The sequence below is a fragment of the Nocardioides bigeumensis genome, assembly GCF_039531755.1.
Lineage (GTDB): Bacteria > Actinomycetota > Actinomycetes > Propionibacteriales > Nocardioidaceae > Nocardioides > Nocardioides bigeumensis.
In genome coordinates this window covers 364-115,706 of sequence record NZ_BAAAQQ010000007.1, presented here as the reverse complement: position 1 = coordinate 115,706, position 115,343 = coordinate 364, and the positions used below count along the sequence as shown (strand labels likewise).

Here is a 115,343-nt window from a genome sequence, read left to right as displayed (position 1 = left end):
GGGGAGGGTCGATACCGGCTGGCGGCACGCGGTGGCTTCCACGAGCCGCACCCGGCAGCCCCGGCGGTCCTGGATCCGCACGCCGAGGGGTCACCGTGGCCCCCGCCTCCGGGCGTCGGGGACCTGCCCCTGGTGGTGGACCGCATCGACCAGGTCCACTGGGGCCTGCCCGCAGGAGGTTGGCCGGCGCCCCCGAACCGCGCGGCGGTGCTGGCGATCCGCGGCGCGCAGGGGGCGCCGTACGGCTTCATGGTCGTCGGGCTCAACCCGTTCCGTCCGTTCGACGACGGGTACGCCGACTTCCTCGGGCTGGTCGGGGGCCAGCTGGGCGCCGCGATCAGCGATGCCCGCGCCTACGAGCAGGAGCGGGAGCGGGCCGACAGCCTGATGCGCCTCGACCAGGCGAAGACCGACTTCTTCACCAACATCAGCCACGAGTTCCGCACGCCGCTGACCTTGCTGCTCGGCCCGGTCGAGGACGCCCTCGGCGACGCAAGCGTCCCCCTGCCGCCCCCGCACCGCCACCGGCTGGAGGTCGTCCAGCGCAACGGGCTTCGGATGCTCAAGCTGGTGAACGGGCTGCTCGACTTCTCCCGGCTGGAGTCCGGTCGTGCCGACGCCGCCTTCGAGCCGGTCGACCTCGCACGTCTGACGCGGGAGCTGGTCAGCATGTTCGAGTCGTCGGCGGAGCGCCTCGGCCTGCGGCTCGTCGTCGACTGCCCCGCGCTCGCCGAGCCGGTGCACGTCGACCCCGAGCTCTGGGGCAAGGCCCTGCTCAACCTGGTCTCCAACGCCCTAAAGTTCACCCTCGAGGGCGAGGTCGTCGTCACGCTGCGGGCCGTCGGCGACCGCGCGGTGCTGGCCGTGCGGGACACGGGGTCGGGTATCGCCCCGGACCAGCTGACGTACATGTTCGAGCGCTTCCACCGGGTCCGGGACGTGCGGTCGCGGACGCACGAAGGCTCGGGGATCGGCCTGGCCCTGGTCGCCGAGGTGGCGAAGCTCCACGGTGGCGACGTCGGCGTGACGAGCGTCCTGGGGGAGGGCAGCACCTTCACCCTCCGCATCCCCTTCGGGCGAGAGCACCTCCCGGACGACCGCATCCTCGCGACGTCCGGACGTGGCGTGTCCGAGCACGTGCTCGAAGGATTCCTCAACGAGAGCGAGCAGCTGAGCACCCCGCTTCCACCGACAGTGACCGCGGTGCCGGTCGGCGCCGACGGCGAGATCCCCGCAGAACGCCCCGTCGTGCTCGTGGTCGACGACAACGCCGACGTGCGCCGCTACGTCGTCGACCTGCTCTCGGACCGCTACGACGTGCTGACCGCCGCTGACGGCGCAGCCGGTCTCGAGGTGGCCTTCGCGGCGCGTCCTGACCTGGTGCTCACCGACGTGATGATGCCCGTGCTCGACGGGTTCGGGCTGCTGGCGGCGCTGCGTGACGACCCGCGGACGGTCGGTACTCCCGTGGTGATGCTCTCCGCCCGAGGCGGCAACGCCGATGCGAGCGAGGGACTCGAGGCAGGCGCCGACGACTACCTCGTCAAACCGTTCACGGCGCGGGAGCTGCGCGCCCGGATCCACGCGAACCTCGAGCTGGAGCGCGCCCGCAGGACGCGGGAGGAGCTCGAGCGCAGCCAGGCACTCCTGGACCAGGCCCAGCGCCTCGCGCGGGTGGGCAGCTGGTCGGTGGAGCCGGAGAGCGGGAGGGTCCAGGCGTCGGACGAGCTGCTCCGCGTCCTCGACTGCGAGCTGCACGAGCTGGAAGGACAGCCGGGCACCTTCCTCGTCGCGCGCGCCCATCCCGAGGACCGCCCGCTGCTGCAGGCGGTCGTCGCTGATGCCCGTCCAGGGGAGGACTTCGGCCTGGAGGCGCGGCTCCTGCGGCCCGACGGGTCCGAGCTGATCGCCAGCGTGCGCGGCACCGCCCGCGTGACCCACGAGGGCAGGCTGGAGCTCCGCGGCTCGCTGCAGGACATCACCTCGGCCCGCCAGACCGCCGAGTCGCTCGCGCTCGCGCACGCGACCGCGGAGGTCGCCGCCCGTGAGCACGAGATCGCCGACGAGCTGCAGCGCAACCTGCTCCCGCAGGAGGCCTACGAGCTGCCGGGCCTCGAGGTGGCGACGTACTACCGCGCCGGCGTCGCGGGCACCCAGGTGGGGGGCGACTGGTTCGACGTCATCCCGCTCGGGGCCGGCCGCGTCGCCCTGGCGGTGGGCGACGTGATGGGGCGGGGGGTCCGGGCCGCCGCCGTGATGGGGCAGGTCCGGTCGGCGATGCGCGCCTACGCGCTGTTGGGCCTGCCCCCCGCCGAGCTGCTCACGTCCGTGGACAGCCTGGTGTGCGACCTGTTTCCCGACCAGATCATCACCTGCGCCTACGCCGTCCTCGACCCGGCAGCCGGCACGGTCGAGCTGGCGAACGCCGGCCACGTCCCGCCACTGGTGGCCCGCCCCGACGGGACGGCAGATCGCCTGGGGGAGGACGCACAGCCGCCTCTCGGGCTCGGCCGGGTCCGACCGTCCTGGGCGACCACCTCGCTCGGACCCGACGACGTCCTGCTGCTCTACACCGACGGTCTGGTCGAGCGACGCGACCAGGACCCCGACACCGGGATCACCCGCCTCGCGAATGTCTTGGGGGAGCACCGAGAGCTCCCGCTGGCCGACGTGCCCGCCGCACTGGTCCGGGTGTGCCTGCCCGAAGGGCCGGACGACGACGTGGCCGTGCTCGCAGCGCGCTGGTCCGATGCCTCCGACGGGTGAGGGGGGGAGCCCGTCAGCGGAGGCGGTGCGGCATGCCGCTGATCGCGAGCACCCGCTGGGCGACGGTCCCCTCGACGGCGACGAGCTCGATCGAGGCACCCCGCTCGTTCGCCGTGCGCATGGCCACCGCGAGGACCCCGATCCCGAGGCTGGGGAGGAAGTCGATGTCGCCCAGATCGACGACGAGGTCGTTCGAGTAGCCGTCCGAGTACTTCTCGAGCGCGGCCCGCAACAGGGTTCCCGAGCTCTCGTCGACGGACCCGGCCACCGCGAGGGTGGAGCTGTCGGCGTCGTACTGCAACGCGAGCGGGCGGAAGTCCACGGCCAGAGACTTATCACGCGGCGAGCCGCAGTGCACGCTCGCCGACCCTCGGCGGCCAAACTACCTCCCTTGGGGTGAATGTTCCGGTCCTTCCACGGGTGCGACCGATCACCGGCTGCGACATCGGCCCTCCTGATTTCGGGTACCTGGAGTGGTGGACTCGACCCTGCAGGACCTCGACGACACCACCCAGGTGCGTGCCTTCTGGATCCGCCGAGCGGCGACCGTCGTGCTCGTCCTGGTCGTCGCTGCGGCGCTGTTCGGGTTCCTGGGGGTGCGCACGGGTGAAGTGAGTGCCAGCGAGAGCGGCTACGACCTCTCCGTGCGCTACCCGGAGATCGCTCGCGGCGGTCTCGACACCCCGTGGGAGGTCACCGTGCACAACGACCAGGGGTTCGCGAAGGAGCTCACCATCGCCGTCTCCGGCGACTACTTCGAGCTCTTCGAGACGCAGGGCTTCCACCCCGAGCCCAGCGACTCCACGCGTGACGCGACGATGCTCTACCTCACCTTCACCGCGCCGCAGGGTGACACCTTCGTGGTGTCGTACGACGCCTACGTGCAGCCGTCGAGCCAGCGCGGTGCGGCGGCCACCGTCGCCGTCGTGGAGTCACCGGAACACCCGGACCCGCTGGTCGAGGTGCAGTACCGCACCCGGCTGTCGCCCTGAGCAGGAGGCATCGTGGAGATCGTCGTTCGTGCCGTCGTCGTGTTCGTGTTCCTGTGGGGCCTGACGAGGGTGACCGGCCGCGCGACGCTCGGAGAGCTGAGCACGTTCGAGCTGCTGCTCTACGTGACGATGGGGGACCTCGTCCAGCAAGCGGTGACCCAGCAGGACTTCTCGGTGACCGGCGGGCTGCTCGCCGTGAGCGTGTTCGCGCTGCTCACGATCCTCTTGTCCTGGCTGCAGTGGCGCTTCCCGCGCGCTCGCGGCCTGATCAACGGCACTGCGGTGGTCATCGTCCGGGACGGCGCGATCCTCGACCGCGAGTGCCGACGCCAGAGGCTGTCCGACACCGACCTCATGGCCGCGGCTCGGCAGCAGGGCATCCGGCGGCTCGGGGACGTCGACCTCGCCGTCCTGGAGGCCGACGGCAAGGTGTCGTTCTTCACCCGCCAGGACGAGGAATCGAGCGGCGCCCCCAGCACCTCCGAGGTCGGCTGACGGCGACCTGGGGTGGCCTTCTCACGACGAAGGTCAGGCGGGCTCGCCTGGCGGTCGGCCGGAAGTCCAGACCTCGGGGGTGTCAGGCGCCAAGACGTGCACGCATGGCGTACGGTCGATCCTCGTGGAGGGTGCCGAGGGCGGTCCGGCCGTCGCCGATCAGGTGACCGGCCACGAGGGCCCTCTCCGCCTCGCCCTGGCCAAGGTGCGGGCACTCTCCGTGCACGCCGCCGACCTGGAGCCACTCACCCCCCTGGACGCGGTCCCGCAGGCCTGGACCGACTGGCTGTGGCAGCTCGACGAGGCGCTCGAGGCCGCCCAGGTGGCCGCTCGCACGCTCCTGCCCGACGTGGCGACCGAGATCCAGGGCCTGCGCAAGGATCTCGACGACGCGGTCAGCTTCGAGCCCGGCACCCAGCTCTCCGTCGACGGTGACGTCGTCGAGGCTGTCGCGGTCCGCTCTCTGCGCCTGTCGGCGCAGTGGCTCGCCGCAGCGCGCCGCGCCAGCTGAGGTCAGGGCAGGCAGGGCAGTGCCTAGGCTCGGCCCTTCTTGCCGTCCCACTTGCCCTGGGGGCGGTTCGTGCGCGCGGGGCCGGTGTCGCGGCGCAGCCCGATCAGCCTTCCGCTGATCCGCGTGCTGGCCAGCGCCTCCTCGGTGCCCGGCGGCAGCTGGGCAGGGAGCTCCACCAACGAGAAGTCCGGCCTGATGGAGATGTGCCCGAAGTCGGAGCGGCTCAGCCCGCCCTCGTTGGCGAGGGCTCCGACGATCTGGCGGGGCTCCACCTTGTGACGTTTGCCCACGGCGATCCTGTAGGTCGCCATCGGCGACCCGTCGCCGCGCGGCCGGCGCTCGCCGCGCGACTCGCGCTCCGGCCGACCTCCCCCCTCGTTGCGAGGACGACCGCGGTCTGCCCGGGCCGGGCGCTCCGGCTCAGGCTCGAGGAGCAGCGGGGTGTCGCCCTGCATCACCGCGGCCAGAGCGGCGGCCACGTCGACCTCGGGCACGTTGTGCTCGGCGACGTAGTGGGAGACCACGTCGCGGAAGAACGACACCCTCTGGGTGTCGGCGAGGGCACTGGTGATGGCGTCGTCGAACCGCGTCAGCCGGGTGGCGTTGACGTCCTCGACCGAGGGCAGGGACATCTCGGTCAACGGCTGCCGGGTGGTCTTCTCGATGGACCGCAGGAGGTAGCGCTCGCGGGGTGTCACGAAGGAGATCGCGTCCCCGCTCCGGCCCGCGCGACCGGTCCGGCCGGTGCGGTGGACGTAGGACTCCGGATCTGTCGGGATGTCGTAGTTGACGACGTGGCTGATCCGGTCGACGTCGAGGCCGCGCGCAGCGACGTCGGTGGCGACCAGGATGTCGAGCTTGCCCTGCTTGAGCTGGTCGATGGTCTTCTCACGCTGGGCCTGCACGATGTCGCCGTTGATCGCCGTCGCCGAGAAGCCTCGGGCACGCAGCTTCTCGGCCAGAGTCTCGGTCTCGTTCTTGGTCCGGACGAAGACGATCATCCCCTCGAAGTTCTCGACCTCGAGGATGCGGGTGAGCGCGTCGACCTTCTGGGGGTAGGACACCATCAGGTAGCGCTGGGTGATGTTGGCGGCCGTCGCGGTCTTGTTCTTGACCGTGATCTCGGCGGGGTCGTGGAGGTACTTCGCCGAGAGCCGCCGGATCTGGGCCGGCATCGTGGCGGAGAAGAGCGCGACCTGTTTCTCGTCGGGAGTGCTCGCCAGGATCGTCTCGACGTCCTCGGCGAAGCCCATGTTGAGCATCTCGTCGGCTTCGTCGAGCACCAGGAACCGGAGCTCGGACAGGTCCAGCGTGCCCTTGTCGAGGTGGTCCATGATCCGTCCGGGAGTTCCGACCACGATGTGCACGCCGCGGCGCAGTGCGCTCAGCTGGACGCCGTAGCCCTGTCCGCCGTAGACCGGCAGCACGTGCACGCCCTTGAGGTGCGCGGCGTACTTCTCGAACGCCTCGCAGACCTGGAGCGCGAGCTCGCGGGTCGGGGCCAGCACCAGCGCCTGGGGCGACTTCTGCCGCAGGTCGAGCCGCGACAGGATCGGCAGGGCGAACGCCGCCGTCTTGCCGGTGCCCGTCTGGGCGAGACCCACGACGTCGCGCCCCTCGAGCATCGTCGGGATGGTCGCGGCCTGGATCGGCGAGGGGGTCTCGTAGCCGACCGCCTCGACGGCGTCGAGGACGCGATCGTCGAGTCCCAGCCCGGCGAAGGTCAGCGCCGGCTGCTCCGGCGTGTCGGGCGTGGCATCAGGGGAATCGGGCACCTATCTACGTTAGGGGTTCGGAGGCCTCTGGGACGAAAGCCAGTTGGCCAGGATCGTGGCCAGCGCGATCGGCTGGTCCAGCTGGACGAGGTCTCCGGCGCCGGTCACCAGGCGCAGCTGGGCACCCGGGATGGTGTGCGCCAGCTGCTGCGCGCGGTCGACGGGGATCCAGGAGTCGTCGGTGCCCCAGACGATCAGCACCGGCAGGTCGAGGCCGGCATAGGCAGGCTCGATCTCGTCGGTGTGCTCCTGGCTCGCCTGCGCGACCTGGCGGTAGAACGCCGGCTGGCCGTCCGGGCCGCGCCCGGCGTACAGCTGACCCTGCACGTCGAGGGAGACGGGATGGTCGGCGTCCTCGACATCCGGCCCTGACCCCCAGCGGCCCCCAGCGCACCCGTCGACCACGCCAGGACCACTCCTCGCTCAGCAGGCTCGCGGTGGGAGTCGTCACGCTTCGATGCTGCCAGAGGCACCTACTTAAGGGTGGGCGCGAAATAGTTGAAGGTTCTGCCATCCTTCCGTCTGTGGATAGCCCCCATCCGCACTACGCCGACCTTTCCTGCCCTCTTACCCAGCCTGCCCCACGTCCCGACAGCCCTGCGTTGGCGGGAGCGCGCCTGCACCTGCTCGGCATGGCCGGGCGCGGCCTCGCACCGCTGGCCGTCCTCGCGCGGCACCTGGGTGCCGAGGTGACCGGGTGCGACAGCGCGGGCGCGCCGGAGAACAAGGCGTTCCTGGAGGCGCAGGGGCTTTTTCCGCTCGTCGGCCACTCACCCGACCACCTCGAGGCAGGGACCACCCTGGTCAGCACGTCCATCGCACCGACCGACGAGCCCGAGGTGGCGGCAGCGATCGCCGCGGGGCGGCACTGGCGACGCACCGACCTGCTGGCCGCGGTGCTGGCGACACGACGGTCGGCCGGGGTGACGGGAAGCCATGGCAAGGGAACCGTGGCGGCCCTGGCCACCGCGGCGGCGACTGCCGCCGGGCTGGACCCGCTCGCCCTGGTGGGCACCCCTGTCCCCGACCTCGGCGGCATGGCCCGGCTGGGCAGCGGGCCGATCGTGGCCGAGGTCGACAACTCCGACCTGTCGCTGGTGGGGGTCGCCTGCGACGTCGCCGTCGTGACCAACCTCAACGACGACCATCCCTGGCTGGGCATCAGGCTTCGCGAGGCCGTCCACGGAGTCGGGACCTACGTCGCGAACGCCCGTGAGCGCGTCGTCCTCGGGCCCTCCCCGCGCGCTGCTGAGCTGGCCTCGAGGGCACAGGTGCCGGTGTGGCGCTACGGCCGTGACTTCGGGGCACGCACCCTGTCGGTGGCGGCGGGGGCGACCAGGCTGGAGCTGCGTCTGCCTGGCGGCGTTCGCGAGCAGGCGACACTGCATCTCTACTCGCCCCAGCTGCCCGTGAACGCCGCCCTCGCCTTCGCGACGGCCTGCTCCCTCGGCGCTGAGCCGGAGGCGGCCGCCAAGGGCCTGTCCGAGGTCACCGAGCTCACCCGGCGGATGGAGCGGGTCGGCAGCCGCGACGGCGTCGAGGTGTTCGACGACTTCGGAGGCGTGCACCCCAACGCGGTCAGGGAGGGCCTCCGCTCCCTGCGCCAGCACTTCCCGGAGGCCCGGATCACCGCGGTGCTCGAGCCCTTCTCGGCCGGTCATGCGCACTGGGCGCACCGCTACGCCCGTGCCCTCGGGGGTGCCGACCGGGCGCTGATCCTCCCCGTCGGCCGCAACCCCCACTACCGTGACGGCCGGGACGTCGGGCTCGGCTGGCTCGAACGATGCCCCATCGAGACGCACCTGGTGGCCGGGCACGACGAGGCGGTGCAGGCAGCCATGGACGGCAGCCGGCCCGGTGACGTGGTGGTCTTCTTCGCCCAGGCGTCCGCCTCGGCGGTCATGGCGCACAGTGCCGTCGGGGACGTCTCATGAAGGGAACGGCACCAGGCCCTCTGGCAGGCGAGCGGTTCCACCTCCTGGGGATCGCCGGTCGCGGCATGGCGCCCCTCGCGGTCGCGGCGCGCCACCTCGGCGCCGAGGTCGACGGGTGCGACCGCGCCGGAGTCGCCGAGATCCACGACTTCCTGGTCTCTGCCGGCATCACCTACGCACGCGACCACGACGTCTCCCACGTGCACGAAGGCACCACGCACGTCGCGACCTCGGTCGCCACGTCCGACCTCCCGGAGATGGCAGCCGTCGGTGCCCGTTGCTGGCACCGGTCCGACCTCCTGGCGCGGGTGCTCTCCGCGCGCCCGTCCCTCGGCGTGACCGGTAGCCACGGGAAGGGCACGGTCGCCACCCTCACCACCGGAGCGCTGGCGCGGGCCGGTCTCGACCCCCTGGCCGTGCTCGGCATCCTCGTGCACGACTTCGACGGCATGGCCCGGCTGGGGTCGGGCCCGGTGGTGGCCGAGGTCGACGACTCGGACCTGTCGCTGGCACGGGTGACCACCGACGTCGCGGTCGTGACCAACCTCGACGAGGACCACCCCCATCTCGACATCTCGTTGCGGGCGGCGGTGCAGGGGGTTGGCGAGTACGTCGCGAAGGCCCGCGACCGGGTGGTGCTCGGGCCTTCGCCGCGCGCCGCCGCGCTGGCCGCCGTCGCCGAGGCTCCGGTGTGGACCTACGGCCGCGACTTCCGGGGCAGGACGGTCTCGGCCCGCGCGGGGGAGACCGTGCTCGACCTGAACGGACCGGGCGGCGAGCGCGAGCGCGCCGTCGTTCGCCTGCTCGGCCCGCGGACGAACGTCAACGCCGCCCTCGCCTTCGTGTCCGCATTGGCGCTAGGGGCAGAGCCCGCAGCAGCGGCCGCGGGACTGGGAGACATCGGCGCGATGTCGCGGCGTCTGCAACATCTCGGTTCGCCCGGCGGCGTGCACGTCTTCGACGACTTCGGGGGGAAGCACCCCATCGCGGTGCGCGAGGGCATCCGGGCCCTGCGTGCGCACTATCCCTCCGCGCGGATCACGGCGGTCCTCGAGCCCTACGGGCCGTACCTGTCGCGGTGGGGCCGGCGCTATGCGCGGGCACTCGGCCACGCCGACCGGGTGGTGCTCGCTCCTGCGGTCTTCCACGCCGACTACGACGCCGGCCGACCCTTCGACGAGGGCTGGGTGAAGTCCTGCCGCGTGGAGCCGGTCCTGGCGAGGGACCGGGACGACGCAGCCGCCGTCGCCTGCCGTCTCTCGGAGCCGGGCGACGTGATCGTCTTCTTCGCCCAGATCCACTCCGCCCGGGAGATGGCCGAGGGTCTCGTGGCGGGAGCCGCTCGATGAAGATCCTGATGACCAACCACGCGCTGCACGCGCGGGGAGGCTCCGAGAGCTATCTCGAGACGGTGTCGACCGAGCTTCGCAAGCTCGGTCACGAGGTGTGCTTCTACTCGCCCTCGTGCGGTGCGATGGCCGAGAGCCTGCGCGCCGGCGGCTTCACCGTGCACGACGACGTCGGGGACGTCCCCGTCGACATCGACGTCATCCACGGGCAGCACGCGAGCGCCGTCGGGTTGGTGAGGACGCGGCTGCCGCGCACGCCCCTGGTGTTCGTGTGCCACTCGTGGCTGGTCAACTCCCTCGAGGACCCTGTGGTCGAGCTGGCCGCAGCCGCACACGTCGTCTTCAACGACCTGACCCTACGCCGGGTGCGTGCCCACGCGGCCGGGGCCGGGGTCCCGGTGCACCGGCTCACCCAGCCGGTGTCGGTGTCGTTCGGGGACGGGGCCAGGAGCCCGGTGTCCGAGGTGCCGCGCCGCGCCGTGGCGGTCTCGCGGCGGATGATCACCCTGCCCGCCCGCCTGGCCGCCGCGTGTGCCGAGCTCGGGATCGAGTTCAGCTGGGTCGGCGGTCCGGACAGCGACGAAGCCGACGCCCGCCACTCGATGTTCGCAGCGGATCTCGTCATCGGGATGGGCCGGACCGCCCTCGAGGCGATGGCGGCGGCCAGACCGGTGCTGGTCATGGACGAGGCCTTCAACGCAGGCTGGGTCACCGACGCGTCGTACCTGGCGATCGAGGCGGACGGCTTCACCGGCATCGAGGCACCACGAGCCGAGCCCGACCTCGTCCGCCTCCTCGGCCAGTACGACGCCGCGCTGGGAACCCTCGGGCGGAAGCTGGTGAGTCGCCACCACCTGGCCCAGCACCACGCCGCGCGGCTGGTGGAGGTGTACACCGCCGCGGCCGACGTCCCCGAGGAGGGGCGAGCGGCGGCACGGGACGCCAGCACGGTGGCACAGCTGACGGCTGACCGGTTCTCGCTGGAGGACCGCCTGCTGAGGAGCGAGTGGCGCGCCGCTTCCTTGGAGCGGGCTCTCGCAGAAGCACTGGCGGAGCGACAGCACTTCCTCGACGAGCTCGAGGTACGACGCGTCCACGTGTCCGATCTCGAGAAGGAGCTGGACCTCGTGCGCGGCCAACGCGACCAGGCTCGCGAGCGGCGCCAGCGCACCGCCAAGCGGTTGAAGCAGGCGGTCCGGGAACGCGACCAGGCTCAGGAGCGCCTCGAGCAGCTCTCGTCGGCCTCGACCGGAAGGTTCAGGCTCCGTCGAATCCGCTGAGGAGCAGGAAGAACAGCACCACGCCCAGGACTGCGCAGACCAGTCCGGTGACGACGCCGGCGACGGTGTCGCGGGTCCGTGACGCATGGTCGCCACCGAGACCCAGCGCGCGGCCCACGAAGGCCCCCAGCACGGCCATCACCAGCAGCTGCACGGGGACGATCCAGTTCTCGCTGCCCTCCCCGTCGAAGAAGAACGCGACCACCGGCAGGCTGAGGACGCCGGCGACCAGCAGCACGATGACAGCGACGATGCGTCGGGGGCTGCCCATGGACTCCTCCTTCGTCCCCGGCGGGGACCCTGCGCGGGAGCGTAGGGGCGCGTGCCACCAGCCCGCTAGGTTCGGGACATGGCTGAGACCTCCAGCGAGAGCCCTAGCGTCGCCCTGCTCGGTACCGGCACGATGGGCGCCGCGATGGCGCGCAACATCGCCGCCGCCGGGATGCCCGTCCGGGTGTGGAACCGCACCCGCGAGACGGCGGAAGCGCTGGCCGACGTCGCCGAGGTGTGCGACACACCGGCCGAGGCGGTGACCGGGGCCTCCGTCGTCGTGACGGTGCTCCACGACGCGGCCAGCGTCGAGGAGACCATGCGCGCCGCGGCCGACGGTCTGCCGGACGACCCCGCGAGCGTCGTGTGGATGCAGAGCGCCACGGTGGGCGTCGCCGGTGCGATCGCGCTCGAAGAGCTCGCCGACGAGCTGGGCGTGCGGTACGTCGACGCGCCCGTACTGGGCACCAAGAAGCCCGCCGAGGACGGCACGCTCACCGTGCTCGGCTCGGGCGACTCCGACCTCGCCGAGCGCGTGCTGCCGGTCTGCCAGGCCATCGCGGCCCGCACGATGTGGGTCGGGCCGGCCGTCTCCGGCAGCAGGCTCAAGCTCGCCGTCAACAGCTGGGTCGCCACGGTCATCGAGGGAGTGGCCGAGTCCCTGGCGTTCACCAGGGCGCTCGGTCTCGACCCGCAGCTGCTGCTCGACGCGCTCAAGGGCGGCGCGCTGGACGCGCCGTACGTCCAGGTGAAGGGCGCGATGATGCTGGCCGGGGAGTTCCCGCCGTCGTTCACCGTCGACGGCGTGGTCAAGGACATCGGGCTGATGCTGGAGGCAGCGGCGGCCACCGACTTCGAGCCTCGCCTCCTGCCGGTGATCCTCGAGCAGTTCGAGGCGGCCGCCGGCCAGGACCTCGGCGACCGCGACATGGCGGCGGTCTACCGCTCGCTCGGAGACTGACACCCCGTGCGGATCGTCGGCGCCGTGCTCGAGGAGGTCGGCCGGCCCGCGCCGTACGCCGATTCCCGGCCGCTCACGATCAGCGAGCTCGAGCTGGCCGGGCCCGGGCCCGAGGAGGTGCTGGTCCGCATCGAGGCAGCGGGCCTGTGCCACTCCGACCTCTCCGTCGTCGACGGTGCGCGGCCCCGCCCGGTCCCGATGCTGCTCGGTCACGAGGCCGCAGGTGTGGTGGAGCTGGCCGGGTCGCGGGTGCCGGACCTGGAGGTGGGCCAGCGGGTGACCATGACGTTCCTCCCGCGTTGCGGCCGGTGTCGCGCCTGCGCCAGCGACGGCCTGGTCCCGTGCTCCGAGGGCAGCGCCAGCAACGCCGCCGGGACGCTGCTCTCCGGAGAGCGACGGCTGACCCGCCAGGGCAGGGAGGTCCATCACCACCTGGGGGTCTCGGCCTTCGCCTCGCACGCCGTCGTCGACCGGCGCTCCGTCGTGCCCGTGCCCGACGACGTGCCCGCCGAGGTCGCCGCCCTCCTCGGCTGCGCCGTCCTCACCGGCGGCGGAGCGGTGCTCAACGCCGGCCGGCCCGGTCCGGGAGACACCCTCGCCGTCGTCGGCCTGGGCGGGGTCGGCATGGCCGCCGTGATCGTCGCGCTCGGCGAGACCGACGTGCGGGTGGTCGGGATCGACCCCGTGCCTGCCAAGCGTGAGCGGGCGCTGGACCTCGGTGCGCACGCGGCGTACTCGCCCGACGAGGCCGTCGCGGCCGGCGTTCAGGCGGACGTCGTGGTCGAGGCGGCCGGCAGCGCCGCTGCGTTCGAGACCGGCCTGGCCCTGACCGGTCCTGGAGGCCGCCTGGTGACAGTGGGGCTCCCACACCCGGACGCCCGCGCGTCGGTCTCGCCGCTGGACCTGGTCGCCCAGGGACGGTCGATCGTCGGCAGCTACCTCGGGTCGTCGGTGCCGTCTCGCGACATCCCGCGCTACGTCGAGCGCTGGCGGGCCGGCCGTCTGGCTGTGGAGGCGCTGGTGTCGGGCAGGATCGGGCTGGCGGACCTCGGGATCGCCCTGGACGACCTGGCGGCCGGACGCGGTGTCCGCCAGATCCTGCTGCCCGGAGGAGCACCCTGTGAGCGATGAGCGCGACCTGCGTCCGGCTGACTTCCCGGTGACCCGCCTGGTCTCGACGAGGTGGGGAGACAACGACTCCTACGGCCACCTCAACAACGCCGTCCACTACCAGCTCTTCGACTCCGTCATCAACGCGTGGATCGCCGAGTCGGTGCCGCGCTCGCGCGACGAGCTCGGGGTCATCGGCGTCGTCGCGGAGTCGGGGTGCTCCTACTACGACGAGCTGCACTATCCCGACGACATCCTCGTCGGCCTCCGCGTCGAGCGGCTCGGCACCAGCAGCGTCACCTACGGGCTCGGGCTCTTCGCCCGCCTGCACGGCTCGTCCCCCGAGGAGGCGGGTCCGTTGGCGGCGAAGGGGCGGTGGGTGCACGTCTACGTCGACGTCGGGTCGCGCCGCCCCGCGTCGATCCCGTCGCCGCTGCGCGACCTCTTCGCGTCCGCAGCCAAACCGGTTGTCTGATCCCGCACCACCAGACCTACCCTCAGCCCGTGGACATGGAGCGATGGCGCGAGGAGAAGTGGCTCGCAGGGGTGCACACGTGGGTCGACGAGCGGCTGGCCGCGGCCGGCCTGGCATGCGCAGGGGAGGCCGAGCAGCGACACGTCACCCCGTGGTCGACGGTCATCCGGGTCCCGACGACCGGCGGTGATGTCTGGTTCAAGGCCAACGACGCCTCGATGCACCACGAGTCACGGGTCGTGGGGCTGCTGGCGGCCGAGGTGCCCGACCTGGTGCCGCCTCTCATCGCCGACGACACCGATCGCGGCTGGCTGCTGATGGCCGACGCGGGGGAGTGGCTGCGGTCGGTCTCGCCGCGCGAGGGCCACCTCGACCACTGGCTGGAGGTGCTGCCGGCGTACGCCGCCGCGCAGCTCGCGATGCGCTCGCACGTCGAGGACCTCCTGTCCGCGGGGGTGCCCGACCGGCGGCTGCCGACACTGGTGCCGGCGTACGCCGCCCTGATGGACGAGATCGACGCGGAGCCGCGCTTCCGAGCTGCGGAGACCTTCGTCGGCGAGCTGGTCGAGCGTCTCGCAGAACACGGCATCAACGAGACGCTCAACCACGACGACCTGCATGACGGGCAGGTGTTCGTGCGGTCGGGTGGAGCGGGTGGAGCGGGTGGAGCGGGCGGGTCGGGTCGGGCGGGCCGAAGGGTGCTGGTGATGGACTGGGGCGATGCCTGCGTCTCACACCCGTTCTTCACGATGTCGGTGACCCTGCAGGGGGTCCTGTCGTGGGGACTGGACGACGAGGAGGACTCCGTCGACACGACGCCGTTCCTGGAGGCCTACCTGGGGCCGTTCCGCGCGGCGTACCCCGGCGTGACGCAGTGCGACCTCGCCGAGGCCGCACGGGTGGCGATGAGGTTGGGCTGGGCCTGCCGGGCGGTGAACGGGCACGTGCCGGGGGATCCCGGCGCCACGGTCAACCGGCTCAAGATGTTCGTCGACGGGCGGGTGTGACGTGAGCGAAGCGAGAGCGCGCTTCGGTGTGGAGCCGACGACGCTCCCGGACCTTGCGGGCGACCTGCCAGCTCAAGGACAGCAAGGACCCCCTTCCACCCCTGGGTGGGTGGGGGTCCTCACCTGTCCCGGCTAGGTTCGGGCCGTCGGGGGTCAACTTTCGGGAGGGACCACAGTGAAGAAGATCGTCGGACTGCTGCTGATCGTCTGGCTGCTCATCGGCGTCGTGGCCGCAGCCCAACGTGGCTATCTCAACGACAGCACGAAGGACTGCGCGAGCGTCGCGACGATCGCGATCAACGTCGTCGCCGGGCCGCTCAACTACGTCGGAGTCGACCCCGAGGTCGACGAGTGCGACGTCCCGAACCCCGACGAGGACGACCTGCCCCAGCCGTCCGAGGACGAGAGCTGACCCTTCTTCGGGGTCTCGTGACGGGCCGGCCTACTTCCCGACCATCGCGCCGACGCGCGCCGGCGTGAAGCTGGGGAACACCGCGGCCGTGCTCGCACCGAACCGCGCGGACACGACCTCGGCGAGCACGCTGCGGTAGTCGGTGGTCACGAGCAGATCGGCGTCGTAGTCGTTGGTGAGGCCGGGCCAGGTGCCCTTGTAGCCGCCGGCGACGCCTCCTCCGACGACGAACATGGCGTTGCCGTAGCCGTGGTCGGTGCCCCAGTTCTCGTTCTCCTGGACCCGGCGACCGAACTCGCTGACGGCCACGAGGGTGACCTTGTCCGCGATCGGTCCCAGGTCCTTGAAGAACGCAGCGACCGCCGTGGCCAGGTCCTCCGCGTTGCGCCGGAGGCCGCCCCACTCGACGGTGCCGATGTCGGTGTGCATGTCCCAGTCGCCCTGGTCGATCGTGATGACCTCGACGCCGACGTCGCCCCGCACGATCCGCGCAGCCTCGGAGAGCGAGCGTCCGAGGTCGCTGCCCGGGTACGTCGCGCCGTTCTGCGGGTCGCGCGAGGTCTCGCGCAGCGGCGAGATCACGTCGACGGCCTCGAACGTCGAGCGCATCGACGACCCGAGCTGGGTCCGGTCGTTGGCCCACAGCGTGCGCAGCGACGTGCGCCGCGGGCGCTTGGGGTCATCGGGGTCGTCGCCCGACACCTGCACGTCCTCGACCGACCCGGCGGTGAGGTAGGGCTGCGGACCGTAGAGCGCCGCCGGCGGCACCCCCTCGGCGAGGCTCAGCGCCTGCACGGGCGAGGTGATCGCGTCCGCGCCGATGAGCCGGTTGAGCCATCCCTCGCGGCGGGTCGAGCCGGGGTTGGCGTCCTCGAGCTGCTCCATCGCGGAGAAGTGCGAGCGGTTGCGCACCGGCAGGCCGGAGGCGTGGACCGTGGCGACCTTGCCCGCCTGCCACAGCGGCAGCAGGGGCGCGAGCGACGGGTGCAGACCGAACAGCCCGTCCTTGGCCAGCAGCGTCTCCGACGGTACGGCGATGCGCGGGCGGGCCTGGTAGTAGACCGGGTCGCCGTGCGGCACCACCAGCGACAGCCCGTCCGAAGCGCCACGCAGGGAGAGCAGGAGCAGCACCGCACGCGCGGGCTGGGCCGAGGCCGGTGACGCGGAGAGCACCGCGGAACCGAAAGTCATCGTGGCGCCGGCCACCAGCGCGCCGCGCAGCAGGCTGCGCCGCGACATGTCGGCGTACTCGGGGCAGCAGGCGGTCTGGGGCGACGAGAACGTGGGATCCATGGCGGTCACCGGGTGAAGAAGTCGGGGGAGTCGAGGAAGACGGTCAGCAGCCGAGGCATCTGCCAGGTCACGATCTCGTGCTCCTTGTCGATGCGTTCCTTGGGGCGGACGCCGGTCGCCTCGCAGCACGCGCGCAGCAGCGTGCCGGTCGACGGCTGATGGAGCAGGGTCCGGCTGAGGTGGTCGACGAGCTCGTCGAAACGGATCGACTTCTCCGGCAGGCGGTCCTTCGGCTCGACGTACTTCACGTCCTTGGTCGGCCACCAGCCGCCACTCATGCCGTAGTGGAACTGCAGCGACGCCAGCAGCCGCGACGGGGACGACCAGGCGCCGTTGTCGAGCGGCGGTCCGTCGGGCCGCGGCCAGGAGAACGGCGTCGACCCGATGCTCGCCGCCTGCCACAGCATCACGTTGGCCGCGCTGCTGTCGTCGCGGGGCCTGTCGATGCGCACGTCGAGCGCCCGGTACGTCGCCGCGACATCCTCGCTGGGGTCGCGGACCTTGCGCCCGGCCGCCTTGCGGAACTCCGACGAGCCGACCAGCGCGCGCAGCACCGGGACGATGGCGGTGTCGTTCTTGAGGTAGACCTTGGCCAGCCGCTCGACCAGGCCGGCCGGTGGGTCGTCATGGACGAACTTGATCGCCAGGCGGCGGGCGATGCGGCGGGCCGTGGCCGGCCTGCGCGCCAGGTAGTGCAGCACCTCGAGGGCGACCTCGCGGCCGTCCTTGCTCTTGTTGTCGTTCTTGAAGCCGAGCACCCTCACCTTGCCGCGCGCGTGCGACTCGGGGTCGTAGGCGTCGGACCAGGTGTTGTAGACGTCGACGCGCCAGCCGGTGAGGATCCTGGCCAGGTTGGCGACGTCGTCCTCGCCGTGCTCACCGACCCCGACTGTGTGGATCTCGAGCAGCTCACGCGCGAGGTTCTCGTTGGGGTGCTCCTTGGTCGACACGGCCTGGTCGAGGTAGACCAGCATCGCCGGGTGCACGGCCGTGGCGGCGAGCAGCTCGTCGAAGCGGCCGAGCGCGTGCTTGTAGACGATGTCGCCGTACTGGCGCCGGAACGGGAAGTTGGGATCCCCGTTGGTCGGGACGTGCAGGTGCCCCTCCCAGAACTGGGTCATCACCTCCTGCACCTGTCGGTCGGAGGTGATCCGGCGCACCAGCACCCAGCGCTGGTAGTCGGCCATCGTCTCCCAGCCGCCCTTCTTGCCGGACACGTTGGCCGCCCAGAGGGCTTTGGGACCCTTGTCGAGGTAGGGCCACCAGCGCCGCAGCGACTGGGCCTTGCGGTCCGGGATGCCGCGCGGGTCCAGCTGACGCTCGAACCACCGGGCCGCGCCACCCTGCTTGCGCACCTCCCGGGCCAGCTCGGGGGTGATGCCGTAGGAGAAGCGGCTGACCAGGTGCCGGTCGCGACCGCTCAGCAGCGGCTCGACGGCGTACCTCGCGGGCTTGTAGCTCGGAGCGGCGGCAGCGGCGGGTCCAGCGGTCGCCGCCAAGCTGGTCGCGGCGAGGCCGCCCGCGAGCAGGCTCCGGCGCGCGGCGACGGGCATGGGGGGTCGGTTCATGTGGTGCTCCGAGCGGGGTCGGAACGCGTGCGGCGGCATTGGGGGGACCGCGCGCGTCAGGTGGGGGTGCATCGAGGGTAGGGACTGCCGAGCGAGCCTGTCATGCGAACGGGTGTTTGGTTCACCCTCCGAAGGTCTGGGGCGGAGGCCTGCGGTTTGGTCACCAACCGCAGATTCGACGCCGGGATTTCTGCGGTTGGTGACCAAACCGCAAGTGATCCAGGCCGAGGCTGTCGGCGGTGACGCAGACAGGTGGTCCGGGACCACCGGCCCCGCCGGTAGCATCGCGCCTCGATGAGCGAAACGATCCTGCTCGTAATCTCGTTGCTGCTCGTCGCGGCTTGCGGGATGTTCGTGGCCGCCGAGTTCGCCTTCGTCACCGTCGACCGCGGGAAGGTCGACCGGGCGACCGAGGCAGGGGACCGGGCCGCCGCAGGGGTCCAGCAGGCGCTCCGGACCCTGTCGACGCAGCTGTCCGGCGCCCAGGTCGGCATCACCGTCACCAACCTCGCCATCGGCTTCCTGGCCGAGCCCGCGATCTCCCAGCTCGTCGACGGGCCACTGATCTCCGCCGGGTTCCCGGAGGACTGGGTCCGGCCGACCGCGATCGGCCTGGGTCTGCTCATCAGCACCGCCCTGACCGTCGTCTTCGGCGAGCTGGTGCCCAAGAACTACGCCATCGCCCGGCCGATGGAGACCGCGCGAGCCACCCAGCGCCCGATGCGGGCCTTCACGCGGATCAACTCCCTCCCGATCCGGGTGCTCAACGGCTCCGCCAACGCGATCGTCCGGCGCCTGGGGGTGGAGCCGCAGGAGGAGCTGCGCTCGGCCCGCAGCTCCACCGAGCTGGCCAGCCTAATCGCCCACTCCGGTGAGCGCGGGACCCTCGACGCCGACACGGCCGAGCTGATGGAGCGGTCGGTCGAGTTCGGCACCCGCACGGCCGGCGAGATCATGACGCCTCGGGTGCGGACGACGAGCCTGGAGGCCACCGACCGCGCGATCTCGGTCATCGAGCTGGCCCGCAGCACGGGGCACTCGCGCTTCCCGGTGCTGGACGACGACGACATGGTGGTCGGGACCGTGCACGTCAAGCACGCGGTCGCGCTCCCCGTCTCCGAGCGGCCGACCACCCGCATCAAGCACATCATGGTGAAACCGATCGTGGTCCCGGACTCGCTCCGTCTCGACCCGCTGCTGGCCCTGCTGAGGGCAGACGGGTTCCAGATGGCCGTCGTCCTCGACGAGTACGGCGGCCACGCCGGCATCGTCACTCTCGAAGACGTCGTCGAGGAGATCGTCGGCGACATCGCCGACGAGCACGACCGGCTCGGCTCGCGGGCCTGGCAGCGGCGCGACGGCAGCTGGTCGCTCTCGGGGCTGCTGCGCCCCGACGAGGCCGAGGACATCACCGACATCGAGCTGCCCGAGCACGACGACTACGACACGGTCGCCGGGCTGGTCGTCCAGCTGCTCGGACGGATCCCGGCCTCCGGCGACGAGGCCGACGTCGAGCTGCCCGTCTCCCTCGAGGAGCGGGAGGACGCCGGGGTCAGCCGCCGGTACGCCACCTTGCGCGTGGACCGGATGGACGGTCTCAGGGTCGACCGGCTGACCGTGACGGTGCACGAGGAGCACGAGGAGCCGGAGTCGTGAGCGGCCTCCCCGCCATGCTGTTCGCGCTGCTCCTGCTGCTGGGCAACGCGTTCTTCGTCGGCGCCGAGTTCGCCCTGATCTCGGCACGGCGAAGCCAGATCGAGCCGCTCGCGCAGGCTGGGTCACGGATGGCGCGCGTGACGCTCACGGCGATGGAGAACATCTCCCTCGTCATCGGGGTCAACCAGCTCGGCATCACCGTGTGCGGCGTCCTGCTCGGTGCCATCGCCGAGCCCGCGATCGCGCACCTCGTCGAGGACCCGTTGCACGCCGCCGGCGTACCCGACGGGTTCCTCCACCCGATCGCGTTCGCCATCGCCCTGACCATCGTGGTCTACCTCCACGTCGTGCTCGGCGAGATGGTGCCCAAGAACCTCGCGATCGCCGGTCCCGAGCGCTCTGCTCTCGTGCTGGCTCCGATGGTCTGGGTGTTCGTCACCGTCCTGCGCCCGTTCGTCGTCATCCTCAACACCGTCGCCCGCGGCTTCCTGAGGTTGGTCGGCGTCGAGCTGCAGCAGGAGGTCGGCTCGACCTACACCCGTGAGGAAGTGGCTGCGCTGGTCGAGGAGTCGCGCGGAGAGGGCCTGCTCGAGGAAGAGGAGTACGGGCGGATCTCCGGGGCCCTCGGCTTCGCCGACAAGACCGTGGACGCCGTCGTGATGGCTCCTGACGGCCTGACGACCGTACGCCGCGGGGCCACCGCCGCCGACGTCGAGGACGTGTGTGCCGCCACCGGCTACAGCCGATTCCCGGTCACCGGCGACGACGGCGGCCTCCTCGGCTACCTGCACATCAAGGACGTGCTCGAGACCGACGCCGAACGGCGGACCCGGGCCATCGACGACAAGTGGATCCGGCCGTTCGCCGCGGTCCGCCCGGACGACTCCCTCCAGGACGCGTTGGAGACGCTGCAGCGCCGTGGCGCGCACATGGCCCGCGTCGTCGACGACGGCGGCCAGGTGGTGGGGCTGGTCACCCTCGAGGACGTCATCGAGGAGCTGGTCGGCGAGATCCGCGACGCCGCCCACCTGGAGGAGCCCGCTTGAGCCGGCGGTCGCGACGCGTCGGTGTGGGGATGCCGGAGCCGTCGTACCCGCTCTATAGGCTGAGCCGGTGCCCCGCTCCGACACGCTGACGACGCGTGTCTGGACGCTGCCCAACGCGATCAGCTTCCTGCGCCTGGCGCTGGTGCCGGTCTTCCTGTGGCTGGTGCTGGGCCCCGAGGCCGATGCGTGGGCACTCGGCCTCCTGATGGTCTCCGGCTTCACCGACTGGCTCGACGGCTGGCTCGCCCGACGGCTCGGCTCGTCGTCGCGACTCGGCGAGATCCTGGACCCCGTCGCCGACCGGCTCTACATCCTTGCCGTCGTCGTGGGCCTGGGGCTCCGCGAGATCATCCCCTGGTGGGTCGCGCTGATCCTGCCTCTGCGCGACCTGTTGCTGTGGGGTCTGGTGCCGTTCCTGCGCACGCGCGGCTACAGCGCCCTGCCCGTGCACTTCCTCGGCAAGGCCGCCACCTTCAACCTTCTCTACGCGTTCCCGCTGCTCCTCCTCGGCGACGGCACCGGCGTGGTCGCCTCGCTCGCCGACGTCTTCGGTTGGGCGTTCGCGATCTGGGGCATCGGCCTCTACTGGTGGGCGGGGGTCCTCTACGCCTACCAGGTCTACAAGCTGCTCCAGGACCGCGACAACCGCGTCGAGCCGGGTCCGGCTACGTCATGAGCGAGCCCACGACCCGCGCCCGGGCGACGGGCGCCCCGGCGTCGTACGAGCAGGAGTACGACACCGTCGACCGCGTCACCATGCCGCTGCTGCAGCGGATCACCGTGCAGGCCCTCGACGAGGACTACGCCCACGCGGCCCGACGACGCCAGGAGCAGGCAGGGGCGACCGGCGAGGTCGAGAGTCCCCGTAGCGTCTCGTGGTGGCTGTGGCTGGGCGTGACCGTCGTGGTGGGCATCCTGCTCGCAGTCGCCGGGCGGCAGACCTCGCAGGCCGCGGTCGACAACCAGAGCAGCCGGCCCGCCCTGATCGCGCGGATCGACGCCGAGCGCGGAGCGCTGGCCGAGACCCAGGAGAGGGTGGGGCGCTTCCAGGCGGTCATCAACGAGCTCCAGACCGAGAGCGACCGAGTCGCCCAGGACCAGGTCAGCACGGGCGAGGCCCTGCGCCGGTTGCAGGCCCGCACGGGCTACGTCGCCGTGACGGGGCCGGGGGTGCGCATCACCGTCCAGGACGCGCAGGGGGTGGACCCTGGCGACGCTATCCGCGACTCCGACCTCGCACTCCTGGTCAACGGGCTGTGGACGGCGGGTGCCGAGGCCATCGCGATCAACAACCAACGGCTGACGGCGCTGACCTACATCAAGAACAGCAGCCAGGCGATCAACGTGAACTCCCGCCCGCTCGTGCCTCCTTACGTCGTCGAGGCGATCGGCGACCCGAGGACGCTCCAGGCGCGGCTGCTCGAGAGTCCGAGCGGCGGCCGGTTCGAAGAGTTCGCCCGCGCCCTCGACTGGCAGGTCACCCGGCAGAACGTCGACCGGTTGCGCCTCCCGCAGGCGCCGGCCCGCATGCTGCGTTCGGCCGAGAAGGGGCTGGCGGGCAACGAGCCGCGTCCGGACCAAGAGGGGGGTACGACGTGATCGCGATCCTGGGACTGATCGTCGGGGTGGTGCTGGGGCTGGTGCTGCAGCCCAACGTTCCGCTGGCCCTGGTGCCCTACCTGCCGATCGCCGTCGTGGCCGCACTGGACGCCGTCTTCGGCGGCCTGCGCGCCCTGCTCGACGGCATCTTCGACGACAAGGTCTTCGTCGTCTCCTTCTTCAGCAACGTCGTGGTCGCGGCCGCCGTCGTCTTCCTGGGCGACAAGCTGGGCGTCGGCGGTCAGCTCTCCACTGGTGTGATCGTGGTCCTCGGCATCCGGATCTTCTCCAACGTCGCCGCGATCCGGAGGCACGTCTTCCATGCCTGAGCCAGCAGCCGACGAGCCCAAAGTCGCCGACCGGAAGGCACCGGCCCGAGAACAGGCCCGAGAGGCGGCCCGAGAGTCGGCCCGAGAGTCGGCACCGCGCCAGACCGGCCGGCAGCGGCTGTGGGAGTCGCTGGTCAAGCCGTCGCCGTCGCAGTTCGTGGTGGCCCTGCTGCTCGCGGCCGTCGGGTTCTTCGCCGTCACGCAGGTGCGCACCAACGAGCTGGACAACGAGTACGCCGGCTACCGCGAGCAGGACCTCATCGACGTGCTCACCGGGCTCTCCGACGCGTCGCAGAACGCCGAGCGCGAGCTGGCCCGGCTCGAGAGCGCCCGACGCGACCTCCGCTCGGTGACCAGCCGCCAGGAGGCCGCGCTGACCGAGGCGCAGCAGTCGCTCGAGACCTACCAGGTGCTGGCCGGCGTGGTCGAGGTGACCGGTCCCGGCATCCGGATCACCATCGAGGAGACCGACGGCCAGGTCACGCTGTCGACGATGATCGACCTGGTGCAGGAGCTGCGCAACGCCGGCGCGGAGGCGATCGCGATCAACGACGAGGTCAGGGTGGTCGCCCAGACCTCCTTCGAGGAGATCGCGGGCGGCTTCGAGGCAGGGGGCGAGCCGATCTCCGCCCCCTACACCCTCGACGTGATCGGCGATCCCGAGGCGCTGCGCGGAGGGATCGTCTTCCTCACCGGGCCGGAGGACCAGCTCGAGGACGACGGCGCCGAGGTCGAGATCGAGGAGTTCTCTTCGCTCGACATCACCGTGGTGCGTGACGCGGTGCGCCCCGACTTCGCCGAGCCCGACGAGCCCAGCGTCGGCTGAGGGACTAATCTGCTGGCCGTCCCCCTGCCGACTGGGCGGCCGCGAGGACCAGTCGTCTCGACCAGAGGAGAGCCGTGTACCCCGACAACCTGAAGTACACCCGCGAGCACGAGTGGGTGCAGTCGCCCGGCGAGGCGGAGGGCTCGGTGCGGATCGGCATCACCCACTACGCCCAGGACGCGCTCGGCGACATCGTCTACGTGTCACTTCCCGAGGTGGGCGAGTCGGTCAGCGCAGGTGCGACCTGCGGCGAGCTCGAGTCCACCAAGTCCGTCAGCGACATCTTCGCCCCGGTCAGCGGCGAGGTGGTCTCGGTCAACGAGTCCCTCACCAACACCCCTGAGCTCGTCAACAGCGACCCCTACGGCGGCGGGTGGCTCTTCGAGGTCGTCCCCGGTGACGCAGGCGAGGCCGATGGGCTCATGGACGCGGCGTCGTACCAAGCCACCCTCGAAGCCTGACGCCACCGTCCCTGCGCCGCCCGTCGATGGCCCTTGGGTGCATCGGCTTGCATCGGCTTGCGGCGTTGCCACCTCGCCCCTGCGAGTCGCTTTGATAGGTTCGATGCATGCCGTTCTGCACCGCCTGCGGGAAGTCGAATCCCGACGACGCCAGGTTCTGCGCGCAGTGCGGCACCCGCCTGCTGAGCGCGGACAGCAGCGACAGCGGCATCGCCACCGGGTCCACCGAGCCCGCTGTCGAGACCACCGCCACGATCACGTTCGGTGCCCCCGACAGCAAGGTCGAGACCTCCGACCGCAACCTCAGCCCGGTCGACGCCGCCGCGGTGGACGCGCTGCCTCCCGGGCACGCGCTGCTCGTGGTGCAGCGGGGGCCGGGCGCCGGCAGCCGGTTCCTCCTCGACCTCGACGTCGTGCAGGCGGGACGCCACCCTGACAGCGAGATCTTCCTCGACGACGTGACGGTGTCGCGACGGCACGCCGAGTTCCGGCGCAACGGGACGCAGTTCTCGGTGAGCGACGCGGGCAGCCTCAACGGGACCTACGTCAACCGCGACCGCATCGACAGCGTCACGCTGCGCGACGGCGACGAGGTCCAGATCGGCAAGTACCGGCTCGTCTTCTTCTCCGGACCCGGGCTGTAGCCGCGATGGCGACCACCACAGCTCCATCGGGGTCGGCCGCTTCCTCCGGGCGTCCGAGGTTCAACATCGGACAGGTGCTCGACCAGCTCCGTCAGGACTACGAAGGCATCTCCATCCCCAAGATCCGGTTCTGGGAGGAGAAGGGGCTGATCAAGCCTGAGCGGACTGCCGCCGGCTACCGCAAGTTCTCCGCCGACGACGTCGAGCGGCTGCGCTACATCCTGCGGATGCAGCGCGACCACTACCTCCCGCTGAAGGTGATCGGCGAGCACCTCGACGCCATCGACCGTGGCCTGGCGCCGCCGGCCATCGAGTCCGTGGTCCCGACCGTGCCGCAGGTCGCGCTCGCGGGCGACGGGCTGCCGAGTCCGGCGTCGTACGGCGGCCGCAGCGACATGCGGCTCTCGCGCCGTGAGCTGATCAAGGTCGCGGAGATCTCGACCGAGCTGCTCGACCAGCTCGAGCAGTACGGCCTGATCTCACCGCGCACCGGGACCGGTCACTACGACGCGGACGCGCTGGTGATCGCCTCGACGGCGCGCGAGCTGGCGGACTTCGGCTTCGAGCCGCGACACCTCCGCGCCTTCAAGACCGCCGCCGACCGCGAGGTCGGTCTGGTGGAGCAGGTGGTGGCGCCCCTCAAGGCAGGGAAGGACGCCTCGGCCAGGGCCCGGGCCGACGACGCGGTGTCCGAGATCGCCTCGCTCTCGGTCCGCCTGCACGCGACCCTGGTCAAGTCCGGCCTGCGCCGCTGACGGCCGCGCGCACGAGGCGTGCGCGCGGTCGGCCCGTGACGTCCCCTGGTGCCCGGTCGGCCGGTCCGGCGGCGTACCAACCCCGGAGTAGGGTTGAGACGTGCGCGAAGTCGACGTCATCGGAGTCCGGGTGGAGATGCCCTCGAACCAACCGATCGTGCTCCTGCGCGAGGTGACGGGGGAGCGCTACCTCCCGATCTGGATCGGCGCGGTGGAGGCCACCGCGATCGCCTTCGCCCAGCAGGGCGTCGTGCCGCCACGGCCGCTCACCCACGACCTGATGAAGGACGTGCTGGACGCGACCGGCATCGACCTCACCGAGGTGCGCATCACCGAGGTCAAGGACAACGTCTTCTACGCGCTGCTCGTCTTCGGCTCCGGGGTCGAGGTCAGCGCCCGCCCCTCCGACTCGATCGCCCTCGCGCTGCGCACCGGCGCCCGCATCGTCTGCGCCGACGAGGTCCTCGACGACGCCGGCCTCGAAGTCCCCGCCGAGCAGGAGGACGAGGTCGAGCGGTTCCGAGAGTTCCTCGACAACGTCTCCGCCGAGGACTTCGAGCAGCACTGAGCGCGGCGGCGACATCTGCGGTTTGGTCACCAACCGCAGGTTTTCCCGTCTGATTTCTGCGGTTGGTGACCAAACCGCAGGTCTCCGGCCCCTGAAACCGGTGTCGACCCCCGCTTGAGGGTTCGGCAAGCAACCCTCACCCTCAAGCAGAGGTTGAGACTTGCGACACGCCGAGCCGACCGTTTGACCGGGGTGGGGGTGGGCCCTACCTTGAAGTGTCTCCGGTGTAACTCCACCGTTGTCGTCACGTGCGGGCCCCCGACCCACGATGATGAGCGGATTCCCTGGGAGTGGCGCTGACGGAGTAGTTCGACGGAGGTCGACAGTGGGTGTGGACGAGAACCAGAAGCCCGGTGACAACACCGAGGCAGCGCTGGCGGCCGCCGACGAGCAGGGTCTCCTGTTCACCGACGACGTCTCCCCGCTTCCGAGCGACACCGGTTACCGCGGGCCCACGGCCTGCAACGCCGCCGGCATCACCTACCGCCAGCTCGACTACTGGGCCCGCACCGGCCTGGTCGAGCCGACCGTCCGTGGCGCCAAGGGCTCCGGCTCGCAGCGGCTCTACTCCTTCCGCGACATCCTGATCCTCCGGGTGATCAAGCGGCTGCTCGACGCCGGCATCTCCCTGCCGCAGATCCGCACCGCCGTCCAGTTCCTGCGTGAGCGCGGCACCGACGACCTCACCCGCGTCACCCTGATGAGCGACGGCGCCTCGGTCTACGAGTGCACCAGCAGCGACGAGGTCATCGACCTCCTCCAGGGTGGCCAAGGCGTGTTCGGCATCGCCATCGGCGGTGTGTGGAGCGAGATCGAGGGGACTCTCGCCGAGCTTCCGTCCGAGCGCACCGTCGAGGACTCCGAGGAGCCCGCTGTCACCGGCGACGAGCTCGCCGCCAGGCGCGCCGCGCGCGCCACCGGCTGAGCCTCACCGCTACCCAGCCCTGCTCTCCGTACGCCGGATCGCACACGCGATCCGGCGTACGTCATTTCTCGGCCGCGTTCTGCACAACCCTCCGACTGTCGCGTCGATGCCGGTGGCAGGGGCGCCGGTGATAGGTTCGGAAGGCTGACGATCCCGCGTGGGAGAGTCTCCGGCGCTCAAGGCCCACCGGCCGGCGGCGGCGGAGCGCCGAAGGGGCAACCCCTCCCCGGAACCTCTCAGGCGCCAAGGACCACACGGGATCAGCGACTCTGGAGCGCCACCCGACCCACCCCACACCCCGGGCGGCGTGACTGAGGGGGAGGCGACCGAACGACACCTACGTCGAGGAGCGCCTTTCCGTGACCGTCACCCGTCCTGACCTCACCCAGCTTGCCTCTCGTGGCCCCGGGCCCAGCCTCACCAGCCTCGAGGCCGCGGCTGCTGCCGCCTTCGCCGATCGGCACATCGGGCTCTCCGACACCGACATCGAGAAGATGCTGGCCACGCTCGGCTACGCGAGCCTCGACGACCTCATGTCGGCGGCGGTGCCGAAGGTCATCCAGCTGGGCCTCGGTCAGGACGCGCTCACGCTGCCCGGTGCCGCCTCCGAGGACGCGGTCGCCAAGGAGCTCCGCGCCCTGGCGGCAGCCAACCGCCCGGGGGAGTCGATGATCGGTCTCGGATACCACGGCACGCTGACCCCGCCCGTCATCCGCCGCAACGTGCTCGAGGACCCGAGCTGGTACACCGCCTACACGCCGTACCAGCCCGAGATCTCCCAGGGCCGGCTCGAGGCGCTGATCAACTTCCAGACCGTCATCGGCGACCTCACCGGCCTGCCGACCGCCGGTGCGTCGCTCCTCGACGAGGCCACCGCCGCCGCCGAGGCGATGACGCTGGTCCGTCGAGCCACGCCCCGATCCAAGTCGGGGAAAGCGACCGGGCCGTTCGTCGTCGACGCCGACGCGCTCCCGCAGACCATCGACGTGGTGCAGACCCGCGCCCGGGCCATGGGCATCGAGGTGGTCGTCGCCGACCTCACCTCGGGGCTTCCGGACGGTGAGCTGTGCGGCGTGCTCGTGCAGTACCCCGGCGCTTCGGGCCGGGTCATCGACCCGCGACCGCTGATCGAGGAGACCCACGCACGCGGGGCGCTGGCCGTGGTCGCTGCCGACCTGCTGGCCCTCACGCTGCTCGAGTCGCCGGGCGAGCTCGGTGCCGATGTGGTCGTCGGCTCGTCGCAGCGCTTCGGCGTGCCGCTCTTCTACGGCGGCCCGCACGCGGGATTCATGTCGGTCAAGGCCGGCTTCGAGCGGCACCTGCCCGGACGTCTGGTCGGGGTCTCCGTGGACCAGGAGGGGCGCCCGGCGTACCGCCTGGCCCTGCAGACCCGTGAGCAGCACATCCGTCGGGACAAGGCGACCTCCAACATCTGCACGGCCCAGGTGCTCCTCGCGGTCGTCGCGTCGATGTACGCCGTCTATCACGGTCCCGAGGGGTTGCGCGCGATCGCGACGCGCGCACACAAGTACGCCGTCCGCATCGCCGACGCGCTGCGCGGCGCCGGGCTCGAGCTGGCCCACGACGAGTTCTTCGACACCCTGGCAGTCAAGGTGCCGAGGCGGGCAGCCGAGGTGGTGGCCGCCGCGCGGTCGCACGGCCTCCACCTGCGTCTGGTCGACGCGGACACGGTCGGGCTCTCCACCTCGGAGACCACCTCACGCTCCACGGTGACCGCGGTGCTGCGGGCCTTCGAGGTCGACGCGGCCAGTGCCACCCCGTCGTACGACGACAGCGCGGACGCGCTGCCCGACGCGCTGCGCCGCAGCACGGACTACCTCACCCACGAGGTCTTCCACTCGCACCGCAGCGAGACGCAGCTCCTGCGCTACCTGCGCCGGCTGTCCGCTCGCGACTACGCCCTCGACCGGGGCATGATCCCGCTCGGCTCGTGCACGATGAAGCTGAACGCCACGACCGAGATGGAGCCGGTCAGCCTCACCGGCTTCGCCGACCTGCACCCCTTCGCGCCGGCCGAGGACGCGCTCGGCTACGCCCAGCTGGTGGGCGACCTGGAGAGCTGGTTGGCGGAGGTGACGGGCTACGACCGGGTCTCCATCCAGCCGAACGCCGGATCCCAGGGGGAGTTCGCCGGGCTGCTGGCCATCCGGCGCTACCACCAGGCCAACGGCGACCACGACCGCGACGTCATCCTCATCCCGTCGTCCGCACACGGCACCAACGCCGCGTCCGCGGTGATGGCCGGTCTCCGGGTGGTGGTCGTCAAGGCCACGGAGGACGGGTCGGTGGACCTCGACGACCTCCGGGCCAAGTGCGAGGAGCACGCGCAGACGCTCGCGGGCGTGATGATCACCTACCCCTCGACGCACGGCGTCTACGAGGACACCGTCAGCCAGCTGTGCGAGATGGTGCACGACCACGGCGGGCAGGTGTACGTCGACGGGGCCAACCTCAACGCGCTGCTGGGCTACGCGCGGCCGGGCAAGTTCGGCGGTGACGTCTCGCACCTCAATCTGCACAAGACGTTCTGCATCCCGCACGGCGGAGGTGGCCCAGGCGTGGGCCCGGTCGGGGTGCGCGAGCATCTCGCCCGCTACCTCCCCTCGCACCCGCTGCACCCGGAGGAGCGCAAGCGGGCCGGCATCGGCGCGATCAGCGCGGCGCCGTACGGCTCGGCGGGCATCCTGCCGATCTCGTGGGCGTACGTCCGGCTGATGGGCGCGGAGGGCCTGACCCGGGCGACGGCCGCGGCCGTGCTCTCGGCCAACTACGTCGCGGCGCGGCTCGACGAGCACTTCCCGGTGCTCTACAAGGGCGACCACGGCCTGGTGGCGCACGAGTGCATCCTCGACCTGCGCCAGCTCACCAAGGACACCGGCGTCAGCGTCGACGACGTGGCCAAGCGGCTCATCGACTACGGCTTCCACGCGCCGACGATGTCGTTCCCCGTGGCCGGAACGCTGATGGTGGAGCCGACCGAGTCGGAGGACCTCGCCGAGATCGACCGGTTCTGCGACGCGATGATCGCGATCCGGCGCGAGATCGACCGGGTCGGCGCGGGCGAGTGGAGCGCGGACGACTCCCCGCTGCGGCACGCGCCGCACACGACGCGGGCGATCACGGGGGAGTGGGAGCGTCCGTACTCCCGCGAGATCGGTGCGTTCCCGGCCGGTCACGACCCCGACAAGTACTGGCCGCCCGTCGCCCGGATCGACCAGGCCTACGGCGACCGTCACCTGGTGTGTGCGTGCCCGCCGATCGAGGCCTTCGCCGAGGCTGTCGACTGAGCTCGATCAGCGGGAGATGCCGCTCGACCACCGAGGGGACCTCGGTGGTCGAGCAGCGGGCGGAGCGAGCGGGAAGTCGAGACCACCCGCACGGAGTCAGCTGATCGGGGTCTTGGTGACCTCGAGCTTGTAGAAGAACGCCGGCGCGCAGGTCAGGTCGACCGCGGTGCCGCCGTACGTGAGGGTCAGGTCGTGCGCCAGCTGGCGGTGCCAGCCGTCGGAGACCACGCGGTAGCCGGCGTCGTCGATCTCCTCGTGGACGTGCTTGCGCTTGCCGACCTTCGAGGCGGTGCCGGTGATCTTGGCCCGCTTGCCCTTGATGTCGACCGACGTCTTCACGACACCGTCGGACAGGATGTCCTTGGGCTCACGTGACGCGGCGAGGCCAGGCTTGTCGTTCAGGATGACCTGGACGTAGTTGGTGAAGGTGTCGTTCTCGTAGAGGTTGACGTACGCCGACAGCCCGCGGGCCTCGCCGGTGCACTCGAGAACGATGCCCTTCTCGGTGGTGACGATGGGCTGGACGCCCTGGCTGGGGTGGGCGTCTGCCGCATTGACCGTGCCGCCGACGACGACGGACCCGGCCAGCGCTGCCGCGGCGGCGCCGGCGGCGATGAGGGTGCTGCGCATGGTGGTTCTCTCCTTCTGGGTGGTGGTCATCAGTTGATGACACGCCCAAGACGCGACCTGCTCGTCCGAGGTTGCACGTCACGGCCGTGACCCGGCTGTGAGCCGCGTCACGCAGGAAAGGGAGTGCCGTCAGCGCGCCTGGCTGACGCTCGACATGTTGAAGTCGGGGACCCGCAACGCCGGCGTGGCCGTGCGAGAGAAGTAGTCGTCGCCCCACTCGCGACTGAAGCTCGGCGCGGTCTCGGACGCGTGGGTGAACCGGGTGAGCAGGTCGAGCGGGCTCTCGTTGAAGCGGAAGTTGTTGACCTCGCCGGTGATCTCGCCGTTCTCGATCAGGTAGACACCGTCCCGGGTCAGCCCGGTGAGCAGGAGCGACTGCGCGTCGACCTCGCGGATGTACCACAGGCAGGTCAGCAGCAAGCCGCGCTCGGTGCCGGCGACGAGGTCGTCGATGGTCCCCGAGCCGCCGTCGATCTCGAGCACGAGGTTGTCGACGTAGGGCGTCACGGTCTGCCCGGTCATCTGCGCCGACTGCCGCGTCTGCAGGAGCGCACGCAGCACCCCGTCCTGGATCCAGTGCGTACGACCCAGCGGGATGCCGTTGTCGAAGACGGACTGCTCGTTACCCGAGGACGTCGCCAGCGCGAACGGCGCGCACTCGAGCCCGGGGTAGGCCGGGTCGGAGAGCAGCTGCACCCCCGGCTTCGCGATGGACTCGCCGATGCGGGTGGTCTGACCCTCCGGGGAGCCCGCGCGGGCGCTGTAGGCGGACTGGCCCTCGTGGGCGGTGCGGGCGCCGGCGTACCAGTAGGCGTCGATCATCAGGTCGGCGACCGAGCTCGGCGGCAGGATCGTGTCGTAGCGCCCCGCCGGCAGGTCCACCTGTCGCTCGCCCCAGCCGAGGCGGACCGCGAGCCGCTCGTCGAAGGAGAGCGCGTCGACATCGGCGAAGTCGCGGGTCGCTCCGCCGATCCAGGCGCTGCGGGCTCGGTCGGAGGTCTTGCCGGTGCAGCCGTAGTGACCGGTGGGCTGGACGTGGCGCAGCCGCAGGCCGGTCGACGAACCGACGTACGTCGTGGTGACCCCGTGGTTGACGAAGCCGTAGAGCACCCGCGCGCCGGCGTCGGCTCGCTTGAACGCCTCGCCGAGCGCCGGAGCGAGGTCGTCGTAGACGTGGATGTCGGTGCTGCCGGGCTCGTCGTCCCAGTCGTCGCCGGCCGCGCCGGCGATGAGCCCCGCCTCGTCCTCAGCGGGCGAGCCGGCCCGCGCCGCGGCATCGGCGGCTGCCACCAGCTCGCCGACGCGCTCGGGCGTGCTGGCGCTGCCGCTCACCGAACCGGTGGCCACCCCACCGTCGACGCGCGCGAACGAGATGACGGTGACGTGCACGTCGTGCATCACACCGTTGGTCGTGAGGGTGTTGTTGGCCCACCGCAGGTTGGCGTGGGTGCCGTTGCTGACGATGGCGATGCAGTCGTCGGCGGTGCTCGAGGCCAACGCGTGCTCGACCAGCTGCTGAGGAGTCGCCATCAGTGACCCGCCTCCTGGAGGGCGTTGAGGATGCGGATGCCGCGGAACCGGGCGCTCGGGCACCCGTGACTGACCGCGGCGACTTGTCCGGGTTGGGCCTTCCCGCAGTTGAACGCGCCACCGAGCACCCAGGTGTCGGGACCTCCGACGGCGTCCATCGAGCCCCAGAAGTCCGTGGTGGTCGCTTGGTAGGCCGCGTCGCGGACCTGCCCGGCGAGACGGCCGTTCTCGATCAGGAAGAACCGCTGCCCGGTGAACTGGAAATTGTAGCGCTGCATGTCGATCGACCAGGACTTGTCACCGACGACGTAGAGGCCTCGCTCGACGTCGGCGATCAGCTCGTCGGTGCTCGGCCCGTCGGGGGCGGGCTGGAGCGACACGTTGGCCATCCGCTGGATGGGGATGTGGCTGGGGGAGTCGGCGTACGCGCAGCCGTTGGAGCGGCCGCCGTTGAGCTCGGGGTGCATCAGCCCCATCTGCCGGTCGAGCTGGTAGCCCACCAGGACGCCGTCCTTGACGATGTCCCACGACTGGGTCTCGACGCCCTCGTCGTCGTACCCGATCGTGGCGAGGCCGTGCTCGACGGTGCGGTCGCCGGTGACGTTCATCAGCTCGGAGCCGTATTGCAGCGTGCCGAGCTTGTCGTAGGTCGCGAAGGACGTGCCGGCGTAGTTGGCTTCGTAGCCCAGCGCGCGGTCGAGCTCGGTGGCGTGACCGATGGACTCGTGGATCGTGAGCCAGAGGTTGGACGGGTCGATGACGAGGTCGTAGATGCCCGGGTCGACGGTGGTGGCCTTGAGCTTCTCGGCGAGCAGGTCGGGCGCCTGCAGGAGCTCGCTGTCCCAGTCCCACAGGCCGTCGGTGAGGAACTCGTAGCCGTGCGCCACCGGAGGCGCGATGGTGCGCATGGAGTCGAAGTGGCCGGTGCCGGCATCAGACCCCATCGCCTCGAACGCCGGCTGCAGGCGGATGCGCTGCTGGGTCGTGCGGGTGCCGGCGAGGTCGGCGTAGTACTTGTTCTCCTGCACCTGCTGCAGCGATGCGCTGGCGTGCTGGACGAAGCCGTGCTCGCGCAGCCGGTTGGTCCAGTCGATCAGCAGCGCGGCCTTCTCCGCCGTCGGCACCTCGAGCGGGTTCACGAGGTGGGGCGACACCCAGGTCACGTCGGCGTGGACCGGCTCGGCGGCCAGCTCGACAGGGGTCGAGGTCATGTCGGCGGCGACCTTGGCGACGGCGACGGCCGTGTCGGCGAGCCGCAGCGCCTCCTCCTCGGTGAGCACGACACCGGCGGCGAAGCCCCAGGCCCCGCCATGGATCACCCGGACGGCGAAGCCGAGGTCCTCGGAGTCGGCAGCTCCCTGCAGGTGGCCGTCGCGCACACCGATGTGCTGGTAGCGCACCCGCTCGAAGCGGAAGTCGGCATGCGTGGCCCCCAGGTCGGCGGCCCGTTGGAGGGCGACGTCGCCGAGGCGGCGGTAGGGGAGGGCGGTGAACGAGTCGTCGAGCTGGGGCTCAGAAGGCACGACGTCGAACCTAGCGCGTGGGTCCCCCAGGGGTGCCAGCGACTTATGAACGGACGCTGCCGACGGGGTTGCGGAGGGTCGAGCCGCGGCGGTCCTTGACCACCTCGAGGCGGACCGGGATCCGGTCGCGCATCTCGGCGACGTGGCTGACCACGCCGACGACCCGGCCGCCCTCGCGCAGCGAGTCGAGGGTGTCCATCACGTCGTCGAGGGTGTCGGCGTCGAGGCTGCCGAACCCCTCGTCGACGAAGAGGGTGTCGAGACGCGTGTCGCCGCGCGAGCCGCTGTCGGACTCCTGGGTGATCACGTCGGCCAGGCCTAGCGCGAGGGCGAGCGACACCACGAACGTCTCGCCGCCGGACAGGGTGGCCGGGTCGCGGGACTCGCCGGACCAGTCGTCGCGCACCAGCAGGCTGAGGCCGCCGCGGTTCTCGCCGGCCCCCTTCCGCCCGGTGTGCACGAGCGAGTAGCGGCGGTCGCTCATCCTGGCGAGCCGATCGTTGGCGGCGTCGACGACCTGGGCGAGGCGATAGGCCAGGACGTACGCCGACAGCCGCATCTGCAGCCGGTTGTCGGGCGAGCGTCCGTCGACGAAGGCGGACAGCTCCGAGGTGAGGTCGAGGTCGGCCTTCACCGGCTGCCACGCCGCGACCGCCGCGGACACGGCGGCGTGCAGCGCCTCCAGCCGCTCGAAGCGGCCGGCTGCCATGGTCAGGGTCGTCACCGCCTCGGCCGCCGCCGCGCGCGTGTCGTCGGCGACACCACGAATGCTGACCAGGTCGGGGGCGGGGGCGGCCGCCGCCTCGACCAGGACGACGTCGTCGTAGGCCTGCCGAGCCGCGAGCCGCGCGGCCTCGTGGGCGCGCACCGCCTCACCGAGCGCCTCCAGGTCGTCGGGCTCGAGGTGTGCCTCGGCGGCGCTCAGGGCGTCGGCGAACCCGCTGGCGCGCAGCGCGTCGGCCAGCGACTGCTCGGCGCGGGCGGCGTCGTCGTGAGCGTGCGCGGCGCGGTCCATGGCCGAGAGGGCGGCGTCGCACGCGGCCGCGAGGGCAGTGAGACGCTGCCCGCGCGTCGCGAGGTCGGGGTCGTCGGTCTCCCAGAGCAGTGCCTGGATCTCGGCGGTGACCTGGGCGACCTGGGAGCGCTCCGTGGTCTCGGCGGACACGACGCCCTGCTTCTCGAGCTTGGCCGCGTCGCGACGGCGGGTGAGCTCGCCGGCCTCCTGCTCCATGGCGGCCACGCGCGCCTCGAGCGTCGCTGCGGTCTCTGCGAGCTCCCGCAGCCGGGACGCCTCGGCGTCGGCGGCCTCGACCTGCTGGCCGAGCCGACCGTGCTGGGTGCCGGCCATCAGCTCGGCGATCTCGAGCCTGGTCCTGAGGTCACGCACCTGCTCCTCGCGGAGGAGCTTGGTCGCCTCGGCGTCGTCGACAGCCTTGCGGGCAGCCCGCTCCGCCTCGGCGTCCACGCTCGAGCCGCCGACACGGGCGGGGTGGGGGTGGTGCTCGGAGCCGCAGACGGGGCAGCCGCCACCGACGACGAGGGTCTGCGCCATCTCGGCGGCCATGCCCTCGATGCGCTGCTCGCGCAGGTGCAACCACTGCTCGGTGAGGAGGTGGACCTCCTCGACGGCGAGGACCAGGGCGGTCTTCGCCTCCTCCAGCTGGGGCGCCAATGCGGCGTGCTGGGCAGCAGCGGCCACCCGCTTGTGGAGGTCGGCGGCGCTGCTCTCGGCGCCGGCCAGGGCCGCCGCGGCGGCCACGGCCTCCCGGTGCTGGGCGCGGGTGCGCTCGAGGCGGCCGGGGAGCAGCGCGAGCGCGGTCTCGTGCTGGGTGAGCTCGTCGTCGAGCAGCTGCACCCGGGCGGCGTACGTCTCGACCTTGCGGCGCATGGCGTCGAGCTGCTCCTCCCGTGGCTGGAGGGCGCGGGCGGCCGCCGCGTCGAGGCGGGCCTGGTCGCGGGTGCGCGCGAGCTCGTCGGGGTCGCCCAGGCGGTCGGCGGGCAGGCCGTGGTCGGCGAGCGCGGCGCGCGCGGACGCCTCGACGGCACGTGCCTCGACGGAGCGGGTGCGGGCGCCCTCCGCGAGCGCGATGAGCGGGAGGATGCGGCCGGCCCGGCCGGCGGCCTCGAGGCGACGCACGGAGCTGAAGTGCTGCGTCTCCTCCTTGTCGAGGCGTGAGAGCTCGGCGCGGGCCGCGGCGTGGCGGTCCTGGAGCTCGGCCAGCCGCTCGGCCGTCGCGAGGTCGGCCGTGGCGAGGCTCGCGGCCCGCTCGGTGACGGCGGCATCGTGGCGGGCTCGCTCGTGGGCGTCCTCGGCGAGAGCCAGCAGCAGCGTTGCCCATCCTTCGGTGCGGGCGGCGCCGGCCACCTCGCCGAGGTCGGGCACGCGACCGGCGAGCGCGACGGGCGGCGCGGCCTCGCTGAGCCGGCTGACCAGGTCGGCGACCGCCTGCTCGTGGGTCTCGGACTCCCTGCGCAGCGTCGTACGACGCTCACGCAGCCACTTCTCGACGTCCTCGAAGCGGCCGGTGCGGAAGAGCTGCTGGAGCAGCTTGTGGCGGTCCTCGGAGCGGGCACGCAGGAACGCCTGGAAGCGGCCCTGGGGCAGCATCGCGACCTGGCAGAACTGCTCGACGTTGAGCCCGACCAGGTCGCCCACCAGGTGCCCGGCCTCGTCGAGCCGGGTGGACCGGGTCCGCCAGGCGCCGTCGACGCGCTCGCTGACGACCACCGACGCCTGCTGCGTCGTCATTCCGCTGCCGCGGCGCTTGGGCCGCTCCCAGGCGGGGGAGCGCTGGATCCGGAAGCGGCGGCCGCTCAGCGTCGCCTCCAGGACGACCTCGGGGGCGACCCCCGCCTCGGCCTGGTCGGAGCGCAGCCGCTTGGCGCTGCCCCGATCGCCGGGGACGTCGCCGTACAACGCGAAGCAGACCGCGTCGAGCACGCTCGTCTTGCCGGCTCCGGTCGCGCCGCTGAGCAGGAACAACCCCGCGCCCGACAGGGCATCGAAGTCGACCTCGACGGTGTCGCCGAACGGCCCGAAAGCGGTGATGCGCAGGTGGTGGAGCCTCATCGCGCGTCACCCGCCTCGGTGACCAGCACGTCCTGGTCGCGGTCGTGGCAGCAGGCGTCGACGGCGTCCTGGAGCAGCGCGGCCTCGGCCTCGCTGGCGGGAGTCCCCCGCAGCTCCTGCACGAAGTCGAGCGCGATCGCCTGGTCGCCGCGGCCTTGCGGACGGTGCCGCGGCGTCGTGTCCCGGTCGACGTGAGTGGGCTCGAAGGTCAGGACGAGGGTGTAGGGGAACCGCTTCCTCAGCCGCTCCATCGCCTGCGCGGGACGCGCGTCGTCGGTGAGCGTCGCCTGGACGTAGGACGCCTCGTGGCGGCTCAGCCCGGGGTCCGCGAGCAGGTCCTCGAGCGCGCCGCGGATCCGGGTCAGCTGACGAGGGACCGGCGCCTCGACGAACTCGGCGCTGATCGCACCGGCCCGGTCGAGGTCGACGAGCCACGAGCCCTTCACCTGGTCGGCCTCGCCGAAGCTGTAGGCCAGTGGGGAGCCGGAGTAGCGGATGGTGTCGGTGACCTGCTGGCGCCCGTGCAGGTGGCCCAGGGCGACGTAGTCGACGCCGTCGAACACCTGGCTCGACACCATCGAGACCCCGCCGACGCTGATGTCGCGCTCGGACTCGCTCGGCTCACAGCCCGCGACAAAGGCGTGCGCGAGCACGATCGACCTGGTCGTGCTGTCCTTCCTGGTGAGGTCGCGCCTGACCCGGTCCATCGCCTGGGTGAGCGCGGCCTCGTGGCTGCGCGCCTTGAGACCCCAGGGCTCGCGGAGGGCGTCGGGCTCGAGGAAAGGGATGCCGTAGACGGCGACCTTGCCGTGCTCGTCGTCGAGAAGCACCGGCCTGCCGACCTGGCTCGCGTCGGTGCGGATGAAGACCCCCGCGGCGTCGATGAGCCGGCTCCCGAAGCCCAGCCGCTGGGCGGAGTCGTGGTTGCCGCTCGTCACGACCAGCCTGGCCCGGCTCTCCGCCAACCGGCTGAACGCCTCGTCGGCCAGCGCCACCGCGTCGACCTGGGGGAGGGCGCGGTCGTACACGTCGCCGCTGAGCACGACGAGGTCGACCTTCTGCTGCTCGACTGTCTCGATCAGATGGTCGACGAACACCGCCTGGGCCCCGAGCATCCCCTCACGGTGGAACGACCGGCCGAGGTGCCAGTCAGAGGTGTGGAGGACTCTCACATGCGCAACTTAGGTCCCACCGCCGACAGGGGGTTGGACCCACGCCGTAGTCGGTGGGACACACGGCGGGCTTGGGTAAAGCTTCAGGCGGTGGAGGCGAACGCGGCGGACTGGCGGCGCATGATCTCGACCATCGAGGTGCCGCGGGGGACGCCGTACACGGTGCCGGGGAAGTCGAGGGGCTCCTGGGCGGCCCAGAGGGCGTCGTGGCGGTCGGGGGAGAAGAGCTCGGCGGGCTGGCCAGCGGCGATCCACCCGATCGGGACGGTGGTGCCGGGTGCGAGCGTGGTGTTCACGTGGACCACAGAGCTGATCCGGAGCTCGGAGCGAGTGCCGATCATCGCGCCGGGGAAGACCGAGACTCCCGTGGCGACGAAGACCTCGTCCTCGATGGTGCAGCCGTTGAGATGGGTGTGCGGGCCGACGAGGACGTGGCTGCCGATCGCGCAGGGATGGGCGGCGCGGCCGCGCAGCAGGGCGTGCTCCATGACGACGGCGTACTCGCCGATCACCACAGGACCGAGGTCGCCGTTGAGGACGGCCTGGTGGAGGACTCGGGAGTGCGCGCCGATCGTGACGTCGCCGGTGACGACGGCGCTCGACGCGACGGTGGCGGTCGGGTGGATCGTGGGCATGCGATCAGGTTAGGTCCGCAGTCGGGTGCGGGGGGTCCCGCGACGGTCGCTGCGCGACCTCCTCGACCACCGGGGTCAGTGGGTCGGTGCTGTCTCGTCGGCTGCCGGGGATGCCGCTTGCACGAGGGACTGGGCGTAGCGGCCGACCATGGTCCAGACGACGAGCAGGAGCGCGACGTTGACGCCGATGACGACGCCGTACTCCCAAGGCGCGGCGTCGTGCACGGGGACGTCGTCGCCGGGGACGCTCGCGAAGACGAGCAGGTCGTTGCGGACCACGAAGAAGGTGGCGACGTAGAGAGACGCGATGACCGCCCAGTTCAGGACGGGCGCCCACGGGCGGGCGGCCTTCAGCTCGGGGGTGCCGTACAGCTTCTGCAGCGCGCGGCGGGGGCCGACGTCCAGGTAGCGGTAGGCGACCAGCCAGTAGAGCAGCAGGAAGTAGAGGTCCCACCGGACCGCGATGGCGGCGACGACGATGTGGAAGCCGTACTCGAAGAAGTTGCGCAGCACCACCCAGGTGCCGATGAGCCTTCCGAAGGACTGGGGGTTGCGGTTGAAGAACGCCGCGATGGGCAGCGAGGAGGACAGGAGCAGGATCCGTCCGCCCCAGTACCAGAGCGTGCTCTTGTTGGCCACAGCCAACGGCCCGATCACGAACAGGTCGAGCGAGACGACCACGATGTGCAGGGTGAACAGGTTGATCGCGACCCGGTTGGAGAAGAGCGGGTTGAGCAGCTCAGAGGGGCGCTTCCGCCCCTGGACGATCTGGCGGACTCCTACCGACAGGCCCCAGAGGATGAGCGAGACGTAGGCGGCACTGACCACCCAGTCCATCGATCAGTCCTTCCGCGAGAGACGTCGGCGCAAGGAGCCGAAGAGGGCGCGCGTCAGGGTGACCGGGTGGGTCGTCGCCGTGACCACCTTGAAGGCCGTGCTGTTGGGGTCGAACGCGACGCCCAGCTGCCGTAGAGGCGTGCCGAGGTCCATGTAGATCCGTTCGTTGACCATCGAGTCCCCCTCGAACTCGAAGACCAGGCACATCGGGAAGTCGACCTTGCGTCCCGTGGCCGGCAACCCCCTCCACGTGCCGAGGTGGGTCCCTTGGAAGCGGCCCTCCACGACCACCACCTCCGGCGCCGGCGAGATGCGCACGGGCTCGAAGTGGAAGTCCGGGAAGGCCTGTTTGTTCTCGTCGAGGAACCCGGTCACCGCGTCGTGGCCGTCGTACGTCGTCCCGTCGGCCAGCACCTCGTACTTGGCGCTGCCGAACTTCGCCGCACAGGCAGGAAAGTCGTGTGCGTTCTCGAGGCGCATGTGGTCTAGGACAGTTTCCAAGCGCACGTCGGTTGCTGACACGATCGGGAGCATAGGACGGTCCGGCGTGGTCCGTCTTGGACGGAATCGAGTGGCCTAGCCCGCAGCGAGGACGTGAAGCAGCAGGTGTTTCGTGAGGTGCGGCTCGGACTCGCGCTCAACGGCGGAGTGAGCCTGGCGATCTGGATCGGCGGAGTCGCCGACGAGCTGCTCCGCGCCGTCAGCGCGGGGGAGGGGCACCCGCTCGCGCAGGCGGAGTGGGTGGACCTCTGCAGCGAGCTCGACCTCGTGGTCCAGATCGACGTCGTCGTCGGCACCAGCGCCGGCGGGGTGAACGGCGCCTTCCTGGCCACCGGTCTCGCGAACGACGCGGCCAACCTCGTCGCCCTCCAGGACCTGTGGATCAACAGCGGCGACTTCTCCTTGCTGCTGCACCCGCCGCGAGCCAGCGACATCCGCTCGTTGCTGCGCGGCGACACCTACTTCCTCCCGCAGCTGCAGAGCGCCCTCGAGGCCGTCGCGGCCAGCGGTCGCGGCGAGCGGGACCTCAACCCGCCGCTCGACATCCGGCTCACCTCTACGAACCTCGAGGGGCAGGTCCTCACCATCTCCGACGGGGAGTCGGCGCTGCAGAGCCTCGACCACTCGGTGGAGTTCCGCTTCACCGACGACGACTTCCACTTCCAGCGCGATCCGCTGTCGTCCCTGCGGGTCGCCCGCGCGTGCCGTTCGACGGCATCCTTCCCGGGCGCCTTCGAGGCGAGCACGGTCCCTGCGGGGCTCTACGAACCCCGCCACGCACCCGCCCTGGCGAACGGCGGACCCGACGGCGACACCGTCGGGCCGGCGTACCTCGTCGACGGAGGTGTCCTGAACAACCTGCCCGCCCGCAACGCCGTCGAGGCGATCGCGGCCCAGCCGGCGGCCGAGCGGGTGCACCGGGTGCTCGCGCTCGTCGTGCCCGACCCGGTGACCCGAGAGATCGGCGAGGCATCCGCACCGCTCGTCGGGCGCACGGTCGGGCAATCGACGCTGGGGATCCCGCGCAACCAGTCGATGTCGTCGTTCCAGCTCGACGTGCGCAACCACAACAACGACGTGCTCAGCCGGCGCGCGGCCCGCACCGCCTTCCTCGGCGACCTCGGCGGCCTGCCGCCCGCCGAGGCATGGAGCCGGTTCCTCGATGTCGCCCAGGCCCTGTTCCCGTCGTACTGCGCCGGCCGGCACCGCCGGTCGTGCGACCGGATCCTGGCGCGCCTCAGCGACCGGGTCACCCCTGAGCTCGCCAGCGTGCTGATGCGCACCGCGGGCGACGCAGGATCGGTGACCCTGCCCTGGATCCCGAGGGAGTACGCCGACAAGCCGGGCGACTACTGGGGCGGCTCCCCGGTACGCCGGCTGGTCGCGCTCATGGTGACCTGGACGAACCTGGCGGTGGGGCTGCTGACCGAGGCCGGCGACGCGGCGGGCGCGTCCCAGCTGCTGGCGGCCAAGGCGGGGCTGTCCAAGATCCGTGACGAGGCCGACCACTTCGCGCCCGTCGGGGCGATCGACGCGCTGCTGCTCGAGGAGCTGGCCAAGCAGCCCCATGAGCCGGTCGCGGCGTTCGAGACCGCCCTGCGCCGGTGGTCGGAGACCGAGCACACGCCCGGGCTCGACGGGCTCGTCGGGCGCCTGGGCGAGCACCTCGGCCTCCTCGTCGGCACGGTCCGGCCCCACCTGTCGGTCGAGGCGTCAGCCAGCGGATCGGAGAGTGCCCGGACGATGCGCGGTCTCGTGACGCTGCACGACGGCGCGGGACCGTCCGACCTCGGCCGCCTGGTGCTCGGGTTCGAAGTGGTCGAGATGGCCTTCGGCCCCGCCGACCCGCCTCCCGACCAGACGATCCGGCTCGCGCACTTCACCGCCGACGAGGCGGTCACGATGGACCCGGCGCAGCGCGACGACCCCGACGAGAAGCTCGCGGGAGTCCAGCTCGGCCACTTCGCGGCCTTCCTCAAGCGCTCGTGGCGGGCCAACGACTGGATGTGGGGGCGGCTCGACGCCGCCGAGCGGATGGTCCGCCTCCTCGACGAGGCCACCGAGGGCCAGCTCACCAGCAGCGGCCGTCTCGACCACCACCTGCGCGCCGTGCAGTCGGCCGTGCTGCGCGACCTGCTGCCGGTGGTGGCCGCCGAGATCGAGGCCGACGGCCGCGCCGGCGCCAACGTCAGCGAGGAAGCGCGGATCTTCGCCGACGCCGTCACCCGGGCGGGCACCCCGGACCCGGACCGGCCCGGCCGGGTCACGCTCGCCGGCGTACCTCCCGAGCGTCTCGCCGAGCTCCTCGCGCTGAACCTGGTGGGCGTCGAGAGGCTGGCCGGTGAGGTGGGCATGCCGCACGTCGGGACGCTGATGCTCAACGCCGCGACGACGACGGCCGCGCTGCTCCGCGCGGAGGCACCACGCGGCGTTCGCGGCTTCGGCACCTTCATGTCCTTCACGTCGACGACGATCTGGCGCTGGCGCCAGCTGTCGCTGAACACCCGCCGCGTCGTCGCCGCCGCCGTGCTGGCGATCGCCGTCGCGTCGGGCATCTTCGTCGTCGCCACCCGCACCGGCGGCGTACCCGGTTGGGTGGCAGTGCCGGCGTGGGTCCTCCTCGTCGTGACGCTCGTCCTCCTGGCCGGCCGGGTCGCGATCCAGGACGTCAAACGCCGCAGTCGCAGGGCCGCGGCCCGCGCGCGGATCCAGGCGAGAGCCGCCGCCGAAGCACTAGAGAGGAGCCAGGCATGACCACCACCGTGCCCAACCCCGCGAGCGACGCCCCCGAGATCGGCGACCTGATCGCCGCCGGGGACGCCGCCCTCATCGACGAGCGCTATGACGCTGCCGTCGAGAGCTATCGCGCGGCGCTGGCGGCCGGCGCCGACGATGCGACGGTCGGCCCCAAGCTCACCAGGGCCGACCTCGCGGCGGCGAGCGCGCTCACCCTCGGCGAGCAGCAGACCAAGGTCTTCCAGTCCCGGATCTCCGCGGTCGCGGCCGGAGGCACCCTCGAGGCCCCTCCCGAGCTGCCCAAGCCCGCCGCGCCAGAACCCGGCCAGCACGGTCCTGGGTACGCCGTCCGCGTCGCCGCTGGTCGCGCGGCAGGCGCTGCGGGGTCGGCGGTCTTCCACCGGCTGACCAAGCTGGCCGGCCGCCGTGGCGCCAGCGGCGAGATCTGGACCGACTGGTACTCCGTCGGCGAGCGGCTCCCCGGGCCGCTGCAGAAGTGGTACCAGATCCTCAAGCTGGCGCACATGCGCGAGACCTTGTTCGAGAACAACCTCGTGCGGCCCTACCCCGAAGGCGTCAAGACCGGGTATGTCGAGGGCGACCTCGAGCCGCCCGAGTGGGCCGAGCGGTGGCGCAGTGCCGACGGCTCGTGGAACTACCTGCTCAAGGACGACGACGGGCGCCACGACCCGATGGTCGGGGCGGCGTACACGCGCTTCTTCCGCAACGTCGGCGACGACCGCGGCCTTGCGGGGATCCGGGTGCCGGAGGACCCGGCCACCGACCCGGTGAGTGTCCGGGAGCTCAGCCGGCGCCTGATGGCCAGCAAGGGTGAACGCAAGACCATCCCGTTCCTGAACCTGTGGGCCGCGGCATGGATCCAGTTCCAGAACGCCGACTGGGTCAGCCATGGCTCCAACGACGAGAGCCGCACCGTGTCCATCCCACTGGCCGAGGACGACCCGCTGCGCAGCTACGGCATCGACCACCTCTCGATCCACCCGACCCAGACCGACCCAACGCGCCGACCCGAGGACGAAGGACTGCCACCGACGTTCCTCAACGAGGTCACGCACTGGTGGGACGGCTCGCAGCTCTACGGCAGCGACTGGGACACCCAGCGCCGGGTGCGGTCCATGGCGGGCGGCAAGCTGCTGATCGGTGACGACGGCATCCTGCCTGTCGACCCGGAGACCGGCACCGAGCTGACCGGCTTCTCGCGCAACTGGTGGGTGGGTCTGGGTCTGCTGCACACCGTCTTCGCGCGCGAGCACAACGCCATCTGCGACATGCTCGCCGAGAACCACCCCGACTGGGACGACGAGACGCTGTTCCAGACCGCGCGGCTGATCAACGCGGCCGTCATGGCGAAGATCCACACCATCGAGTGGACGCCCGCGATCCTGCCCAACCACTCGCTCAACGACGGGATGATGAGCAACTGGTACGGCCTGGTCACCAACGCCTTCGGCGGCCTGCACAAGCGGGTGCTCGAGGACATCCCGATCACCAGCCGCGAGCTCGGCGGCATCGTCGGCAACCCGCAGGGCACCTTCGCCAAGTACGGCCTCAGCGAGGAGTTCACGGCCGTCTACCGGTTGCACTCCCTGCTCCCTGACACCGTCAACATCCTTCATCTCGACGGGACGCCCGCTGAGGACGTGCCGCTCGGCCGCACGCGGCACGCCGGCTCGCACCGGATGATCGGCGAGTTCGGCTTCGACGCCCTGGCCAGGACCTTCGGCGAGCAGCTGCCGGGAGCGCTGGTCAACAACAATTACCCGGCGTCCATGCAGGACGTGTCGGTGCCGGGGATCGGGGTCATGGACCTCGCCGCGGTCGACCTCTACCGCGACCGCGAGCGCGGCGTCCCCACCTTCAACCAGCTGCGCCGCGAGATCGGCCTCAAGCCGATCACGAGGTACGACGACCTGATCGACGACCCCGACGTCGTGGCCGAGCTGCGCGACCTCTACGGCACCGACGACGAGGGGCGCGACAACGTCGACGACATCGACCTGCTCATCGGGACGCTCACCGAGGCGCACCGTCCGACGGCCTTCGGCTTCGGCGAGACGCTGTTCCAGATCTTCATCCTCAACGCCAGCTGGCGGCTGCTCGGCGACCGGTTCTACACCGACGACTACCGCTCGGAGGTCTACACCACCGAGGGGCTGGCCTGGATCGACGAGGCGTCGTTCAAGAGCGTGCTGCTGCGCAACGTGCCGGCGCTGGCCGAGACCGGGCTGGCCAACATCACGAACGCCTTCGAGCCGTGGGACGAGGGCAGGCTCAGCGAGGAGCGGCACCCGCTGCGGGCCTGCACCAAGGGACTCGGCCCCGACCCGTGGGCGGGCGAACGAGCTCGCGGGGTCTCCTGACGGTCGCTGAGCGACCTCCTCGACCACCGGAGCGGGTCAGGCGTAGCGGACGGTGCGCTCGCCGTTCGTGAAGCCGTAGAGCGCGAGGCCTGCCTCGGCGGCGAGGTGCGCGGCGAGGCTCGAGGGCGCGCCGACGGCGACGAGCGAGCCCATGCCGGCGGCCACCGCCTTCTGGACGAGCTCGAAGCCGGCCCGACCCGACACGACGAGAGCGGCCTCGGCGACCGGGTCGCCGGCGAGGAGACGCGCGCCGGTGACCTTGTCGACGGCGTTGTGGCGTCCGACGTCCTCGCGGACGACGAGCAGCTCGCCGTCAGCCGTGGCCAGGCCCGCGGCGTGCACGCCGCCGGTGCGGGAGAAGACCTGCTGACGCTCGCGGAGCTGGTCGGGGAGGCGGCGTACGACGTCGACCGACGGCAGCTCCCCGTCCCACGGCTTCGCGTGCGGGATGTCGAGGACGGCCGAGATCGAGTCCTTGCCGCAGACGCCGCAGGCCGAGCCGGCGCCGTACCCGCCCGTGCCGGTGTGCCGGTGCGACATGTCGATCAGCGGGGGCGCGGAGAGGGTCAGCGTGACGACGTTGAACTCCTGCTCCGGCGTGAGGTCCTCGTCGGTGCAGTAGGCGACGCTGCGGACCGCGCCGGGCTCGGGCTCGACGAGCCCCTCGTGCGCGGCCCAACCGGCAGCGAGCTCGAAGTCGTGGCCCGGCGTCCGCATCGTCACCCATGCCCGCGAGGCCGGCGAGCCCGGCCAGGTCAGCCGGATCTCGAGCGGCTCCTCGGTGACGAGACGGTCCTCGCGCTCGTGGCTTGCATCGCCCTTGGTCTCGGTCACCCGGACCCGGACCGTGGGTCCAGGGCGGCGGGAGCTGCTCACAGGATCAAGCGTACGGCCGGTCGAGTGCGCGCCCTCGCAGAGACCACGACCACCAGCGCACTCGACCTTCGACCGGACCGCGCTACCGGACGATCTCGAACTGCGCCATCATCCCGTGGTCCTCGTGGTCGAGCATGTGGCAGTGCAGCATGAAGACGCCCGGGAAGTCGGTGAACCTCGCCGCGACGACGACCTCCTCACCGGGGTCGAGCCGCCAGGTGTCCTCGAGACCCTGCTCCCACGGCGGCGGCTCGTCGCCGTCGCGCGACAGCGTGTGCCACTGCTCCTGGTGGAGGTGGACGTAGTGGGTCATGTCGCTGGTGTTGCGCAGCTTCCACTTCTCGACCGAGTTCATCCGGACCTTGTGGTCCATGCGGCTCGCCTTGAACATCTTGCCGTTGATGGACCAGAACGACCCGTGCTGCCCGCCGGAGTGCATCTCGGAGAGATCGAAGGTCCACGTCTTCGACACCTTGCCCGGCACGCCCTTCAGTGGCGCGAGCGGTCGCAGCTTGCCGGGCACGCGCGCCTTCTGCGACGTCGTCCCGCGCACGCGGAACTGCATCAGCGCCGCGTTGCGTGATCCCGTGCCGGTGCTGTCACTGCGCGGGATCGTGCTGAGCAGCACGTCCTGCCCTGCCTTCCCCCGGAAGTCGACGACAACGTCGGCCCGCTGGGCAGGGCCGAGCAGCACGTCCTGGCGCGTGACCGGCGCGGGCAGCAACCCGCTGCCCGTCCCGACCTGGGTGAACGCGGAGCCGTCGGAGAGCGCGAAGTCATAGGCGGAGAAGAGCGACGCGTTGAGCAGCCGCAGCCTGTAGAGCCCCGGCTTCACGGTGAGGTACGGCGCGTACTGGCCGTTGACCAGGATCCGCTGGCCGACCGTCGCGTCGTTCGGGGGTGCGTGCTCGCCGGTCATCCAGCCGGGCATGCCGCCGTGGCCGGAGTGCGCCGCATGACCGAACGGGTCGGACAGCTGGTTCGACGCCGTGAACGACCGGTCCGAGAAGTGCAGCGGCACGTCGTACTTGCCGGTCGGCAGGCCGAGCTTCTTCTCCTTGGGGTCCGTGATGAGGAACATCCCCTGCAGCCCACGCCAGTTGTTGCGCGCCGTCACGTGCATGCGGTGGTCGTGGTAGAAGTTGAACGCCGCCGGCGCCGGCTTCCCGGCGTCGCGCAGAGCGTAGGTGTAGGTGCGCTTGGCGCCCTTCTCGATGAGGTGCTTCGTCGGCTGCCCGTCGTCGGCCGAGCTCTGGTGGCCGCCGTGGTGGTGGACGGTCATCGACCCGGCGTCCTTCGGCAGCTTGTGCACGAAGGTGACCTTGGTCTGCTGACCGGCCCGGCGCTCGATGGTGGGTCCGGGATAGCTGCCGCCGTAGGTCCACATCGTCGTCTTCGGGCCGTCGGCCATGATCCGGACGTCGGCCTTCTTCATCGGGATGGTGATGTGGTCGCCGCTGAGCACCTTGGGGATCCGCAGCGCCTGGTCGAACGACGGGGGAGCGGGCACCTCGCCGACGGGTCCGCCGATCACCGTCAGCGTCCCCCGCATCCCCGGGTGGAAGACGCAGTAGAAGCCGTAGGCACCGCCGGCCAGCGAGGGCAACGCGAACGAACGCGTGGTGCGCGCCGGGACGCTGAAGCCGAAGAGCGGGTCGCCGCTGGTCCCGAGCGCGTCCGAGGTCACCGTGTGCAGCACGCCGTCGCCGTTCGCGATGGTGAGCGTCCCGCCCTGCGCCAGCGCCACGTCCGGGTTGACGTACCCGTGGGTGGCGCCGCCCAGGGCGATCGAGATGGTCACCTCGGGAGGGCCGGGGTCGGCGACCATCGCCGGCTCGACCTTCGCGCTGCTCGGCGTGAGCACGAGCCCCACCGCTGTCGCCACTGTCACTGCCACGCCGACGGCGGCAGCCGTCAGCCTTCCGGCCCCCCTGATCACCACCGCCGCATTCTCTGGTGCCGACCGGCTCTGCGGCACATCCATTGGTGCCGTGTCGCCCAAAGGTCTGGACCGGTCAAGAGCATGAAGCCCGCCGCCACGACGCCGGTGATCACCAGCCGGCGGTGCTGTGGACGGGAAGTGGGCCGGCCTCGCGAGTTGCGGTTTGGTCACCAACCGCAGGTCTGCGGCCGGGATTTCTGCGGTTGGGGACCAAACCGCAACCTTCGAGCGAACCCCTCAGCCGACGGGCAAGCGCTCGCGGGAGTTGTCCACAGGCTCGTCGGCGAGCGTCTCGTGGTGGCCGTGGCGGTCCCACCAGCGGGCGAGCGGCGCCGGGGCCCACCAGTTGGCGCGGCCGAGCAGCCGCATGGTGGCGGGGACGAGCAGCGCCCGGACGACGGTGGCGTCCAGCAGCACGGCGACGAGCATGCCGACCCCGATCATCTTGATGAAGACGATCCCGGACGTGGCGAACCCTCCGATCACGACCGCGAGCAGCAGCGCGGCGCTGGTGATGATCCGGCCGGTCCGCTGCATGCCGATCGCGACGGCGGCGGTGTTGTCGCCGGTGCGGTCCCACTCCTCGCGGACCCGGCTCAGCAGGAACACCTCGTAGTCCATCGACAACCCGAAGAGGATCGCGAGCATCAGGATCGGCTCGGTGACGTCGAGGTAGCCAGGTGAGTCGAAGCCCAGCAGCCCGGACAGGTGACCGTCCTGGAAGATCCAGGTCACCACGCCGAAGGACGCCGCGATCGAGATGATCGCCATCACGATCGCCTTGAGCGGCAGCACCACCGAGCCGAACGCCAGGAAGAGCAGCACCAGCATGATCACCCCGACCATCAGCGCCATCACGGGCAGCCGGTCGAAGACCGAGTCCACCAGGTCCACCGTCGCTGCCGAGGGCCCGCCGACCAGGACCGTCGCGCCGTCGGGCGCGGGAACCTCGCGCAGGTCCTTGACCAGGTCCTGGCTCGTCTGCGACTGCCCGGCACCGATCCAGCTGACGCGCAGCAGCGTGCGGTCGCCGTCCGAGCCGACGGGCTGGACGCCGATCACGTCGGCCACCTCGGCCACGTCGGCGGCGTACTGATCGACCTCCGTGGCAGAGCCGCCCGTCACGACGACCTCCGCCGAGGACGTGTCGCCGCCGAACTCGTCGGCGATCACTTCGGAGGCGACCCGGCTGGGGGACCCCTCGGGCAGGATCCGCTCGTCGACCGACCCCCATTGCGCGCCGAGGATCGGCGACCCGATGAGCAGCAGGGTGGCCGTGATGCCCACGAGGTACGCCACCGGGCGGGCCATGACGCTCCGGGCGATCCGGGCCCAGGCGCCGTGTCCATCGTCAAGGTCGGTGCCCTCGGCGCCGGCGCGAGCCAGCCTGCGGCGGCGCCAGGGCATGGTCCCCCACTCCAACCGGCGGCCGAGCAGCGTCAGCACCGCGGGCAGGATCGTGAGCGACGCCGCCATCGCCACCAGGACGGCGGCCATGCCGCCGTATCCCATCGATCGCAGGAACGGCTGCTTGAAGACCAGCAGGGACGACAGCGCTGCCGCGACGATGACGCCGGAGAAGAGCACCGTGCGGCCGGCAGAGGCCATCGTGCGCTCGATCGCGATCACGACGTCGGCCCGGTCGCTGGTGGGCCGTTTGCCGAGCTCCTCGCGGAAGCGGTTGACCACGAAGAGCGCGTAGTCGATCGCCAGGCCCATCCCGAGCAGGGTGATGACGTTGATCGAGAACACCGACACGTCGGTGAGGTTGGTGATCAGCCGGACCACCGCGAAGGCCCCGACCACCGCGACCAGGCCGACCATCGTCGGCATCAGGGAGGCGATCGCACTCCCGAAGATGACCAGGCTGAGCAGCAGCACGATGGGCAGGGAGATCGACTCGGCGCGGGCGATGTCCTTGCTGACCTGGCCGTTGACGTCCTCGAAGACGACGTACTGGCCCGCGACGTGCGTCTCCAGGCCGGTCGACGAGGAGGCGTCGAGGTCGTCCCGGACGGCGTCGTACGACGCCACCTTCTCCTCGAGGTCGTCACCGGCCAGCGTGACGATCACCCGGGTCGCGTGCTGGTCGGCGCTCACCAGGTCGGGGGACTGGGTGTCGAACCAGGTGACGGTGTTGACCACGGGGCCGGCGGCCAGCCCATCGAGGGTGTCCCGGACCGCCGCTGCGAACTCCGGGTCGGCGATGGTCAGGTCGTCGCTGGAGTAGACGACGACCAGGTCGGCCGAGCTCTCCGGGAAGGACTCGAGGACGGCGGACAAGGCGCGGCTCGACTCGGCGTCGCGGTCCTCGAACCCGCCGTCGGACAAGGCGCCGAAGACGCCGAACCCGTAGACGGCCGCCAACGCGACGAGGACGAGAGCGGCGGCCAGCACGGCGCGGGCCCGTCGAGCGACGAAAGCGCCCCAGCGGTTCATGGAGTTGCTCCTGCACAAGATGGTGTCGGACCTTCAGAAAAGTTAATGCGCATAACTGTGAAGGGTGTTCACAGGAGTTGTCAACCTTTATGGTTAGGTGACGAGTCGAGAGGAGATCCGATGACGACGACTTCGGCCGACACCGGCCCGACGCGCCGCGAGCGACAGCGTCAGGCTACGTACGACGAGATCGTCGACGTCGCCCGCCAGCTGCTCCGCGGCGGCAGCGAGGTGTCGTTGCGGGCCGTGGCGACGGAGATGGGACTGACTCCGCCGGCGCTCTACCGCTACGTCGACGGCGCCGCTGCGCTCAACGCGCTGGTCACCCGGCAGATCTTCGTCGACGTCGTGGCCGCGATGGCGGTCGCGCGCGACGAGCATCCCCAGGACGATCCGGCCGCTCAGATCGTGGCCGCGGCAACGGCGTTCCGCGCCTGGGCGCTGGGCAACCACGCGGAGTTCCGGATGGTCTTCGCGTCTCCGCCGACCCCGGGGGACGACCGCCACGAGCACTCCTTCCCCCTGCTGGCCGGCGCCGACGAGTGCGCCGAAGGGGAGTCGCTCTTCACCGACTTCTTCGGCGAGCTGTTCTACCGGCTCTGGGAGCAGCGCCACTTCCCGGCGCCGTCGCGCGACCAGCTCGAGCCCGGTGTCGTGACCCGCTGGGAGTCGGCAGGCGAGTCACCCAAGGCCGACCTGGTCCGCCTCTTCGGCGACGACGGCGTCGGCGTGCTGTGGCTCTTCGAGCTCGCCTGGGCGCGCCTCTACGGCATCGTCACGCTCGAGGTCTTCGGCCACATGGACCCTCAGCTCACCTCGTCGGGCGCGCTCTTCCGCGCGACGATCCTCGAGATCGGCACCAGCCTGGGCATGGCCGACGACTGGGAGCGTCTCAGGGTCATCGCCGGCTATCCGGGCGATCAGGCCTGATCGCTGGGTGCTCGACCGGCGCTCACCTAGGGCTGGGCGTCGGGCTCCGCTCGCGCCACGTGCGTGGCTAGGCGCCCGGCCGCGTCGACCACGAGCGGGTCGAGCGAGTCGTCCTTCTCGGCCACCAGCGCCTCGAGAGCACGGCGCATCCGCGGGTCCCAGAACGTCTCGATGTGCCGGGCGATGGCCTCGGCGGCCTCCGAGGCAGGCAGGTGCGCGAACTGGCGGGCGATGTCGTTGCCCATCCGCGCCTCGACCTTGGTCAGTGCATTCATGCGTGGACCGACGAGGGCTCGCGCGCCTGCGCCACCGCGGCGTCGCCGCGCTGGTTGGCGACGCCGACCTGGACGGCGGTCACCTTGTATTCAGGGCAATTGGTGGCCCAGTCGGAGTTCTCGGTCGTCACGACGTTGGCGCCGGTCACCGGGTGGTGGAAGGTCGTGTAGACCACGCCGGCCGGCATCCGCTCCGAGACCATCGCGCGGAGCGTCGTCGACCCCACCCGGCTGGAGAGGTCGACGAGATCCCCGGTCGAGATGCCGCGCACCTCGGCGTCGGCGGGGTGGATCTCGAGAACGTCCTCGGGGTGCCACGTGTTGTTGGCGGTACGCCGGGTCTGGGCCCCGACGTTGTACTGGCTGAGGATCCGCCCGGTCGTGAGGATCAGCGGGAACTTCCGCGTCGACCGCTCGGTCGTCGGCACGAACACCGTCTCGATCAGCTTGCCCTTGCCGCGCACGAACCCGTCCACGTGCATGATCGGCGTGCCCGTCGAGCTGTCGTCGAAGACCGGCCACTGCATCGAGCCGAGCTCGTCGAGCCGGTCGAACGAGACGCCCGCGAACGTCGGTGTGGTGGCCGCGATCTCGTCCATGATCTCCGAGGCGGAGTCGTACGACATGTCGTAGCCCATCGCCTGCCCGATCGCGCAGGTGATCGCCCACTCGTCGAGGCCGACCTTCGAGGAGAAGACCGGCCGGACGCGGTTGATCCGGCGCTCGGCGTTGGTGAAGGTGCCGTCCTTCTCGAGGAAGGACGTGCCGGGCAGGAAGACGTGCGCGAAGCGGGCGGTCTCGTTGAGGAAGAGGTCCTGGACGACCACCAGGTCCATGGCCCGCAGCGCCGCCTCGACGTGCTGGGTGTTGGGGTCGGACTGGGCGATGTCCTCGCCCTGGACGTAGAGCCCGCGGAAGGAGCCGGCCAACGCGGAGTCGAACATGTTGGGGATGCGCAGCCCCGGCTCCGGGTCGAGGGACTTGCCCCAGAGGGACTCGTAGATCGCGCGAGTGTCGCCGTCGGAGACGTGCCGGTAGCCCGGGAACTCGTGCGGGAACGAGCCCATGTCGCACGAGCCCTGCACGTTGTTCTGACCGCGGAGCGGGTTGACCCCGACGCCCTCGCGACCGATGTTGCCGGTGACCATGGCGAGGTTGGCCATGCCCATCACCATCGTCGAGCCCTGGGAGTGCTCGGTGACGCCCAGACCGTAGTAGATCGCCCCGTTGGGGACGCTCGCGAAGAGCCGTGCGGCAGCGCGCAGCTCGTCGGGGTCGAGGCCGGTCACCTCGGCCGTCGCCTCGGGCGAATGAGCAGGATCGGCGATGAAGGCCAAGTACTCGTCGGCGTCCTCGCAGCGCTCCTGCACGAACGCCGCGTCGTGCAGGCCCTCGGTGACGATCACGTGGGCCATCGCGTTGACGAAGGCGACGTTGGATCCCGGGAGGACGGCCAGGTGGTGGGCCGCCTCGACGTGCGGGCTGCGCACCAGGTCGATGCGCCGCGGGTCGGCGACGATCAGTCGCGCACCCTCACGCAGCCGCTTCTTCATGCGCGAGGCGAAGACGGGGTGGGCGTCGGTCGGGTTGGCGCCGATGAGCAGGATCGCGTCGCTCTTCTCGACAGACTTGAAGTCCTGCGTGCCGGCAGACGTGCCGAAGGTCTGCTTGAGGCCGTAGCCGGTGGGGGAGTGGCAGACCCGCGCGCAGGTGTCGATGTTGTTGTTGCCGAACGCCGCCCGGACCAGCTTCTGGACGACGTACACCTCCTCGTTGGTGCACCGGCTCGAGGAGATGCCGCCGATGGCGCCGACGCCGTGCTCGGCCTGGAGCGCCTGGAAGCCCGTGGCGACCTTGGCGATCGCCTCCTCCCACGAGACCTTGCGCCACTCGTCGTCGATGGTGTCGCGCACCATCGGGGAGAGCTGGCGGTCCTTGTGGGCGGCGTACCCGTAGGCGAAGCGGCCCTTCACACAGCTGTGGCCCTCGTTGGCCCCGCCGTTCTTGGACGGGATCATCCGGACGACCTGACTGTCGTCACCGTCGCCCTGGACCTCGGCGCGGAAGGAGCAGCCGACCCCGCAGTAGGCGCACGTGGTGTCGACCGAGCGCGTGGGCATGCCGAGCGCGACCACCGACTTCTCCTGCAGCGCGGAGGTGGGGCAAGCCTGCACGCACGCGCCGCACGAGACGCACTCGGAGGAGAGGAAGTCGGTGCCTCCGGCGCTGATCATCGAGTCGAAGCCGCGCCCCTCGACGGTGAGCGCGAAGGTGCCCTGGATGTCGGCGCAGGCACGCACGCAGCGCGAGCAGACGATGCAGGAGGAGGCGTCGAAGTTGAAGTAGGGGTTGGACTCGTCGACGGGGTGCGCGTGCGCTACCTCCTCGCGCGTCTCCGGCCGGCCGTAACGGACCTCGGCGGAGCCGACGGTCGCGGCCATCGCCTGGAGCTCGCAGTTGCCGCGGGCGCAGCCGTCGCAGTCCTCGGGGTGGTCGGAGAGATAGAGCTCCATCACGTTGCGGCGCAGCTCACGCACCGTCTCGGTCTGGGTGCTGACGACCATGCCGTCAGAGCACGGCGTCGTGCACGAAGCAGGAACGCCCCGAGCGCCGTCGACCTCGACCAGGCACATGCGGCAGGAGCCGAACGCCTTCATCGAGTCGGTCGCGCACAGCTTGGGGATGGCCACGCCTGCCTCGGTCGCGGCCCGCAGCACCGACGTGCCGGCGGGGACGTCGACGTGCCGGCCGTCGATGGTCACCGAGACGGTCGACTCGGCGTCACGAACGGCCGGGGTCCCGAAGTCGATCTCGGGGTTCCAGATGCTCTGGGGCTCGTCGATGAGCGTCATGCCGGCGCCACCTCTCGCTCGAAGTCGTGGGGACCGAAGTCCTCCGGGAAATGCTTGATCGCGCTCTGCACGGGCATGGGGGTGAGCCCGCCCATCGCGCAGAGCGACCCCTTGGTCATGGTGTCGCACAGGTCGTCGAGCAGCACCAGGTTGGTCGCCACGTCCTGCCCGTCGGCCCTGCCCGCGATGATGCGGTCGATGACCTCGACCCCGCGCGTCGAGCCGACCCGGCAGGGTGTGCACTTGCCGCAGGACTCGACCGCGCAGAACTCCATCGCGAACCGCGCCATCTTGGCCATGTCGACGGTGTCGTCGTGGATCACGATGCCGCCGTGCCCGAGCATCGCCCCCGACTCCGCCAGGGCTTCGTAGTCCATCGGGACATCGAAGCCGGTCGCGGGGACATAGGCCCCGAGGGGGCCACCGACCTGGGCGGCACGGACCGGACGCCCGGTGAGCGTGCCGCCGCCGTACTCCTCGACGAGCTCGCGCAGGCTGACCCCGAAGGGCAGCTCGACGATTCCCCCCTGCTTGATGTTGCCCGCCAGCTGGAAGACCTGGGTGCCACGCGAACGGCCGGTGCCGAGCTCGGCGTACGCAGCCCCTCCGTCGGCCAGGATCATCGGGACCGCACACAGGGTGAGCACGTTGTTGACCGCGGTCGGCCGGTCCCAGAGACCCTTGATCGCGGGGATGGGCGGCTTGGCACGGACCTCGCCACGCTTGCCCTCGAGGCTGTCCAGCATCGAGGACTCCTCGCCGCAGATGTAGGCGCCCGCACCGACCCGGACGTGCAGGTCGAAGGAGAGTCCGGAGCCGTGGATGTCCTCGCCGAGGTAGCCGTGGGTGTACGCCGCGTCGATGGCCCGCCGCAGCGCGGAGACCGCGTGGGGGTACTCCGAACGGACGTAGACGTAGCCCTCGCTGGCGCCCACGGCGTACGCCGCGATCGTCATGCCCTCGACCAGCGTGAACGGGTCGCCCTCGACCACCATGCGGTCGGCGAAGGTGCCGGAGTCGCCCTCGTCGAAGTTGCAGGCGACGAACTTGAGGTCGGCCTCGAGGTCGTGGACGGTCTTCCACTTGATGCCGGCCGGGAAGCCGGCGCCGCCGCGACCGCGGAGCCCCGAGTCGGTGACTTCCTGGACCACCTCGGCGGGGGAGAGGGAGAACGCCCGGCGCAGGCCGGCGTACCCGCCATGGGCTTCGTAGTCGGAGATGGACGCGGGGTCCACGATCCCGACCCTCACGAAGCTGACCCGTCGCTGCGAAGTCAGCCAGGGGTGCTGGTCGACGACGCCGATGTCCCGGGCGTGCTCGCCCGCGAGGACGGCGTCGACGTCACCCGGCTCGACGTTGGCGTAGCCGACGCGCCCGGCATCGGTCTCGACCTCCACCAGCGGCTCCAGCCAGAGCATGCCGCGCGAGCCGTTGCGCACGACGCGGGCCCCGGCGGCCTCGAAGGCAGCCGCGACCTCGTCGGCGCCGACGGACACGGCAGCTGCGTCCCCGGGGACGTAGACACGTGCGCTCATCGCCACGCCTCCGTCAGGTTGGTGATCCGCTCGGAGGACAGCCGACCGTGCAGCCGGCCGTCGAGCGTGCCGGACGGCCCGAGCGCACAGTTGCCGAAGCAGAAGACCTCATCGACCTCGACGTCGCTGCCAAGGTCGGCGGCGCGCGAGGTCGTGTCGGCGTACAACGGCTCGGCCCCGACCGACTGGCAGGCCTCACCGCGGCACAGCGCGATCGTGTGGGCGGCCGGCGGCTCGGTGCGGAAGTCCTTGTAGAAGGTCACCACGCCGTGCACCTCGGCCACCGACAGGTTGAGCACGTCGGCGATGGTCTCGACGTCCTCCCTGGCGACGTGCCCCAGCTCCTCGACGACCTCGTGCAGGACCGGCATCAGCGCTCCACGCTCAGCGAGGTGAGCCGTGGCGATGGCGCGGACGAGGGCGACGCGGTCGGTCGTGCTGGACGGGTGACTGGACGGGTGACTGGACGGGGACCCCACGGGCGAGGTCGGCATAGAGGCGGCTCCGGACGCTGGACTGACTGATCGTTCAACTGACTGCGGGTTCAAGGCTGACTGATGGTTCAAGGCAAGCATAGGAGGGGTCAGTGTGACCCTGGTCTCAGTCTACGCGCGTCATGGCCGAGTGCCAGGGACGCACATGACCGTGAGCACCCGGTCTGCCTCTGCCGGCGATAGGCACCGTCTTGACTTGCTCTGTAATGATGTAATCACGTAATCAACAGTGAGGAGCTGTCAACATGAGAAGCGAAGAACGCGAAGAGCACGTAGACCGCGGCGAGCGTCGGCGCGGGCGGCACGGATCGCGCGACGGCCGACGAGGACCTGGTCGACGTGGCGGCTGGCAGGCGGCCGACACGCCGCCCGCGGACGACGCCGCCGAATGGTTCACGGGGAGGCTGCCCGACGAGTGGTTCAGCGACGTCGAAGTGATGGTGGACCGCGAGGAGATCACGGTCGTCGGCACGCTCCGCGACGCCGAGGCCACCGAAGGCGCCGCCGCCGAGGGCCGGATCGACCGGTTCCGGGAGGACACCCGAGGTCGCCGCATGCAGATCGCCGACGAGGCCGAGGTCCGCTACGGGCGCAAGGTCGCCTGGGGAGTGCGCCACGGCGACGTCGAGGCGCTGTTCACCCACCTGGCCGTGCCCGTCATGACGCGGCTGCGCCAGCCCGAGCGCCGGGTGCTCGACACCTTGGTCGACGCCGGCGTGGCCCGCTCCCGCTCCGACGCCCTGGCCTGGTCGGTCCGGCTGGTCGGCGAGCACGCCGACGAGTGGCTGGGCCAGCTCCGCAAGGCGATGACCGAGGTCGACCGGCTGCGCGGCGAGGGCCCCGGGCTCTAGAGGGCGATGACCTGCGGTTTGGTCACCAACCGCAGGTCCGACGGGCCAAAGCCTGCGGTTGGTGACCAAACCGCAGGTCCGAGGTTCCGATCAGGAGACGCCGACCGCGGCCTCGCGCCGCTGGTCTCCGGCCGCGAGCAGGTCACCCGTGACGGAGCGGTACGCCGCGCCGACACCCCCGAAGTACATGTGCGGCTCGGCGTAGGCGTGCCCGGGGAGTCCCGATGCCGCCACGGCGGCGGCCAGCGCCTCGTCGGGCTCGTGCTCGACGGTGAACCCGCCGTCACCGCGACGCAGGTGCAGCCGCGGGTCCGCGATTGCCTCCTGCAGGTCGGCACCGTGCAGGAATCCCTGGCCGAGGACCAGCATCAACGCGCTGGTGATCCGGTCCGCGCCGGGCGACCCGATCGCCAGCGCGCGACCGTCGGCGGCGCGCGCGGTGGTCGGCGCCATGTTGGACGCCAGCCGCGTGCCGGGCGGCAACGCGTGCAGCCCACGGCGGTTGAGCTCGACCTCGCCGAGGCAGTTGTTCAACAGGATGCCCGTGCCGGGGATGCAGGTCCCCGAGCCGTAGCCGCTGCTCATCGTGATCGCGCAGGCACTGCCGTCGGCGTCGACGGCCGAGATGTGCGCCGTCGACGGCGACTGCAGCGCCGCCAGGCCGCGCGCGCCGACGGCCGCCAGGAGCGCGTGGCCGTCGGCCTCGAGGTCGGCGGACCAGTCGTGGACGTCGAGGCGGTAGCCCAGCACCGCACGCTGCACCTCGATGGCGTCGGCCCATGTCCACGGTCGGGTGACGCTGCGTCGGGCCAGCTCGCCCAGCATGACCGCCAGCACCGGCCCTCCCACCGACGGTGGCGGGTTGGTGGCGACCATCCAGTCACCGACCGTGATCGTGTGCGGCTCCCGCACGACCGGTGCGTACGCCGCCAGGTCCTCCGCCGTGACCAGTCCGGCCCCGACCATCGAGGCGACGAGGTCCCGCCCCACGCGCCCGGTCTCGAACAGACCGGGGCCTTGGTCAGCGAGCTCGTCGAGCACGTCGGCCAGCAGGAGGTTGCGGGTCCACTCGCCGCCCTCGAGGAGGCGGCCCTCGGCGGTGACCAGCGCATGGGCCTCGGCGTCCTCGGCGAAGAGGGTGTCCGCCGTGAAGGAGAGGTAGCGCGAGGCGGCCGGGCTCATCGGGTAGCCCTCTCGCGCCGCGGTCGTCGCGGGGGCCAGGAGCCGTGCCCAGTCCAGGCGCGCGTGCCGCTCGTGGGCCACGGCGAAGGCGGGCACGATGCCCGGCGTCGCGACCGAGCCGGCGCCCGCGTACATCGTCACGCCGCCGCCGTACGTCGTGCTGACCTCGCGGACCCCCGCCCCGAAGGCCGAGCCGGCTGCTCCTCGGCCCGGCATCTCGACGTTGCCGTCGACCACGACCGGCTCGCCGTCAGCCGGCCACAGGGCGACGTACGCCCCGCCGCCGAAGCTCACCATGCCCGGCTCCGTCGCCAGCGCCACGAAGGCCGCTGCCAGGGCGGCATCGACCGCCCCACCGCCGTCGGCGGCGACCCCGAGGCCCGCTTCCAAGGCCTGCCGCCCGGTTGCGGCGACCGCGACCCGGCTGCCGGTGCTCCCGATGTGTTGTCCCATGACAGGTCGATTCTGGGCCATTCGGCTCTCCTCGGCTGTCGCCGGCCAGCGGTACGGTGCGCGAACACACGGGGGAAGGGCCCTCGTCGGTCTCAAAGGGGTCGACGTCGACATGAGCACACACATCTCGCGGAGCAGCCGGAGCGCGCGCCAGCGCCGCGGCGGGGCTCTAGTAGGCGGCCTCGCCGCCGTGGCGACGGCCCTGGCCGGCGCCACCGTCGCGTCGGCCGGACCGGCGGCGTCGGCGCCGCCGACGGGCGACTGCGCGACGGCGTACCCGATCGCCGACCTGGCCGCAGGTGACCCCGTCACCGGCAAGACGGTGTCGGCCGGGACCGTCCCCGACCCGTTCACGGGCTCCGTGCTCGGCGTGATCGAGGACGGCATCGCGCCCGACCTCGACATGGTCATGGTGCGCCTCACCTCCACCGAGATCGACCGGGTCGGCGGCATCTGGCAGGGCATGTCGGGCTCGCCGGTGTACGCCGGCGACGGCCGCCTGATCGGCGCGGTGGCCTACGGCCTCTCCTTCGGGCCCTCACCGGTCGCGGGCGTGACGCCGTTCGCGGAGATGGACAACTACCTCGCCGGCGCGACCACCAGTCGCGTCTCCGTCGACGCGGGGCAGGCCCGCGCCATCGCCGGGGCGGCGGGCATCACCCGGAGTGAGGCGGCGCAGGGGTTCACGCAGCTCCGCATCCCCTACGGCGTCTCGGGCGTCAGCGGCTCCCGCCTGGCCAAGATGCCCGAGCGGCCCTACCGCGACAAGACCCTGGCGACGAGCAACGCCACGACCGACGCCGCCGGCCCCGGCGCGGACACGATGATCGCGGGCGGCAACGTCGCGGCGACGCTCGCCTACGGCGACATCACGCAGGGCGGCGTCGGGACGGTCACCTCGGTGTGCGGCCAGCGCGTCGTCGCTTTCGGTCACCCGCTCGCCTTCTTCGGCACGACGACGCTCGGTCTGCACCCCGCCTCCGCGGTCTACGTCCAGGAGGACTCGGTCGGCCCGCCGTTCAAGGTGGCCAACTTCGGTCCCCGCGTCGGCACCATCACCGACGACCACCTCAGCGGCATCACGGGCACGTTCGACGCGATCACGCCGACCACCTCCGTCACCTCGACCCTGGTGCACGGCGCCCGCAGCCGGGTCGGACGCACAGACGTCGCGGCGCCGATCGCCACCGCGGACACCACCGCGATCCAGATCCTCGCCAACCACGACCGGCTCCTGGACGGGCTCACGAAGGGCTCCGAGCTCCAGAGCTGGACGATCGCCGGCGCCCGTCCCGACGGCACGCCGTTCACGCTGGTGCGCACGGACCGCTACGCCAGCAGCGACCTGGCGTTCGAGGTGCCCTTCGACGTTGCCGACGCGGTCTACATGCTCGGCACCTTCGAAGGCGTCCGGATCGACTCGGTGACGGTCAACGGCACGGTCGTGAAGGACGCACGGACCTGGAGCCTGGCCAAGCTGCGCGCCAAGTCCGGCGGCGAGTGGAAGACGATCAAGTCCGGCGGTCGCATCGACGCCAAGGCGGGCAAGCTGCTGAGGCTCCGAGCCGTGCTCACCTCGCCGCTCGGCGAGCGGGCGGTGCGCGTGAAGGTCAAGGTGCCCGGTCGCGCGCAGGGCGGCGGCTTCCTGGCGGTGACCGGCGGAGCCGACTACTTCGGTGCGGTCGACTTCTCCGAGGAGGGCGGGGGCTTCGAGTCGTTCTCGTCGGTGGACGACTACCTCGTGAGCCAGCGCGCGACCGTGCGCAACGACGCCGTCGCCGTCGACCTCTTCGTCGAGGGACGACGCTCGACCAAGATGCGCCAGGGCGTCTCCGCTGCGCAGGACCGCGTCGTCAGCGGCTACAAGGAGTACCGCGTCCGCATCCGCTGACGCGGTGGTGGAGATCACCCTGCCGTCGATGCGGTACGGAATAAATTGTCGCTCTAAGATGTAATAGTCGTAGCAGACATTGATTCCTTACACATCGAAACGGTCCCAGAGGGGACGAAAGGGTGATCTCCACCATGAACGCGCAGCTGCACTTGGCCCTCGGACTCATCGAGGGACGCGCTTGGAGCGACCAGGACCAGGCGATCCTGCGCGACCTCGAGCTGGCCCGCGAGAGCGCGCGCCAGCGCCGGCGCGGTGGTCGCCGCACCCGCTGAGCCGAGACACCTAAGGTGGCGGGCATGAGCACGCCACCGAGCACGCCCGACGAGACGACGCTGCGCTTCATCGAGCTGACGAAGATCGGGGAGGGCAGGTTCAAGGCGACCAACCGTCGTGGGGGAGTGCTGCCGATCGGCTCGGGTGACGATCCCGACTTCTCACCCGTCGAGCTGCTGCTCGCCGCTCTGGCCGGCTGCAGCGCCATCGACGTCGACCTGATCACCGGCAAGCGGGTCGCCGCGACGTCCTTCGACGTGCGTGCGGAGGGTCACAAGATCCGCGACGACGAGGGCACCCGGATGGTCGACCTGCGCGTCACCGTCGACATCGACTGGCCTGAAGGCGCCGACTGCGACCGGGCCCGCTCGATGCTCCCTGGTGCGCTTCGTCAGGTCCGCGACCGCATCTGCACGGTCACGCGGACGGTCCAGGTGGCGACGCCGGTGACCTACGACGGCACCGACGGCACCGACGGCGCCGACGGCTGACCGTCAGCCGATCGTCACCTTCTCGATGTCGACCTGCTCGGCTGGGGGCCCGTCGGGCGCACCATCGGCCGCACCCTTCGCCGCGATGCCCTGCACGACCTTCAGCCCGGCTGCACCGACGTGGCCGAACACGGCGTAGTTGGGGTCGAGCTGCGTGTCGTCGTACACGATGAAGAACTGGCTGCCGTTCGTGTCAGGGCCGGCGTTGGCCATGGCGAGCGTGCCGGCGGGGTACGTCTCGTCGCCGGTCAGCTCGTCGGCGAACTTGTAGCCGGGACCGCCCATCCCCGTGGCCGTGGGATCTCCGCACTGGAGCACGAAGATCCCCTGGGTGGTGATGCGGTGGCACTGCGTGCCGTCGAAGTAGCCCTGCTCTGCCAGGGAGACGAAGCTGTTGACCGTGCACGGCGTCGCCTCGCGGTCGAGGGTCAGGTCGATGTCGCCTGCGTTCGTCGTCATCACCGCGGCGACGTCGCCCGTGTCGGGTGCCTCCTCGCTGGGCGCGTCGATGCCCTCGGGAGCCTTGCTGCCGTCCTCCGGGTAGGCGCAGGTCGTCATGGACTGCGGCTCGGCGCCCACGGCCTCAGGATCCGTTGCTGCGTCGTCCTCTCCGGAGCACCCGACCAGCAGGCCGACGCAAAGCAGAGCGGCCGCCGCAGCGACGACGGGGCGACGGACGCGAGGCAGTGGCACGAGCATGCGCCGATGGTAGGCGAGGGCCGGGGGAGCGGGGTGAGAACCGCCGCCGCGGTCCTCTGTCCTGCTCCGTGGCCGCGCAGTCCTGGCGCGCCCCGACTGCGGCAGGATCAAGCACGTGGGCGAGCACACCACCCGTTACACGCACGGGCACGAGCAACCGACGCTCGCGTCGCACGCCACCCGGACCGCGGCCAGCTCGGCGGCGTACCTCCTGCCCCTGCTGTCCCCTGGCATGCAGGTGCTCGACGTCGGGTGCGGACCGGGCACCATCACCCTCGACCTGGCCGCCCTCGTGGCGCCCGGACGGGTGATCGGCATCGACAGGGTCGAGGCGCCGCTGGTGGCGGCCAGGGCCGCAGCGGCCCAGCGGGGGGACACCGTGACGGAGTTCCGCACGGGGGACGTGCTGGCACTGCCCTACGACGACGACTCCTTCGACGTCGTGCACGCCCATCAGGTGCTTCAACACCTGCGCGACCCTGTCGCCGCCCTCCGCGAGATGGCTCGCGTGTGCCGACCCGGCGGATGGGTCGCCGCACGTGACGCGGACTACGCCGCGATGAGCTGGCACCCCGAGCTGCCCGGTCTCGAAGACTGGCGCCGGGTCTATCGCGCCGCCGCGCTGGCGAACGGCGCGCAGCCGGACGCCGCCCGCCACCTGCGCGCGTGGGCGGCCGCGGCCGGGCTCGACGACGCCCGTCTGTCCGCCAGCGTCTGGACCTACGCCGACGACGACGCCTGCCGGTGGTGGGGGAGCAGCCAGGCCGACCGCGTGTCCGGGGACGTGTTCGCGTCTCAGGCTGCCGAGCAGGGACTCGACGCTGCCGACGTGGAGCGGCTCGCCGACGCGTGGCTGACCTGGGGAACCGCGCCGGACGCGTGGTTCACCATCGTGCACGGCGAGCTCCTCGCCAGGCCCTGACCGTTCGGGTGACTCGCCCCTCTCATGCATTTCGGGCATGCATTTCGGGTCATGCATTTCGGGTCATGCATTTCGGGTCATGCATTTCGGGCGGGGGAGCGGGCCCGGATAGCCTGTCGCGCATGCGGATCCTCGTCACGGGCGGCGCCGGCTTCATCGGCAGCAACTTCGTCCACCAGACCCTCGCCACGCGCCCTGACACCGATGTCACCGTCCTCGACGCGCTGACCTACGCCGGGTCGACGGCGTCGCTCGCCGGCGTCGAGGACCGCATCCGGTTCGTCGAGGGAGACGTGGCCGACACCGACCTCGTCGAGAAGCTCGTCGGGGAGGCTGACGCCGTCGTCCACTTCGCAGCCGAGTCCCACAACGACAACTCCCTCGCCGATCCGTCGCCGTTCATCCGCACCAACCTCATCGGCACCTTCGCGCTGCTCGAAGCGGCCAGACACCACGACGTGCGCTACCACCACGTGTCCACCGACGAGGTCTACGGCGACCTCGACCTCGACGACCCCAAGCGGTTCACCGAGGACACGCCCTACGCGCCGAGCTCGCCGTACTCCGCCAGCAAGGCCGGCTCCGACCACCTGGTCCGCGCCTGGGTGCGGTCCTTCGGACTGCGGGCCACCCTGTCCAACTGCTCCAACAACTACGGGCCGCGGCAGCACGTCGAGAAGTTCATCCCGCGCCAGATCACCAACGTCATCGACGGCATCCGGCCAAAGCTGTACGGCGACGGGCTCAACGTGCGCGACTGGATCCACGTCGACGACCACAACAGTGCGGTCTGGACCATCCTCGACAAGGGACGGTCGGGGGAGACCTACCTCATCGGCGCCGACGGCGAGGTCAACAACCGCGACGTGATCCGGATGATCCTCGAGCTGATGGGTCAGGATCCCGATGCCTACGACCACGTCACCGACCGGGCCGGCCACGACCGCCGCTACGCCATCGAGTCCGGCAAGCTGCGCACAGAGCTGGGCTGGACACCGGCGTACGAGAGCTTCCGCGACGGACTGGTCGCGACGATCGACTGGTACCGCGAGAACGAGTCCTGGTGGCGCCCCGTCAAGGAGGCCACCGAGGCGAAGTACGCGCTGACCCAGCGGGTCGTCTCACCCTGAATCCGAAGTGGTACATCTTGGGATGACCACCCAGATCGCGGTGCGCCTGCCGGATGAGCTCGTCGCTTCCTCGACAGCCTCGTCGCTGCGGGGGCAGGGGAGCCGGCGTGACCCATGCGCGTCAGGTGAGCCACGAGGCGTAGAAGATGCCGAGCCCAGCGGCAACACCGATCCCGGCGACGATCCAGAAGCGGATCACCACGGTCACCTCGTCCCATCCCAGGTGCTCGAAGTGGTGGTGGATCGGAGCGATGCGGAAGATGCGACGACCCGTGCCCGTGAGTCGCCGGGTGATCTTGAAGTACGTCATCTGCAGCAGCACGGAGGCTGTCTCGAGCACGAAGAGGCCCGCGATGATCGCCATCAACAGCTCGGTGCGCGACATGATGGCCAGCCCTGCCACGGCGCCACCGATCGCCAGGGAGCCCACGTCGCCCATGATGATCTGGGCCGGTTTCGTGTTCCACCAGAGGAAGCCGACGCACGCGGCGGTGATCGCGGCCGCGTAGACCGCGAGATCGAGCGGGTCGCGCACGTCGTAGCACTGTGACTGGACCACGCCGGGCCGCGAGGAGTCACACAGCTGGTTGTTCTGCCAGATGCTGACCATCACGTAGGCGCCGATGATCAGCGCCGACGCGCCCGCGAGCAGCCCGTCGGCGCCATCGGTCAGGTTGGCGCCGTTGGAGGTCGCGGTGACGATGAACCAGATCACGAGCAGGACCACGACCAGGGGCAGCTTGATGCCCCAGTCGTGAGTCGTGGAGATGTACTGCGACGCCGGCCTCACACCACGCTCGTCGGCGAAGAACTGCGTGGCCAGCACTCCGAAGGTGAGCGCGACGACCGTCTGACCGGCCATCTTCGCCCGGCTGCTGAGACCCTGGTTGTTCTGCGTGTAGACCTTGATGAAGTCGTCGAGGAACCCCACGGCACCGCAGCCGAAGAACAGCAGCATCAACAGCCAGGCGCTGGCACTCGGCAGCCCGCCGCTCACGAGCGTCGCCACCAGGTACGCCGCAGTGGAGCTCAGCAGGATGACGAGTCCACCCATGGTGGGCGTCCCGCGCTTGACGTGGTGGGTCGTCGGTCCGTCGTCCCTGATCGGCTGGCCGAAACCGTGCCGGCTGAACCAGGCGATCGCGAAGCGGGTCCCGGCCAGCGAGCACAGGACGGCAAGGCCGCCGCTCAGCAACAACGCCCGCATCGAAGTCGAGCTCCTCTCGGCCACCCGGATGGTCGGTCCCGTCGAGACGAGAGGGGAGTCTTGTCGGGAGAATTGTGCGCGACGAGGGGTGACGATGAGCTCAGGGCGCGCCGAGAAGGAGCAGAACCCCGATCCATCCTAAGTGACATAATGTAAGTTATCGGCGGTCTACGCTTCTCCTGATCTGCCTAGGAGCTCCGCGAACCCTCAGCAGGGCCGAAGAACACCAGAACCGTCAGGTCCTCGGTGATGTCGTGGAACCGGTGCACCTCGTGCGCGGCGACGAAGAACACGGAGCCGGCGGAGACGTCGATGGTCTCGCCGGAGCTGGTGAACTTCGCCCGGCCGCCCGTGACGACGTACACCTCGTCCTCGGTGTGCGGATCCTGGGTGTCCTCGCAGCCCGCGCGCAGCGAGTAGGTGCCGAGGCTGAGGTCCGGGACCTTCAGGTGCTCGACGTAGCCCGTGCCCGACTCGTCCAGCGGTCCGAACCGCCCTGCGTCGCCGAAGATCTCCACGCGCGAGAGGCTAGTCCTCGTGAGCACCATCCGACACGTGCTGCTGGACGCCGACGGCGTCCTCCAGGACCTGCCCGGCGGTTGGTACGCCGCCATGGAGCCGTATCTCGGCGAGCGTGCCCGCGAGTTCCTGCACCAGTCCTGGGAGGACGAGCTGCCGATGCTCGCGGGCGAGGGCGAGTTCCTCCCCCTGCTCGAGGGGCACCTTCGCGAGTTCGGGGTCCACTCCCCTGTCGAACAGGTGTTCGCTGACGTGTGGTGCCGCATCGACCGGATCGCAGAATCCTTCACCGTCGTGGACGACCTGCGCCGGGCCGGGTACGGCGTGCACCTCGCGACCAACCAGGAGCGCAACCGGGCGGCGCACATGCGTCACGTCCTCGGCTACGACGACCTCTTCGACGTCAGCTGCTACTCCTATGACCTGGGCGTCGCGAAGCCCGACCCGGCGTTCTTCCGGGAGGCCGCGCGGCGCATCGACGCCAACCCGGCCGAGATCCTCTTCGTCGACGACAACGCGAACAACGTCGACGGCGCCCGGACCGCCGGGCTCGCCGCCGTGCACTGGGACTTCACCCAGGGCCACACCGTGCTGCTGGGGCTCATGGAGGCGCACGGCGTCCGCACCGGGTCGGTCGGCCGACCGCCTTCTTCACCAGCGCCTCGGGGCTCGCTGCGGTCGACATGACGCTGTCCGTCGTGTGAGTGCCGGAGCCTCAGCCGTAGTGTCTGGTCAAGACCCGACGTACTCCTTGAGGTGCTTTCCCGTCAGCGTCTTGGCCTGTTTCACCAGCTCGGCAGGCGTTCCCTCGAAGACCACGCGTCCGCCGTCGTGGCCGGCACCCGGGCCGAGGTCGATGATCCAGTCGGCATGCGCCATCACGGCCTGGTGGTGCTCGATGACGATCACGGACTTGCCTGACTCCACCAGCCGGTCGAGCAGGCCGAGGAGGTTCTGGACGTCGGCGAGGTGCAGGCCGGTGGTCGGCTCGTCGAGGATGTAGACGTCGCCCTTCTCCGCCATCTGGGTCGCGAGCTTGAGGCGTTGTCGCTCGCCGCCCGAGAGCGTCGTGAGCGGCTGGCCGAGGCTGAGGTAGCCCAGGCCCACGTCGCGCAGCCGGTCGAGGACCTTGTGGGCTGCCGGCGTCTTCGCCGCCCCCTCGCCGAAGAACTCCTCGGCCTCGGTGACCGACATGGCGAGCACCTCGGCGATGTTCTTGCCACCCAGGGTGTACTCCAGGACCGCCGCCTGGAAGCGACGCCCCTCGCACTCCTCGCACGGCGACTCGACGGTCGCCATCACGCCCAGCTCGGTGAAGATGACGCCGGCGCCGTTGCAGGTCTGACAGGCGCCCTCGGAGTTGGAGCTGAACAGCGCGGGCTTCACGCCGTTCTCCTTGGCGAAGGCCTTGCGGATCGGCTCCAGCAGGCCGGTGTACGTCGCGGGGTTGCTCCGCCGCGATCCCTTGATCGCCCCCTGGTCGACCACGACCACCCCGTCGCGCCCGGCCACCGACCCGTGGATCAGCGAGCTCTTGCCCGACCCGGCGACACCCGTGATGACGCAGAGGACGCCGAGCGGCACGTCCACGTCGACCTTCTGCAGGTTGTGCAGGGAGGCGCCCCGCACCTCGATCGCCCCGGACGACTCACGGACCGAGCCCTTGAGCCGGGCCCGGTCGTCGAGATGCCGTCCGGTCACGGTGTCGCTCCCCCGCAGCCCGTCGACGTCGCCCTCGAAGCAGATCGTGCCGCCGCCCGTGCCGGCACCCGGCCCGAGGTCGACGACGTGGTCGGCGATCGCGATGGTCTCCGGCTTGTGCTCGACCACGAGCACCGTGTTGCCCTTGTCGCGCAGCTGGAGCAGCAGGTTGTTCATCCGCTCGATGTCGTGCGGGTGCAACCCGATCGTCGGCTCGTCGAAGACGTAGGTGACATCGGTCAGCGACGACCCCAGGTGCCGGATCATCTTGGTGCGCTGGGCCTCTCCCCCGCTCAGCGTGCCGGCCGGCCGGTCGAGCGAGAGGTAGCCGAGCCCGATCTCCGAGAACGAGTCGAGCAGGTGCTGCAGGCCCTTGAGCAGCGGAGCGACGGACGGCTCCTTCAGCTCACGCACCCACTCGGCGAGGTCGCTGATCTGCATGGTGCAGACCTCGGCGATGTTCTTGCCCTTGATCTTCGAGGACAGCACCTCCCGCGTGAGCCGGGTGCCGTCGCACTCCGGGCACCGCTGGAAGGTCACGGCGCGGTCGACGAAGCGGCGTACGTGCGGCTGCATCGCCTCGGGGTCCTTCGACAGCATCGACTTCTGGATCTGCGGGATGATCCCGTTGAAGGTGAGGTTGACGCCCTCGACCTTGATCTTGGTCGGCTCGGCGTAGAGCATCGTCTCGATCTGCTTCTTGGTGAAGGCCTTGATCGGCTTGTCCATCGGGAGGCCCATGCCCTCGAAGAGCCGGCCGTACCACCCGTCCATCGAGTAGCCCGGGATCGTCAGCGCGCCGTCCTTCAGAGACTTGTCCTCGTCATAGAGCGCGGTGAGGTCGATGTCGCTGACGTTGCCCATGCCCTCGCAGCGCGGGCACATGCCGCCGAGGTAGACCGCCTGCTGCACCACGGCCTTCTCGACGCGGCCACCGGCCTTCTCGGTCGACATCACCCCGCTGGCCTTGCGGGTCGGCACGTTGAAGGAGTACGCCGTCGGCGGGCCGACGTAGGGCGCCCCGATGCGGCTGAACAGGATGCGCAGCATCGCGTTGGCATCGGTGGCGGTCCCGACCGTGGAGCGCGGATTGGCCCCCATCCGCTCCTGGTCGACGATGATCGCCGTGGTCAGACCGTCGAGGTAGTCGACCTCGGGACGCGCCAGCGTCGGCATGAAGCCCTGGACGAAGGCGCTGTAGGTCTCGTTGATCATCCGCTGCGACTCGGCGGCGATGGTGGCGAAGACGAGCGAGCTCTTGCCCGAGCCCGAGACGCCTGTGAACACGGTCAGCCGACGCTTGGGCAGCTCGACGCTGACGTCCTTCAGGTTGTTCTCCCGGGCGCCCTGCACCCGGATCAGGTCGTGCTGGTCGGCGGCGTGGGTGCTGTTGACAGGCATGCTCGTGGGGTCCCCCTTGGATTGTCGGCCGGCGCTGGAATCCAAGCAGACCAGTCGGACAGTCGAAACTCAGCGGCCCTGGATGCGCAGCATGTTGCCGCTCGGGTCGCGGAAGGCGCAGTCGCGCACGCCGTACGGCTGGTCGGTCGGCTCCTGAACGACCTCGGCGCCGCTCGCCTCGAGCCTGGCGAAGGTCTCGTCGACGTCGTCGGTGGCGAGGTTGACGCCGAAGTAGCTGCCCTTGGCCATCAGCTCGAGCAGCATCCGCCCCTCTTCCTCGGTGATCCCCGGCGCCGCCGTCGGCGGGTGCAGCACGATCGACGTGTCCGGCTGGCCCTGAGGGCCGACGGTGATCCACCGCATCCCGTCGTAACCGACGTCCATGCGGACCTCGAAGCCGAGGGTGTCCCGGTAGAACGTCAGCGACGCCTCCGGGTCGGTGTGCGGCAGGAAGCTGTGGTGGATGCTGAGGTCGGTGTTGGAGGTCATGCCGATCACGCTAGGTGCGCGACCGCGGCGGGCGCTTCTTCGTTCCTGACCGATTCGCCCGGCTTCCCGACCGGTCGCGAGCGGACGGGCTTGGTCACCTGCTTCGCCACGCAGGCCGGGATGCCGAAGGTCGCCCCGGCCTCCTCGTCCTTGTAGGCGCTCGGGGGCATGCCGACGAGCTCGGTGAACCTGGTGCTGAAGGTCCCGAGCGACTGGAAGCCCACCGCGAAGCACACGTCGGTCACGCTCAGGTCGCCGATGCGCAGCAGCGCCATGGCGCGCTCGATGCGGCGGGTCATGAGGTAGGAGTACGGCGCCTCCCCGTACGCCGCCTTGAACTGCCGGCTCAGGTGCCCCGACGACATGTGCACACCACGGGCGAGCGCATCGACGTCGAGCGGCTGCGCGTACTCGCGATCGATGCGGTCCTTCACCCTCCGCATCACGGCGAGCTCGGCCATCCGCGCGTCGGTCACCCTCCGATCGTAGACGTCAGAAGGTCGTCGGCAGGCTCAGCTCGGCACTCACCAGCTGGGCGAAGGGCAGGCGCTCCTCCGGCGCGGCGTACACCGACTCACGGTGCCGCTCGTAGAGCCGGTCGTCGGCGTACCTCGGGAAGACGTGCACGTGCAGGTGCCACACGTCCTGCCCGCCGGCCGGCTCGTTGTGCTGCCGGATCGAGGTGCCGTCGCAGCCGTACGCCGCCCGCACGGCCCCCGCCACCAGCTTGGTGAGGTCCCAGACGGCGTGCCCGTCCGCCTCGGGAAGGTCGTACAGGTTCTCGACGTGCCGGCGCGGGACGACCAGCAGCGCCCCAGGATTGGCCGGCCACCACCGCGGCGACACCCGAGCGAACGCGAGCTCCGTCACCGCGACGACGTCGTCCGGCCGGTTGCGCTCGTTGTACCGACCCGCTTGCAGCGCACAGAACGGGCAGTCGTACCCGGCGGGTTCGTGGGACGTCACCGCCTCAGTATCCGCCGCGCTCGTCTGACGCAGGACTTGCGGTTTGGTCACCAACCGCAGATCTTGCGGTCGGAAACCTGCGGTTGGTGACCAAACCGCAAGTCCGCGACCTGACTACCCGGCTGGCCGACCGGCTGAGAACCGGCTACTTCAAGTAGAGCTCGAAGCTCCGGCGACCCAGGTCGAAGTAGCGCTGCGTCATCTGGTCGGGTTGCGGATCGGCGGAAGCGGGGAGGAGGCGGACCTCGACGACGTAGTGCTTGCCCTTGCCGAGGTTCAGCGAGGGCCCCTTGAGGTTGGCTCGGAACTCGTCCTCGGTCGCGTCGTACGTCGCCAGGTCGTTCTTGTAGCTCCAGTACTGTGCGCCGACCTCACGCCAACGCACCTGCACGCGCTTGTCCCGGACGAGCTGAGCAGCCGCCATGTCGGACAGCCGCGCATCGTCCCACTCCAGCGCCCCGACTGCGAGGGGCGTGTTCGCGCTGGGGCTCCTCGTCGTCGTGCCGGTGTTGTTCACCGGGTTGTCGAAGAGCGTCATCGCGTACTGCGCCGCCATCGGCACCCGCATCAGGTCTGCGCCCTCGGCGGAGACCCGGGCCTCGAACGCGCCGACGGTGTTGCCAGCCGTCATCGGAGGCGCTTCGGCGTACCCGTCGGCGTTCGTGGTCACCGTGACCGTGGTCGCCCCTCCGGCGAAGGTCGCTCTCGCACCCGTGGTTGGGAGGGAGAAGGTGACCGGGACGCCCGAGACCGGCCCTGCGCCCCTCTTGACCACGGTGGCGAACAGCGGCTGCGGGTACGCCGTTCCCGCGCGGGTGGCCAGCCACTCTGGCGTGGAGATCACGAGGCCGTCGAGAACGACGTCGACGACGCGGCTCATCACCAGCTGTCCGGCCAGGTCGTAGAGGTCGGCGCGCACTGTCACCCGACCGGCTGGGGTCGCCCCGTCGACCTGCGCGATCAACCGGCCCTCGGGGTCGGTCATGCCCGTGACGGTCGAGAGGACCTCGCTGCCCCGCAGGACGCTGAAGACGACGGTGCGACCCTCGAGGTTGCGCCCACCTCCGGTCACCTTCGCCGTCACGCCGAGCGGCGGCGTCGCCGCCGGGCTCGTGGTGAGCAGCTCGAGGAATCCCCGCCCGTCGTCGGCGGGGGACACGCCGAAGTAGCCGCCGTCGGCCGTGTCGAGAGCGACCCCACCAGCACCGTTGGCAGCCTGCACGAGGAACCGCATCCCCTCCCAGTCCGTGGGGTCAGTGAGCGTCAGCGTCTTCGTCCACAGGGTCGAGTCGTCCTGGACCTGGTCGAGGTCCAGGGACTGCCAGCGCCCACGGAGCGTGGTCTTGCCGGTCTCCGGGTCCACCACCGGCGCAGAGCCGGTCGTGTACGTGACCCAGGCCTGCTGGACGCCCGCGGCCGGATCCCCAGCGACCCGTGCGGAGAACGTCACCTGGTTGCCCAGGACCGTCGCTCGGACGTCGCTGATGCCAGGGGCCGCAGCGAGCGTCGGGTCGCTGAGTCCCACCTTGGGGACGGAGGCGTTCGTGTAGAAGAGACGCACGTCGAGGTCGCCGTAGGCGCGCTGGATGTTCTTGCGCAGCTCGAGCGTGGAGTCGGGATCGTTCACGTACTGGCCCGGCGTCAGGATCAGCGACGTACGTCCCGATTCGCCGAGCGCTCCGAAGTAGTTGGCGGCGAGCAGCTTCTGCGGGAAGAAGCTCGGCGACTCGAAGGTCGTGTTGGCCGACGCTCCCTCGATGGCGGGTGCGCCGGTGAGGGGCAGGATGCCGCGGCTGTCCACGTAGGAACCGCCCCGGAAGCCGACACCGCGCAGGATGAGGTTGCCGTGGCTGACGTTCTCCACCTGCTTGGGCAGGGCGGGGGCGCCTGGTTGCACGGTGACGCCGCCGCTAGGCCCCTCGAGCCAGGTGTGCTGGGCGGGCAGGCCGTACGTCGTCGCAGCCGCACCGCTGGTCTTGGTGCGCTCGGTCGTCGGCGTCGGGTAGTTCTGGTCGTCGACCTGGAGCGTCAGACCGGCACCAGGGCCCGTCGTGGCGGCCTCCGGGGTGACCGTGGAGGCCGAACCCTGGGGGTTCTGGCGTCCGGCGTCGGTGAAGTCGACCCCCGTCATCGGCAGGCCGTAGAGCGTCGCCTGCAGCACAGCCTTCTGGTCGATGCCCTGCAGGACGCTCAGGCTGGACAGGTAGTCCTGCTTGGCCAGCGTCAGCGCGCTGCCGACCGCCACCGCCGGGGCGTCGACCGCGGGAGTGGTCGGGGACTCGCGCAGCCGCTGCACGATCCCGAGGTAGAGCCGCTCGCTGTACTCGAGGAAGTCGCTGTCGCCGTACTGGTAGCCGGTGCCACCGATGAGCACAGCCTTTTCCCGCGCGAACGCCTGCGTCCAGTCGAAGGTGTTGGTGCCCTGTGGGGCGGCTCCGTCGACGAAGTTGTAGCCGGAGTGGCAGCCGGCACTGAGCACGAGCGTGTCGGTGAAGTGACCGTCGACGGCAGAGTCCAGCTCCCCAGCCTCCAGGGCGGTGGCGAAGTCGGCCGCCAGGGTGTCGTTGGCCGAGAAGTGCCCCGCGAGGTAGACGAGGTCGTGTCGCTGCCCGCCGATGAGCGCGTCGTAGAGGTCGTCCGCCTTCCAGGACTGGTCGTGCGGGGTGCCCGCGGCTGCGATCAGCTCGTCGTGACGCCCACCCGGCATCGCGCCGGCGAACTCGGCGTTGACTCCCTTGGCGGCGTCCTCCAGGAAGTCGTAGCCCGTCACGAGCGAGGACCGGCTCGCGATCGGAGCCCCCCGCAGGTCGTCGAGGTAGTGCCGCACCGTCGCGATGATCTCGTCCGGCGTCTTCACCAGCCGCCCGACAGCCAGGTCCTGCACCGGCACCGTGGCCCCGCCGATGGTCACCTCGGATCGAGCGCCGTAGGCATCTTGGCTGAGCACCTGGTCGTTGCGCAGGCTCGCCTTCGCCGCCGAGTCGTCCAGCAAGGTGATCTCGTCGGCGAACTGGCTCTCCTGCCCCAGGCCCGAGGTGTCGGGGTAGCGGAAGAAGGGGACGACGTCGTCACCGCCGGCGATCACGACGTACTTGCTCGCCGGGTTGCGGTAGGAGTCGATGATCGCCTTGGCCTCGCGGGCGACGAGGTTCATCGCGTAGGGGCAGCGCGAGCGGACCCGTGCCTGGTCCTGGAGGTCAAGGATCCGTTGGGAGTCGCTGAGGTCGACGACCGTCCCGGCCGTGGCTGCGGCGAGCTCACCCAGTGTGTCCAGGAACGTCTGCCGACCAGCAGACCCGGCTGGCAACCCGAGACGCGCGGTGTCGGTGACGATCACGGTGCTGAAGCCGTTGCCGGTCGCGCCCAGGCTCGGTGACGCGTGATAGTCCAGGAGGTCCTTGCACGCCTCGCCGCCCGTGACGGTGTAGGTCAGCTGGAACGCGTTGTCAGTGTCGAAGGCCTGGTCGTCGTGACCCTGCACTCGGACGTAGAAGAAGCCGTCGGTGTTGCCGGTCGCGGCCGACAGGGCCTCCGCACGGTGGTCGGTGTTGGCCGAGACGGCCAGGAGCGACTGGCTCTGCGCCCCCACGAAGGCGTCGCGGAACTCAGGGTCGACCTGGAAGTCGGCGGAGTAGACGCCGGGCGCGTAGATGCGTGGCGCGTAGATCCGCGGCGCATAGATCCGTGGTGCGTAGATCCGTGGTGCGTAGATCCGCGGCGCATAGATCCGCGGCGCATAGATGCGGGGTGCGAACGTCGTCGACGGCAAGGCCGTCGGAATGGTGGCAGCCTTCGCCACCTCCGACGGGAATGCCGGGACCGGGTTGGCGTCGCCCGGCGCACCCGCGGCGGCAGCACCGGCCAGCTGGGTGAGGTCGGAGCCCTTGGTGAGCCGGTCGAACGTCGTCGCGATGTCGCCGTAGAGCGCCAGGTCGTAGTCGCGGGAGAGGTCGGGCCAGTTGCCGAGCTGGTCCCGCTCCCCCGCACCGGACAGGTTCACCGTGACCTGCTGACCAGGCACCACCGGGATCTTGAACCAGCGGGCCTCCCCCGCTTCCTCGATCCGTCGGAACTGGTCGCCGGCCGGCAGCGCCTCGGCACCCAGCCACTGGCGGTTGTCCTGGCCGATGGTGCCGTCGAGGTAGGGCTTGGTGCTCAGCGTGAACGTTCCGTTGATGAAGTTGTTGTAGTCGCCGTTGCCGCCTGTGAGGCGGAAGCCGTACGTGTCGCTGGGACCCACCCACGCATCCGGGAAGGTGGCGACGCCGCCGTAGAGGAATCCGTTGGACGGTGTGGTGCAGCAGCTCGTCAGCGGCGGGTTCAGGATCGTGGCCCGTACCGCACCGTTCACGATCAGGTCGAGCTGCACGCGGACCTGGAACCAGGCGTGCAGCCCCTGCCAAGTCCACGGAACCTTGATGTCGCCGGTGGCACTCGATGTGGTGGCCGTGGTGGTGAAGTCCCAGCTGGCGCTCGCGCCGAGCCCGTCGCCGTTGTACGTCATGGCGGCCGCGGATGTCGTGCCGTCCGACAGAGTGCGGGTGAGGGGGGGCTCGCCGGGTCCGACGACGGCCCATCCGGCGTCGACGGGTCCCGCGGACGCTGGCGCGGTGCCGACGACCGTGACGAGACCAGAGAGCACGGCCAACGAGGCGAGCACCGCGAGCGCAGCGACTCGCGATCGTCGTCCCACGTGGCGCAGAGACGTGTGGACAGGCGTCGGCACTTTGTTCTTTGCCCCCCAAAGCCGTCCCCCCCGGCCCCGGTGCGGAGCCGATCCCCTGGGGAGCGACGGAGTCAGCCTACGGTCATCAGCCCGGACTGGCGATCCAACTTCAGGACAAATCGTCAGGTCGGGACCCGAGATCCGGAGGGTCGTCAGGCCGACACGAGCGAGCCGACCCTCTCGAGAGTGACCTCGAGGGTCGCTGCTGCTCCCTCGACCTGGGCCCGGTCCAGGTCGCCGCGCGGGGTGCGCCGTCGTGCCGGGGCCACGGCCGCCGCCAGGGCCTGCTCGGTCGGCAGGAACCTCGGAGCGCCGATCTCAGCCCGCAGCGTCTCGGCGGCCGAGAGCAGACCCACCGCGTCCGTGTCGGTCTCCTCTCCGCGCGCCAGGAGCCACACGGCGACGTCCTCCAACAAGTGGGCGAGCGACCAGAGGTCGTCACGCTCGACGTACGCGTCCAGAGCCCGCTGGAAGTGCAGTCGCGCGGAGGCGAGGTCGCCGACGTCGCGGGTCGCGTTGCCGAGGTTGTGGTGCCCGACGGCCACGATCCACGGGTCGCCGACCTCCTCGGCCAGCACCTGCGCCTCCTCGAACCGCTCACGTGCCAGGTCGGGATCACCCCGGACCGTGGCCAGCATGCCCATGTTCGTGAGAGACACGCTGACCGCGCGTCGGTCACCGAGCGCGCGACGTCGCGCCAAGCCGTCCTGGCCGAGGCGCTCGGCGTTGACGAGGTCGCCCTCGTCCTCCGCGACGAGCGCCAGGTTGGTGAGCAGGGCCGCCACGCCGGCCTCGTCACCCAGCGCCTCGCGGATCCGCAGGCTCGCCTCGTACGACGCCCGCGCGCGACCGACGTGGCCCTGCTGGGACGCGAGGGTCCCCCGCAGGTGGAGGACGCGCGCCTCGCCGGGTCGGTCACCCACCGCGACGAACGCCGCTTCGGCCTCGCTCAGCTCCGACTCCGCCTCGGCATAACGTCCCTGCTTGCGGTCGAGCTCGGCGCGGGCGGTGCGGGCGTGCGCGACGCGGGCCACGTCGCCCAGCGCCTCGGCTGCCTCACGCGCCTGGGCGACCGCGGCTTCGGCCGCAGCCCAGTCACCCCCGATCTCCAGCGACTCGGCCAGGTGGAGCAGGACCTCCGCACGCTCGTCCGCCTCCACCAGTGGGAGCACCTGTCGCAGGTAGGCCACGGCCGCCTCGTTGGCGTACGCCGCCCGCGCGGCGTCGGCCGCGGCTGTCAGGTAGTGACGCTTCTTGGGCACGTCGTCGCTCTGGCCGTAGTGGTAGGCGAGCAGGTCGAGGTGCCGCCGGGGCCCGTCGGCTTCACCCTCGAGTGCCGTCCCCACGCCGCCGTGCAACGTGGCCCGCAAGCTGAAGGGCAGCGAGTCGTAGGCGACGTCGCGGGTCACCGCGTGACCGAAGGCGAACGCGCGCTCCTCCGGGTCCTCGAGCTCGATGAGGCGGGTGCCGGCGAGCGAGACCAGCTGCTCGTGGACCTGGTCCGGGCCCCCCAGGTCGGGGTACGCGGACGCCACCAGGGGCGACCGGAAGGCGCGGCCGACGACACTGGCCACCTTGACCGCACGACGCGGGCCCTCGGGCTGCGCGTCGATGCGGCTCAGCACCAGGCTGTGCAGGCTCGCGGGCAGCTCCAGCGCGTCAGCGGCCGAGCCCTCCGTGCGCTGGTCGTGTGCGACGACGTAGTCGACGAGCTGCTCGAGGTAGAACGCGTTGCCCTCGGCGCGGCTCACGACGGTCTCGAGGATCGCCGGCTCAGGATCGCGCCCTGTCAGCAGGCGGTGGCGCTCGACGGCCAGCGCCTGCGATGCCTCGGCACCGAGTGACTCGAGCACCAGGTCCGTGGCGTGCTCCCCGCGGCGCAGCGGAAGCCCGGCGTAGGCGGTCCCGTCCGGGCGGCTCGTCACGAGCAGCAGGACGGGGGCGTTCGCGGCCGCCCTGCCCAGCACCTCGAGCAGGTCGCGGGACAGCGGGTCGAGCCAGTGGGCATCCTCGAGCACGAGGGTGAGCGGCTCACGGCCTGCACGCGCCACCAGCAGCCGGCGCAAGAGGTCCTCGAGGGAGGTCTTGCGCAGCTCGCCCTCGAACGACGCCGTCAGGTCGCTGTCGGGGAGCACGACGCCGAGGACGGGGCCGAGCAGCGGAGCTCTCGCGCGCAGGGCCGGCTCCAGGTCGGCCACCGCGTCGACCACGGCGTCGGCGTCGGTCCCGTCCGGGTCGAGGCCGAGGAGGTCGAACCAGATGTCGCGCCACGCGACGTACGTCGCCTGGGTCGCGGTCCGCGCGGCCTCGCCAGTCGCGACCAGGCCGCCATCGCGGAGGACCTCTGCGACGAGCTCCCCCACCAGGCGGGACTTTCCGGTGCCTGCTTCGGCCTGGACGACGACCACCTGCCCGGAGCCCGCCTCGGCCGTGCCCCGGACGTCACGGAGCGCCGCGAGCTCGGTCTCCCGACCGACGAGCACGTTGGCTCGCCGGGTCGCCTGGGGGCGGCGGGTACCCGTGTTCCGGCCCCGGAGGCCGCGCACCGGCAGCGGCAGGGTGCGGCCCTTGAGGCTGAAGTCGGCCATCGGCTCCCAGTCGAACCTCGCGTCGGCCGCGCGGGCGACCTCCTCGTGGACCAGCACGCTGCCCGGAGCGGCCTTCGTCATCAGCCGCGCGGCGAGGTTGACCGCCTCGCCCAAGCAGCAGAACGTACGCCGCTCGGCGTGGCCGTACGTACCCATCCGCAGCCCGCCGGTGGCGATGCCGACCTGGACGTCCTCGACGCGTACCTCCTCGCCGATCTCGATCAGGCGCAGCGCGGCCTCGCAGGCGCGCGCCGCATCGTCCTCGTGCGCGATCGGTGCCCCGAAGACGCCGTACAGGTAGGCGCCCTTGTCACCGATCGTCAGCTGGAGGACCGAACCCCCGTTGTCGTCGAGAGCCAGCTGGGCGCGGGTCACGAAGTCGTCGAGGATGGCGGGCGCCTCGGGGTCCTCGTCGAAGTCGAGACCGCCGAACCTCACGAAGATCGGCACCGCGGGGCGCAGCTCGGCGAGGAACTCGCCGCGCCCGACCACCATCCGGTCCCAGACCGGTGGCAGCACCCACTGGCGGGCGAGGTCGTCGGGCAGGCGCGGCCACGAGAGCTCTACGTCGGGTGCCGCCGGTGCGTCCGGGAAGGTCCCCACGACGCCGACCGGACCGGCCTCGCCCAGGCGGGTCTCGCGCAGCACCACCTGATCTCCGAGAGCCTCGATCGCGCCGGCGTCCAGGACCACCTCGCCCGGCTTGGACTGCTGCTCGGCGGCAGCCAGCGAGTCCATGAGCGCTCCGGCCAGCACGTCGATCAGCTGCACCTCGGGATCGCCGACGACGAAACGGTGCACCGGCCCGACCGCGACCGCGACCTTGACGCCCAGCGTCACCGCCTCGCCCGAGGGCGTGACGACCACGCCTACCCGGTCCATGACCCGCTGCATCTCCAGCGCGCACGCCGTCGCCAGGCTGCCGTCGTCGCCGTCGACCCAGGCGGTGACCGCGTCGCCACTGAAGTACACGACGTTGCCGCCGTACTGGTGCAGGAGCTCTATCAGTGCCGCGAAGATGCGCCCGATGTTGGCGCTCAGGACCTCGGCACCGCGGCGTCCGCCGAGCTGGCGCACGAGAGCCTCGGTCAGCTTGGTGAAGCCCGAGATGTCCACGAAGACGCCGGCGCCCGACGTCTGCAAGGGCAGCTCCTCGCCGCGCGCCAGGCTGCGTCGCCGGTCCCCCGGGATGTACGCCTGGGGGTTGTCCCCGGGCAGCAGCTGGGTCATCGAGGCCATCCTGGCACGCGGGGCGAAGGTGCCTCACCGTCGTTTGTGGGTGGCGGAACCTAGGGTGCTGCTGTGCCGAAGCAGACCACCGGACCGCTCGTGCTCAGCGCCCGCGACGCGCGGCGGGTGGCGTTCCGTGCGCAGCTCCTGGCCGACGACCGGCCGTCCGACCTGCTCGCGCTGGCCCGGCACCTCACGGTCCTCCAGTACGACGTCACCCGGCACGTCGCGCCCAGCGCCGACCTGGTCGCCTGGAGCAGGCTGGGCAGTGAGTTCCGTCCCGGCGACCTGGAGGACGCCGTCGCCGCAGGGAGCCTCATCGAGCTCGACATGATGTTGCGTCCGGCGGAGGACCTCGCGCTCTTCACCGCCGAGATGGCGGTGTGGCCGGGGCCCGGACCGCTCAAGGACTGGCAGCGCTCACTGCGGGACTGGGTCGAGGCCAACGACCACAGTCGACGAGACATCCTCGACAAGCTCCACGACGAGGGGCCGTTGCCCACCAGCGCCTTCCCCGACACGACAGCCGTGCCCTGGGAGTCGAGCGGGTGGAACAACGACCGCAGCGTGCGCATGCTCGTGAGCCAGATGGTGAGCCGGGGCGAGGTGGCTGCCGCGGGTCGCGACGGCCGTGACCGGTTGTGGGACCTCGCCGAGCGGGTCTACCCCGACGTGCCACCGGTCCCGCTCGACGAGGCGCTCGAGATCCGTGCCCGGCGCCGACTGAGGTCGCTCGGGCTCGCCCGGGCACGGGCGGCCCGGATGCCGGGCGAGCCCAACGACGTCGGTGTGGCCGGGGTCGAGGCCGTCGTCGACGGGGTGCGTGGCAAGTGGCGCGTGGACCCGGCGTACCTCGACGGGCTCGACGATGCGTTCGACCGCCCGTGCGCAGTCCTGCTCTCCCCGTTGGACCGCCTCGTCTTCGATCGCAAGCGCATGGACGAGCTGCTCGACTTCGACTACCAGCTCGAGATGTACAAGCCGAAGGCCAAGCGGCGTTGGGGCTACTGGGCGATGCCGATCGCGCACGGCGACAGGCTGGTCGGGAAGCTGGACGCCAAGGCCGACCGCGACTCCGGTGTCCTCGAGGTCGGGGCGATCCACGAGGACGGCCGCTGGTCCGCAGCGATGCGGGAGGCCGTCGACGAACAGGTCGCCGCGCTCGCAGACTGGCTGGGCCTCGTCGAGGAGCGCGGACCGGTCTAATCCGTCGCGACAAGGGAGTGTCGCTCCGTCCACACTGAGGAGGTGGACCTGAGCACCTTCTACGCCGTCGTCTCCGCCACCTCCTTCACCCTCGTCGGCCTGTGGTGGACCGTCGTCGAGCGGCGGCCCGACTGGCTCGCCGACCTCCAGATGCGTCGCCTCGTCGGCGGCGTCTACATCTCGTTCCTGTTGCCCGGGCTGATGAGCCTCTTCGCACAGGTCGATCCCTCGGAGCCCTTGATCTGGCGGTTCACGTTCGTGATCGCCTCGGCCATCGGCGCCTACAGCACCTTCAAGCTCATCCAGGTCGACCGCACGGTCGACTTCCCCGGCCCGGTGCGGCGGTTCCGCTGGCTCGTCGCCCTCGTCTACGGCCTGATCGCGCTGCTCGGCGTGGTCCCCGAGCTCGCCACCAACGTCGGTCTCACCCCGCCCCAGGCGGCCGCGTTCCTGCTGGTGCTGCTCGTCGTGCTCGCGCACGCGCTCACCTGGGAGTTCATGACCGAGAACCGGCCGACCCACCGCGAGACACCCCGCGACTGACGCGCGACTGAGCGCGCGCGAAATCTGTGGTCCTGCAGATGAATCACCGGCGTCGTTCCGGTCTCCTCCCTATCGCGAGACCTTCCGGCCGGACCCGACCGCGACCACCAGAGAGGAGCACCGTCATGTGGGACATCGCCATCGCCGGCCCCGGCGCCCGAGGCACCACCGAGCACCTGACCCACGACCTGCCGTGCACCTCCTGCGGGCACGCGGTCCACACCTTCCTGCCCTGCGGCGACAGGTGCGCCTGCCCGCCGGTCGTGATGCCGGGATCGCTCGCCGCCTGAGCCTGGTCTGGACCAGCCACCACCCCTTCCCCGCTGTCCGCATCACACCTCCCTGCCCGCCGCGTCTAGTAAGCGAAGAGGAAGGAGCACGCCATGTGGGACACCGTCGACAGCGAGCCCGGCCAGGCCAACGAGCCTTGCCTGTCCCACGACCTGCCCTGCCAGGAGTGCGGCCACGCGATGCACACCTACCTCGCCTGTGACGACCTGCGCTGCAGCTGCCGCACGACCGGCATGCCGGGTTCGGTCCAGGTCGCTTGACCGTTTCGCACCACTTGTAGACCTGCGGTTTGGTCACCAACCGCACATCGGGGGCAACGATGTCCGCGGTTGGTGACCAAACCGCAGGTCTTCTATCGTGATCAGGCAGGTCCAACCGAACCCTCTCGCTCCGACACCCCCGTCGCGCGGAGGGTTTCCTTATCTCATATCTGAGATACTGTGGTCGGTATGGCTGACGACTACCAGGGCCGCATCGGGAACCTCATCCGCGACGCGCGCAAGCACCGCGGGATGACCCAACAGCAGCTCGCCGAGACACTGGGCACCAGTCAGAGCGCCATCAACCGCATCGAACGCGGGCACCAGAACCTCTCCCTCCAGATGATCGCGCGCATCGGCGCCGCGCTGGACTCGGAGATCGTCGCCCTCGGCGCCGGACCGACCCACCTCCGGGTCACCGGTCCGACCACGCTCACCGGGTCGATCGAGGTCAAGACGTCCAAGAACGCCGGCGTGGCCCTGCTGTGTGCGTCGCTGCTCAACCGTGGCCGCACCACCCTGCGCAAGGTGGCCCGCATCGAGGAGGTCAACCGGATCCTCGAGGTCCTGGCGAGCCTCGGCGTCCAGACGCGCTGGTTCAACGAGAGCGACCTCGAGATCATCCCGCCCGCCGAGCTCGACCTCGACAACATCGACGAGACCGCGGCCCGGCGTACCCGCTCGATCATCATGTTCCTGGGCCCGCTACTGCACCGCAGCGACCTCTTCGAGCTGCCGTACGCCGGCGGGTGCAACCTAGGCACCCGGACCGTGGAGCCGCACATGGCCGCCCTTCGACCCTTCGGCCTCGAGGTGAAGGCCACCGACGGCAGCTACCACGCGCGGGTGAACCCGCTCGTCGAGCCGCAGCGGCCGATCGTGCTCACAGAGCGTGGCGACACCGTCACCGAGAACGCGCTGATGGCCGCCGCCCTGCACCCGGGCACGACCATCATCCGCAACGCCTCGTCCAACTACATGGTCCAGGACCTCTGCTTCTTCCTGCAGAAGCTCGGGGTCGACATCGAGGGAGTCGGCACGACCACCCTGCGCGTCACCGGCGTCACCGAGATCGACGTCGACGTCGACTACGCGCCGAGCGAGGACCCCATCGAGGCGATGTCACTCCTGGCGGCCGCGATCGTGACCAAGTCCGAGATCACCATCACGCGGGTGCCCATCGAGTTCCTCGAGATCGAGCTGGCCACGTTGGAGGAGATGGGCTTCCACTACTCACGATCCGAGGAGTACGACGCCGCCAACGAGCGCACGCGCTTGGTCGACATCACCACCAAGCCCTCGGACCTGCACGCCCCGCTGGACAAGATCCACCCGATGCCGTTCCCCGGCCTCAACATCGACAACTTGCCGTTCTTCGCCGTCATCGCCGCGGTCGCCACCGGCCAGACCCTCCTGCACGACTGGGTCTACGAGAACCGTGCGATCTACCTGGTCGAGCTCAACAAGCTCGGCGGCGACGTGAAGCTGCTCGACCCGCACCGCGTCATGATCGAGGGGCCCACGCACTTCTCCGGCACCGAGATCATGTGCCCGCCCGCGCTGCGGCCCGCCGTGGTGATCCTGCTGGCGATGCTCGCCGCCAAGGGCACGTCGGTGCTGCGGTCGACGTACGTCATCCACCGCGGTTACGAGGGCCTGGCGGAGCGTCTCAACGAGCTCGGCGCCAACATCGAGACCTTCAGGGACATCTGAGACGCGCAGCCGACCGCGAGGCACGAGCGGTCGGGCGTGGGTGCGGCCAGGTCGAGCAAGCGCCGCGACTGAGGAACGAAGCCGCGATGCGCGCGTCGAGACCAGGTGGGGTGAAAGACGGCCTCAGCCGAACAACGTCTCCACCCACGACCTCGCCTGCTTGGAGACGATCGGCGGGGAGGTCATGTCACCGGTGATCCGCGGCAAGGTCGCGGTGTCCTGGACGGAACGGCTGTGCCAGTCGGTCTCGGCCTCGACGAGACTGCCGAGATCGGCCCGCTCGAGGAAGATCCCGTGACCCTCGGGGCACTGCGACACGTACGTCAGACTCTTCGCCCGCCTCGACATCTCGGCGCCGCACTTCGGGCAGCTCAGGGTCTCGTCCATGGTTCCGACCGTACTCCCCCGCCGCCCGCCCCTTGAGTACCGACGCCGATGCCGCCGCAGCGTGATCAGCGCCACGATCGACGGATGACGGTAGATACTCCTCGCGTGGCAGCCAGGCGGACGTCGAGACGGGTCGGTGGGACCAGCCCGGTCACCGGCTTCGCGTACCTCGATGCCCGGCACGACGAGGGCTCCGGGATCCTCGCGTTCGCGCACCGCGGCGGAGCCACCCACCCGGACGTCGTCGGGCTCGAGAACACGCTGCACGCCTTCGCCCACGCGCGCGGCCTCGGGTACGGCTACTTGGAGACCGACGTCCACGTGACCAGCGACGGCGTGCTCCTCGCGTTCCACGACGCGATCCTGGACCGGGTCACCGACCGCACCGGCTCGGTGGCCTCGACGACGTACGCCGAGGTGCAAGCCGCGCTGATCGGCGGGCGCGAGCAGGTTCCCACCTTCGAAGAGCTGGTCGACGCGTTCCCCGACGCCCGCTTCAACATCGACATCAAGGCCGCGGGTGCGGTCGCGCTCCTCGCGGCCTTCATCGAGGCGCGCGGTCTGCAGGACCGGGTGCTGGTCGGCTCGTTCTCCCGGCGCCGGCTCCAGGAGTTCCGCCGGCTGACGCGGGGCCGGGTCCCGACCTCGGCGGCCCCTCTCGAGGTGGCGGCGTTCCTCCTGCTGCCGAGCGGCCGCCTGGCCGACCGGGTCACGGGACGCCAGGTGTCGGCGCTCCAGGTCCCGCACCGGCGAGGGCGACTGGTCGTGGCGAGCCGTGGCCTGGTGCGCCGGGCGCACGCCGCCGGCAAGCACGTGCACGTGTGGACCGTCGACGAGCCCGACGAGATGCACGCGCTGATCGACCGTGGTGTCGACGGCCTCATGACCGACCGCACCGACATACTCAAGGCCGTGCTGACCGAGCGCGGGCAGTGGAGAGGCCCCCAGCAGATGGGTGACAGTGATGAGTGACTCCGCCGACCCCGGCAGGTCCGTCTCAGGTGGGATCGCCGACCTGCGCCCGCTGACCCGGATGAAGAACCAGAAGGCGTGGTACTGGTACGACTGGGCCAACTCGGCGTACGTCACGACCATCGCGACGGTGCTCTTCGCGCCCTACATCATCAACATCGCGGAGCGCGCTGCCGTCGACGACCGCATCAGCCTCCTCGGCATCTCCGTCGCTCCCGGGTCCCTGCCGTCCTACCTGGTCACGTTCTCGACCATCCTCTCCGCCTTCTTGCTCCCGCCGCTGGGCGCGCTCGCCGACCGCACGAAGAACAAGAAGGGCCTGCTGGCGTTCTTCGCCTGGACGGGGGCGGCGTTCGCGGCCCTGATCTTCTTCGCCACCGGCGACAACTGGCAGATCGGGGCCATCGGCCTGATCGGCGGCAACATCTGCCTGGGGGCGTCGGCCGTGGTCAACGACGCGATCCTGCCGCTCATCTCCGAGGAGCATGACCGCGACCGCGTCTCCTCGCGCGGCTGGGCCTGGGGCTACCTCGGCGGCGGCATCCTGCTCGCGATCAACCTCGCGGTGGTGACGGTCCTGCCGTTCGGGCTGAGCACCGAGAGCGCCGCGCGCGTCAGCATGCTGTCCGCCGCGGTCTGGTGGGCGGCCTTCACCTTCATCCCCTACCTCAAGCTTTCTGACTTCCCGCCGGTGCACGTCGTCCCCGAGAGCGGCGGGATCATCCGGCAGAGCTTCGGGCAGCTGGCCGACACCCTGAAGGACCTGCGCAACTACCCCGTCGCGCTCACCTTCCTGGTCGCCTACCTCTTCTTCAACGACGGGATCCAGACCGTCATCGCGTCCTCGTCGACCTACGGCTCGGAACAGCTCGGCTTCTCCGACGACGTCCTCATCATCACGATCCTGCTGGTCCAGTTCGTGGCCTTCTTCGGCGCGCTCACGTTCGGGCGCCTGGCCAAGGTGTACGGCGCCAAGCGGGTGATCCTGGCCGGGCTGGTCGTCTGGATGGCGATCGTCACCGCAGCCCTGTTCCTCCCCGAGGAGAAGATGATCCCGTTCCTGGCGCTGGGCGTGGCCATCGGCATCGTGCTCGGTGGCACCCAGGCGCTGGCGCGTTCCTACTTCTCCCTGCTGATCCCCCGCGGCAAGGAAGCGGAGTACTTCAGCTTCTACCACGCGATGGACCGCGGCACCTCGTGGTTCGGAACGCTCACGTTCGGCCTCGTGTACCAGTTCACGGGGTCCTACCGCCCGGCGATCTTCGCCCTCATCGCGTTCTTCGCGCTGGGCGGGCTGCTGCTCTTGAGGGTCGACACCGCCAAGGGAATCCGCGACGCCGGGAACGACGTGCCGGCGGTCATCTGAAACCTGTCCGAAGAGGTCGTCCGCGGCCCGTCTCGACCCGTTCGAACCCTCCGGTCACCCCCAGGGAGGGTCCAGGCTGAAGGTCTGCTGAGAATCCGCCCCCATGCCCTGGGCGAGCGAACTTTTCCGGAATCCGAGACGTCCTACTAACGTTGACAGACGTACAAGCGTTGTACGGGTGGACGGACGCTACAGCGTCATGATCACCCTTCCCGTGCGTCACACCATCAACGCACCGGGGAACTCATACTTCAGGAGGTGGCTCCAAGTGGCGGAGCGCACACTACGGGGAGCGCGGCTCGGCGGCCAGAGCTTCGAGGACGAGCGAGGCATCGAGTTCGCGGCTCGTCAGCAGATCGGATACACGTGTCCGCAGGGGCACGTCTTCGAGATCACCATGTCGGTCGAGGCCGATGTGCCCGCCCTCTGGGAGTGCCCGCGCTGCGGCGCCGAGGCACTGAGCAACTCGGGCGAGCTTCCCGAGGCGAAGGCTGAGAAGCCGGTCCGTACGCACTGGGACATGCTCCTGGAGCGTCGCTCCGTGAAGGAGCTCGAGGACATCCTCAAGGAGCGGCTCGAGCTGCTCAGGGGCGGCGAGATCGGCCCGGCGCACTTGCACCGAGCCAACGCGAAGAAGCGCAAGGTCTCCTGACCTTCTCGACTGACCCTCAGTCCTCGTCGAGCACCTCACCCCGGACCACCGGCCCGTCAGGGCCGGAGCCGGGGTGTCGTGCGTCTCGGCCCGGAACGCCGCCCACGATCGTGAGGTGCCGGGTCACCAGCCGGGTCAGCACCCGCCGCGCGAGCGGACGCGTCAGCGGCACGATGACGAAGAGACCGAGCGCGTCGCTGACGAAGCCGGGCGTGAGCATCAGCGTGCCGCCGATGAGGATGAGAGCGCCGTCGGCGAGCTCACGGGCCGGCATCCGTCCGGACCCCAGAGCCGACGTCAGCGCCATCCAGGCCCGCCTGCCCTCACGACGGATCAGCCACGAGCCGAGCAGCGAGTCGGCGATCAGCAGCGCGATAGTCCACCAGGCGCCGATGACCTGGCCGACCTGGATGAGCACGTAGATCTCGACGAGCGGGACCACGACGAAGGCGACGAAGAGCACCCACCACGGCCAACGGCGACGCCTCCTCCCGGCGGACGCGCCGCCGGTGGTGCTCGTCATCGCGTGCGGAGCCGGCGGGCGATGCCGCGGAGCTGCCGCCCGCGCTCGCGCACTCCCCAGCCCGTGATGCGCTGGAGGGACTCGCGGGCGACTGCGCCCGACATCTTGGAGTCGCCGCGGACTCGCTCCACGAACTCGATCGGCACCTCCGCGACGCGGAGCCCTGCCCGGATGGCCCGGTAGGCCATGTCCGTCTGGAAGACGTAGCCCATCGAGCGCACCGTCGCCAGGTCGATCTTCTCCAGCGCGTGACGGCGGACGAGGCGGAACCCGGCGGTCGTGTCGTGCAGCGGCATGCCGAGGAGCAGCCTGACGTAGAGGTTGCCACCTCGCGACAAGAGCTGGCGCTGCCATGGCCAGTTGACGACCGAGCCGCCCGGGACCCACCGAGCGCCGATCACGACGTCGGCGTCGCGGAGGGCGTCCAGCAGCCGGTACAGCTGCTCGGGCTGGTGAGAGCCGTCGGCGTCCATCTGCCCGACGACGTCGTACCCGGCGTCGAGCGCCACCTGGAAGCCCTGCAGGTAGGCCGCTCCGAGGCCGAGCTTCTCGGTGCGGTGCACGACCGACACCTGGGGGTCCGCCGCCGCGAGACGGTCGGCGATCGCGCCGGTGCCGTCGGGTGAGCCGTCGTCGACGACGAGGACGTCGAGAGCGGGCTGAGCGGCCCTGATGCGGCCGACGATCCACTCGAGGTTCTCCGACTCGTTGTACGTCGGCAGCACCATCACCACGCGACCCAGGTCGGAGTGCGGGCCCAGCTCAGCGGCCGGCTCGGTCATGGCGTTCCTCAGTCTCTTCGTGGACGGCAGGGGCGGGGGCCGTGGCGGTCTCGGGCTCCCGGGTTCGGCCCCGACGATACGACAGCAACGCCCACACGAGCGCGAGCACCGACGCGATGAGCGCGGCGAGACCCAGCGCCGGCCCCAGCCGGATCCCGGGCGGCACGTCGGAGGTCAGCGGCACCGTCTCGACGACGTACCCCTGCGTCCGCCGCTCCAGCACCGAGGTCGGCGTGCCGTCCGGAGCGATGATCCCGGTGATGCCGTTGGTGGACGCGACCGCCACGTGTCGACCTGCCTCGATGGCGCGCACGCGGGTGATGTCGAACTGCTGGTCCAGCTGGCTGGTCCGGCTGAAGGTCGCGTTGGACGTCTGCACGACCAGCAGGCGTGCACCGGAGTTCAGCTGGGTGTAGATCCCCTCGTCGTACGCCACGTCGAAGCAGATCGCGTCGGCGACCGGGATCCCCGCGATCCGCAGCGGGTCGAGACGGGTGCCGGCCTGCATGTCCCGCGCCACCCGGGCCAGCTCGTCGAACCGGCTGGTGAGCGGGTTGCTGTCCCGCCACGGGATGTACTCGCCGTAGGGCACCGGGTGCCTCTTGGTGTAGCGATCGGCGGCCCCGGTCTCGGGGTTCCACACGATGCCCTGGTTGAGGATCTTGCCCGGGCGCGGGTCGTCGACGATCGCCCCGACCAGGATGGGGACGTCGACGGCCGCGACTGCGGTGCGGATCTCCTGGTTGAGCGAGCCGTCCAGGAACGGGTCGAGGGCCGTCGCGTTCTCCGGCCAGACCACGAGGTCGGGACGTGGCACCTCTCCTGCGTCGGCGGCCTCGGCCAGGCGGATCGTGGTGTCGACGTGGTTCTGGGTCACCTGACGGTGGTCGTAGAGGATGTCGGTGCCCGGCCCCGGCACGTCGCCCTGGACGGCAGCGACGGTCACCTCACCGTCAGGGGTGGCGGAGTAGGGCACCAGGTTGGGAAGCGCGATGGACACCCCAACGCCGACGACGGCGACCGCGACCGCGCGGGGGGCGCGCCGGAACCGCAGCAGCGCCCAGGCCAGCGTGGTGCCGCTCAGCGCGACGAGGAGGCTCACCCCCGTGGCCCCGACGTAGGGCAGCGCCGCGGCGTACGGGGTGTCCGCGGTGGCGAAGGCGAGGCGCCCCCAGGGCATGCCGCCGAACGGGTACGACGACCGCCACACCTCGACGCCGACCCAGAGGGTGGCGGTGAAGACCGGCCAGAGGCGCAACCGCGACACCAGCGCGACGGTCGCGCCCAGCGGGACGAAGAACACCGTCTCGAGCGTGCCGAGCAGCACCCAGGCGTCGTAGCCGACCGAGCGCATCCAGAACAGGTGGACGTACATGAACGCCGCACCGGCGAGCAGCCCGATCCACGCGCCCCGGCGGATCCGGACTCCGTGCAGCGCCAGCGCGAACCCGGCGACGCCCACGGGGAGCAGGGCCGGCAGGTCGTAGGGCTTGAAGGAGGCAGCCAGCGTGAGGCCAGACAGCACCGCGAGCAACGCACGGACCGGAGCTCCCATGCAGGGAGTATCGGCCATCCCTCAAGCCGAGCGGCGAGGCGGGCCGCGCCGGTGGCTGCATCACGGCGGACCTGCAGCGAAACGGGAGGGACCGGGACCCTTCGGACCAACCCTGCGCCGACCGGCTGCCGACGTAGGGAAGTTGTCTAAGGAGCCCTGGTCCCTCCCGCATCCCCCTTCGTGGGGCGAGACCGGGTCCGCGAACCACGCGGGACAAGTGGGCGGCTCCCCACTCTCCGTCGCAGGCCACTCGGACACCGGTCCCCCGACCACGATCTGCAGAGGAGGACCCCCGAACCTTCTGCGCCACGGGCCCGGGCTGTCAACCAGGCGATGACCTGCGGCAACGCGCAAATCCGCAGGTCACGAGCCGGTCCGCACGGCCCGAAAGATCCTCAGAAATCTCTCAGGGTCGGCGTGTCGCGACGCGACACGCCGAAGACTGCGCTAGTCCACTTGGAACGTGCCAATCCCTTGTGGCACAAGGGTTTCTGGTCCCGTTCAAACCCTGGTCCTGCGCAGCCCTCACGGGCGCGGTGGCACCACGACGGTTCCTGTCGCCGTGGTGGCCAACAGTGGCTCGGTGAGGAGCTCGGCGGCCCCCGGCCGCTCCTGCGTCGCAGCCCCGCGGGCGACCACGTGGACCGCGAAGTCGAGGGTCCGGCTGCGGGTGCCGACGCGCGTCAGGGTGCAGGTGATCTCGAGGACGTCACCGGCCCTGACGGCCTCACGGAACTGCACGTCGCTGTACGACGCGAAGAGCCCCTCGTCCCCGTCTGTGCGGATGCACATCTCGGTGGCGACGTCGCCGAAGAGTCCCAGCGAGTAGGCGCCGTCGACGAGGTTGCCGGCGTAGTGGGCGTGCGAGTAGGGCACGTAGCGGCGGTGCACGACCGTCGTGCCGGGCTCGGGAACGTCGGTGGTCGAGCCTGTCGAGACCGTCATGAGGCCTTCCTGTCGGGTCGGTCGGTGGTCAGTCGGTGCACGAGGTACGACGCCACGTCGCCGGGCGTCGTACCCCTCGTGAAGACGCGGTCGACGCCGAGGTCAGCGGCCATCGCCTCGTCGAAGCGCGGACCGCCGACGACCAGCAGCGGACGCTTTCCGGCGGGGTAGGACTCACGGAAGGCGGCGCTCATCTCGCGGGTGTTGAGCAGGTGGGCGTCGCGCTGGGTCACCACCTGCGAGACCAGGACGGCGTCCGCCTTCTCCTGGCGCGCCCGGTCGACCAGCTGCGGCACGGAGACCTGGGCGCCGAGGTTCACGACCTTGACCTCCCGGTAGTACTCGAGCCCCTTCTCCCCCGCGAAGCCCTTGATGTTGAGGATCGCGTCGATGCCGACGGTGTGGGCGTCGGTGCCGATGCAGCCGCCGACCACGACCAGGCGGCGGCGCAGCGCCCGCTTGATCGCGGCGTTGGCCTCCTTGGGCGTCAGCAGCGGGTAGTCGCGCTCGACGACCTCGACCTTCGACACGTCGACGAGGTGGTTCACCCGGCCGTAGACGACGAAGAACGTGAAACCCTCCCCCATCGGCTTGCTGTGCACGACCAGCGCGGGGTCCATGCCCATCTTGTTGGCGAGCTGGACGGCCGCGCCGTCGGCGACCTTGGCGAGGTCGCCGATCGAGGAGATGGGCAGCGTGAAGCTGAGCTGCACCATGCCGTCGCCGGTGGTGTCGCCGTAGGGCCTGACGATCTGGCTCATGCCTTCTCCTCGAGCAGCTCGCTGGCAGGGTTGTAGTAGGCACCGGACTTCTTGGCGACCCCGTCGAGGCCGCGTCCGCCATCAGGTGGGCGGCGCATCAGGCCGAAGGTGCCGTCGGCGATCGCTGCCAGCAGCGGCGGGTCGCCTGCACTGTCGGTGTCGTGGGCGATCTCCTCGAGCAGCCCGATGGCCTTCCCGAGCACCTCCCGGGCACGCTCCTGGATGAAGCCGCCAGGCTTGGGATGGAAGTCCTCGTGCAGGTTGCCGGCGGCGTTCATGACGTAGCGGACGTTCTGCAACGCCAGGTCGCGGTCGGAGATCCAGGGAGTCACGACGGCCTCCGTCATCATGCCGACCAGCAGGATGCCCTGGTCGCTGAGAGCCCCGACGAGGTTGAAGAAGCCGTCGAGGAGGAAGCCCTTGAAGACGTCGCCGGTCATGTGCCGCGTCGGCGGCATCCACTTCAGCGGCGCCTTGGGGAACAGGTCGCGCGCGAGCATGGCGTGGGCGAGCTCGAGCCGGAACGAGTCCGGAACGTCGGGGTCGATCTCGAAGGCGTGACCGAGGCCCAGCTGCCAGTCCTCGAGCCCGGCCTCCTTGGCGAAGTACTCGTTGAGCAGCTGGCTGGTCGTGACGGTGTGGGCGGCCTCGACCGCGTCGGCGGTGGTGAGGTAGTTGTCCTCCCCGGTGTTGATGATGATGCCCGCGCGGGCGTGGATCTGGCGGCTGAACCGCTGGTCGACGAAGGTGCGGACCGGGTTGATGTCGCGGAAGAGGATCCCGTACATCGAGTCGTTCAGCATCATGTCGAGCCGCTCGAGACCGGCCAGCGTGGCGATCTCCGGCATGCAGAGCCCGCTCGCGTAGTTGGTCAGCCGCACGTAGCGGCCCAGCTCGCGGCTGGTGTCGTCGAGGGCCGCCCGCATCAGGCGGAAGTTCTCCTGGGTGGCGTACGTGCCGGCGAAGCCCTCGCGGGTCGCACCTTCGGGCACGTAGTCGAGCAGGCTCTGCCCGGTCGAGCGGATCACCGCGATGATGTCCGCTCCCTCGCGAGCGGCAGCCTGGGCCTGCGGGATGTCCTCGTAGATGTCACCCGTCGCGACGATGAGGTAGATCCACGGCTTGCGCGGGGCGTCGCCCACCTTCTTGATCAGCCGCTCGCGCTCGACGCGGCGAGCGTCGATGCGCTTGATGCCGCGGCCCACCGCCTTGCGCGAGGCGCTGGCGGCGTACGTCGCCTCGCGACCCTTCGGGAGCCGGAACCGTACGCTGCCCGCCGACGCCTTCTGCGCGAGCGTGAGCAGGTCCTCGGCCTCGCCGCGGCGGAGGGCGTCCCAGACCGGTAGGGCGATCCCGTGCGCGAGGCCGCCGTCCTCGTGGAGGTCGGCGCGCACGACGTCGACGAGGCGGTTGACCCAGGGCGTGCCGTCGGCGTCGGCGCCCGCCAGGCCGGCCAGGCGCAGCGTGGCGCGCTCGACGGAGACTGTGGTGTGCCGCTGGGCCAGCCGCACGATGGGGCGGCCTACCGTGCGGGCGAGGGAGCGGGCGCGCTTGACGTCCGCTGCGGCGAGCTGGAGCTTGCCGACGCTCATGTGTGCTCCTGATGTGGGAAGACGGTCCGGCCGTCGACGACGGTCCGCAAGCAGAGGGGCAGGTCGGCGCCGGGCTCCAGGACGGGCAGTCCATGGGCGTCGAGACCTGCGGTTGGTGACCAAACCGCATACGTCGCGGCGGCTCCGACGGCGATCCGGCCGCGCCCGTCGAGACCTGCGGCGTGCCATCCTCCGGCCGTGTGGGCGGCGAACGCGTCGCGGGGCGACATCCGGAATGCGGGATTCTGGTGGTGCACGGCGGCCCGGACAGCCCCCCAGGGTTCCGGGCTCGTGACGGGCGAGTCGGACCCGAACGCGACGGCGACCCCCGCGCCGGCGAGCGTCGCGAAGGGGTTCATGGCCTCCCAGCGGTGTCCAAGGCGCTCGGCGTACATCCCCTCCGGCCCACCCCACAGGCCGTCGAACATGGGCTGCACGCTGGCCACGACGCCGAGCCGGGCGAAGACCTCGATGGCCTCCGGGGACGGCATCTCGCAGTGTTCGAGCCGGTGCCGGGCGGCGCGCACCGCGTCGGCCCCGACCCTCTCGGCCGCACGCGCGAAGCCCTCCTCGACCGCCGCCAGTGCGGCGTCGCCGATGCAGTGGAAGCCGCCCTGGAGGCCGCGCTCGGTGCACCCCACGACGTGATCGGCGATCTGGATCGCGTCGAGGTAGCCGTGGCCGCAGTGGCCGTCGAGGTCGGCGTACGCGTCGGTCATCGCCGCCGTCCTCGAGCCGACGGCGCCGTCGGCGACGAGGTCGCCGGCCAGGCCGGAGACGCCCAGTCGCTCGACCTTGTCGAAGGCACCCAGCTCACCCCAGTAGGCCGTCACGTGCAGTCCGCCCTCAGCGGCGGCGCGGCGGACGAGGTCGAGCTCGTACTCCGGGCCGATGTGCGGCGCAGCGTTCTCGTGGAAGGCGCCGACGCCGTGGGCGGCGAGCGAGGCCACCGCGCGACGCGCGGCGTCGAGCCGCTGCTCCGGCCCGTCGAGGTCGGCGAGCTTGTCGCTCACCGTGTGCTTGGCGCGCCGCTCGAGTCGCCCGGTGGCCGCCCAGCCCTCCTGGGTTATGACCTGCGGGGTCTCTGCGAGCAGCGCGTGGCTGACGATCGCGGAGTGCCCGTCCACGCGCGAGAGGTAGAGCCGCCGGCCCGGCGCCACCCGCTCGAGCTCGTCGGCGGTCGGGAGGGTGCGTTCGGGCCATCGGGTCTCGTCCCAGCCGGCACCGATCACCACGGCATCGCCGGGCCTGGCCGCGACATGAGCGGCGACCCGGCCGAGGAGGTCGTCCTTGTCCGAGCAGCCGGACAGGTCGAGGCCGTCGAGCAGGCGGCCGGTCTGCACGAGGTGCAGGTGGCTGTCGACGAAGGCAGGGGCGACCAGGGCACCCTGCAGGTCCACGACCTCGTCGGCACCGTCGTAGGCGGCTGCCCGGTCATCGTCCCCGAGCCACGCCACTGTGCCCCCGTCGGTGGCGAGCGCAGAGACGGTCCCGTCCGAGGTGAGGACGGTGCCGCCGTGCAGAAGAACCTTCACAGTCGGCCCTCGAACAGCCGCCGCACGCCCGGGCTCGAGCGGAGCAGGTCGAGGGCGTACGCCGCGTGGCCCGGCACGTAGCCGTTGCCGACCAGCATCGTGACGTCGGCGGCGAGCCCCTCTGCGCCCAGCGCGGCGGCCGAGAAGGACGTGGCCATGGAGAAGAAGATGACCGTGCCGCCGTCGGCCGTCGCCAGGACGGCGCCTCCCTCGCAGCCCGGCACGTCGACGCAGACGACCGTCACGTGGGCCGGACCGCCGGCCGCGGACACCGCGTCACGCAGGGCGATCGGGTCGCGGGCGTCGGCCACGACCACCTCGTCGGCGATCGCGGCGTCGAGAAGCAGCTCGGCCTCACGCTCGTGCGGGACCACGCCGATCGTCCGCGTGGCGCCGGCGCGCTTCGCAGCGGCGAGGCTCAGCGAGCCCGACTTGCCCGCGCCGCCGACCACGGCCACGACGAGGTCGCCACGCTCGCGGGCGGCCCGCTCGGCCACGACCCGTGCCGTCAGCGCGGGGGCCCCACACACGTCCATGACGGCCAGGCTCAGCGCCGGGTCGAGGTCGTCGGGGATCACGGCGGCGATCGACCGGCCGAACAGGACGGCGTACCCGTCGCAGGGCACCTGCTCGCTCTTCCCGTCCCAGCCAGCGAGGCCGTCCTCGATGACGAGCGGGGTCAGGCTGAGGGAGACGAGGGTGGCGACCCGGTCGCCGACCTCGAGCCCTAGCGGGGACTCCTCTCCCACCGCCTCCACCGTGCCGACGAGCATCCCGCCGGAGCCGGTCTCGGGGTTCTGCATCTTGCCGCGCGTGGCGACGATGTCGAGGACCTCCGCGCGGACGGCGTCCCCGTCGTGGTCGTGCTTGCCCTCCAGCTGGCGGAAGCTCGCCGCGTCGAGGTTGAGCCGCTCCACGCGGACTCGCACCTCGTCCGGCCACAGCTCGCGGCGGGTGTCCAGCCGCTCGGCGGCCTGCGGGAGCACGACGCGGTCGTCGAGGACCCGGTGCAGCCCGGTCGGGTCCGCGGTCTCCGGCACCGAGGTGCTCGAGATGTGGCTATTGACCGAAGTCACCGGTCGTCCTCCATCATTGTTGACGTCTGGCCGCAAATTCTCCGGCGCGGCATTGGACTTGCCGAAGGCTGTCCGCCTACTCTGGCATGAGCGACGCGCGTCTCACAACCGCCGCGCTGTCGCCGCGCCACCGAACGCCGAACACCTGCAACCCGAGGAGTGACCCCATGAGCATCGAGACCGCCCTCGGCAGCGTCGACGCCCGGCAGGACACTGGCCAGCCCTATCCCTATGCCTACACCGAGCTGGTCGAGCCGGACTGGACCAGGTTCCCCGGCTGGCGCGACGTGACCGCCGAGGACTGGGCCTCGGTGCAGTGGCAGCGTGCGCACTGCGTCAAGAACGTCAAGCAGCTGCGTGAGCTGATGGGCGACCTGATCGACGACCGCTTCTACGCCGACCTCGAGCGCGACCAGGCCGAACGGGCGACGATGTCCATGCTGGTCCCGCCCCAGATGATGAACACGATGGCGCCGCACGTGGAGCCGTCCGGCCCCGGCTCGCTCACCGACGCGTTCTACGCCGACCCGGTGCGCAACTACATGATCCCGGTCTTCTCCGACCGTCGGACCGACTGGGCCTCCCACCCGCACGCGACCCGCGACTCCCTGCACGAGCACGACATGTGGGCCACCGAGGGCCTGACCCACCGCTACCCCACGAAGGTGCTCGCCGAGCTGCTCCCGACCTGCCCCCAGTACTGCGGCCACTGCACCCGCATGGACCTCGTCGGCAACTCCACCGCGGTCATCGACAAGCTCAAGTTCGTCGGCAAGCCCAACGACCGGCTGGGCGACATGCTCGACTACCTGCGCCGTACGCCGTCCGTCCGCGACGTCGTGGTGTCCGGTGGCGACGTCGCCAACATGCCGTGGCCCCGCCTCGAAGCATTCCTGACCGACCTCCTCGAGATCGAGAACATCCGCGACATCCGGCTCGCCACCAAGGCGCTGATGGCGCTGCCGCAGCACTGGCTGCAGACCGACGTCGTCGACGGCATGGGCCGGGTGGCCTCGATCGCCCGCTCCCGCGGCGTCTCCATCGCGATCCACACCCACGTCAACCACGCCAACTCGGTGACCCCGCTGGTCGCCCAGGCGACCCGGGCGATGCTCGACACCGGCATCCGCGACGTGCGCAACCAGGGCGTCCTGATGAGCGGCGTGAACGCCGACCCGCACACCCTGCTCGACCTGTGCTTCCGGCTCCTCGATGGCGCGCAGATCATGCCCTACTACTTCTACATGTGCGACATGATCCCGTACTCGGAGCACTGGCGGGTCTCGGTCGCCGACGCGCAGCGGCTGCAGCACCACATCATGGGCTACCTGCCGGGGTTCGCGACCCCGCGCATCGTGTGCGACGTGCCCTTCGTCGGCAAGCGCTGGGTCCACCAGCTGGCTGACTACGACACCGAGCGCGGCATCTCGTACTGGACGAAGAACTACCGCACCTCGATCGAGGCCGCCGACCCTGAGGCGCTCGCGCGCACCTACGAGTACTACGACCCGATCCACACGCTTCCCCCTGCCGGCCAGGCGTGGTGGGAGCAGCACGGCCGTCTCGACGAGTCCGCGCTCAAGGCCGCCGAGGTCGCCGAGGCGTCCCGCCGGATGGCCGCCCTCCAGGCCCACTGACCCGGTTCAGACCTGCGGTTTGGTCACCAACCGCAGATCTCGCCGCCCAGAACCTGCGGTTTGGTCACCAACCGCAGATCTCGCCGCCCAGAACCTGCGGTTGGTGACCAAACCGCAACGTGAGCAACCGCCCGAAGCAGCCGGGCCGAATCAGGTGACGGGTCGGTTCTCGAACGGCGTGGACAGCACGATCGTCGTGCGGGTCGAGACGTTGGCGGCGGCCCGGATCTCGGCGAGCAGGTTCTCCAGGTCCGAGGGCGTGGCCACCCGGACCTTGAGGATGTAGGACTCGTCGCCGGCCACCGACCAGCACGACTCGATGGAGCGGATGCCGGTCAGCCGCTGCGGGTAGTCGTCGGGCTCGGAGGGGTCGATCGGCGTGACCGACACGAACGCCGTGAAGGGCAGTCCGATCTGCTCGTGGTCGACGGTGGCGCCGTACCCCTTGATCAGGCCCCGCTGCTCGAGCCTCTTGACGCGCTGGTGCACCGCCGACGTGGACAGCCCGGTCGCCTTGCCGAGATCGGTGAAGGACATGCGGCCGTCGGCCGCCAGCAGCCGCATGATCTTCCGATCCGTGTCTTCCACGCCGGACACCCTAGTGGCAGCGGCGCACATGAGAGGGTCGTGCCGTGGCTGACACGCGCGAGCGCCTCCTCGTCCTCGACACCGCCTCCATGTACTTCCGCGCCTTCTTCGGCGTCCCGGAGATCCTGGCTCCCGACGGCACCAACGTGAACGCCGTGCGCGGGCTGCTGGAGTTCATCGCGCGGCTGGTCGGCGAGTACTCCCCCAGCCACCTGGTCTGCGCCTGGGACAACGACTGGCGGCCGCAGTGGCGGGTCGACCTGGTGCCGTCGTACAAGTCGCACCGCGTCGAGTACGTCGTGCCGGGCGACAACCCGGACGTCGAGGTGGTCCCCGACCCCCTCGCGGCGCAGATCCCGATCATCCTCGAGGTGCTCGCCGCGCTCGGCATCTGCGTGGTGGGCGCCGACCACTACGAGGCCGACGACGTGATCGGCACCTTGGCGACGGGTGCGAGCATGCCCGTCGACATCGTCACCGGTGACCGCGACCTGTTCCAGCTCGTCGACGACGCAGCGGAAGTGCGCGTCCTCTACATCGCGCGCGGCGTCGGTCGTCACGAGCGGGTGACCAACGACGTCGTCCGCGACAAGTACGGGATCGAGGCGAGCCAGTACGCCGACTTCGCCACCCTGCGTGGTGACGCCTCGGACGGGTTGCCCGGTGTCGCCGGCGTGGGCGACAAGACCGCGGCCTCGCTGCTGCAGAAGTACGTCGACATCCCCGGCGTCATCGCGGCCGCGGAGGACGACGACTCCGACCTCGGGCCGGGCCCGCGGGGCAAGATCAAGGCGGCCGCCGACTACCTCACCGTCGCACCCAAGGTCGTCGCCGTCGCCCGTGACATCGAGCTCGAGGAGTACGACGACAGGCTCCCCCGCACCCCCGTCGACCACGCGGCCGTGATCGCGCTCAGCGAGAAGTGGAACCTCGAGTCACCCCTCGCCCGGGTCGTCGAGGCCATGAGCACCCGCTGATCACCTCGGACATGGCAGACCTCGAGCTCCGCTTCCTGCCCACGTCTCGACAGCTGGTCCGGGCCCTGCGGCAGGAGCTGCTCTGGCTGAGCTGGGCTTGCGCGTCGGTGGTCGCCGCGGTGGTGGTCATCGTGGTCTTCGACAGCACGGCGGCCCGGCTGGGCATGGTCCTCGGCATCGGCTGGTGCGTCTACCAGGGCCGCAACGCCGTGCGCGTGCTGAGGACCAAGCACCAGATCCTGACCAGCGGCATCCCCACCCTGCGGCTCTCGGACCTCGGCGTGCAGGTGCGCAACCTCTTCGGCCACCTCGACGGGGCGGCGCTCGCCTGGACCGACTGTGCCGCCGTGGTCGTGAGCCGGGTGCCGAATGACCCGACGTCGTGGGTTCCGGTCACCCGCTACGTCAGGTTCGTTCCCGTCGCGCCAGACCGTGTCGCAGGGACGCCGAGGAAGTCCGACAGTCGCCCCGCCCTGCTCGACCTCACGCCCCAGGAGTCGTTGACGGCCTGGCTCGAGCTGACCGACCAGCGCCCGGGCGCCGACGAGGTCGTCGCGTGGCTCCGCCTGCACCGCCCGGCACTCCGGCTGGTCGGCGTCGGCGACCAGGCCGCTCAGTCCAGCGAGGAGTAGGCCACCACACCGCGCCGCAACAGACCGACGGTCTGCCGCGCCGTACGTCGCAGCGGGCTGTCACCTGCTGCGTCGGCCACCTGCCCCGCCAGATCGATCAGCTGCTTCACCCAGCGCACGAAGTCGCCGGCCGCCAACGTGGTTCCTTGGAGGACGTCGTCGAGGTCGTCGCCCTCCGCCCAGCGGTACGCCGCCCAGGCGAAGCCGCGGTCGGGCTCGCGGAGGAAGTCGAGGCGGTGGTCACGCTCGACCGCGGCGAGGTCGCCCCAGAGCCGCCACATCGCGTCCACCACCGACGACACCCGGCCGGCCGGCACCCGCGGCACGACGTCGTCGGCCCGGCGGGCTTCGTAGACGAGCACCGAGAGCGCGGACGCGAGCTCAGACGGCGTCAGGTCGTCCCAGAGCCCTGTGCGCAGCGCCTCAGCGGCGACGAGGTCGCTCTCGCTGTAGAGCCGCATCAGATGGGTGCCCTGCTCGGTGACGCGCACCCGACCATCGACGTCGGCGAGGTACCCGAGCGAGGTCAGCACGTCGCAGACCCGGTCGAAGGTCCTCGCGACGGTGTTGGTGCGGGTCTCGATCCTGCGACGGAGCGTCGCCGTGTCGCGGTCGAGCTTGAACCAGCGCTCGCCCCATCGGGCGTGGTCCTCGCGGTCCGGGCACGCGTGGCAGGGATGCGCCTTCAGCGCGGCCCGGAGCCGGGCGATCTCCCGGTCGTGGGCGGTGTCGGGCCTGGCGCGACGGGACCGGCCGGCGTCGGCAGCACCCCGACGCCCGGGCGGTGGGTCGATCAGGCCGTGTGTCTTGTCGCGCAGCGCCGACGCGAGGTCACGCCGCGCCTGGGGGTTGCGGCCGTTGAAGTTCTTCGGCACCCGCAGCCGCGTCACGGCGGCCACGGGCGTCGGGAAGTCGGTCATCGCCAGTCGCCGGGCCTGCCGCTCGGCGGTCAGGACGTAGGGTCGCGGCTCGTCCCCGGACGACCCCGGGTCGATGACCACCGCGTAGCCCGCGAACTTGCCTCCCGGCACCTGGATGACGTCTCCCGTCTTGAGCGCCTCGAGCGACGTGACGACCTCCTGGCGGACGTCGGCGCGGCGCTCCCGCGCGGAGCCCTTCTCGAGCTCGCCGATGCGTCGGCGCAGCCCGGCGTACTCCATGAAGTCGCCCAGGTGGCAGGTGGCCGCCTCGGCATACCCCTCCAGCGCGTCCTCGGCCTTGCGCAGCTGGCGCGCCAGGCCGACCACGGCCTGGTCGGCCTGGAACTGTGCGAACGACATCTCGAGCAGCTCGCGCGAGCGCTCGCGGCCGAACTGGTGCACGAGGTTGACCGCCATGTTGTACGACGGCCGGAACGACGACCGGAGCGGGTAGGTGCGCGTGGAGGCGAGTCCCGCGAGGTCTTGCGGGGCCATCCCGGGTTGCCACAGCACCACGGCGTGGCCCTCGACATCCAGCCCGCGACGGCCGGCGCGGCCGGTCAGCTGGGTGTACTCCCCCGGCGTGATGTCGGCGTGCGTCTCCCCGTTGAACTTCACCAGCTTCTCGATCACGACCGTGCGCGCCGGCATGTTGATGCCCAACGCCAGGGTCTCGGTCGCGAAGACGACCTTGCAGAGCCCACGGACGTAGAGCTGCTCGACGCACTCCTTGAAGACCGGCAACAGGCCGGCGTGGTGGGCGGCGATGCCACGCTCGAGCCCCTCGAGGAAGCGCGCGTAGCCGAGCACCTCGCGGTCCTCGTCGGGGAGGTGCCGGCAGCTGGCCTCGACGAACTCGTGGATCTCCGTGCGCTCGGCCGGCGTGGTGAGCCGGACTCGTGAGTCGAGGCACTGCGCCACCGCCGCGTCGCAACCGACCCGGCTGAAGATGAAGACGATCGCCGGGAGCAGGCCTTCTTTGTCCAGGCGGTCGATGACGTCGACTCGCGAAGGGATCCAGACCCGACGCCCGTTGCCCACCGAGCGGGGGTTCTTCGACGAGCCCGGGCGGCCCTTGCGTGGCGACCGCCGGTCGCGCATGAGACGGGTGCTCGCCCAGTCGTCCCGCGCGATGCGGAGCAGCTCGTCGTTGACCGGCGCTCCCTCGCGCACGAAGCCAGCGGACGCGTCGACGTCGGAGGACGCGAACAGATCCAGCATCCGGCGCCCAACCATGACGTGCTGGAACAGCGGCACCGGGCGCCGCTCCTCGACGATGGTGGTGGTCGTCCCACGCACGGTCTCGAGCCAGGAGCCGAACTCCTCGGCGTTGGAGACGGTCGCGGACAGCGAGACGACCGTCACCGACTCGGGCAGGTGGATGATCACCTCCTCCCAGACCGCGCCGCGCATCCGGTCCGCGAGGTAGTGCACCTCGTCCATCACGACGAAGCCGAGTCCGATCAGGGTGCGCGAGCCGGCGTACAGCATGTTGCGCAGCACCTCGGTGGTCATCACGACCACGGGGGCCTCGCCGTTGACCGAGTTGTCGCCGGTCAGGAGGCCGACGTTCTCGGCGCCGTACCGGGCGACCAGGTCGTTGAACTTCTGGTTCGACAGCGCCTTGATGGGCGTGGTGTAGAAGCACTTGCGTCCGGTGGCCAGGGCGAGATGGACGGCGAACTCGCCCACGACCGTCTTGCCCGACCCGGTCGGCGCGGCCACGAGCACGCCACGGCCGGCCTCCAGCTCCTCGCAGGCGCGGACCTGGAAGTCGTCGAGGGGGAAGCCGTAGCCCGTCGCGAAGTCGGACAGCACCGTGGTCGCTGCGGTCACGCCGGCCCCGGGCACAGGAGCGTGAGCGCCGCTGGCACACACTCGATCGTCAGGGGCAGCGCGCCGAACCGCTCGCCGTCGGCGTACGACACGATGCCCGAGCAGGCCACGGTCACCTTGGCGACGCGGTGCACCTCGTACTTGGGGTGCGTCGTGTGAGAGCCCGAGAAGAGCTTCGGGTAGGTCCGGATCAGATCGGGCTTGCTCATCGTCTTGATGATGACCACGTCGAGCAAACCGTCGTCGAGGAGGGCGCCCTCGGTGATGCGGAGACCGCCACCGAAAGAGGGACCGTTGCCGACGGCGACGAGCATCGCCTCGACCTGTGCGGTCTCGCCGTCGAGCTCGAGGGTGTAGCTCAGCGGCTTGAAGACCCGCAGCTCGGCCAGGGTGGCGAGGTTGTAGCGCATCTGGCCGCGCGGCCAGGTCATCTTGTTGGCCCGCTCGTTGACGATCGCGTCGAAGCCCGCCGCGAGCACGGTGACGAAGTACGCCGAACCGCTGCGCGCCAGGTCGATCGTCCGGGTGTGCCCGGCGAGGACGATGTCGGCGGCCGCGGCGGGATCCTTGCGCGGGATGTCGAGGTAGCGGGCCACGTCGTTGCCGGTGCCGGCCGGGATGAGCCCCAGGCGCGTCGACGAGGTGGCCAGCGCCTGCGCGGCGAGGTGGACCATCCCGTCGCCGCCGCAGACGACCAAGGTCTCGACGCCGTCGGCGACGCACTGCTCGGCGAGCGCCCGCGCCTCCGTGGCGTCGGCGCCTTGGAGGTCGCGCACCGCGTAGCCCGCGTCGCGCAGGCGCGGCAACGCGACCGCGCGGGCCCTGGCTCCGCGACCCCTGCCCGAGGTCGGATTGGTCAGGAGCGCGATCTCGGGCACGGGGGGACCCTACTTGCCCCGGTCCCGGCCCAGGCGCAGCAGCGCCGCGTAGTCGTCCGGTGACGCTCCGACCGCCCTGGCGAGCCGGCCGAGAGCGTCCAGCACCCGGTCGGCGGTGAAGTCGCGGCCGGGCACGGTCAGGGTCAGCCGGCCGTCGTACGACACCAGCAGCACCTCGCCGTGCCGCCACGCCTGGTGGCTGCGGGTGCGGGTCTCGTCGTCCGCCACCGGTCGGGGGTAGGCCTCGTCGATCGCCAGGAGGTCGCAGGGCAGCTGCTGGTCAGCAGCGGACAGGTGACCGGGGACGCGGTGACCCATGCGAATGCCGAAGTCGGGCGTCCAGGTGACTGCTCCGCCCAACCACTCCGGCAGGTCGAACGGGTCGACGTCGGCCGGGAGGTCCGGCGACGTCACAGGGGCGAGACCTCGTCCGGCGAGAGGTTCGCGAAGGGGTGGTTGCGCGCCTTCCGACGGTCGTTCCACCGGGCGATGATCTCGCTGATGAAGAACAGCATCACCATCGGCACCGCCATGAAGGTCATCGTGAAGGGGTCGGCCGACGGCGTGGCGATCGCCGCGAAGATGAAGGACCCGATGACGATCCACGGCCGGTACGCCGCCAGCTGCTTGCCCTTGACGATGCCGGCCAGGTTGAGCAGCACCACGAAGACCGGGATCTCGAAGGCGATGCCGAAGACCAGCATCGTGCGGGTGAAGAACTGGATGTACTCCGCCTGGTCGAGCAGGTTGACGATGCCCTCGGGGTTGAACCCGATGAGGATCTCCAGGCCCTTGGGCAACGTGAGGTAGGCCAGCGCGATGCCCAGGAAGAACAGCGGCGTGGCGATCGAGATGAAGATGCGTGACCACTTGCGCTCGTGCGGGTGCAGGCCCGGCATGATGAAGGCCCAGATCTGCCAGAGCCAGACCGGCGCGGTGCACACGATCGCGGTGAAGCCACAGAGCTTGAGATAGAGAAGCAGGCCACCGCCGGCGCCGCTGGTGGTCGGGAGGGTCCTCTCGTCACCCAGGATCTCGCGCGCCTTCTCGTAGGGCCCGAAGACGATGTCGTAGATCTGCTCGAAGAAGAACAGCGAGACGATCAGGCTGACGAAGAGCACGAGCACGACTCGGAGGATGCGGGCGCGCAGCTCTCGCAGGTGGTCCGAGAGAGCCATCCGGCCGTCTTCCCCGACCGGGTGGTGCGGTTTGCCGACGAACAGCCGGATAACGCCGGAGATAGCCATCTATCTGTGGGTGTCGGCAGGCTTCGGCGGGCTGGTCAGCCGTTGCGGTTGTCGGTCTGGCGGTCCTGCAGCGTGGTGTCGGTGCGGGACTCGTCGACGGAGCTGATCGGCGGGAGCTCCGTCGGTCGGGCGGCCTCCGGCTTGGGAGCCTCGTCGTCGTCCTTGAGGCCCTTGGTCTCGTTCTTGAAGATACGGAGCGCCTGACCGGTGCCGCGCGCGAGGTCGGGGAGCTTGGCGGCCCCGAACACGAGCACGACGATCGCCAGGATCACGAGCCACTCGGCGCCTTGCGGCATCCCGATGAGTGCGTTCATCATCCATCCTCTGGATTGTGGGTGTTGCTCCCCATCGTACGCGGGGTGCCTGGGTAGAGACTGAGTGTTCGCCGTACGGCGTCGCGGAAGGTCTCGGCCACCTCGGGCGGGGCCACCACCGTCGCGTGCGGCGCCAGGCGCAGCAGGAGCCGCTGCAGCCAGCGCCGGTCGACGACGAGGAGGTCCACTTCCAGTTCGTCGCCGTCCAGCTTGCGGATGGCCTCGACGGGGTAGTACTCGGTGGCCCAGGTGGCCTCGGGCTGCAGCCGCAGCGTCACCAACGTGGCGTCGTCGGAGGTCTGGAAGAGCCCGGCCGACAGGTCGCGGGGTTCCTCCGCGGGTGTCTCGATGGCCGACTCCAGCACCTCGGCGGCCCGGATCCGGTCGAGCCTGAAGAGGCGGGGGGCCTGGGCGGTGTGGCACCAGGCGTCGAGGTAGGCGATGTTGCGGTTGGTGACCAAACCGCGGGGATCCACCACGCGCTCGGACTCCTCGTCGCGGGCCGGCACGTAGTAGGTCAGGCGGACCTGCCGTCGCCGGATCGCGGCGTCCTCCAAGTCGGCACGCAGTCGTTCGAGGCGCGGGTCGGACACGGGCTCGGCGCTGTCGGTGACCTCGACCGGTGCCAGGGCGCCGTCGTCGACCGCCGTCTCAAGCTTGGCGACCGTGCGGTCCACGACGTCCCGAGTGGTCTCGTCGGCACCCGCCCGCAGCGCGCGGAGGGCGACCAGCAGCGCGGTGGCTTCCGTCGGGGTGAGCCGCACTGGCCGGGCCAGGTAGTCGGCGTTGCTGACCCGGATCACACCGTCGCCCTCGGTCGACTCCAGGGCGTCCAGGTCGACGTCGATCAGGTCATCGGGGTAGCCGCCCGGCAAGCCGCACATCAGCAGCACCTTGAGGTCAGCGAGGACGAGGTCCTCCGAGACACCCAGCGCGCGCGCTGCGTCCGCGAGGCGCACCCCTTGGCGGCCGTGCAGGAAGGGCACCAGCCGCAACAGCCGCGCCACCTGGTCCCTCGCGCCTCCAGGCGTGAGCTGGCGATCGGCGGGCAACGTGGTCACGCGCTCACCGCTGCTGCTTCGAGGCGGCGTACGACCTCGTCGCGGACGTGCCCAGGGGCCACGACCACCAGGTCAGGGCCCTGGGTGAGCAGCTCGTCGGTGGTCCACGCTCCCGGCGGCAGCTCGAGCTGGTCCCACGCGTCGCCGTCCGGTCCCTCTACACCTTCGATCGTCTCGGTGGCCTGGCGGCGCAGGAAGCCAGCCGCACCCGGGCGGAGCAGCACCGTGGCGGACTCCGTCGGCGGCGTGGGTGCCAAGCGTTCGGCGATGGCGCGGACGTCGGTGCCCTCCGGGATGGTGTAGCTGCCGGGCGGTCCATCGAGCCGCGCGGTGCCGACGACCCTGGACAGCCGGAAGATGCGCTCGGCGTCCCGGTCGGTGTCCCACCCGACTGCGTACCACCGCCCGGAGAACCTCACCACGCCCCACGGCTGGAGGTGTCGGGTCTGCTGCTCGTGGCCGACCCGCTTGTAGTCGAACACGACAGGGGTGCGACCCAGCGCCGCAGACCAGAACACGTCGAACGACGGCTCGTCGGCGCCCAACCGCGGCTCACCGATGTCGAGGGCGCCGACGTCGACAGGCACGCCGTACGCCGTCAGCTTGGCCACCGCCTCCGTGGTCGCGGCCGCCAGCTTGGCGTGACCCCAGACCTTCGTCGCGAGTCCGACGACCGCCGCCTCGTCGGCGGTCAGCTCGATCTCCGGCAGCGCGAGCTGGTCGGGCCGGATGCGATAGCCCGGCTCGTCGTCGAAGTAGGCATCCATGCCGCCCACCTCGATCGGCACGCCCAGGCTCCGCAGCTCGTCCTTGTCCCGCTCGAACATCTTCTCGAACGCGTCCGTGGACGAGTCGGGGTAGAGGATCTCTCTGATCCGCTCCTTGGCGACGTAGCGGCGCTGGACCAGCAGCATGATGAGCAGGTTGAAGAGCCGCTCGGTCTTCCTGCTGGTCTGCATGCCTGTCCTGGTGTGCTGTTGCGGTTTGGTCACCAACCGCAGTTATTGGGCGGTTGTTCCTGCGGTTTGGTCACCAACCGCAAGAAGTCGGCGGATCAGTCGAAGTCGATCACACGATGCTCAGATCGCCGCGAGAACGTCTACTACGAAGTACAACGTGTCGGTGCCCTTGATGCCGGCGTCCTTGTTGCCCTTCTCGCCGTAGCCGAGGTCGGGCGGCACGGCCAGGATGACCCGGCTGCCCACCGGGATGCCAGTCAGTCCCTGGTCCCAGCCCTTGACGACGCCACCGGCGCCGAGCTCGAAGTCCAGGGGCTCGCCCCGCTCGTACGACGAGTCGAACGGCTTCTCGCCGTGGTACACCTGACCCAGGTAGTTGACGTAGATGGTCTGGCCCTTCTCCGTCGGGTCGCCGTCACCCTCGATGAGGGTCGTCACCCGCAGCTTGTCGCTGGGTTCGGGCGTGCCCTTGAAGTCCAGGCTGGTCGGCTTCTCGTCACCTTCAACGGCTGGAGCCCATCCGGCAGGCTTCTCGTCGGACCCCGAGGGACCGTCCGGCAGCACGCTCACGAGGTCCATCACGAAGAGGACGGGGTCGGCGTTGCCGATGCCCAGCTGCGGGTTGCCCTGCTCGCCGAATGCGTCCTTGGGCGGTGAGGCGACCACCACCCGGCTGCCGATGGTCTGTCCCTTGAGGCCCGCGCTGATGGCCGAGGTCATGTCGCCCCCGACGGTCAGCAGCTCGGGCTTGGCGTCCTCGCCGAAGGTCGAGTACGCCTTCGACTCGGTGAAGCCGTTGCCGAGCCACAGCCGGGTGAAGACCTGCTGACCCTCCTCGACCTCGGCACCATCACCCGTGATGAGGGTCTCCGTCTCAAGCTTGCCGGGGTCGAAGTCTCCGTCCCAGGTGACCGTGGGCTCGGCACCGAAGTCTCCGCTGACCGTGACCGCCGAGAGACCCTCGCCCCCCGCGCCTTCGTCGGCCGACTCGTCGCCGCAGCCGCCCAGGATCAGGGCGGGCAGCACGAGCAGGACGGACAAGAGCCTGGTGGTACGTCGCGACACGGAGAATCACTTTCGGAGCAGGCGGATCGGCGGGGTCACCCTACCTGGGACTCACATACCGTCGATCAGCCGCTGCACACGCTCGTCGTGGGACCGGAACGGGTCCTTGCACAGCACCGTCCGCTGGGCCTGGTCGTTGAGCTTGAGGTGCACCCAGTCCACCGTGAAGTCTCGTCGACGCTCCTGCGCCTTCCGGATGAACTCGCCGCGCAGGCGGGCGCGCGTGGTCTGCGGAGGGACCGACTTGGCCTCGAAGATCTTCAGGTCGGTGGTCACCCGGGCGACTGCCCCCCGCTTCTCCAGGAGGTAGTAGAGCCCACGATCGCGGTGGATGTCGTGGTACGCCAGGTCGAGCTGGGCGACCCTCGGGTGACCCAGCGGCAGGCCGTGCTTGGCGCGGTACCGGTCGATCAGCTTCCACTTGATCACCCAGTCGATCTCACGGTCGACCAGGCCGAGGTCGTCGGACTCGACGGCTTTCAGGCCGCGCTCCCACAGGTCCAGCGCCCGCTCGATCGTCGGGGTCGAGATGCCCCGCCGATCGACGAAGTCACGCGCCTTGCCTAGGTACTCGGCTTGGATGTCGAGGGCGCTGGCCTCTCGACCGTTGACCAACCGCACCTTGCGGCGACCGGTGACGTCGTGGGAGATCTCACGGATCGCGCGGATGGGGTTCTCCATGCTGAGGTCGCGCATCACCACGCCCTCCTCGATCATCCGCAGCACCAGGTCGCACGAAGCGACCTTCAGCAGCGTCGTCGTCTCGCTCATGTTGGAGTCCCCGACAATCACGTGCAGCCGGCGGTACTTCTCCGCGTCGGCGTGCGGCTCGTCCCGGGTGTTGATGATCGGTCGGCTGCGGGTCGTCGCGCTCGACACGCCCTCCCAGATGTGCTCGGCCCGCTGGCTGACCGAGTACTGCGCCCCGCGTGGCGTCTGCGTCACCTTTCCGGCACCCACCACGATCTGACGGGTGACAAGGAAAGGGATCAGGACATCGGCAAGGCGGGTGAACTCTCCCGCCCGGCTGACCAGGTAGTTCTCGTGGCACCCGTACGAGTTGCCAGCGGAGTCCGTGTTGTTCTTGAACAGGTAGATGTCGCCCGCGATGCCCTCGTCGTGCAGCCGCTGCTCGGCGTCCTGGAGGAGCCCCTCGAGCACCCGCTCCCCCGCCTTGTCGTGGGTGACCAGCTCGTTGATGTCGTCGCACTCGGGAGTGGCGTACTCCGGGTGGCTGCCCACATCGAGGTAGAGCCGTGCCCCGTTGCGCAGGAACACGTTGCTGCTGCGGCCCCAGCTCACCACCTTGCGGAAGAGGTAGCGAGCCACCTCGTCTGGGCTCAAGCGCCGCTGGCCACGGAACGTGCACGTGACGCCGTACTCGTTCTCGATGCCGAAGATGCGCCGGTCCACACCTTCACCCTAGACGCACACCGGTCGCCTCGGCGGCTCATCGACGACGAGTCCGCGGGCATGCGGATTGGTCCCCAACCGCAGGTTTTGGCCCCGGCAGCCTGCGGTTCATGACCAATCAGTGACTCCCATGGCGCGCCGCCAGCGATTCATGACCCGCTGGCGGCTATCTGGGGCGTACAGAGAGCCAGAGACCAACCTCCGCCAGCGGGTGAGCCGGGAGGACACGTGTGGCCGCTCCAGCAGCCGGTCGATCTCGTGCATGGTGGGGGCCGGGTGGTTGAGGAGATCATCCAAGCTGAAGCCCGAGCGCTCGTACGCCGCACCCACGAGCCGCCTGTCGCGCCGCAGGTCGCCACGGTGCTGCCGCATGTCTCGGTGCACGTCGCCGTCGAACTCGAACAGCTTGCGCGTTCGTTTGACGACGAAATCACCGCGCCCCACGAACTGGCCGTGCTCGTCATGGAGCTCCGCCTGAGAATCCACAGCGACGTCGATCGCTTGAAGGAACATCCTCAGAACGGTCTCGCCTGCGGACTCCGACTTGGGGTCCGCAAGCTGCAAGGCTTTGCCCAGGACCCGGACGCCGGGGCGACCACTTGTGACCAGCTCGGCGACGCTGGCCCTGGTCACGTGCTGCTTGCGCAACGCGTCGTCCAGCATGATGAGGACATCCAGGACGCCCAGATCCCGAGAAGCCCTGAGCAGGATCTCCTCCGGGCGATCCACCGGGAAACGCAAGCCCGGCACGGGCGTGGTGACGCGTCGCAAACGCGAACAGATGAGACCTGAGCGTCGGGGTCGCGGCTGGTGCTCCTCGACAGCCGCGAAGACCGGCACCTGCTCGGGCAACCGCGGCAATCTCCAGCCCAGCAGCCGTGCCCCGGTCACGTGGGTGAAGACCGCTCCTGGCGGCAGGACAAGCAGCCAGGCCTCCAAATCGCGTGCCAACTCCTCATCGTCAGACATTCCCTCTCGAACCGTCAGGAAGAGCCCGTGACTCACCCGACGAAAGCCGACACGACGCATCTCGCCACGGATGGGCGGGTCGTGGGTTTTCGGCACGCTGGAGATGATGTGCGACCAAGTACCTCTTGAAACAGCGCTCCATCGAGCCTGTGGATGACCGCGTAGATCCCGTGCGACTTGCGACCTGCGGTTTGGTCACCAACCGCAGAGACTGGGCGGTTTCGCCTGCGGTTGGTGACCAAACCGCAATGGGTGACCGCAGCGCTCTATGCGGCGACCGGGGATCGACGTCAGGTCGGTTCAGGCCCCGTCGGCGGCTGCACCGGGTCGGTGGGCTCGGGACGCGGGGCAGGGGGCGCGCCGGACGGCGCGATCGGCGGGGCCACGGGAGGCTCGCCGGTGACGGGGTTCTCCAGCGGCGGCACCTGCCCGCTGACCTGGTCGGTCGGATCGGCCGGGCTGTCCGGGGCAGGCTCCTGCTTGGGTGTGGCCTCCGCAGGCGGGTCGGGGGTGACGGGGCCGCGCTCCCCGAGCAAAGCATCGAGCCGCTGACCGACCAACCGCACGAACTTGCGTGGCTGGGTCCGGGTACGGTCGAGCACGGCGACCTCGAGGTGTGCGGTGGCGATCACGCGTTCGGTGGTGCCGGCACCGTTCTCACCGGGCGTCTGGCCCAGGGCGCTCACGGCGAGCCGCACCGCGTCCTCGAGCGAAGCGCCTTCTACGTAGTGCTCTGACAGGTGCTTCGCCACGACCTCGGTAGCACCACCCATCACGGCGTAGCGGTGCTCGTCGGCCACCTGGCCGTCGTACGTCAAGCGGAAGATCTGGTCCTGCTCGGCGAGATCGCCCACCTCGGCGACGAAGATCTCGACCTCGTACGGCTTCTCACCGCCGCTCGAGAAGATCGTGCCGAGCGTCTGCGCGTAGGCGTTCGCCAGTCCACGACCGGTCACGTCGCGGCGGTCGTAGGCGTAGCCCCGCATGTCGGCCAGCCGGACGCCGGCGATGCGGAGGTTCTCGAACTCGTTGTACCGACCGACGGCCGCGAAGGCGACCCGGTCGTAGATCTCGGAGACCTTGTGCAGCGCCTGGGAGGGGTTCTCGGAGACGAAGAGGATGCCGTCGGCGTACTGCACCGCCACGACCGACCTGCCTCGGGCGATGCCCTTGCGCGCGAAGTCGGCCCGGTCCTTCATCAGCTGCTCGGGAGAGACGTAGAACGGCATGCTCATGCGAAGTTCCTCGGATCGAGTCTCAGGTGAGGGCGGCGGCGGGGCCGTCGGGGCGGGACATCCGGCTCGAGATCACCGCGTCGGCGATGGCGGCGACCTCGGTCTCGGCCATCCGGCGCCCACCGGTTTCGGTGATGACGTGGACGACCGGGAAGATGCGCCGAGTGATGTCCGGGCCGCCCGTCGCGGAGTCGTCGTCGGCGGCGTCGTACAGCGCCTGAACGACGGCGGTTGCACACTCGACCTCGGTGAAGTCGTCGCGGTAGAGCTTCTTGAGCGACCCGCGGGCGAACAGCGAGCCGGAGCCCACCGAGTGGAAGGCAGTCTCCTCGTACCGACCGCCGGTCACGTCGTAGGAGAAAATGCGACCTTGTTCGGCGTCTGAGTCGTAACCCGCGAAGAGGGGGACGACCGCCAGGCCCTGCATGGCCATCGCGAGGTTGGCGCGGATCAGGGCAGCGAGGCGGTTGGCCTTGCCGTCCATGGAGAGGGTCGTGCCCTCGATCTTCTCGTAGTGCTCGAGCTCCGTCTGGAACAGCCTGACCATCTCCACCGCGAGCCCGGCGGACCCGGCGATGCCGACGGCGGAGTACTCGTCAGCAGGGAAGACCTTCTGAATGTCCCTCTGGGCGATGATGTTGCCCATCGTGGCCCGGCGGTCACCGGCCATGAGCACGCCGCCGGGGAACGTCGCGGCGACGATCGTGGTGCCGTGCGGGGCCAGGTCGCCCGCGTGGCTGGTCGGGGCCGCGCGGCGCGAGGGCAGCAGATCGGGCGCTTGGAGCGCCAGGAACTCGCTGAAGGACGACGAGCCGGGCATGAGGTACGCCGCCGGCAGGCGCGGGTCGCTCGACGAGGCGCTCAAGAAGTCACTCGCCGCCCTTCTGGATGAACGACTTGACGAAGTCCTCGGCGTTCGACTCGAGCACCTCGTCGATCTCGTCGAGGATCGCGTCGACGTCGTCATCGAGCGCCTCCTTGCGCTCGGCGACGTCGGTCTCGGTGACCTCCTCGGTCACCTCCTCCGTCTCCGACGACCTGCGCGGCTGCTTCTGCTCCTGGGCCATACCTGAACCCTAGCCACTGCCGGGTACACCGACCCGCGTAACCGCTCCTAGGACACCTGCGGTTTGGTCACCAACCGCAGTTCTGACCGCCCGCTTCTTGCGGTTGGTGACCAAACCGCAACAAGCGCGACTACTCCGTCAGAGCGGTGAAGAGCGCTTCGGCGGTGTCGCACCGGTCGATCAGGTCGCCGACGTGGGCGCGGGTGCCGCGGAGCGGGTCGATGGTGGGGATGCGCTGGAGCGACTCGCGCCCGGGCAGGTCGAAGATGACGGAGTCCCAGGACGCGGCGGCGACGGCATCGGCGTACTTCTCCAGGCAACGTCCCCGGAAGTAGGCGCGGGTGTCTTCAGGGGGGTCGTGCATGGCGGACTCGACCGCGGCGTCGTCGAGCAGCCGGGTGATCCGGCCCGCGCGCACCAGGCGGTGGTAGAGGCCCTTTTCGGGGCGGATGTCGGCGTACTGCAGGTCGATCAGGTGCAGCTTGGCGTTGTCCCAGTCGAGCCCGTCGCGGTCGCGGTAGCCCGACAGCAGCTTGAGCTTCGCGACCCAGTCCAGCTCCTCCGCGCAGAGCATCGGGTCGCGTTCGAGCCGGTCGAGCACGGACTCCCAGCGTGTCAGGACGTCGAGGGTCTGCGCGTCGGCGTCGGCGCCGAGCCGGTCCTCGACGTACTTGCGGGCGAGGTCGAGGTACTCCATCTGGAGCTGGACGGCGGTCATCCGACGTCCGTCGGTCAAGGTGACCAGGTGCGACAGCGTCGGGTCGTGGGACACCGCGCGCAGCGACGCCACCGATCCCTCGACGGTGAGGTCCTGGGTGATGAACTTGTCCTCGATCATGGCGAGGACGATCGCGGTGGAGCCGACCTTGAGGTACGACGACACCTCTGCCAGGTTGGCGTCGCCGATGATCACGTGCAGCCGGCGGTACCGCTCCGGGTCGGCGTGCGGCTCGTCGCGGGTGTTGATGATCGGGCGCTTGAGCGTGGTCTCGAGGCCGACCTCGACCTCGAAGTAGTCCGCGCGCTGGCTGATCTGGAAGCCGTGCTCACGCCCGTCCTGGCCGATCCCGACCCGGCCCGCTCCGCACACGACCTGCCGCGACACGAAGAACGGGGTCAGGTGCCGCACGATGTCGCCGAAGGGCGTCGACCGGCGCATCAGGTAGTTCTCGTGGGCGCCGTACGACGCCCCCTTGTTGTCGGTGTTGTTCTTGTAGAGGACCAGCGGCAGTGCCCCGGGCACCTGGCCTGCACGGATCGCGGCGTCGAGCATGACCTGCTCGCCTGCCTTGTCCCAGCGCACGATGTCCAAGGGCGTGGTGACCTCGGGGGTGGAGTACTCGGGGTGCGCGTGGTCGACGTAGAGGCGGGCGCCGTTGGTGAGGATGACGTTGGCCAGGCCGAGGTCCTCGTCGGTCAGCTGCGTGGGGTCGGCGATCTGCCGGGACATGTCGAAGCCGCGTGCGTCGCGGAGCGGAGACTCCTCTTCGAAGTCCCAGCGAGCGCGGCGGGCACGAACGGTGGCGGACGCGTAGGCGTTGACGACCTGTGACGAGGCCACCATCTGGTTGGCGAGCGGTTGCCCGACCACGGAGATGCCGTACTCGACCTCCACCCCCATCACCCGGCGCGCGCTCACGTCACGAGCCTAAGGCACCGTGCGAATGGGTCAGGTGCGGCGCCGCATCAGCATCATCGCCACGGCAACAACGGCGACGATCACCACGATGATCAGCAACAACCTCATGACGTGCTCCCTCCTCGGCGACCAGGCTGGACGCGACTTTCATTGCACCGTCGCCCAGGGCGTGGCACACCACCCGCAGGGGTGCTGGCCCAGCCACCAGTGCAGCCTTGGTGGCTGGGCCTCGAACCGCCCCTCGCCGCTACCTTTCGGCTGTAGCAGCGGCCTAAGGGTTGATTGACCCGGTCGTGCCCAGATCGAACAGGCGTTCCACGAGCCGACCGGGCGGCCCGTGGAACGGCTGATCCGGCTACTTCGTCAAGCAGATGTCGACGTGACGCCTCGTGCCGTCCGCCAGGTTGGCGTAGACGCGATACTCGCCCTGCTTGTTGAGCCCCTTGGTGCTCCAGTTGTACTGATACTTCGTGCCGTCCCAGTCGAACACCTGGCCACCGCTCGGAGCAACTCCGTCCGGCAGGCTCTCTGAGGTGAGGCTGGAGTCACAGGTCGCGTTCACGAAGCCGTAGGTGAAGGTCGGCGAGCCGCTCTGCTGCACGATCGTCCCGTCAGCTCTCTTGATGTTGAACTTGACCGGGATCGTCTGGCCGAACCTGAACTTGCTCTCACTGACATCCACCATGTGCGCGGTGTCGTTTATCGGCTGCAGGTAGCCGTCCCAGCGGTACTGGATGTTCAGCGTGCCGGAGACGTACTGGATGGCGTAGTTGGATGACGTCTGACCAATCGCCGTCACCACGGCCGCCCCGACGCCGCTCGGGGGCGCGGTCGTCGTGTACGTCAGCGTCCCGCCGAGCACGCTCGCGTCCTGCCCCAGGACGAATTCCTCGTAGCGGACCGAGTACGCCGGGTCCCCCGCTCCGTACAACTTGGTGAACGGTTCCTGGACCGGAGTGGCCGGGTTGGCGTCGACCTTCACCAGCAGCGGCGCCTTGGTGACGGCCAGAGTGCCGTGGACGAACTGGATCTGGTAGTTCGACGACGTCAGCCCACCGGGCGTGACCGAGTACGACGCAACGTCGCTCGACGCCGTCGCCGTCGTCATGAACCCCAGGGTGCCTCCGAGGACGCTGGAACCCTGCCCGAGCACGAACCCGCCGTAGCGCACGGTGAAGGCTGGGTTAGCCGAGCCGTAGACCTTGCTGAACGCGTCGACCGCAGCAGTCTCGACATTCGCGTCAGCCGTCACCGTCAGCGGGGCCTTGGTGATGTCCAGGCTGCCGTCGACGAACTGGATCACGTAGTTGTCCGAGGTCAGCCCGACCGGCGTGACGCCGTAGGACCCGACG

101 protein-coding genes and 1 riboswitch (1 of these 102 running past the window's edge) are annotated in these 115,343 nt (G+C 70.5%); of the genes, 45 read left to right on the top strand and 56 right to left on the bottom strand.

Annotation, left to right across the window (positions count from 1 at the left end; all coding sequences use genetic code 11):
• Positions 1 to 2,766: the 3' portion of a SpoIIE family protein phosphatase gene (locus ABD295_RS07545; RefSeq protein ID WP_344303064.1), read on the top strand. The gene continues 612 nt to the left of window position 1, outside the view; only the last 2,766 of its 3,378 coding nucleotides appear in the window; its start codon lies off the left edge, out of view; the stop codon is at positions 2,764 to 2,766.
• A 13-nt stretch (positions 2,767 to 2,779) separates the two neighbouring features.
• On the opposite strand, the gene ABD295_RS07540 is transcribed toward ABD295_RS07545, so the two are convergent.
• Positions 2,780 to 3,088, bottom strand: coding sequence for an STAS domain-containing protein (locus ABD295_RS07540; protein WP_344303063.1), 309 nt, complete (start codon positions 3,086 to 3,088; stop codon positions 2,780 to 2,782).
• A gap of 154 nt (positions 3,089 to 3,242) precedes the next feature.
• On the opposite strand from ABD295_RS07540, the gene ABD295_RS07535 reads away from it, so the two are divergent.
• From ABD295_RS07535 to ABD295_RS07525, 3 genes are all read left to right on the top strand, one after another.
• Positions 3,243 to 3,758 (top strand): hypothetical protein, encoded by a 516-nt coding sequence (locus ABD295_RS07535; RefSeq protein ID WP_344303062.1) that lies wholly within the window; start codon positions 3,243 to 3,245, stop codon positions 3,756 to 3,758.
• 12 nt (positions 3,759 to 3,770) lie between these two features.
• Positions 3,771 to 4,253: a DUF421 domain-containing protein gene (locus ABD295_RS07530; RefSeq protein ID WP_344303061.1), complete on the top strand. Its 483-nt coding sequence runs from the start codon at positions 3,771 to 3,773 to the stop codon at positions 4,251 to 4,253.
• A 124-nt stretch (positions 4,254 to 4,377) separates the two neighbouring features.
• Positions 4,378 to 4,764, top strand: a complete 387-nt coding sequence (locus ABD295_RS07525; RefSeq protein ID WP_344303060.1) for a hypothetical protein — start codon at positions 4,378 to 4,380, stop codon at positions 4,762 to 4,764.
• Between the two features lie 23 nt (positions 4,765 to 4,787).
• Here the strand turns inward: ABD295_RS07525 and ABD295_RS07520 are convergent, their stop codons facing one another.
• Both ABD295_RS07520 and ABD295_RS07515 read right to left on the bottom strand, forming a co-directional pair.
• The gene (locus tag ABD295_RS07520) at positions 4,788 to 6,539 is read right to left on the bottom strand and encodes a DEAD/DEAH box helicase (RefSeq protein ID WP_344303059.1); all 1,752 of its coding nucleotides are present in this window, start codon (positions 6,537 to 6,539) and stop codon (positions 4,788 to 4,790) included.
• 9 nt (positions 6,540 to 6,548) lie between these two features.
• Positions 6,549 to 6,944 carry an alpha/beta fold hydrolase gene (locus tag ABD295_RS07515; RefSeq protein WP_344303058.1) on the bottom strand — a complete coding sequence of 132 codons (396 nt, stop codon included), beginning with the start codon at positions 6,942 to 6,944 and terminating at the stop codon, positions 6,549 to 6,551.
• 197 nt (positions 6,945 to 7,141) lie between these two features.
• Here ABD295_RS07515 and ABD295_RS07510 point away from each other — a divergent pair, with 197 nt between their 5' ends.
• From ABD295_RS07510 to ABD295_RS07500, 3 genes are read left to right on the top strand one after another with little or no spacing between them, the layout of a single operon-like run.
• Positions 7,142 to 8,473, top strand: a complete 1,332-nt coding sequence (locus ABD295_RS07510) for a glutamate ligase domain-containing protein (RefSeq protein WP_344303057.1) — start codon at positions 7,142 to 7,144, stop codon at positions 8,471 to 8,473.
• On the top strand, positions 8,470 to 9,822 hold the full coding sequence (locus ABD295_RS07505; RefSeq protein ID WP_344303056.1) for a glutamate ligase domain-containing protein: 1,353 nt from the start codon (positions 8,470 to 8,472) through the stop codon (positions 9,820 to 9,822). Before ABD295_RS07510 ends, ABD295_RS07505 begins: the two co-directional genes overlap by 4 nt.
• Positions 9,819 to 11,102 carry a glycosyltransferase family protein gene (locus ABD295_RS07500; protein WP_344303055.1) on the top strand — a complete coding sequence of 428 codons (1,284 nt, stop codon included), beginning with the start codon at positions 9,819 to 9,821 and terminating at the stop codon, positions 11,100 to 11,102. The genes ABD295_RS07505 and ABD295_RS07500 overlap by 4 nt, the downstream gene beginning before the upstream one ends.
• Here ABD295_RS07500 and ABD295_RS07495 read toward each other — a convergent pair.
• Complete coding sequence (locus tag ABD295_RS07495) at positions 11,080 to 11,373, bottom strand: hypothetical protein (RefSeq protein WP_344303054.1); 294 nt, start codon at positions 11,371 to 11,373, stop codon at positions 11,080 to 11,082. The genes ABD295_RS07500 and ABD295_RS07495 overlap by 23 nt on opposite strands.
• A 78-nt stretch (positions 11,374 to 11,451) precedes the next feature.
• On the opposite strand from ABD295_RS07495, the gene ABD295_RS07490 reads away from it, so the two are divergent.
• The 5 genes from ABD295_RS07490 (at position 11,452) to ABD295_RS07470 (ending at position 15,337) form a co-directional block, all read left to right on the top strand.
• Positions 11,452 to 12,333, top strand: a complete 882-nt coding sequence (locus ABD295_RS07490; protein WP_344303053.1) for an NAD(P)-dependent oxidoreductase — start codon at positions 11,452 to 11,454, stop codon at positions 12,331 to 12,333.
• A 6-nt stretch (positions 12,334 to 12,339) separates the two neighbouring features.
• Positions 12,340 to 13,464: an alcohol dehydrogenase catalytic domain-containing protein gene (locus ABD295_RS07485; protein WP_344303052.1), complete on the top strand. Its 1,125-nt coding sequence runs from the start codon at positions 12,340 to 12,342 to the stop codon at positions 13,462 to 13,464.
• Positions 13,454 to 13,918, top strand: coding sequence for an acyl-CoA thioesterase (locus ABD295_RS07480; protein ID WP_344303051.1), 465 nt, complete (start codon positions 13,454 to 13,456; stop codon positions 13,916 to 13,918). Before ABD295_RS07485 ends, ABD295_RS07480 begins: the two co-directional genes overlap by 11 nt.
• A 29-nt stretch (positions 13,919 to 13,947) precedes the next feature.
• Positions 13,948 to 14,925, top strand: a complete 978-nt coding sequence (locus ABD295_RS07475; protein ID WP_344303050.1) for a hypothetical protein — start codon at positions 13,948 to 13,950, stop codon at positions 14,923 to 14,925.
• Positions 14,926 to 15,100: 175 nt separating this feature from the next.
• On the top strand, positions 15,101 to 15,337 hold the full coding sequence (locus ABD295_RS07470; RefSeq protein WP_344303049.1) for a ribosomal-processing cysteine protease Prp: 237 nt from the start codon (positions 15,101 to 15,103) through the stop codon (positions 15,335 to 15,337).
• 30 nt (positions 15,338 to 15,367) lie between these two features.
• On the opposite strand, the gene ABD295_RS07465 is transcribed toward ABD295_RS07470, so the two are convergent.
• Together ABD295_RS07465 and ABD295_RS07460 are read right to left on the bottom strand one after the other, a co-directional pair.
• Positions 15,368 to 16,630, bottom strand: a complete 1,263-nt coding sequence (locus tag ABD295_RS07465) for a DUF1501 domain-containing protein (RefSeq protein ID WP_344303048.1) — start codon at positions 16,628 to 16,630, stop codon at positions 15,368 to 15,370.
• A 5-nt stretch (positions 16,631 to 16,635) separates the two neighbouring features.
• Positions 16,636 to 18,198, bottom strand: coding sequence for a DUF1800 domain-containing protein (locus ABD295_RS07460; RefSeq protein ID WP_344303047.1), 1,563 nt, complete (start codon positions 18,196 to 18,198; stop codon positions 16,636 to 16,638).
• 294 nt (positions 18,199 to 18,492) lie between these two features.
• Between ABD295_RS07460 and ABD295_RS07455 the strand changes: the two genes are divergently transcribed.
• From ABD295_RS07455 to gcvP, 12 genes are all read left to right on the top strand, one after another.
• Positions 18,493 to 19,854, top strand: a complete 1,362-nt coding sequence (locus ABD295_RS07455) for a hemolysin family protein (RefSeq protein WP_344303046.1) — start codon at positions 18,493 to 18,495, stop codon at positions 19,852 to 19,854.
• Complete coding sequence (locus ABD295_RS07450; protein ID WP_344303045.1) at positions 19,851 to 20,900, top strand: hemolysin family protein; 1,050 nt, start codon at positions 19,851 to 19,853, stop codon at positions 20,898 to 20,900. Before ABD295_RS07455 ends, ABD295_RS07450 begins: the two co-directional genes overlap by 4 nt.
• A 67-nt stretch (positions 20,901 to 20,967) precedes the next feature.
• A complete protein-coding gene (gene clsA, locus ABD295_RS07445; protein ID WP_344303044.1) occupies positions 20,968 to 21,576 on the top strand; it encodes a cardiolipin synthase ClsA in 609 nt (202 codons plus the stop codon).
• A complete protein-coding gene (locus ABD295_RS07440; RefSeq protein WP_344303043.1) occupies positions 21,573 to 22,499 on the top strand; it encodes a DUF881 domain-containing protein in 927 nt (308 codons plus the stop codon). The genes clsA and ABD295_RS07440 overlap by 4 nt, the downstream gene beginning before the upstream one ends.
• Positions 22,496 to 22,828 (top strand): small basic family protein, encoded by a 333-nt coding sequence (locus ABD295_RS07435; RefSeq protein WP_344303042.1) that lies wholly within the window; start codon positions 22,496 to 22,498, stop codon positions 22,826 to 22,828. Before ABD295_RS07440 ends, ABD295_RS07435 begins: the two co-directional genes overlap by 4 nt.
• The gene (locus ABD295_RS07430) at positions 22,821 to 23,654 is read left to right on the top strand and encodes a DUF881 domain-containing protein (RefSeq protein WP_344303041.1); all 834 of its coding nucleotides are present in this window, start codon (positions 22,821 to 22,823) and stop codon (positions 23,652 to 23,654) included. Before ABD295_RS07435 ends, ABD295_RS07430 begins: the two co-directional genes overlap by 8 nt.
• Positions 23,655 to 23,728: 74 nt before the next feature.
• Positions 23,729 to 24,115 (top strand): glycine cleavage system protein GcvH, encoded by a 387-nt coding sequence (gene gcvH / locus ABD295_RS07425; protein ID WP_344303040.1) that lies wholly within the window; start codon positions 23,729 to 23,731, stop codon positions 24,113 to 24,115.
• A gap of 107 nt (positions 24,116 to 24,222) precedes the next feature.
• Positions 24,223 to 24,759 (top strand): FHA domain-containing protein, encoded by a 537-nt coding sequence (locus ABD295_RS07420; RefSeq protein WP_344303039.1) that lies wholly within the window; start codon positions 24,223 to 24,225, stop codon positions 24,757 to 24,759.
• A gap of 74 nt (positions 24,760 to 24,833) precedes the next feature.
• Positions 24,834 to 25,514, top strand: a complete 681-nt coding sequence (ftsR, locus tag ABD295_RS07415; RefSeq protein ID WP_344303038.1) for a transcriptional regulator FtsR — start codon at positions 24,834 to 24,836, stop codon at positions 25,512 to 25,514.
• A 100-nt stretch (positions 25,515 to 25,614) separates the two neighbouring features.
• Positions 25,615 to 26,082 carry a bifunctional nuclease family protein gene (locus tag ABD295_RS07410; RefSeq protein WP_344303037.1) on the top strand — a complete coding sequence of 156 codons (468 nt, stop codon included), beginning with the start codon at positions 25,615 to 25,617 and terminating at the stop codon, positions 26,080 to 26,082.
• A 331-nt stretch (positions 26,083 to 26,413) separates the two neighbouring features.
• On the top strand, positions 26,414 to 27,007 hold the full coding sequence (locus ABD295_RS07405; RefSeq protein ID WP_425574004.1) for a MerR family transcriptional regulator: 594 nt from the start codon (positions 26,414 to 26,416) through the stop codon (positions 27,005 to 27,007).
• Positions 27,008 to 27,155: 148 nt separating this feature from the next.
• A riboswitch (glycine riboswitch) is annotated at positions 27,156 to 27,270 on the top strand.
• Between the two features lie 201 nt (positions 27,271 to 27,471).
• Positions 27,472 to 30,315: an aminomethyl-transferring glycine dehydrogenase gene (gene gcvP / locus ABD295_RS07400; protein ID WP_344303218.1), complete on the top strand. Its 2,844-nt coding sequence runs from the start codon at positions 27,472 to 27,474 to the stop codon at positions 30,313 to 30,315.
• Positions 30,316 to 30,411: 96 nt separating this feature from the next.
• Here the strand turns inward: gcvP and ABD295_RS07395 are convergent, their stop codons facing one another.
• The 8 genes from ABD295_RS07395 to ABD295_RS07360 all read right to left on the bottom strand — a co-directional run bounded on the left by ABD295_RS07395 (position 30,412) and on the right by ABD295_RS07360 (position 40,192).
• The gene (locus tag ABD295_RS07395; RefSeq protein WP_344303036.1) at positions 30,412 to 30,975 is read right to left on the bottom strand and encodes a hypothetical protein; all 564 of its coding nucleotides are present in this window, start codon (positions 30,973 to 30,975) and stop codon (positions 30,412 to 30,414) included.
• Positions 30,976 to 31,074: 99 nt separating this feature from the next.
• Positions 31,075 to 32,475, bottom strand: a complete 1,401-nt coding sequence (locus tag ABD295_RS07390; RefSeq protein ID WP_344303035.1) for a metallopeptidase TldD-related protein — start codon at positions 32,473 to 32,475, stop codon at positions 31,075 to 31,077.
• A complete protein-coding gene (locus ABD295_RS07385; protein ID WP_344303034.1) occupies positions 32,475 to 33,998 on the bottom strand; it encodes a TldD/PmbA family protein in 1,524 nt (507 codons plus the stop codon). The genes ABD295_RS07390 and ABD295_RS07385 overlap by 1 nt, the downstream gene beginning before the upstream one ends.
• A 43-nt stretch (positions 33,999 to 34,041) precedes the next feature.
• Positions 34,042 to 37,068: an AAA family ATPase gene (locus ABD295_RS07380; RefSeq protein ID WP_344303033.1), complete on the bottom strand. Its 3,027-nt coding sequence runs from the start codon at positions 37,066 to 37,068 to the stop codon at positions 34,042 to 34,044.
• Positions 37,065 to 38,240 carry an exonuclease SbcCD subunit D gene (locus tag ABD295_RS07375; protein ID WP_344303032.1) on the bottom strand — a complete coding sequence of 392 codons (1,176 nt, stop codon included), beginning with the start codon at positions 38,238 to 38,240 and terminating at the stop codon, positions 37,065 to 37,067. Before ABD295_RS07375 ends, ABD295_RS07380 begins: the two co-directional genes overlap by 4 nt.
• 83 nt (positions 38,241 to 38,323) lie before the next feature.
• On the bottom strand, positions 38,324 to 38,875 hold the full coding sequence (locus ABD295_RS07370) for a gamma carbonic anhydrase family protein (protein ID WP_344303031.1): 552 nt from the start codon (positions 38,873 to 38,875) through the stop codon (positions 38,324 to 38,326).
• Positions 38,876 to 38,950: 75 nt separating this feature from the next.
• Positions 38,951 to 39,712 (bottom strand): hypothetical protein, encoded by a 762-nt coding sequence (locus tag ABD295_RS07365; protein WP_344303030.1) that lies wholly within the window; start codon positions 39,710 to 39,712, stop codon positions 38,951 to 38,953.
• Positions 39,713 to 39,715: 3 nt separating this feature from the next.
• On the bottom strand, positions 39,716 to 40,192 hold the full coding sequence (locus ABD295_RS07360) for an ester cyclase (protein WP_344303029.1): 477 nt from the start codon (positions 40,190 to 40,192) through the stop codon (positions 39,716 to 39,718).
• Positions 40,193 to 40,306: 114 nt separating this feature from the next.
• On the opposite strand from ABD295_RS07360, the gene ABD295_RS07355 reads away from it, so the two are divergent.
• Together ABD295_RS07355 and ABD295_RS07350 are read left to right on the top strand one after the other, a co-directional pair.
• Positions 40,307 to 42,967, top strand: coding sequence for a patatin-like protein (locus ABD295_RS07355; RefSeq protein ID WP_344303028.1), 2,661 nt, complete (start codon positions 40,307 to 40,309; stop codon positions 42,965 to 42,967).
• Positions 42,964 to 45,330, top strand: coding sequence for a peroxidase family protein (locus tag ABD295_RS07350; protein ID WP_344303027.1), 2,367 nt, complete (start codon positions 42,964 to 42,966; stop codon positions 45,328 to 45,330). Before ABD295_RS07355 ends, ABD295_RS07350 begins: the two co-directional genes overlap by 4 nt.
• A gap of 36 nt (positions 45,331 to 45,366) precedes the next feature.
• Here the strand turns inward: ABD295_RS07350 and ABD295_RS07345 are convergent, their stop codons facing one another.
• The 3 genes from ABD295_RS07345 to ABD295_RS07335 form a co-directional block, all read right to left on the bottom strand.
• Positions 45,367 to 46,206, bottom strand: a complete 840-nt coding sequence (locus ABD295_RS07345) for a formate dehydrogenase accessory sulfurtransferase FdhD (RefSeq protein ID WP_344303026.1) — start codon at positions 46,204 to 46,206, stop codon at positions 45,367 to 45,369.
• A gap of 82 nt (positions 46,207 to 46,288) precedes the next feature.
• Positions 46,289 to 48,148 carry a multicopper oxidase domain-containing protein gene (locus ABD295_RS07340; protein ID WP_344303025.1) on the bottom strand — a complete coding sequence of 620 codons (1,860 nt, stop codon included), beginning with the start codon at positions 48,146 to 48,148 and terminating at the stop codon, positions 46,289 to 46,291.
• A gap of 237 nt (positions 48,149 to 48,385) precedes the next feature.
• Positions 48,386 to 50,587, bottom strand: a complete 2,202-nt coding sequence (locus ABD295_RS07335; RefSeq protein WP_344303024.1) for an MMPL family transporter — start codon at positions 50,585 to 50,587, stop codon at positions 48,386 to 48,388.
• A gap of 120 nt (positions 50,588 to 50,707) precedes the next feature.
• On the opposite strand from ABD295_RS07335, the gene ABD295_RS07330 reads away from it, so the two are divergent.
• The gene (locus ABD295_RS07330) at positions 50,708 to 51,517 is read left to right on the top strand and encodes a TetR/AcrR family transcriptional regulator (protein ID WP_344303023.1); all 810 of its coding nucleotides are present in this window, start codon (positions 50,708 to 50,710) and stop codon (positions 51,515 to 51,517) included.
• 26 nt (positions 51,518 to 51,543) lie between these two features.
• On the opposite strand, the gene ABD295_RS07325 is transcribed toward ABD295_RS07330, so the two are convergent.
• The 4 genes from ABD295_RS07325 to ABD295_RS07310 are packed head-to-tail and all read right to left on the bottom strand — an operon-like array spanning position 51,544 to position 56,586.
• Complete coding sequence (locus ABD295_RS07325; RefSeq protein ID WP_344303022.1) at positions 51,544 to 51,792, bottom strand: formate dehydrogenase subunit delta; 249 nt, start codon at positions 51,790 to 51,792, stop codon at positions 51,544 to 51,546.
• Positions 51,789 to 54,644, bottom strand: a complete 2,856-nt coding sequence (fdhF, locus tag ABD295_RS07320; protein WP_344303021.1) for a formate dehydrogenase subunit alpha — start codon at positions 54,642 to 54,644, stop codon at positions 51,789 to 51,791. Before fdhF ends, ABD295_RS07325 begins: the two co-directional genes overlap by 4 nt.
• The gene (locus ABD295_RS07315) at positions 54,641 to 56,179 is read right to left on the bottom strand and encodes an NADH-ubiquinone oxidoreductase-F iron-sulfur binding region domain-containing protein (RefSeq protein WP_344303020.1); all 1,539 of its coding nucleotides are present in this window, start codon (positions 56,177 to 56,179) and stop codon (positions 54,641 to 54,643) included. Before ABD295_RS07315 ends, fdhF begins: the two co-directional genes overlap by 4 nt.
• Positions 56,176 to 56,586, bottom strand: a complete 411-nt coding sequence (locus ABD295_RS07310; protein WP_425574011.1) for an NAD(P)H-dependent oxidoreductase subunit E — start codon at positions 56,584 to 56,586, stop codon at positions 56,176 to 56,178. Before ABD295_RS07310 ends, ABD295_RS07315 begins: the two co-directional genes overlap by 4 nt.
• Positions 56,587 to 56,918: 332 nt before the next feature.
• Between ABD295_RS07310 and ABD295_RS07305 the strand changes: the two genes are divergently transcribed.
• Positions 56,919 to 57,524 carry a hypothetical protein gene (locus ABD295_RS07305; RefSeq protein ID WP_344303018.1) on the top strand — a complete coding sequence of 202 codons (606 nt, stop codon included), beginning with the start codon at positions 56,919 to 56,921 and terminating at the stop codon, positions 57,522 to 57,524.
• Positions 57,525 to 57,614: 90 nt separating this feature from the next.
• Here ABD295_RS07305 and ABD295_RS07300 read toward each other — a convergent pair whose 3' ends face one another.
• Positions 57,615 to 59,159: a gamma-glutamyltransferase gene (locus ABD295_RS07300; RefSeq protein ID WP_344303017.1), complete on the bottom strand. Its 1,545-nt coding sequence runs from the start codon at positions 59,157 to 59,159 to the stop codon at positions 57,615 to 57,617.
• 112 nt (positions 59,160 to 59,271) lie between these two features.
• On the opposite strand from ABD295_RS07300, the gene ABD295_RS07295 reads away from it, so the two are divergent.
• The 3 genes from ABD295_RS07295 (at position 59,272) to ABD295_RS07285 (ending at position 61,817) form a co-directional block, all read left to right on the top strand.
• Positions 59,272 to 61,050, top strand: coding sequence for a hypothetical protein (locus ABD295_RS07295; RefSeq protein WP_344303016.1), 1,779 nt, complete (start codon positions 59,272 to 59,274; stop codon positions 61,048 to 61,050).
• Positions 61,051 to 61,172: 122 nt separating this feature from the next.
• Positions 61,173 to 61,325, top strand: coding sequence for a hypothetical protein (locus ABD295_RS07290; RefSeq protein WP_344303015.1), 153 nt, complete (start codon positions 61,173 to 61,175; stop codon positions 61,323 to 61,325).
• 24 nt (positions 61,326 to 61,349) lie between these two features.
• Complete coding sequence (locus ABD295_RS07285; RefSeq protein ID WP_344303014.1) at positions 61,350 to 61,817, top strand: OsmC family protein; 468 nt, start codon at positions 61,350 to 61,352, stop codon at positions 61,815 to 61,817.
• Positions 61,818 to 61,820: 3 nt separating this feature from the next.
• On the opposite strand, the gene ABD295_RS07280 is transcribed toward ABD295_RS07285, so the two are convergent.
• The gene (locus tag ABD295_RS07280; RefSeq protein ID WP_344303013.1) at positions 61,821 to 62,516 is read right to left on the bottom strand and encodes a peptidylprolyl isomerase; all 696 of its coding nucleotides are present in this window, start codon (positions 62,514 to 62,516) and stop codon (positions 61,821 to 61,823) included.
• 115 nt (positions 62,517 to 62,631) lie between these two features.
• Between ABD295_RS07280 and ABD295_RS07275 the strand changes: the two genes are divergently transcribed.
• Both ABD295_RS07275 and rfbB read left to right on the top strand, forming a co-directional pair.
• Positions 62,632 to 63,438 carry a methyltransferase domain-containing protein gene (locus ABD295_RS07275; RefSeq protein ID WP_344303012.1) on the top strand — a complete coding sequence of 269 codons (807 nt, stop codon included), beginning with the start codon at positions 62,632 to 62,634 and terminating at the stop codon, positions 63,436 to 63,438.
• 122 nt (positions 63,439 to 63,560) lie between these two features.
• Positions 63,561 to 64,568, top strand: a complete 1,008-nt coding sequence (rfbB, locus tag ABD295_RS07270; protein WP_344303011.1) for a dTDP-glucose 4,6-dehydratase — start codon at positions 63,561 to 63,563, stop codon at positions 64,566 to 64,568.
• Positions 64,569 to 64,689: 121 nt separating this feature from the next.
• On the opposite strand, the gene mraY is transcribed toward rfbB, so the two are convergent.
• Together mraY and ABD295_RS07260 are read right to left on the bottom strand one after the other, a co-directional pair.
• Positions 64,690 to 65,775 carry a phospho-N-acetylmuramoyl-pentapeptide-transferase gene (gene mraY, locus ABD295_RS07265; RefSeq protein ID WP_344303010.1) on the bottom strand — a complete coding sequence of 362 codons (1,086 nt, stop codon included), beginning with the start codon at positions 65,773 to 65,775 and terminating at the stop codon, positions 64,690 to 64,692.
• A gap of 188 nt (positions 65,776 to 65,963) precedes the next feature.
• On the bottom strand, positions 65,964 to 66,293 hold the full coding sequence (locus ABD295_RS07260) for a cupin domain-containing protein (RefSeq protein ID WP_344303009.1): 330 nt from the start codon (positions 66,291 to 66,293) through the stop codon (positions 65,964 to 65,966).
• Between the two features lie 19 nt (positions 66,294 to 66,312).
• Here ABD295_RS07260 and ABD295_RS07255 point away from each other — a divergent pair, with 19 nt between their 5' ends.
• On the top strand, positions 66,313 to 66,981 hold the full coding sequence (locus ABD295_RS07255; RefSeq protein WP_344303008.1) for an HAD family hydrolase: 669 nt from the start codon (positions 66,313 to 66,315) through the stop codon (positions 66,979 to 66,981).
• Between the two features lie 45 nt (positions 66,982 to 67,026).
• Here the strand turns inward: ABD295_RS07255 and ABD295_RS07250 are convergent, their stop codons facing one another.
• From ABD295_RS07250 to ABD295_RS07225, 6 genes are all read right to left on the bottom strand, one after another.
• Complete coding sequence (locus ABD295_RS07250) at positions 67,027 to 69,396, bottom strand: ATP-binding cassette domain-containing protein (RefSeq protein ID WP_344303007.1); 2,370 nt, start codon at positions 69,394 to 69,396, stop codon at positions 67,027 to 67,029.
• A 69-nt stretch (positions 69,397 to 69,465) separates the two neighbouring features.
• A complete protein-coding gene (locus ABD295_RS07245; RefSeq protein WP_344303006.1) occupies positions 69,466 to 69,885 on the bottom strand; it encodes a VOC family protein in 420 nt (139 codons plus the stop codon).
• 5 nt (positions 69,886 to 69,890) lie between these two features.
• A complete protein-coding gene (locus tag ABD295_RS07240; protein ID WP_425574002.1) occupies positions 69,891 to 70,361 on the bottom strand; it encodes a helix-turn-helix transcriptional regulator in 471 nt (156 codons plus the stop codon).
• A gap of 16 nt (positions 70,362 to 70,377) precedes the next feature.
• On the bottom strand, positions 70,378 to 70,851 hold the full coding sequence (locus ABD295_RS07235; protein WP_344303005.1) for an HIT family protein: 474 nt from the start codon (positions 70,849 to 70,851) through the stop codon (positions 70,378 to 70,380).
• Positions 70,852 to 70,996: 145 nt separating this feature from the next.
• Positions 70,997 to 75,544 (bottom strand): hypothetical protein, encoded by a 4,548-nt coding sequence (locus tag ABD295_RS07230; RefSeq protein WP_344303004.1) that lies wholly within the window; start codon positions 75,542 to 75,544, stop codon positions 70,997 to 70,999.
• 185 nt (positions 75,545 to 75,729) lie between these two features.
• Positions 75,730 to 79,395 (bottom strand): tetratricopeptide repeat protein, encoded by a 3,666-nt coding sequence (locus ABD295_RS07225; RefSeq protein WP_344303003.1) that lies wholly within the window; start codon positions 79,393 to 79,395, stop codon positions 75,730 to 75,732.
• 72 nt (positions 79,396 to 79,467) lie between these two features.
• On the opposite strand from ABD295_RS07225, the gene ABD295_RS07220 reads away from it, so the two are divergent.
• The 5 genes from ABD295_RS07220 to ABD295_RS07200 all read left to right on the top strand — a co-directional run bounded on the left by ABD295_RS07220 (position 79,468) and on the right by ABD295_RS07200 (position 83,408).
• Positions 79,468 to 80,601 (top strand): DNA glycosylase AlkZ-like family protein, encoded by a 1,134-nt coding sequence (locus tag ABD295_RS07220; protein WP_344303002.1) that lies wholly within the window; start codon positions 79,468 to 79,470, stop codon positions 80,599 to 80,601.
• Positions 80,602 to 80,643: 42 nt separating this feature from the next.
• Entirely contained in the window at positions 80,644 to 81,144 is a 501-nt protein-coding gene (locus ABD295_RS07215) for a hypothetical protein (RefSeq protein WP_344303001.1), read from the top strand.
• Positions 81,145 to 81,269: 125 nt separating this feature from the next.
• A complete protein-coding gene (locus ABD295_RS07210) occupies positions 81,270 to 81,434 on the top strand; it encodes a hypothetical protein (RefSeq protein WP_344303000.1) in 165 nt (54 codons plus the stop codon).
• A gap of 93 nt (positions 81,435 to 81,527) precedes the next feature.
• Complete coding sequence (locus ABD295_RS07205; protein WP_344302999.1) at positions 81,528 to 81,695, top strand: hypothetical protein; 168 nt, start codon at positions 81,528 to 81,530, stop codon at positions 81,693 to 81,695.
• Positions 81,696 to 81,884: 189 nt separating this feature from the next.
• Positions 81,885 to 83,408, top strand: a complete 1,524-nt coding sequence (locus ABD295_RS07200; RefSeq protein WP_344302998.1) for a helix-turn-helix domain-containing protein — start codon at positions 81,885 to 81,887, stop codon at positions 83,406 to 83,408.
• 123 nt (positions 83,409 to 83,531) lie between these two features.
• On the opposite strand, the gene ABD295_RS07195 is transcribed toward ABD295_RS07200, so the two are convergent.
• On the bottom strand, positions 83,532 to 83,795 hold the full coding sequence (locus ABD295_RS07195; protein ID WP_344302997.1) for a TFIIB-type zinc ribbon-containing protein: 264 nt from the start codon (positions 83,793 to 83,795) through the stop codon (positions 83,532 to 83,534).
• Positions 83,796 to 83,900: 105 nt separating this feature from the next.
• On the opposite strand from ABD295_RS07195, the gene ABD295_RS07190 reads away from it, so the two are divergent.
• The 3 genes from ABD295_RS07190 to ABD295_RS07180 all read left to right on the top strand — a co-directional run bounded on the left by ABD295_RS07190 (position 83,901) and on the right by ABD295_RS07180 (position 86,785).
• Positions 83,901 to 84,767 carry a glycerophosphodiester phosphodiesterase family protein gene (locus ABD295_RS07190; protein ID WP_344302996.1) on the top strand — a complete coding sequence of 289 codons (867 nt, stop codon included), beginning with the start codon at positions 83,901 to 83,903 and terminating at the stop codon, positions 84,765 to 84,767.
• Positions 84,760 to 86,133 (top strand): MFS transporter, encoded by a 1,374-nt coding sequence (locus ABD295_RS07185; RefSeq protein WP_344302995.1) that lies wholly within the window; start codon positions 84,760 to 84,762, stop codon positions 86,131 to 86,133. The genes ABD295_RS07190 and ABD295_RS07185 overlap by 8 nt, the downstream gene beginning before the upstream one ends.
• Before the next feature lie 268 nt (positions 86,134 to 86,401).
• Complete coding sequence (locus tag ABD295_RS07180; RefSeq protein ID WP_344302994.1) at positions 86,402 to 86,785, top strand: RNA polymerase-binding protein RbpA; 384 nt, start codon at positions 86,402 to 86,404, stop codon at positions 86,783 to 86,785.
• 16 nt (positions 86,786 to 86,801) lie between these two features.
• Here ABD295_RS07180 and ABD295_RS07175 read toward each other — a convergent pair whose 3' ends face one another.
• The 8 genes from ABD295_RS07175 to kdd all read right to left on the bottom strand — a co-directional run bounded on the left by ABD295_RS07175 (position 86,802) and on the right by kdd (position 95,554).
• A complete protein-coding gene (locus tag ABD295_RS07175; protein ID WP_344302993.1) occupies positions 86,802 to 87,308 on the bottom strand; it encodes an FxsA family protein in 507 nt (168 codons plus the stop codon).
• Positions 87,305 to 88,090, bottom strand: a complete 786-nt coding sequence (locus ABD295_RS07170; RefSeq protein ID WP_344302992.1) for a polyprenol monophosphomannose synthase — start codon at positions 88,088 to 88,090, stop codon at positions 87,305 to 87,307. Before ABD295_RS07170 ends, ABD295_RS07175 begins: the two co-directional genes overlap by 4 nt.
• Positions 88,071 to 89,645, bottom strand: a complete 1,575-nt coding sequence (gene lnt / locus ABD295_RS07165; protein WP_344302991.1) for an apolipoprotein N-acyltransferase — start codon at positions 89,643 to 89,645, stop codon at positions 88,071 to 88,073. Before lnt ends, ABD295_RS07170 begins: the two co-directional genes overlap by 20 nt.
• A 525-nt stretch (positions 89,646 to 90,170) precedes the next feature.
• Positions 90,171 to 90,590: a 3-aminobutyryl-CoA ammonia lyase gene (kal, locus tag ABD295_RS07160; RefSeq protein WP_344302990.1), complete on the bottom strand. Its 420-nt coding sequence runs from the start codon at positions 90,588 to 90,590 to the stop codon at positions 90,171 to 90,173.
• On the bottom strand, positions 90,587 to 91,351 hold the full coding sequence (kamE, locus tag ABD295_RS07155) for a lysine 5,6-aminomutase subunit beta (RefSeq protein ID WP_344302989.1): 765 nt from the start codon (positions 91,349 to 91,351) through the stop codon (positions 90,587 to 90,589). The genes kal and kamE overlap by 4 nt, the downstream gene beginning before the upstream one ends.
• The gene (kamD, locus tag ABD295_RS07150) at positions 91,348 to 92,943 is read right to left on the bottom strand and encodes a lysine 5,6-aminomutase subunit alpha (RefSeq protein ID WP_344302988.1); all 1,596 of its coding nucleotides are present in this window, start codon (positions 92,941 to 92,943) and stop codon (positions 91,348 to 91,350) included. Before kamD ends, kamE begins: the two co-directional genes overlap by 4 nt.
• On the bottom strand, positions 92,940 to 94,478 hold the full coding sequence (locus ABD295_RS07145; protein WP_344302987.1) for an amidohydrolase: 1,539 nt from the start codon (positions 94,476 to 94,478) through the stop codon (positions 92,940 to 92,942). Before ABD295_RS07145 ends, kamD begins: the two co-directional genes overlap by 4 nt.
• Complete coding sequence (kdd, locus tag ABD295_RS07140; protein ID WP_344302986.1) at positions 94,475 to 95,554, bottom strand: L-erythro-3,5-diaminohexanoate dehydrogenase; 1,080 nt, start codon at positions 95,552 to 95,554, stop codon at positions 94,475 to 94,477. The genes ABD295_RS07145 and kdd overlap by 4 nt, the downstream gene beginning before the upstream one ends.
• 167 nt (positions 95,555 to 95,721) lie before the next feature.
• On the opposite strand from kdd, the gene ABD295_RS07135 reads away from it, so the two are divergent.
• Positions 95,722 to 97,191: a KamA family radical SAM protein gene (locus ABD295_RS07135; RefSeq protein WP_344302985.1), complete on the top strand. Its 1,470-nt coding sequence runs from the start codon at positions 95,722 to 95,724 to the stop codon at positions 97,189 to 97,191.
• Positions 97,192 to 97,341: 150 nt separating this feature from the next.
• On the opposite strand, the gene ABD295_RS07130 is transcribed toward ABD295_RS07135, so the two are convergent.
• Positions 97,342 to 97,779 (bottom strand): Lrp/AsnC family transcriptional regulator, encoded by a 438-nt coding sequence (locus ABD295_RS07130; RefSeq protein ID WP_344302984.1) that lies wholly within the window; start codon positions 97,777 to 97,779, stop codon positions 97,342 to 97,344.
• Between the two features lie 44 nt (positions 97,780 to 97,823).
• Here ABD295_RS07130 and ABD295_RS07125 point away from each other — a divergent pair, with 44 nt between their 5' ends.
• The gene (locus ABD295_RS07125; RefSeq protein WP_344302983.1) at positions 97,824 to 98,756 is read left to right on the top strand and encodes a 5'-3' exonuclease; all 933 of its coding nucleotides are present in this window, start codon (positions 97,824 to 97,826) and stop codon (positions 98,754 to 98,756) included.
• A gap of 11 nt (positions 98,757 to 98,767) precedes the next feature.
• Positions 98,768 to 99,388, top strand: a complete 621-nt coding sequence (locus ABD295_RS07120; protein ID WP_344302982.1) for a hypothetical protein — start codon at positions 98,768 to 98,770, stop codon at positions 99,386 to 99,388.
• On the opposite strand, the gene ABD295_RS07115 is transcribed toward ABD295_RS07120, so the two are convergent.
• From ABD295_RS07115 to ABD295_RS07045, 15 genes are all read right to left on the bottom strand, one after another.
• Positions 99,370 to 102,144 (bottom strand): DEAD/DEAH box helicase, encoded by a 2,775-nt coding sequence (locus ABD295_RS07115; RefSeq protein ID WP_344302981.1) that lies wholly within the window; start codon positions 102,142 to 102,144, stop codon positions 99,370 to 99,372. The two genes, ABD295_RS07120 and ABD295_RS07115, sit on opposite strands and share 19 nt — an antisense overlap.
• Positions 102,141 to 103,022: a diacylglycerol kinase gene (locus ABD295_RS07110; protein WP_344302980.1), complete on the bottom strand. Its 882-nt coding sequence runs from the start codon at positions 103,020 to 103,022 to the stop codon at positions 102,141 to 102,143. The genes ABD295_RS07115 and ABD295_RS07110 overlap by 4 nt, the downstream gene beginning before the upstream one ends.
• 9 nt (positions 103,023 to 103,031) lie before the next feature.
• Entirely contained in the window at positions 103,032 to 103,436 is a 405-nt protein-coding gene (locus tag ABD295_RS07105; RefSeq protein WP_344302979.1) for a hypothetical protein, read from the bottom strand.
• On the bottom strand, positions 103,433 to 104,200 hold the full coding sequence (gene tatC / locus ABD295_RS07100; RefSeq protein ID WP_344302978.1) for a twin-arginine translocase subunit TatC: 768 nt from the start codon (positions 104,198 to 104,200) through the stop codon (positions 103,433 to 103,435). The genes ABD295_RS07105 and tatC overlap by 4 nt, the downstream gene beginning before the upstream one ends.
• A gap of 104 nt (positions 104,201 to 104,304) precedes the next feature.
• On the bottom strand, positions 104,305 to 104,583 hold the full coding sequence (locus tag ABD295_RS07095) for a Sec-independent protein translocase subunit TatA (protein ID WP_344302977.1): 279 nt from the start codon (positions 104,581 to 104,583) through the stop codon (positions 104,305 to 104,307).
• Positions 104,583 to 105,644: a helix-turn-helix transcriptional regulator gene (locus ABD295_RS07090; protein WP_344302976.1), complete on the bottom strand. Its 1,062-nt coding sequence runs from the start codon at positions 105,642 to 105,644 to the stop codon at positions 104,583 to 104,585. Before ABD295_RS07090 ends, ABD295_RS07095 begins: the two co-directional genes overlap by 1 nt.
• Positions 105,641 to 106,603 (bottom strand): helix-turn-helix transcriptional regulator, encoded by a 963-nt coding sequence (locus ABD295_RS07085; RefSeq protein ID WP_344302975.1) that lies wholly within the window; start codon positions 106,601 to 106,603, stop codon positions 105,641 to 105,643. Before ABD295_RS07085 ends, ABD295_RS07090 begins: the two co-directional genes overlap by 4 nt.
• Before the next feature lie 120 nt (positions 106,604 to 106,723).
• Positions 106,724 to 107,668 (bottom strand): FKBP-type peptidyl-prolyl cis-trans isomerase, encoded by a 945-nt coding sequence (locus ABD295_RS07080; RefSeq protein ID WP_344302974.1) that lies wholly within the window; start codon positions 107,666 to 107,668, stop codon positions 106,724 to 106,726.
• 51 nt (positions 107,669 to 107,719) lie between these two features.
• A complete protein-coding gene (gene pafA / locus ABD295_RS07075; RefSeq protein ID WP_344302973.1) occupies positions 107,720 to 109,081 on the bottom strand; it encodes a Pup--protein ligase in 1,362 nt (453 codons plus the stop codon).
• Positions 109,082 to 109,189: 108 nt separating this feature from the next.
• Complete coding sequence (locus ABD295_RS07070; RefSeq protein ID WP_344302972.1) at positions 109,190 to 110,146, bottom strand: hypothetical protein; 957 nt, start codon at positions 110,144 to 110,146, stop codon at positions 109,190 to 109,192.
• Positions 110,147 to 110,340: 194 nt separating this feature from the next.
• Complete coding sequence (gene prcA, locus ABD295_RS07065) at positions 110,341 to 111,285, bottom strand: proteasome subunit alpha (protein WP_344302971.1); 945 nt, start codon at positions 111,283 to 111,285, stop codon at positions 110,341 to 110,343.
• Between the two features lie 22 nt (positions 111,286 to 111,307).
• The gene (gene prcB, locus ABD295_RS07060) at positions 111,308 to 112,105 is read right to left on the bottom strand and encodes a proteasome subunit beta (RefSeq protein ID WP_344303216.1); all 798 of its coding nucleotides are present in this window, start codon (positions 112,103 to 112,105) and stop codon (positions 111,308 to 111,310) included.
• Positions 112,106 to 112,154: 49 nt separating this feature from the next.
• Positions 112,155 to 112,352, bottom strand: coding sequence for a ubiquitin-like protein Pup (locus ABD295_RS07055; protein WP_344302970.1), 198 nt, complete (start codon positions 112,350 to 112,352; stop codon positions 112,155 to 112,157).
• Between the two features lie 130 nt (positions 112,353 to 112,482).
• Positions 112,483 to 113,991, bottom strand: coding sequence for a depupylase/deamidase Dop (gene dop / locus ABD295_RS07050; protein WP_344302969.1), 1,509 nt, complete (start codon positions 113,989 to 113,991; stop codon positions 112,483 to 112,485).
• Positions 113,992 to 114,346: 355 nt separating this feature from the next.
• On the bottom strand, positions 114,347 to 115,343 hold a 997-nt coding region (locus ABD295_RS07045; protein ID WP_344302968.1), incomplete at its 5' end, for an MBG domain-containing protein.

What these genes read in the sequence shown, in the direction of transcription:
- ABD295_RS07440 (WP_344303043.1), top strand. Translation starts at nt 21,573, where the DNA reads ATGAGCGAGCCCACGACCCGCGCCCGGGCGACGGGCGCCCCGGCGTCG.
- kamD (WP_344302988.1), bottom strand. Translation starts at nt 92,943, where the DNA reads ATGAGCGTCGGCAAGCTCCAGCTCGCCGCAGCGGACGTCAAGCGCGCC.
- ABD295_RS07500 (WP_344303055.1), top strand. Translation starts at nt 9,819, where the DNA reads ATGAAGATCCTGATGACCAACCACGCGCTGCACGCGCGGGGAGGCTCC.
- ABD295_RS07195 (WP_344302997.1), bottom strand. Translation starts at nt 83,795, where the DNA reads ATGGACGAGACCCTGAGCTGCCCGAAGTGCGGCGCCGAGATGTCGAGG.
- ABD295_RS07200 (WP_344302998.1), top strand. Translation starts at nt 81,885, where the DNA reads ATGGCTGACGACTACCAGGGCCGCATCGGGAACCTCATCCGCGACGCG.
- ABD295_RS07175 (WP_344302993.1), bottom strand. Translation starts at nt 87,308, where the DNA reads ATGACGAGCACCACCGGCGGCGCGTCCGCCGGGAGGAGGCGTCGCCGT.
- ABD295_RS07360 (WP_344303029.1), bottom strand. Translation starts at nt 40,192, where the DNA reads ATGCGCCTCGAGAACGCACACGACTTTCCTGCCTGTGCGGCGAAGTTC.
- ABD295_RS07305 (WP_344303018.1), top strand. Translation starts at nt 56,919, where the DNA reads ATGAGAAGCGAAGAACGCGAAGAGCACGTAGACCGCGGCGAGCGTCGG.
- ABD295_RS07135 (WP_344302985.1), top strand. Translation starts at nt 95,722, where the DNA reads ATGAGCATCGAGACCGCCCTCGGCAGCGTCGACGCCCGGCAGGACACT.
- ABD295_RS07420 (WP_344303039.1), top strand. Translation starts at nt 24,223, where the DNA reads ATGCCGTTCTGCACCGCCTGCGGGAAGTCGAATCCCGACGACGCCAGG.
- ABD295_RS07325 (WP_344303022.1), bottom strand. Translation starts at nt 51,792, where the DNA reads ATGAATGCACTGACCAAGGTCGAGGCGCGGATGGGCAACGACATCGCC.
- ABD295_RS07395 (WP_344303036.1), bottom strand. Translation starts at nt 30,975, where the DNA reads ATGACCACCACCCAGAAGGAGAGAACCACCATGCGCAGCACCCTCATC.
- ABD295_RS07460 (WP_344303047.1), bottom strand. Translation starts at nt 18,198, where the DNA reads ATGAACCGACCCCCCATGCCCGTCGCCGCGCGCCGGAGCCTGCTCGCG.
- ABD295_RS07095 (WP_344302977.1), bottom strand. Translation starts at nt 104,583, where the DNA reads ATGAACGCACTCATCGGGATGCCGCAAGGCGCCGAGTGGCTCGTGATC.
- ABD295_RS07505 (WP_344303056.1), top strand. Translation starts at nt 8,470, where the DNA reads ATGAAGGGAACGGCACCAGGCCCTCTGGCAGGCGAGCGGTTCCACCTC.
- ABD295_RS07285 (WP_344303014.1), top strand. Translation starts at nt 61,350, where the DNA reads ATGAGCACGCCACCGAGCACGCCCGACGAGACGACGCTGCGCTTCATC.
- ABD295_RS07365 (WP_344303030.1), bottom strand. Translation starts at nt 39,712, where the DNA reads ATGGACTGGGTGGTCAGTGCCGCCTACGTCTCGCTCATCCTCTGGGGC.
- ABD295_RS07210 (WP_344303000.1), top strand. Translation starts at nt 81,270, where the DNA reads ATGTGGGACATCGCCATCGCCGGCCCCGGCGCCCGAGGCACCACCGAG.
- ABD295_RS07205 (WP_344302999.1), top strand. Translation starts at nt 81,528, where the DNA reads ATGTGGGACACCGTCGACAGCGAGCCCGGCCAGGCCAACGAGCCTTGC.
- ABD295_RS07430 (WP_344303041.1), top strand. Translation starts at nt 22,821, where the DNA reads ATGCCTGAGCCAGCAGCCGACGAGCCCAAAGTCGCCGACCGGAAGGCA.
- ABD295_RS07455 (WP_344303046.1), top strand. Translation starts at nt 18,493, where the DNA reads ATGAGCGAAACGATCCTGCTCGTAATCTCGTTGCTGCTCGTCGCGGCT.
- ABD295_RS07495 (WP_344303054.1), bottom strand. Translation starts at nt 11,373, where the DNA reads ATGGGCAGCCCCCGACGCATCGTCGCTGTCATCGTGCTGCTGGTCGCC.
- rfbB (WP_344303011.1), top strand. Translation starts at nt 63,561, where the DNA reads ATGCGGATCCTCGTCACGGGCGGCGCCGGCTTCATCGGCAGCAACTTC.
- ABD295_RS07185 (WP_344302995.1), top strand. Translation starts at nt 84,760, where the DNA reads ATGAGTGACTCCGCCGACCCCGGCAGGTCCGTCTCAGGTGGGATCGCC.
- mraY (WP_344303010.1), bottom strand. Translation starts at nt 65,775, where the DNA reads ATGCGGGCGTTGTTGCTGAGCGGCGGCCTTGCCGTCCTGTGCTCGCTG.
- ABD295_RS07225 (WP_344303003.1), bottom strand. Translation starts at nt 79,395, where the DNA reads ATGACCCAGCTGCTGCCCGGGGACAACCCCCAGGCGTACATCCCGGGG.
- prcA (WP_344302971.1), bottom strand. Translation starts at nt 111,285, where the DNA reads ATGAGCATGCCGTTCTACGTCTCTCCCGAGCAGCTGATGAAGGACCGG.
- ABD295_RS07280 (WP_344303013.1), bottom strand. Translation starts at nt 62,516, where the DNA reads ATGCTCGTGCCACTGCCTCGCGTCCGTCGCCCCGTCGTCGCTGCGGCG.
- kal (WP_344302990.1), bottom strand. Translation starts at nt 90,590, where the DNA reads ATGACGGTCTCGACAGGCTCGACCACCGACGTTCCCGAGCCCGGCACG.
- kamE (WP_344302989.1), bottom strand. Translation starts at nt 91,351, where the DNA reads ATGAGCCAGATCGTCAGGCCCTACGGCGACACCACCGGCGACGGCATG.
- ABD295_RS07490 (WP_344303053.1), top strand. Translation starts at nt 11,452, where the DNA reads ATGGCTGAGACCTCCAGCGAGAGCCCTAGCGTCGCCCTGCTCGGTACC.
- ABD295_RS07370 (WP_344303031.1), bottom strand. Translation starts at nt 38,875, where the DNA reads ATGCCCACGATCCACCCGACCGCCACCGTCGCGTCGAGCGCCGTCGTC.
- tatC (WP_344302978.1), bottom strand. Translation starts at nt 104,200, where the DNA reads ATGGCTCTCTCGGACCACCTGCGAGAGCTGCGCGCCCGCATCCTCCGA.
- ABD295_RS07300 (WP_344303017.1), bottom strand. Translation starts at nt 59,159, where the DNA reads ATGGGACAACACATCGGGAGCACCGGCAGCCGGGTCGCGGTCGCCGCA.
- ABD295_RS07250 (WP_344303007.1), bottom strand. Translation starts at nt 69,396, where the DNA reads ATGCCTGTCAACAGCACCCACGCCGCCGACCAGCACGACCTGATCCGG.
- prcB (WP_344303216.1), bottom strand. Translation starts at nt 112,105, where the DNA reads ATGCCCGGCTCGTCGTCCTTCAGCGAGTTCCTGGCGCTCCAAGCGCCC.
- fdhF (WP_344303021.1), bottom strand. Translation starts at nt 54,644, where the DNA reads ATGACGCTCATCGACGAGCCCCAGAGCATCTGGAACCCCGAGATCGAC.
- ABD295_RS07245 (WP_344303006.1), bottom strand. Translation starts at nt 69,885, where the DNA reads ATGACCTCCAACACCGACCTCAGCATCCACCACAGCTTCCTGCCGCAC.
- ABD295_RS07335 (WP_344303024.1), bottom strand. Translation starts at nt 50,587, where the DNA reads ATGAACCGCTGGGGCGCTTTCGTCGCTCGACGGGCCCGCGCCGTGCTG.
- ABD295_RS07085 (WP_344302975.1), bottom strand. Translation starts at nt 106,603, where the DNA reads ATGCAGACCAGCAGGAAGACCGAGCGGCTCTTCAACCTGCTCATCATG.
- ABD295_RS07330 (WP_344303023.1), top strand. Translation starts at nt 50,708, where the DNA reads ATGACGACGACTTCGGCCGACACCGGCCCGACGCGCCGCGAGCGACAG.
- ABD295_RS07295 (WP_344303016.1), top strand. Translation starts at nt 59,272, where the DNA reads ATGAGCACACACATCTCGCGGAGCAGCCGGAGCGCGCGCCAGCGCCGC.
- ABD295_RS07120 (WP_344302982.1), top strand. Translation starts at nt 98,768, where the DNA reads ATGGCAGACCTCGAGCTCCGCTTCCTGCCCACGTCTCGACAGCTGGTC.
- ABD295_RS07170 (WP_344302992.1), bottom strand. Translation starts at nt 88,090, where the DNA reads ATGACCGAGCCGGCCGCTGAGCTGGGCCCGCACTCCGACCTGGGTCGC.
- ABD295_RS07350 (WP_344303027.1), top strand. Translation starts at nt 42,964, where the DNA reads ATGACCACCACCGTGCCCAACCCCGCGAGCGACGCCCCCGAGATCGGC.
- ABD295_RS07465 (WP_344303048.1), bottom strand. Translation starts at nt 16,630, where the DNA reads ATGGATCCCACGTTCTCGTCGCCCCAGACCGCCTGCTGCCCCGAGTAC.
- ABD295_RS07380 (WP_344303033.1), bottom strand. Translation starts at nt 37,068, where the DNA reads ATGAGGCTCCACCACCTGCGCATCACCGCTTTCGGGCCGTTCGGCGAC.
- ABD295_RS07315 (WP_344303020.1), bottom strand. Translation starts at nt 56,179, where the DNA reads ATGAGCGCACGTGTCTACGTCCCCGGGGACGCAGCTGCCGTGTCCGTC.
- ABD295_RS07390 (WP_344303035.1), bottom strand. Translation starts at nt 32,475, where the DNA reads ATGGCGACTCCTCAGCAGCTGGTCGAGCACGCGTTGGCCTCGAGCACC.
- ABD295_RS07055 (WP_344302970.1), bottom strand. Translation starts at nt 112,352, where the DNA reads ATGGCCCAGGAGCAGAAGCAGCCGCGCAGGTCGTCGGAGACGGAGGAG.
- lnt (WP_344302991.1), bottom strand. Translation starts at nt 89,645, where the DNA reads ATGGGAGCTCCGGTCCGTGCGTTGCTCGCGGTGCTGTCTGGCCTCACG.